We start from the raw sequence: 115,343 nt of genomic DNA, 5'->3' as shown, positions 1-115,343 counted from the left end.
GCTTCTTTGAGACCTACAAAACGTCGTCCGATTATATCCGCCAGTATGTGTTTCCCGGTGGGATGCTGTTGTCGGATCAAGTGATCAAGGACCAGGCCGGTCGGGCAGGGCTGGCCGTTCAGGACAGTTTTGCCTTCGGTCAGGACTATGCGAAGACCTGCCGCATCTGGGCCCAGCGGTTTGAAGCGCAAAGGCGTAAGATATCCGAAATAGGCTACGGCCAGGCGTTCCAGCGCAATTGGCAATACTATCTCGAGATCTGCGCAGCGTCATTCGCCGTTGGCCACACAAATGTTGTGCAGGTGGAACTGGCCCATGCCCATGCGTAGTTTGGTCTTGATCCTACTGATTGCCGTCGCGTCGTTTCTGGCTCCGACCAAGCCCGCGAACGCGCAATCCAACGTGGTGTCGGGCGCGCTACCGGGGGCCGAACTTCGCGGTAATGCCGTGTTGCGGTTTCTTGGGATACCCCTTTATCAGGCCCGGCTGTTCACCGTTGGAGGCGCGCCTTTCAATTGGGCCGACGACTTCGCTTTGGAGCTGACCTACAAGCGCAATCTGACACAGTATGATCTGGTCGAGGCCACAATGCGCGAATTCAAACGCACCGGCGGACGCATCCCGGTCGATGCGCAGTTAAACACCTGCTTCAAAGCGGTGAACAAAGGCGACAGCTATCTTGCTGTGACCAATGGGACTGACAAGATTGATTTCTGGCGCAATGGCGCGCGCACCTGCACGCTTAGATATCCGCAGATCAAAAGCCGATTCATGGGTATTTTTCTGGGCGACAACACGCGTTCGAAATCCTTCACGCGCACGCTCAAGGGTCAGTAGATGCTCTATCCCCGCGTCAGTCTTTATGCCTTGATGTTGGCGGCGGCTGGTATTCCGCTCTATATTCATTTGCCCCGGTTTGCCTCGGTCAATCTGGGAATTGGCTTGGGATTGATCGGGACAATTCTGCTTTTGATCCGATTGGTCGATCTGGTTCAGGACCCACTTCTGGGCTGGGCCATCGACCGCTGGCCGCGCGCGCAGGGGCTCTTTGCCGTTCTTGCGGCCCTTGGGCTTGTCATAGGGTTTCCGATCCTGTTTTCGCTTGCTCCCGGACCGCAGGCGACGATCGCTTTGGTGTTGGTTCTGGTAGTGCTTTTTTCGGCCTACAGCCTTGGTATGATCCTTCTTTACGGGCGCAGCGCGACACTTGCCAAAGAACCGAATGATAAAGAGCTGATGACCCTTGCTGCCTACCGTGAGGGCGGGATGTTGGCAGGTGTGGTCATCGCGGCGATTGCGCCGGGGGTGTTTTTAGCACTTGGATCAGGGGGGCTGGGATATCCGGCCTACGGATTGTTTTTGGGGGCGGTTGCATTTGTGGCTGTCGTCCTGAGTTTTCCAATCTGGCGCCGCACCCCCATTCTGGGAGATCCACTAAGCTTTGCAGCCCTGACCAAAGCAGGCGCGATACGGCTTTTGATCCTCGCGCTGGTCAATTCAATGCCAGTCGCGATCACCTCGACCCTGTTTCTGTTTTTTGTCGAAGATCGGCTGCAACTGCCGGGAAAAGCAGGGCCTCTGCTGATCCTGTTTTTCCTTTGCGCGGGTCTGTCGGTACCGTTCTGGACACGACTCAGCCAGCGCTTGGGGCCGAAAACAGTTCTGGTGGTCGCCATGCCGCTGACCATTGCAGGCTTTGTCGGCGCAGCCTTTCTTGCGCCCGGCAACCTGGTTGGCTTTGCGATTATCTGCATTGCTTCGGGTGCCGCGCTCGGCGCTGATATGGTCGTGCTTCCGGCGATGTTTTCGGTTGTGCTGACCCGTGCTGGGCTGTCCGCTTCGACCGCATTTGGCATCTGGTCTTTCGCGACCAAACTGGGCCTTGCCCTTGCCGCCTTCACCGTTCTGCCGGTGTTGGAGCGAAGCGGCTTTCAACCCGGGCAATCCAACACACCGCAGGCGCTTGAAACTCTCAACATCGCGTATGCGATCGTTCCCTGTATACTGAAACTCTGCGCCTTCGCCCTTGTTTTGGCGCTTCCGACCGAGGACCGTCACCCATGAAACTCATCTCGTTGATCTTGCTGCTGATATTGGCTGCCATCTTCGCCAAAACCGTGCTTCTAAGCTTTCGCGCCCAGAGCCCGGACGATTATGCCGACACGACGCCACTCTTTTCACTTAAGGAGCATCTGAACGGTCGTTTTGCATCGGAGGGCTTAATCTTTGGCCCTAATGGGAAAATGACCAACAGTTTCGTGGCCGAGATGGTTGGTGAATGGGAAGGCAGCACGGGAACACTTAGCGAGAAATTCACCTACTCCAACGGGCGCGAACAAAACCGGAAATGGTTCCTGAAACTTGGCAATGGCAATACTTTCACAGCGACAGCCGATGACATTGTCGGCGAGGCGCAGGGCACTATGTCAGGTTCGACCGTATCGATGAAATACACCATAGTTTTGCCAGAAGAGGCCGGTGGTCACACGCTCACGGCCACGGATTGGCTGTATCTGACCCAAGATGGGGTCATCATGAACAAATCCGAGATGAGGAAGTTCGGGGTGAAGGTCGCCGAGTTGGTCGCCACGATGCGGCCATTAGGTGACGAGGCGCTGGCGTCAGACTGAGGATGTGGACCCACTGCGGTACAGTATCGAACTTGTGAACGGCACTCGCGGAACTGCGCCTTGGTCTTTTCGCTCAAACCCCTATCTTAGCGGAAACCAAAAAGGACGGGACGCATGGGACTTTTGCAAAACGGTGAATGGGTCGACCAATGGTACGACACGAAATCAAGCGGTGGGCGGTTTGTCCGCAAAGCGCCGCAGTTTCGCAACTGGATCACCGCGGATGGGTCCGCCGGGCCAAGCGGAGTTGCAGGGTTCAAAGCTGAACCTGATCGCTATCATCTCTATGTCTCGCTCGCCTGCCCATGGGCGCATCGCACCCTGATTTTTCGGGCACTCAAAGGGCTTGAGGAAATGATCCCGATCTCCGTGGTGCATTGGTACATGGCGGAAAATGGTTGGACCTTTCAACCGGGTGAGGGGACCATTCCTGACGCTGTAAACGGGTCTGAATTCATGTACCAAGTCTATACCGCAGCGCAGCCGGATTATTCCGGGCGTGTCACGGTTCCAGTGCTGTGGGACAAGCAAGAACAAACGATTGTGTCGAATGAATCACCCGAGATCATTCGAATGTTCAATTCAGCCTTCGACGGGATTGGTGCGACGCCGGGCGACTATTACCCCGAACCCTTGCGCGCCGAGATCGACGCGCTGAATGACCGCATCTATGACACCGTGAACAATGGGGTCTACAAGGCGGGCTTTGCCACGACGCAAGAGGCATACGAAGAGGCGGTTGTCCCACTGTTTGATACGCTGGATGATCTTGAGGCTCGGCTGTCTAAGACGCGATACCTGACAGGCAAAACCATCACCGAGGCAGATTGGCGCCTGTTCACAACGCTGGTGCGGTTCGATCCGGTCTATGTCGGCCACTTCAAGTGCAACCTGCGCCGCATTGCCGATTATCCAAACCTGTCTGGCTATGTCCGCGATCTGTATCAGCAGCCCGGCATCGCAGAGACGGTCGATATGGCGCATATCAAGAACCATTACTATGCCAGTCATGAAAGCATTAACCCCAGTCGCGTCGTGCCCAAGGGTCCCGACATCGACTTCAATGCGCCGCATGATCGGGCGAGACTGGGATAACTGGCCTTAATCAACCATCGGGAATACGGCTGTCTTTTTGACTGTGCCGTAAACAAAGCTCGTATCGATCGAAGCGATGCCGCCAATCGGGTGGATGCGATTGCGAATGAAGTCCTCATACGCATCAAGGTCCGAGACCACGACACGTAGCTGATAGTCAGTCGCACCAGTCAGGACATGGCACTCCAACACTTCGTCGATGGATAGGATGCGCCGTTCAAACTGCTGCACGTCCTCTTCGTTGTGCCGCTCCAACCGGATGCGGACAAACACGGTTATGGGCAAACCATAGCTTGCCGCGTCTGCTTCCACTGCGAAGCCGCGAATGGCCCCGGAGCTTTCCAAATTACGCAACCGGCGCAAACAAGGCGATGGCGACAGATTCACGGCGTCCGCCAAATCTTGATTGGTCATACGCCCGTTCTGCTGCAATGCGCGGATAATCTGGCGGTCCTTGCTGTCCACTTGCACCTCTATTGGCAGTATATGCTAATATTTATCCTAAAAGTGGCAGATTTCGCAATCTATGGAAAGCCGGAACTTGGCATAGTTCATGCGACACCCAGATAGGAGCTTGCTATGTCCGCCAACTCATCCACAGGTTTTGCCACGCGCGCCATTCACCATGCCTATGACCCGCAAGACCATGAAGGCGCGTTGACACCGCCTTTGCACCTAACCTCGACATTTGCATTCGAGACGGCAGAAGCAGGGGGCGAAATGTTTGCCGGTGACCGTGCAGGCCACATATATTCGCGCATCTCTAACCCGACTTGCGATCTGTTAGAGCAACGCATCGCGACGCTGGAAGGGGCCGAAGCCGGGCTTGCCTTGTCGTCGGGCATGGGTGCGATCACAGCGACTTTGTGGACGCTGTTGTCCCCGGGTGACGAGGTGATCGTGGACAAAACGCTTTATGGCTGCACATTCGCGTTCATGCAGCATGGGTTGGCCAAATGGGGCGTGACGATCACCCATGTCGACATGACTGACCCGGAGAATCTGCGCGCTATAATCAACGAAAAGACCCGTGTGGTGTATTTCGAAACTCCCGCAAATCCAAACATGAGGTTGGTCGATATTTCCGCAGTGTCGAACATCGCACATGAAAAAGGTGCGACAGTTGTGGTCGACAACACCTATGCCACACCCTACCTCACCCGCCCGATTGAGCATGGTGCCGATATCGTCGTTCATTCCGCCACCAAGTACCTAGGCGGCCATGGTGATGTCGTAGCGGGGCTGCTGGTTGGGTCATTGGAGCAGGTCAGCGAAATTCGCCTTGTCGGGATGAAAGACATGACAGGTGCTGTCATGGCTCCTTTCAACGCGATGCTGATTTTGCGCGGCCTTAAGACGCTTGCTTTGCGAATGGATCGTCATTGTGCCTCGGCACTGAGTGTGGCCCGTTGGTTGGAGGCACATCCAGTTGTGAAATCAGTGTCGTTTCCGGGGCTAGAGGGTGGTGCTCAATTTGACGTAGCCAGACGGCAAATGGACAAACCGGGCGCGATGATCGCGTTTGAAGTCGAGGGCGGGATTGCCGGTGGTATCGCAATGATGAACCGTTTGTCCTTGATCCAACGTGCCGTTTCATTGGGTGATGCCGAGACGTTAATCCAACACCCGGCATCGATGACGCATTCGACATATACCCCCGAGGAACGAGCGGAACACGGCATTTCAGATGGACTGATCCGTTTGTCAGTCGGATTGGAAGAAGTCGAGGATATTCTTGCAGACCTTGATGCGGCGCTGACGTCCACCGTTGCGCACGCGGCCGAATAAGTTTCAGGGCGTGCGCGCGTATCCGGCTTTGACACGACGGATTGGGATTGATGACTGGATCGAGGCCACGCCTTCAACTTTGGTTAGCTTGCCGACAAGAAAGGCTTCGAAATCGCGCAAACCGGTGGTGGCAATGCGCATCAAATAGTCCCGATCACCGGTCATCAGCCAACAATCCACGACCTCGGGAAACGACGTAATTGCATCTTCAAACCGCACCAAAGCGTCATCGACCTGCCGATCAAGTTGAACCGACACGAAAACGGAGACGTCAAACCCCAAAGCCGCCTCATCAATGCGCGCGCCATAACCTGTGATCACGCCTGCTTCCTCAAGCCGTTTTACGCGTCGCGCTGTTGGGGTGGGGCTTAAGCCGATGTGCTCGCTTAGCTCTTGAACCGAGATGCGACCTTCGAATCCCAGTCGGCGCAGTATCTGAACATCAAATGGATCAAGTTGAAGGGCATCCACTATAAAATCTCCTAATTTTGGTGGTATCCACCACAAACCGCCGAGATTGGATCATAGAACGCCGAGATGCCGCAAGGCAATCCTGCTATCATAAACACCTGCCCGCGCGCGTGCGTGATTGAGGCAACTGCCAAGACCGAGGACAAAGAATGACTGCTCATGCGATTGCCGATATCGATCAGTTAAAGACCATTGAGCAACGTCTGTTGTGGCTATCTCATTGGATGATCCACCATGCCAACCACGTCCGCCCGAAGGTGGATGGGATTAAAATCGGTGGGCATCAGGCATCCTCGGCGTCGATGGTGTCGATCATGACAGCCCTGTATTTCAGCGCGCTGAAACCTGAAGACCGGGTTGCCGTGAAACCACATGCCAGCCCGGTTTTTCATGCGATGCAATACCTGATGGGCAATCAAACCCGCGAGAAGATGGAGAACTTTCGGGGCTTTGGTGGTGTCCAAAGCTATCCGAGCCGCACCAAGGATATTGATGATGTGGATTTCTCGACCGGGTCTGTTGGGCTGGGCGTTGCAATCACGTCTTTTGCGTCTTTGATACAAGACTACATCGCCGCCAAGCCTTGGGGCAAAGATGCACCCATGGGACGGATGGTGGCGCTGGTCGGCGATGCAGAACTGGATGAGGGCAACATCTATGAATGTCTGCAAGAGGGTTGGAAAAACGATCTGCGCAACACGTGGTGGATCATCGACTACAATCGCCAATCGCTTGACGGAATTGTGCGCGAGGGCCTTTTTGAGCGGGTTGAGAAAATCTTCGATGCGTTCGGTTGGGATGTGGTGCGGGTGAAGCACGGCACGCTACAACGTGCCGCGTTTGAAGAACCCGGAGGGGAAAGGCTGCGTAACTGGATCGATGCGTGCCCAAATGCTGAATACTCCGCGCTGACCTATATGGGTGGGGCCGTCTGGCGCAAACGATTGATGGAAGATCTGGGCGATCAAGGCGACGTCTCGGCCCTGATTGATCGCCGCTCAGACGATGAATTGGCCGCGTTGATGGAGAACCTTGGCGGCAATTGCGTGGAAACCATGGCCGAGACGTTCGCGGCCATTGACCACGATCGCCCCACTTGTTTTCTGGCCTATACGATCAAAGGCTGGGGCACACCGATTGCCGGACACAAGGACAATCATGGGGGGTTGATGAACAAGACCCAGTTTGCCGAATGGCAGACCCATATGGGGGTGGCACAGGGCGATGAATGGGAACCGCTGGCTTCGGTCGATGACGTGGGTGCCGTGAAGACATTCCTGTCCCAAGTTCCGTTCTTTGCCCAAGGAACGCGCCGGTTCTCAGATGAGAAACTGGAGGTGCCGGCTGTTGACATTGCAAGTGACCGAGAGATCTCGACCCAGATGGCATTCGGAAAAGTGCTGGACGATTTATCCAAGGGCGACAGCGACCTTGCGTCCCGGATTGTCACAACATCACCAGACGTCACGGGCACCACAAACCTTGGGCCTTGGGTGAATCGTCGCAAGTTGTTTGCCCGGACCGCTCAGGCCGATGCCTTCATCGAACACCGTATCCCGTCGACTGCCAAATGGGAGTTCACGCCAGAAGGGCAACATATCGAGCTGGGCATTGCTGAAATGAACCTGATGTTGCTTTTGGGCGCTGCGGGTCTGTCACACAGCCTGTTCGGCAAACGGCTGGTCCCGGTTGGCACCGTGTATGATCCGTTTGTCTGTCGCGGCCTCGATGCGTTGAACTATGCGTGCTATCAGGATGCGCGGTTCTTGCTGGTTGGCACGCCATCGGGCGTGACACTGGCCCCCGAAGGCGGTGCGCACCAGTCCATCGGGACGCCTCTGATCGGTATGTCTCAAGACGGGTTGGCGGCGTTTGAGCCCGCCTTCGCAGACGAGCTTGCGGTGATCATGGAGTGGGCGTTCGACTATCTACAGCGCGATGGCGAAGGCGACCCGGATGAACGCACCTGGTTGCGCGACGAAACGGGCGGAAGCGTCTATCTGCGCCTGACCACCAATCCTGTGGAGCAACCCGGAAAACGCGTGGATGAGGACTTTCGACAGGGGGCTGTCGATGGGGCCTATTGGCTCCGCAAACCCGGTGCGAACTGTGAGGTAGTGATTGCTTACCAAGGCTCGGTCGGACCAGAGGCAATCAAGGCGGCTGGCATGATCGGCGAGGGACGGCGCGACATTGGTGTGCTAGCGGTTACCTCTGTGGACCGCCTGAACGCTGGCTGGACCGCCGCTCAACGTGCCCGCGCGCGTGGGAACGACAAAGCGCAATCCCATATCGAACGTCTGATGCAAACCCTGCCGCGCCATTGCAAGCTTATCACCGTGATCGACGGCCACCCAGCGACACTGTCTTGGTTGGGAAGTGTCATGGGCCATCAGACGATCCCATTGGGCGTGGAGCATTTTGGCCAAACCGGTACGATTGGCGATCTGTATCGACATCATGGGATTGATGCGGACGCTATTGTTGCAAAAGTACGAGGTTTGTCGTCAGGAAAGCCTATCCATTAGAGCGTGGCGTGGGCGCCGCGCTTTCGCGCAGTCGCCTAGGATAGCGAACCCTAGGATTAGCGAACGGTGACGACGGGACGCGATCGAACCATTCTTGCGCGGCGTAAGAGCCACGCAAAGGGATCGCTGTCTAATTTGTCATGTCATGCGCGGTGCCATAATCAAAAAAACTTGTGCGCGCCCGGGCTGGCTTGTCTAACGATGCGCTGATCTAGCGCGCGGCCTGTGACAACGGACGTAATATGGCCTTGCAAGGGCAATTTGGACAGGTCGATGTTTTTGACGATGACGAAGCCGCGCGCAATGATGCGACTGGCAGGCCGGTCGTAACACTGTGTTTGGGCACTCCCGAAGGCCCAACCATTTGACGGCAGTATTTATGTTCTGATCGAGTTGTTCGATGGGTTGGAGCAATCCGAGCCGGATGCTGTTTCGCACAAGACGCAAGCTGCAAGGTTTGGGTCGATGAAAAGATCTTGGTGACCGTGCCCGTTTTTCGCTCCTTTGTTCCAACCACAAGAAAGCACATCATCACTATTGGCGTGATACAAGTGCAAGTCACGGCACGGTTGCCCAGAAGGCTGTCATGAAGGTAGTCTATGGCAGTGACTTTGACACTTTGGCCTTACCACTTACCATTGCTGCTCGTCGATCAAGAAGGTTACACCTAGCAACGCGCAAGATTAGAATATGCCACCAGTTTTGGTTAAGCAGCATGATGGGCAGTATCTACGGGACCGAGCAACTCAATATCGAGCGCGCCCGATCGCCATTTGACGTCGTATTGGAAGAGGCCAGAACCTTGTTCGAGAAATTACTTCGTGTCGTCGGTGTCGGGGGTGTGGCGACATTGCTTCATGTGATCACGGCAACCTTGGTACATCGTCTTTTGGGCACGGCCGATCTGGGGGCAAATTTCATCGGATTTTGCAGCTCGGTTATGGTATCCTATCTTGGCCATTCTCGGCTTACCTTTGCCGTCACGCCCGATTATGAGAAGTGTCTGCCCAGACTTGTCTTCGTGTCCCTGTTGGGGCTAGTCGCCAGCAGCCTGATTGTCTGGTTCGTCGGTGTGATTGGAGGCGGAAGCTTTTTTGTCGCCATGGTTGCCGTTGCGTTGCTTTTGCCTCTAACGAACTTTCTGGCCCTTCGGTTTTGGGTGTTCACGCACAATTCGTCGCCTTTCCTTCCGTCTTGGCCGATGGTTGCTATCACTCTCGGCGCAGCGTTTGTGGTTATGACAACCTATTGGAACTGGCCGATCAACCAGGATACGGCTTGGTACCTGGTCGCAACGCGTAAGATGCTTGGGGGCGCGCGGCTCTATGTTGACGTAGCTGACGTTAACCCGCCGTTGATCTTCTATCTGACGACACCAGCACTGCTGATCGCGGACGCGCTGCACATCAGCGACTCCAATGGGCAATATCTGGCCCTTGTCCTTTTGTACATGCTCAGCCTGCTCTGGACCGGTGCGGTGCTGCGCCGTTCGGTCGACATTGGGCCTATGCGCAGGTTGGTATTCTTTGGAATTATGACTGCGATATATATATTGCCCTCTGCGGTGCAGATCGGGCAGCGAGAGCATTTGCTGATATTGTTCCTGTCGCCGTGGGTGGTCGGCCATTTGTCGGGTTCCTTCCGTCCGCAACCGATCCCTAGAAGTATGTTTGCCGCCGTCGGGATGTGCATCAAACCAATCTTCCTGATCTTCCCAATCGCATTCGTATCGTGGGACATCATACGAACAAGATCAATCAGGCCACTTTTCTCTCCCAGCTACCTATCCATGCTACTCATAGCGGTGATCTACGTCGTGTTCACGGTGGCCCGACACCCGGAGTACTTGAATGAACTTGTACCGACGACTGGCCAGGTCTTCGGCGCTTACAAACTGCCGCTTCTCGATATTATGAGGGGGCATTATATGTCGTTGTCCATCGGGATGTTGGCTCTTATTCCGACGCTGGTTCGCGGCTCGGTCGGTGCGGCGGTTTTTGGGCTGGCCACTTTGGCCGCTTTGATCAGTTTCTTGGTTCAAAGCACCGGGTTTGGATATCATCTTTTCCCCTACTTCACATACGCTCTATTGGCTGGTGCGTGGTTTATCCTGACGAGTACCCACCTTTCTATTAGGCTCGTCATCTCGGCCATCGCCTGTGCGCTCCTCTTGTCGACGCTCTACTCGCGGGGCAAGTACGACAATGCTGCGACCAACGAAGTGGTCAGAGTGGCCAACGAGTTTGGTCCAATAAACCGATTGTTTGCAGCATCGACGATACTCGACCCCGGTGTGCCTGCTGCTTTGCGGCTGGGGATAGAGTGGACGAGCCGCTACCCGAGCAATTGGCTATATCCAGGGGCGCTGAGTGCCTTGGAACGAACCGATTGCATAACCGAGCCCGAGCGGTGTCAGGAACTCACCTCAATCGTCGACAAAAATCGGATCGCCAATCTTCAGGACATCGACCGCTACGAACCGGACTTGATTGTGATTGACCGGTCGGCGACCGGCACTCACATAAATCCGCTTTCGTGGCTGAACTACATGTCTGCGACCCCCGGGTTTGCTGAGGTCATGGAGGATTATACTTTGGTGAAATCGACCGCAGGTATGGATTATTATCTTCGCAATGATGGCTGAGCGGGCTGCGGTCAAACGTGCGGAGCACTAGTTCAAGTTGAAGACCTGACCCACGGATAGACCTTTCTCGGTTCCGCCCGTCCGTATCCAAACCTTGTCACCCCGTATCCGAGAAACCTTGAACGCGTTCAGGTCAGAACCTCTGATGGCTTTGACGATGCGCCCATCGTTTAGCTCCAAGAGCGCCCAGGCGTTTGACTTGGACTGAAAAACGCCCAGCACAGCCACTTGGTCACTGTCTCCGTATCCCAGCCGCGCCGGTGTGTGCAGACTGCGTTTGGTCGGGGCAATAGCCGCGGGGGTGCTGCTGCCCGGGGGGGTGGGGCTTTGGGCAACGCGTTCCGGGCGTTCGGTAATAACGGCAACTGGTGGCGATCGCCTGACCACATCCGACAGTGCGGCGGTCTGTATGATCGGTGCGGGGAGCATTGCGGGTTTGACCGATGGCAGCATTGGGTCAGTCGCCGTGCCCACAGCGACTTCTGTGGTGTATTGTGGCGGTGTCAGCGACCGCGTCACCGCCAGAACTGCGTGATGATCGATCTGCTGGGGCCAATCCAGCGCGGCGGTGATCGTCAGATCGTTCTGAGGTGCGAAGGATTGGACGGTCCAGAACCCGCTCAGCCTGGCGGCAAGCGGTCTTCTTGTGATTTTCTGAGATGCTGGGATTGTTATGGGCTGTCCGATATCCGTGCCCGACCCAAAGGGTTTGGCAATTTCTGCAACTAAGAATGGCGCAGGGGCGTCGTGAACTTCAACCGTTTCTATCATAGGCTCGGCCGCCGTGAGTGGCGGCGTTTGACCGGTCGCTGACGGTTCTGGCAGTGCATAAACGTCCATCGACGGCGGATGATCGGGCCAGATCAACCCAGCGGCGTAGATAGATAGAGTAATGCAAACCGCAATCACCGCCGTCAGCGTTGAGGTGATGGTCCAAGCCAGTCGATGTGACCGCTCTACTTGCATTTATCCTACCTGTGCATTCAAGAACTCAGAGCCACAAAAGGAACGCGCCAGTAGGTGACTTGTCAACAAAGAGGATTAAGTACTGTAATCAAACAATCTTTTTGTTAATCATTGTTGCCTACTTGCCTACAAAGGTGGCCCCGACACAGTCCCGATGTTCCCTGTGTATCATTAATCCGACAAACGCGATTCAACGCAAAAGGAAAGCTGGTGGCTGACGGCGAAGACTTGGGAAGTTGTGTGATATCTAATACACATCTGAAAGAAGGAGAAGAATTGGTCGGGCTGAGAGGATTCGAACCTCCGACCCCCTGCTCCCGAAGCAGGTGCGCTACCAGGCTGCGCTACAGCCCGACCGTGCCCGGCGAAATAACGCTTCCGGTGGTCAAGGGCAAGGTTCGATTTAGGACGTTTACAGCGTCAGAACCATCTTCGTGGCACTGGCAAACCCAAGGAGCGAGGCCATGGGGCCGGTTTGTTCTTCGCCAATGGCTGTAAAGCCCAGGCGCTCATAAAGCGCCCGTGCCCGTGGGTTGGTGTCGATCACATCCAACGTAATTTTTGTGAACCCTTTGGCGCGCGCATAGTCGAACAGTTCGTTGAATAAGGTTGTTCCAACCCCCTGACCGCGCGCGTCATCCGCAACACATATCCCATCCATTTGAAGCGTGTCTTCAGGGGCCTTTCGTTCCAATAAAGCAAGTGGGACAAGCCGCCATATTGCTCCGATGCGGTAGTGACGGAAAAGAGCAGACACGCCAGCGTTCGAAAATCCGTCTCCTGACGCTTGGTGGGCGGCGATGCCCAACAATTTGCCCTCAGAATCAGTGGCGGCGATGACGGCGGAATGGTTGACCGTCGCGGTGAAAAACTTACGGCCTCGATCCGCGGGACCAAGCAGTTTGCCAAGCTTTCCCCCGAACGCCTCCCAATACAGCGCGGCGGCGTCCGCTTCTAGCCCGTCAGGTAAGCTGTGGTGCAGAATGATTTTGGTCATCTAGGAAATATGGGGTGTCGCTCGCGAAAGAAAAGCCGGCCCAAACAGTTTCGGACCGGCCTTGCAGGTTTCATGCGTTTAAAGGTTCGCGTTCAATGCAGCGATAACTGCATCCCCCATGGCGGCGGTGGATGCCGGCTGCACACCTTCGTCATTCAAAAGGTCCGCTGTGCGAACACCATCCGCCAAAACCTTCTCGATCGCGGCTTCGACCATGTCGGCCTCCGCCCCCATGTCAAAGCTGTAGCGTAGCGCCATGGCAAAGCTCAGGATACAGGCGCTGGGGTTGGCTTTGCCTTGACCCGTGATGTCAGGGGCTGATCCGTGGACCGGCTCGTACATCGCTTTCGGGCGACCGTTGGCCATTGGAGCACCCAGCGAGGCCGATGGCAGCATACCCAGCGATCCGGTCAGCATAGCCGCGCAATCGGACAGGATGTCACCAAACAGGTTGTCGGTATAGATCACGTCAAACTGCTTAGGCGCGCGGACCAACTGCATGGCCCCGTTGTCGGCGTACATATGGCTCAGCTCGACCTCGGGGTAGTCTTTGCCCACACGCTCGACCACTTCGCGCCACAGGATACCGGATTCCATGACGTTGGCTTTCTCCATCGAGCAGAGCTTTTTGCCTCGTTTCATTGCCAACTCGAACGCCGACCGCGCACCGCGCTCGATTTCGCTTTCCGTATAGCGCTGCGTGTTGATGCCAACGCGTTCGTTGCCTTCTTCGAAGATGCCGCGTGGCTCGCCGAAATAGACGCCCGACGTCAGTTCGCGCACGATCATGATATCGAGACCCGCGACGATGTTCTTCTTGAGGGATGAGAAATCCGCCAAAGCGTCAAAACACTGCGCCGGACGCAGGTTGGAGTACAGGTCCATTTCTTTGCGCAGACGCAGAAGGCCACGCTCTGGTTTGACCGAGAAATCCAGATCATCGTATTTCGGGCCACCCACAGCACCAAGCAAAACGGCGTCAACTTCCTGCGCCTTCTCCATGGTTTCGTCCGTCAACGGGACACCGTGCTTGTCATAGGCTGCGCCCCCGACCAGATCCTCGCTCACGTCAAATGTGACGCCGCGATGTTCACCGATCCAATCGATGATCTTGCGCACTTCGGCCATTACTTCGGGGCCAATGCCATCGCCGGGCAGAATAAGGAGGGAGGGGTTCGTCATGGGACTGTCCTTGCTGTCTTATGCGTTGCCGCTGGGCGTAGCCTGTCCGCGCATAGGCGTCAAGAAACGAAGGGCTAAAAGCGCAGATCGACCCAAACCAACCGGTGACGCGACGCGGTTTGAACAGTGTCGAACATCGGGTCGTCCGGTCCGGGCCAGACGACGCCGGAACCCATAACGGTCAATCGGGCGTCTGGCAGCACATAGCTGACACGTAGATCACCGGGAACAGGATCTGGCCAGTCTACGGTGTCGTGCATTGGATCCCCAGTATGGGATGGCGCGTTAACGAAGGTTGTTGCCTGTCGATTTGGTGCCGGATCTCGAATGCGTGGGTCGCTTAGCAGGCTTTGGATAGCGCTGCGCCGCCCATCCCCATCGGCGGGATCAAGATTGGCGATGCCAGCGATGATCACTGGCGCTTTGGGCGGCGCGAAGGGCAGATCACCGCCAAGATAGCGTTGCCAGAATACAATCTCATCGTGGTTGCGGCGCCCATTGCGATCTTCGTCCCCGTCGAAAACCGGAGTGCTTGCATGAAAGGTCAAAAGGTGGAGCGGCGGCATCTCGGGCAACAAGATTGGCACATCCCAATGGGCGACACTGCTGAGCCTCTGGATTTCAAATGCTGCTGCCGATGGGAAAGGGGCCTGGCCCAGTTTGGGTGGGATGGCATCGGGTAAATTTTTCCAAAGGAAGGTCGAAAAGTCTCGAACTTCACCCAAAGGGTAGCGCGACAGGACTGCCATGCCACCTTGCCCGGAAAACCTGCCGTAACCCTGACCATCGCGGGCTTCACCGATTTTGCCGTTGCCGTCCATATCCAACCCGGTCAGTAAGCCGGTGTTTGGGGCTGACGCATAGATATAAGGTAGGGGATGGCCGCGGTTCGCCAGTGCATCTTTAAACGCAATCAGAGCATGGCTCTCAACGTCGTGATCAAATCCCTGTAGAGCCAGGACATCCGGCTTGGCTGCGGCAATAACGTCTAGCACTGCGATGATCTGTTCGTCTTTGCCGCGTTCGATATCGCGCAGCAGCAGACCAGGGCCCTTGCGCGACAGTTCGACATTGTAAGTCGCAATCCGTAGATCAAGCGCAATGGCGGCCGTTGAAAAAACTATCGCGACAAGTGCAATTGCACATGCCGCGATCAGGTGATTTGCAGGTTTCAAATCGAAGCCCGTTCTCAGGCGTGGGCCAATCCTTTGCTGACGGCCTCTCGCTTGTTGCGTTTGCGTTCGCTGCTGATCATGGTCGCCACGCGCAGCATTGCAATACCGCGCATGAATAGGCTAGCGGGCAGGAAGGCCCATGCGGCAACCGTCCAGATCATCGTCTGATGGTTTTCAATCGAGACCGATCCGAAAAGGGATACGGCGGCCGAGATAATAAGCGGTGTTGCAAAAGGCAGCAGGAAACCGAGGGCGATGTTAAATCTAGCATCGCGGACCAAACGGCGCACAACATCGCCGCCCGTGGTCGGATCGAATGTTGGCAAATTAACCCAAACGTTGAACGCACCGGTGGATTTGGCTGGCCAGTCTGTAAAGCGAAGCGCCATCAGGAATACGGCCATCGACAGAAGCGAGATAAGATAGCTCATCCCGGCAGAGGCGCGAAGCAGTGCGATGTCGTTGAAAGAGGCGTTGTCCGGCAGCATCGAGACCACAAAACGGACCGGGCTATAGGGGAAATCAATCGCTTGCCCGATCAGCATGCCAACGGCTGTCATGAATTGCGTCGCGGTCGAGTAGTCAGTCTGACCACGCACGATGACCGACAGGCAAAAGACAGTCGCGAAGAGGGCGGCAAACCGGATCCGATTAAACGGAGGAGCATCGCGAAACTCCACAAGGCCGGGATATGTTGATGCGTATTCGAAAATGGTTAGGGCGGCTGCGAACAAGGCGACAATGGTGACGATCTGACCGGATTCCTGACTGACACCCGGCACCAAAACGGACGGGGTCGCAATCAAAATCACCATCAGGAACGCTCGCGCTATTGCGCCGATCATTCGACTAACCACTACCTTATTCCTTCCACCAGGACGGGCACAGTTCTTTGCCGTACCCTTTTCCCTTGTCAGCTTCTCCACCTTTTAGCGGGTCAAATCCGATACCGTAACATACTGCGCGGTATCCTAACCTCACTTCAAGTTGCAGCTAAAATGCAGGGGTAAATGTGTTGGATTTAAGGGGAAACTGGTGCGACTTTGCACCAAATTAAGGTAAAAATGGGGCCGCACAGATGTGGAGCCCCATTAAAGCAAAGCGTTTTCAGGTGGTTATACCCAGGGGCGTTGGGTAGAAGCCTCTGCCTCAAATGCCTTAATCGCCCCCTGTTTTTCCATGGTTAACCCTATGTCATCCAGTCCATTCAGCAGGCAATGCTTCTTGAAAGCATCAACTTCGAAGGGAATCACCTCTCCGTCCGAAGTCGTGATCTCTTGCGATTCGAGGTCAACGGTCATCCGGGCGTTGGCACCTTTCTCAGAATCGGCCATCAGAAGGTCGACTTGTTCCTGCGGCAGAACGATGGGTAGGATGCCATTCTTGAAGCAGTTGTTAAAAAAGATGTCGGCAAAGCTGGTCGAGATCACGCATTTGATCCCAAAATCAGCAATCGCCCATGGTGCATGCTCGCGCGAAGAGCCACAGCCGAAATTGTCGCCTGCGACGAGGATCTCGGTCTCGCGGTATTGAGGTTTGTTCAACACAAAATCCGCAATTTCGTTGCCCTGACGGTCATAACGCATCTCGTCGAACAGGTTCACGCCCAAGCCAGAGCGCTTGATGGTCTTCAGAAAGACCTTGGGGATGATCATATCGGTGTCGATATTCACCAGAGGCATCGGCGCCGCAATGCCGTGAAGTTTCTGAAATCTTTCCATTGCTCGGACCTTTCTGCATCCGGCATCCCCGCGATTAGGTAACCGGTCAATTCTTCAGTTGCTTTTCGCAGGTTTGATAGATGAATCCAAGTCATTCACGCATGAAAAAACCCGGTGCCTGTGTCAGGCACCGGGTTCGTTTGTAGTAGTTCGATTTTGATTTATGCCTTGCGGCGTCGCCGTGCGATTGCACCCATTCCGAACAGGCTGGTGACCAAAAGCAGGCCAGCGGCAGGAACCGGAACCGGAGAAACAGTTACCAGGTTCTGACCAGTGTAGCGGCCACGATCCGCGTCACCGTCCACCTGCAGGAATGCGAGGTTCCAGTGGCGTTCGCCGTCATAGTTGGTCGCAGACGACAGGAAACGATTTGCCAAAGTGGTGCTGCCCCAGCTGCTGGCTTGGAACAGACCTGACGAAACGCTCATCGAGGCATCGTCATCTTCATATGCGGCTTCCCACAGAGCCATCTGGAACGCGGCAGCATGATCGGCGATGCCCGGGTTCAGATACTTGTAGTTGGCGTCAAAGACAGCCTGCACACGATCACGTGCAACATCCGTCAATCCAGCGCTGTTGGCAAACGGGTCATCGGTCGGCGTGTAGTTTTGGCTCTCACCGCGGTTCATCAAGAAATGCGCAATGTCCAAGCACCAGGCAACGAAGCTGCCCATGTCACCGGTTGTGTCTGTGACATTGAACCCTGTGGCGCCAACCACACCAGGTGTGCCATCAACTGGTGAAGCGCCAACCGAGACGGATTGAACCGACGATGTGTAGCTGTCCAGGCGCAGTACTGCTGCGTCAGCGGCAGTCGCAAAGCCGCCAGCAACAAGAGCTGCTGCTAATAATTTTTTCATAGTTACCCCTCTTTCAATTGTAACCGTTTAAAAAGACACCGTGACCCCTTCACGGAGTATAAAATAGTCGTGTCCCTTGCCTATCAAACATCGAATCGCAGCACAAAGGATTTTGTCAGAATTGGGGCGTAATCCATTCAAAGTAGTGGAGGAATCTTAAAATCACCCGTGAAAGGTGCGAACCCGTTTCCGGGCCGCGCACAATAGATTGAAAAGGGTGATATTGGTGCGGCGGGACAAAGCCCGCCGAATCAAGCAAGCTCGCGAATATCGGTGAGTTTCCCAGTCAGAGCCGCCGCTGCCGCCATGGCGGGAGACACCAGATGCGTGCGTCCTTTATAGCCCTGGCGACCCTCAAAGTTCCGATTGGAAGTCGAGGCGCATCGCTCCTCTTCCGCCAGTTGGTCGGGGTTCATGGCAAGGCACATCGAGCACCCAGCAAGGCGCCATTCGAAACCCGCGTCCTTAAAGATATCGGCCAGACCCTCTTCCTCGGCCTGAGCGCGCACCAGACCTGATCCAGGAACGATCATTGCACGCAGGCCGTCTTTGATCTTTTTACCTTTGACCACATCTGCCACAGCCCGCAGGTCTTCGATCCGACCATTGGTGCAAGAGCCAATAAAGACAGTGTCGATCTCGATATCCGTCAGTTTCTGGCCTGGCGTCAGCCCCATGTACTCAATGGCGCGTTTGGCGGCCTCGACCTTTCCACCCTCAAAATCCTCGGGGCTGGGCACGGTGGCCGAGATTGGCAACACATCCTCGGGCGAGGTGCCCCAGGTTACGACGGGCTCGATGTCTTCGCCGCGTAGGGTGATGACTTTGTCGAAATGCGCGCCTTCGTCGGTGTATAGCGTCTTCCAATATTCCAACGCCTGCTCCCACTGGCCACCTTTCGGCGCGTGCGCACGGCCTTTGCAGTATTCGAACGTGGTCTCATCGGGCGCAATCAAACCAGCGCGAGCGCCGCCTTCGATGGCCATGTTGCAAACCGTCATGCGACCTTCCATCGACAGATCACGGATCGCTTCGCCGCAATATTCGATGACATAGCCGGTACCGCCAGCTGTGCCGGTTTCACCAATAACGGCCAATGTAATGTCTTTGGCGGTCACTCCGGGCTGCAGCTTGCCGGTGATCTCGACCTTCATGTTCTTCGATTTCTTCTGGATCAGCGTTTGCGTCGCCAGAACGTGCTCGACCTCGGATGTGCCAATCCCATGGGCCAACGCACCAAATGCGCCATGAGTGGCCGTATGGCTGTCACCACAAACCACGGTCATGCCGGGCAGTGTCCAGCCTTGCTCGGGACCAACAATGTGAACGATGCCCTGACGGACGTCGGACACGGGATAATAGTGAATGCCGAATTCCTTAGCATTCTTGTCGAGTGCCTCGACTTGGATGCGGCTTTCGGGTGTCATCTGTGAAGGATCGTCGCGACCCGCCGTGGTTGGGACGTTGTGGTCCGGCACTGCAATGGTCTTGTCGGGCGCGTGCACCTTGCGACCTGCCATACGCAGGCCTTCAAAAGCCTGCGGGCTGGTGACTTCGTGTACCAGGTGGCGGTCGATATAAAGAAGGCTGGTGCCGTCATCGGCCTCGTGGGCTACGTGGGCGTCCCAGATTTTGTCATAGAGTGTCTTCGGGGCGGTCATGTTCGCTCTCCGTGGATGGTCGTGGATGTAATTCAGCTTGCGACAGGTAGAAGGGGCACCACCCTATAGGTGGGCCTGCACGGTCCGCGTCGCTCCGAAAAACCGCCAGGGCAGGCGCGCGCGATCATCCATGTCAAAAACCATGTTCATGCCTCCAGATACCCGTTTGCCGCCCAAGGGGCAAGGGTTCAACAGCGGCTTGTGATCCGAACCTCTGGACGCGCCGCGACCTGCGTGCAAAAGTCTGCATATGGAGCCTGAGAACACGCCACAGGACAATGTGGCCGCCACCGCAAATAAAGACACGATAGCCGATAACTTGCCGGACATCGCCAGCGATACAATTGTTGGCTTGCGCGACCCGTTAATCCCTTTGTGGGAAGAGGGCTGGTCATTCATCATGAGCCTGGGGCAGACTTGGCGGCTTTATCAGGTGGCCATAATCGTGGCGCTTGCAGTCATTGGCTGGTTGGCCGCCAAATTGATGGATCCCAAGATCGACAATTGGCTAAGGACCCGTGAAGGTTGGTCAAAGCGGCGGTTGCGATATGCGATCCAAGCGCGTCGGCGTGTCCCAATGCTTATATTTGTGATCTTGGCGTGGTTCACCGTAGCGGTGATGCGCGAAGTCACTTGGCCATCCCGATCATATCTGATCGCCGCGATCTGCACTCTTGCGACAGCTTGGGTCTTTGTTGGGTTCGCCTCAGCCATCGTCGAGAATCGTTTCCTGCGACGAATGACAAAGTGGGGGCTATTGATCTATGTGACGCTCTACTACCTTGGGATAACCGATGAAATAGGCGAGGTGTTGGACAAGCTTGCCATTTCGGCCGGTGATTTCCGCATCTCTTTGTTGGATATCTTGAGCGCCGTGGTGGTCACAGCGGCCCTGTTCGCGCTGGCTCGGATGTTTAGTCGAGGGTCTGCCGAAAAGATACGTAGTAATGATGACATTTCGCCCTCGATGCAGGTGTTGGCAGTAAAGTTCCTGCAACTACTTCTGTATGGCGCTGCGTTTTTTATCGGTTTGAAAGTCATCGGAGTCGATTTAACCGGCCTCGCCTTCCTGTCGGGCGCAATTGGTCTCGGCCTTGGTTTCGGCCTGCAGAAAGTGGTCTCGAACCTCGTGTCGGGCGTCATCATTCTGCTCGACAAGTCGATCAAGCCGGGCGACGTGATTTCACTGGGCGAGACGTTTGGCTGGATCCAGCAACTGGGTGCCCGTTATGTCTCGGTTGTGACGCGCGATGGACGTGAATACCTGATCCCGAACGAAGACCTGATTACAGGCCAGGTGGTGAACTGGTCGCACACCAATTCATTCGTTCGGCTCGATATTTTCTTTGGGACCGCCTATCACGACGATCCGCATAAAGTGCGCAAGATCGCGATTGAGGCTGCGTCGAACGTCAGCCGTGTCCTTAGTTTTCGTCCACCCGTTTGTCACATCGTTGGGTTCGGTGACAGCTCGGTCGATTACATCCTACGGTTCTGGATTGACGACCCGACCGGCGGGCTGACCAACATTCGGGGCAATGTTTATCTGTCCCTGTGGGATGCGTTTCAAGAAAACGGCATCTCGATCCCATTCCCGCAGCGTGAAGTTAAGATGCTGGATCGTCCGGAACACGCCCATTTCGGCGATGCGTGACCCATTTACATACCCGATGCAGGACAGGGCTTGACGGCGATTGAGATCACCCCCATCTGATGCTACGATTCACATGTGCCCAGCGCCGGGGCGGATCGGCGCGATTTGATAGGAGGACAATGTCCTGTCTCCGCAAACAGAGGTCGCGAATGATGCGTCCGCAGGGAAACCCGCAATGACGGCAGCCCCTAAAAAGAACGTCAGCGATGATATGCTGACGCGCGTTCTCAGCTCACTAGAAGATGACAAGGCCGAAGATGTGGTGGTCATTGATTTGCGCGGCAAATCAGAGATTGCCGATCATATGGTCGTGTGCTCTGGTCGCTCGACCCGTCAGGTCGCCGCGATCTCTGAAAAGCTGACTGAAAAGCTTAAGCAGGAAATGGGCGTCTTCTCAAAGGTAGAAGGCAAAGATCAGGGCGATTGGGTTCTGATCGACGCAGGTGACGTCATCGTCCATGTGTTCCGCCCGGAAGTGCGCGAGTTCTATCAGCTTGAGAAAATGTGGTTGGAGCCCGGCGCATCCGGCGCATCTAGCTGATTTTCTGAGGTTGCAACGCGATGAAGGTTCATATCTGCGCAGTCGGACGCCTGCGCGGCGGACCTGAACGCGAGTTGATCGATGACTACGTGACCCGGTTTGACAGAACCGGGCGCGCGCTGGGCCTCGGCCCCGTTTCCATCCATGAAGTTGAAGACAAGAAGGGTGGCGGCATGTCTGCCGAAGCCCCTCTGTTGGAACGTGCCATTCCCAAAGGTGCATTGATCTGCACGCTGGACGAACGCGGCAAAGTGATGTCTTCGCCCGATTTCGCGGGCCTGCTCGGTCGCTGGCGCGACGACGGTCGCAGCGACATTGCCTTTGTGATCGGAGGCGCGGACGGCATTGACCCCGCCTTGCGCGCAAAAGCTGATACCAGCCTGTCCTTCGGCAGAATGGTCTGGCCCCACATGCTGGTCCGCGTGATGCTGTCCGAGCAACTCTATCGCGCCGCTTCCATTTTGGCGGGTAGCCCTTACCATCGGATGTAATGTCAGCGTTCCAATTTTCCGGACCACGTTCAGGCACGTTGCACCCGCCCCGGCAAACCCATAGATATAGCCTGAGCAGCAAAAGGACCCCCCGCCCATGACCACGCCCAAGCCCGTTGTTCTGTGTATTCTTGACGGTTGGGGTTTGCGCGACATGCGTGAAGCAAACGCGCCGGCGTTGGCCAACACGCCCAATTTTGACGCGCTGATGGCCACCTGTCCGAACAACACTTTGATCACGCATGGGCCGGATGTGGGTCTGCCCACAGGGCAGATGGGCAATTCCGAGGTAGGGCACACCAATATCGGTGCGGGTCGCGTGGTTGCGATGGATTTGGGGCAGATTGATTTGGCGATCGAGGATGGCTCGTTTTCGCAGAACAGCGCGCTGCATGAGTTTGCCAACAAGGTGAAGGCTGCGGGCGGTACGGCTCATCTTGCAGGGCTTGTTAGCCCTGGTGGCGTGCATAGCCATCAGGATCATATGGTGGCCGCGGCGCAGGTGTTGACGGGTGTCGGTCTTCAGGTCGCAATTCACGCCATCACCGATGGACGCGATGTGGCCCCCAGCTCGGCCCGCGAACAGGTTGCGGAGTTTGAGGCTGCCTTGCCTAAAGGAGCGCAGGTCGCGACAGTGGTCGGTCGCTATTTTGCGATGGATCGCGACAATCGCTGGGAACGCGTTAGCAGTGCCTATGACGTTATGGTCAAAGGGCAGGGGGCAGCGGCTCTGTCGGCCGATGCTGCGATTGAGGACGCCTATGCCGCAGGGCAAACGGACGAGTTCATCCTTCCTGCTACGATCGGTGACTATTCGGGTATGAAAGACGGCGACGGCCTTTTCTTCATAAACTTCCGCGCTGACCGCGCGCGCGAAATCTTGCGCGCCATTGGTGAACCCGAGTTTGCCGAGTTCGACACTGGCCCGCGCCCCAAGCTTTCAACCATGCTGGGCATGGTGGAGTATTCCGATGGCCACAACGCCTATATGTCCACGTGTTTCCCCAAACGCGATATCAAGAACACGTTGGCAGAATGGGTGGCCAAGCATGGCAAAACCCAGTTCCACACGGCCGAGACCGAGAAATACCCTCATGTCACGTTCTTCCTGAATGGCGGCAAAGAGGCACCGGTCGAGGGCGAGGTCCGCTATATGGCAGCATCCCCCAAGGTAGCGACCTATGACCTTCAGCCTGAAATGTCGGCGCCTGAAGTGACCGAGCATTTTGTCGAGGCAATTCATGATCGCTACGATCTGATCGTCACCAACTATGCCAACCCAGACATGGTTGGACACACCGGCGATTTAGACGCCGCGATTGCGGCCTGCGAGGCTGTCGACAAGGGATTGGGCCGGGTGATTGCTGCGTTAAAAGAGGTCGGGGGTGCGATGATTGTCACCGCTGATCACGGCAATTGCGAAACCATGGTTGACCCCGACACCGGTGGTCCGCATACAGCGCACACAACCAATCTTGTTCCAGTGGCCCTGTTCGGCGGGCCGGAAGGCGCCAAACTCGCTTCGGGGCGGCTGGCGGATTTGGCGCCAACTTTGCTGGAGTTGATGGGGTTGGAGAAACCCGTAGAAATGACAGGCGAAAGCCTGATCCGCCGGTGAGGTCTGCCCAAGTCTCCCAGCCCCTTATTGCGGGGATATTTGGCCTGGCACTTGGCCTAGGCGCACCCGCATTCGCCCAATCCGATCCGACCGAGGCCGCGCGCGCCGCCATGGTGGCGCTGGACAAAGCCACGTTGGCGTTGGCCGAGGCGCAGAAATCCAGCGATCGGATCGCAGCGCTGACCCAGACCGTGCAGGCGTACGAGGATGGGTTGTCTTCGTTGCGGGATGGTTTGCGGCAAGCAAACCTGCGTGAGGCAACCATCCAAGGTGCATTGTCAGCAGAGCAAGGGCGCTTGTCTCGCCTGTTGGGTGTTCTTCAAACCATCGAACGCGCCCCCGAACCATCCTTGCTTGTGCACCCGTCTGGCCCGGTTGGAACCGCGCGGTCCGGGATGATTTTGTCGGACGTGGCGCCCGCTTTGCAAGGGCAGGCCGAAACGCTCCGCAGCCAGTTGGAAGAGCTGCAGACTTTGCGCGCCCTTCAAGAAAGCGCGGTTGAGACGTTGAAGAACGGTCTGGAAGGCGCTCAGGATGCGCGTTTCGAACTCAGCCTTGCTATAGCGCGCCGCACCGAGTTGCCGCGCCGTTTCGTGACGGATGATGCGCGTATGCAGACGCTTGTTGAAAGTTCTGATACGCTCGAAAGCTTTGCGTCTGGTCTTATGTCAGAACCAGTCCCGGCAAGCGGCGTCACAGCCCCCCAAAGCTTTGCCAGCATACAAGGGCGGCTTGATATGCCGGTGTTGGGCGAGATGATCCGCCGCTTCGACGAAGCAGATGCCGCTGGGGTGCGCCGCCCCGGATTTGTGGTGGCAACGCGGCCCTTGGCAATTGTCACCACACCCTGGCCTGCGACGATCCGTTATCTTGGCCCCCTGCTGGATTATGGCAATGTCGCTATCGTCGAGCCAGAAGATGGCTATCTGATGGTACTGGCCGGGATGGGCCAGCTTTACGGTGAAATCGGCGAGGTTCTGCCCAAAGATGCCCCTATTGGGCTGATGGGTGGCTCCGAAATCAGCGATGATCAAGCGTTTTTGATCGCTGCGGAGGAAGGAACTGGCGCAGAACGCTCGGAAACGCTCTATATAGAGCTAAGAATGAATGGAACGCCCGTTGATCCCGCTAAGTGGTTCGCGGCAGGCAAGGATTGAATGCGATGAAGAAATTCGTGATGGCAGCACTCGGAGGCACATTGGCAGGCGCGGTCTTAACCACGCAGGTCGCGGGGCCTTTGCTTGCGCAGGATGCCTCGAAAAACACCACCGTTTATGAGCAGCTTGATCTGTTTGGTGACATTTTCGAGCGTATCCGCGCCCAGTATGTCGAAGAGGTCGACCCTGCCGATCTGGTCGAAGCCGCCATTGATGGGATGCTCACCTCGCTTGACCCACACTCTAGCTATCTGTCGCCACGCGATGCGGATGCAATGCGGGTTCAGACGCGCGGGTCATTTGGTGGTCTGGGGATCGAAGTCACACAAGAAGATGGCTTTGTGCGCGTTGTGTCGCCGATGGATGGCACGCCTGCCGATGATGCGGGCATCGAAGCAGGCGATTTCATCACCCACGTGGATGGTGAGAGCCTAATGGGCCTGACGCTGGATGATGCCGTCAAACAGATGCGCGGCCCGGTCGGGTCCGAGATCATTGTAACCGTGGTCCGTGAGGGTGTTGACGAACCCTTTGATGTTTCGATCATTCGCGACACGATCAAACTGACGGCCGCTACGGCACGGACCGTCGGCGACACCGTGGTCCTGCGCGTGACAACCTTCAACGATCAAACTTACGACAACATGTCCGAAGGTCTGGCAAAAGAGGTCGAAGCGTTGGGCGGCATAGAGAATGTCGAAGGCTTTGTTCTTGACCTGCGCAACAATCCGGGTGGCCTGCTGAATCAGGCCATCGCCATATCGGACGCGTTCCTGGAGAACGGAGAGATCGTGTCCACTCGTGGTCGTACCCCGGGCGAAAGCGAACGCGTTAACGCGGAAGCAGGCGACCTTGCGGATGGCAAGCCCATCGTGGTGCTGATCAATGGCGGCTCTGCCTCGGCCTCGGAAATTGTGGCGGGTGCATTGCAAGACCATCGCCGCGCCATCGTTGTTGGCACCAAAAGCTTCGGCAAGGGGTCAGTACAAACTGTCATGCCACTGCCGTCTGAAGGGGCGATGCGCCTGACTACGGCGCGGTACTACACCCCGTCGGGCCGGTCCATTCAAGCTTTGGGTGTTTCGCCCGACATCGTGGTTGAGCAACCGCCACGCGCGCCGGAATCGGAAGATGAGGAAGAAAACACCCGCGCCCAGCGTACCGAAGCAGACCTGCGCGGCAGCCTGAATAATGACAGTCTGACAGAAGATGAACAGCGCCAGATCGAAGAAGAGCGCGAGGCAGCAGAAGAAGCCGCCAAGCTGCGCATCGAAGACTTCCAGCTGTCCTATGCCGTTGACCTGATCAAAGGCCTTGCGACCATTGTTCAAACCGATCAGGTCGAGCAGCAAGCGCAAGCACAGTAGACCTGCAACAACAGATAAAAGGGCTGGCCTTACGGCCGGCCCTTTCTATGACTGGCGCTCCCCCAACACGTCGAGGCTTATATGACACCGGATGACATCGCAAAACTGCCCTATCGCCCCTGCGCCGGTATTATGTTGGTCAATGGGCAGGGCAAGGTCTTCACGGGTCAACGCCTTGATGCACCCAAGCTGGGCACCGCTGCCGCATGGCAAATGCCTCAGGGCGGGGTGGACGAAGGCGAAGACCCGAAAGACGCGGCACTGCGCGAGCTTTGGGAAGAAACGGGGGTTACCGAAGACCTCGTCACAATCGAGGCCGAATTGCCCGATTGGTTGCCCTATGACCTGCCTCATGACCTTGTTGGGCGTATCTGGAAGGGTCGCTTCCGCGGGCAAAAACAACGCTGGTATCTGATGCGTTTTCACGGGCAGGATGATCAGGTGAACATCCAGACAGAACACCCTGAATTCAGTCACTGGCAATGGATGGATCCGGACGCCGTGGTCGCCAATATTGTCCCCTTCAAACGCGAGATTTATGCTAAGGTTGTGGAAGGTTTTCAGGAGTATCTGTAATGCGTGTGTTGGTTTTGTTTTTGTCGCTCGTCATCCCCCAAACCGCGCTGGCGCTGTCTTGCATGCCCTACAATGCCATTGCTGCGTTCAAAGATGCGGCGACGGCCGATGAAGATTATGTGGTGGTGGTCGGAGAGCTGAGCTTCGACAAACGCAAGTTGCCCAAGGTCGATTGGAGCGATCAAATGGCGGTGCAACCCGACAATATCCTGCCGGGCAAGATCAGAGGCAAAAGCCTAACCCGCAAAGGGTTCACGAACGATTTTACACGCGACATCACTATCAATGTCCAATGCGCAGGCCCTTGGTGTGCGAGCCTGACCGAGGGGCGGTACCTGACATATCTCAAACGCGTGAACGGCACCTATACGCTTGCGGTCAATCCTTGTGGCGGCTTCGCCTTCGCCGATCCCGACAAGGACACCTTGAAAAGGGTAACGGCCTGTATGCAGGGAAAACGCTGTAATGCAGATCTGCCTGAAAGATAATTCCTTAGTGAACAACGAATTTCTTCAGCTCAAAACGATGGTTCGCATCGGGTTTGTAATTCTCTGCCTGATGTTTGCGACCCCGAAATCCGCGCAAGCTCGATATTGTCCTATTCATGATCCGATTGCGCTCCTACACGCGATCCTGAACAGCCCAGATACTGACGGAACAAAAGACCCTGTTCGCTTCATTGTTCATGGAAAATTAGAAATTGACCCAAGTAAAACTGTGAAAAGCAAAATATATCGGGATCACTACTATCTGAAGGGCTATCTGCGCGGGAAGAGTTTGTCGCAGGAGGGCTTTATAAACAGGTTCGAGGCTCCGGTATCAGTTACGTCCAGATGCGATACTGTTTCTTGCGAATTTTTGGCGGAAAACGTGCTTGTGCTCATCCACAAGAAACGGGAGCGGTTTGAGATTTTCAACGACAATGCTTGCAACCTCGGCGTTTACATAAACCCTGATCAAGAAACATTGGATGGTATGATCAAGTGTCTTCGTGGGGAAGGGTGCGCTGTCACCGATGATTGGTACGGTGTTGGTGAAAGCGACTAAGTCTTTGCTGCAATCACCCATAATTCTTCCTTCGCAATCGCAAAAATCAGTCTATAAGACCCGCAACATACCGCTGCGGGAGCCTCCACATGACATTTGACCGTTCTATCAAGATCGCCCCTTCAATCCTTTCCGCTGATTTTGCCAATTTTGGTCAGGAAATTCAGGCGATCGAGGCAGAGGGCGCCGACTGGGTCCATGTGGATGTGATGGACGGCCATTTCGTGCCCAACCTCACCTTCGGTCCTCCGGCCGTGAAAGCGTTCCGCCCGCATGTGAAGACCTTCATGGACGTTCACCTGATGATCGCACCTGTTGACCCCTATATCGAAGCCTATGCCGAAGCGGGTGCGGATATGATCACTGCCCATGTGGAAGCGGGTCCTCACATTCACCGCACTTTGCAAGCCATCAAGGCGCAAGGTGTGATGGCGGGTGTCAGCCTTAATCCTGGAACCCCGCTCGACAGTATCGAACATGTGCTGGACCTTGTGGATATGGTCCTGATTATGACGGTCAATCCGGGTTTTGGTGGGCAGAAATTCATCCACTCGGGCGTCGAGAAAACCCGCAGCCTACGCCAGATGATTGGCGACCGGCCGATCCATATTCAGATTGACGGAGGCGTGACCACCGAAACCGCACCACTTGTGGCCGAGGCAGGGGCAGACGTGCTTGTAGCTGGGTCAGCGGTCTTCAAAGGTGGCTCGGTAGACCAACCTGGGGTCTATGGCGAAAATATCCGCGCGCTTCGGGCCGCAGCCGAAAGCGCTCGCGCCTAAAGCTCTTCTTTTATGTGCGAAAGAGCGAGAATTGGGATGTTCCTGTCTCGCCCCTAGATATACATATTCGAATGTGACATTGTGTGTTTATCACAATGTTGGAGGTCTCATGTTTCGCGCCACTCTCGCAGCCTTTTTCGTTCTCGGCACCGCGGCTCTGGCCGATGAAGACATCGCCGACCAGTATCCCGGCTCGGTGCTTTACGAAAAGCCGGTCGAAGTCATCCCCGATGTGTGGTCTGCGATTGGTGCAACTGCCCCTCCGACATATGAAAACGCTGGTCACAACAACAACCTTAGTTTCATTGTAACCGGTGACGGTGTCATCGTGGTGAATGCCGGGGCCAACTACAAACTTGCCGAAGCGCTCCATGCCGAGATCAAAGAGATTACCGACCAGCCGGCTAAGCTCGTGATCAATGAAAATGGGCAGGGCCATGCCATGTTGGGTAACAACTACTGGATCGAACAAGGCGTCGATATTCTTGCTCACGAAGACGCGGCCCATGAGTTCGAAGAATACGCGGGCCAGATATTCGAAGGCATGAAACGCTATGCCCGAGAAAACGCCGATGGCACTGATCCGATGGGTCCAACCCAAACATTCACCGACAAACAGGTGATCAATATGGGCGACAAACATATCGAGGTGCTCTATTCCGGCCTGGCCCACAGCCCCGGCGACATTCAGGTTTGGCTACCCGATGAGGGGTTGATCATCGCGGGAGATATGGCGTTTCACAACCGTATACCGCCCATCTTCGAAGACACCTGTACCAGTTGTTGGATCGAGACGTGGAGGACAGCCTTTGCCCCACTGGGCGCGACCTATGTGATCCCCGGCCACGGCTATCCCACCAATATGGCGCAAGTTAGAGATCACACAATCGGATACATTGAGCATCTCAGAACAGAAGTGGGCACATTGCTGGACAATGGCGGCACTCTCGAAGATGCCTACTATGTCGATCAAACTCCCTATTCGCATCATGACACATTTGATGAGCTTGCCACAAAAAATGCTGGTCAGGTCTATACGGAAATGGAGTTTGAATAGGACGTCAGGCTGACACTCACGCCCTTCGACCTATGCAGACTGACTGCGTAAATGTTCCAACATTGCCGACGATCCAAAGCCATCGGTCGGTAGCCCATGAGCCTTTTGATAGCTTTTTAGGGCGCGCACCGTGTTGGGGCCGCTGAACCCGTCAGCCCCTTGGGCATCGTGCCCCTTCTGGGTCAACAGGTCTTGTAGCTCTCGCATCTCGTCCCTGCTCAACGCTTTAAGGTCGGTGGGGCATCGCGCCTTGACAGGTCTACCGCCTTGCAGTCGATCAGCCAAATGTGCCGTTGCGATCGCATAACTGTCGACACGGTTGTAACTCAGCAGTACGTCGAAATTATCAAACACCATGAATGCTGGCCCGGATGCGCCAGATGGGATCAGCACCGAACTGCGCCCATAATCAGGGATGGGGCTGCCTTCAGCCAGTAGTACGCCTTGGGCCACCCAATCGCGGACGGGCAATCGGTTCTCGCGGCCGGATTGGCTGTGATCAAAGGATGCGGGCAGCACGATCTCGCAACTAGCGGGTTTGCTTGTTCGCCATCCGTGTTGTGCCAGGTAGTTCGCGATCGAGGCCAGTCCGTCCTCAGGGTCGTCTCCCCAAATATCGCGTCGACCGTCGCCATCATTGTCAACGGCAAAGCGCTGAAAACTGGAGGGCATGAACTGGCCATGTCCCATGGCACCGGCCCAAGACCCAACCATGGCAGCCGCGGCTGTGTCTCCGGCTTCGAGGATCTTCAGCGCGGCAATCAATTCATCTTTGAAGAAGTCCGCGCGATGTCCGCCATGCGCCAAAGTCGCCAGACTTGTAAGAACCGGCCAATCGCCGCGGGTTCGCCCATAGTCGGTTTCCACTCCCCACAGGGCGAGTATGATTTGCGCGTCGACGTTATACTGGGAAGAAATCCGGTTTAGCAGCTGCCGATTGGACCGGAAACAAGCGCGCCCCTTGCGCACCCGCTTATCGGTGATCACCCTATCCATATAGTCTGTGATCGTCAGGATAAATTCAGACTGGCTGGACTGTTTGTCCAGTATCCTTACGTCTTGGCGTAGATGGCTTGCATAAAGCTCCATCGTCCGTTCCATGACGCCAGCGGCAATCGCCTCTGATTTGAATTGTTGCCGCCACTCAAGAAAACTTTTCTCAAACTCTGTACTGTTTAGCACGAACACTTACCTCGTTGCCCGGACAACAGAACACAATTACCGCCGGGACCGTTTTACTTTCTTTTTCAACTTTGCCGATTTTCGTTTGCTTGTCATGGGTTTTCGTGGCGCAGACTTCCCCACACCACGATTGCGCGCTTGTCTGACTTTCCGCCCCTCGATGTCCAATAGGTGCAGGATCAGGCCGCCTGTGGTCGGAACTGCTTCGTCCAACCGGACTGTGACACGTTGTCCCAGCCCGATCACAAGTCCTGACTTTTCGCCAATAAGTAGCTGTTCTTCTTTCTCATGGCGGAAATATTCATCACCAACGGATCGGATCGGAACAAGGCCGTCGGCCCCTGTCTCATCCAGTTTGACAAACAATCCGAACCGGGCGATGCCCGAGACGCGGCCGCCGAACTCGTTTCCAACCCGCTCTGCTAAGAAGGATGCCAGGTAGCGGTCATTGGTGTCGCGCTCAGCCACCATTGAACGGCGCTCGGTCTCCGAGATGTGCTTTGCTGTCGCCTCTAGTCGTTCAATGTCCTCGGGGGAGAGCCCGTCGTTGCCCCAGCCGTGGCCCGAGACCAGCGCGCGGTGTACGATCAGGTCGGAATATCGACGGATCGGCGATGTGAAGTGAGCATATGACCCGAGTGCCAATCCAAAGTGACCAAAGTTTTCGTGAAAGTAATAGGCCTGTGACATTGACCGAAGCGTGGACAGATTGACCAGTTCGTCAAACTCGGTGTCGCGTGCTTGCGACAACAAATGGTTCAAGTGCCGCGTTTTGAGCACCTGACCCTTGGCCAGTGTAAAGCCTGAAGCCTCGGCGACTTCGCGCAGTGCTTCAAGTTTTTGGGCGCTGGGTTCTTCGTGGATACGGAACAGAAGTGGGCGTTTCAAACGCGTCAGCTCTTCGGCGGCTGCCACATTGGCGAGGATCATGAACTCTTCAATCAAACGGTGGGCGTCAAATCGGTCGGCAAACGCGACAGAGTTAACCTTGCCGTCGTCGTCCAGAACGATTTTGCGTTCAGGCAGGTCCAAGTCCAAAGGCTGACGCGAGGCCCGCGCCAGTTTGGCGGCTTCGTAAGCGGCATAGAGCGGCGCGATCACCTCGTCCATCAAGGGCGCACATTTTTCGTTTGGCTGACCGTCTTGTGCCGCCTGCACCTCTGCGTAGTTCAGCGAAGCATGCGATTTCATCAACCCGCGTACAAAGCTGTGGCTGATCTTTTGTCCCTGCGCGCTCAGCACCATGCGTACGGCGATACAGGCGCGTGGTACGCCTTCGTGCAGGCTGCACAGATCGCCCGATAGCCGGGCGGGTAGCATTGGCACCACGCGATCAGGGAAGTAGGTCGAATTGCCACGACGCCTTGCCTCGGCATCCAGTGACGAGTTGGGCGTTACATAGTGGGCGACATCGGCAATGGCGACCCAGACCACATGACCACCGGGGTTCTTGGGGTTGTCATCGGTATGCGCATAGACAGCGTCATCGTGATCGCGGGCATCAGCCGGATCGATGGTGACCAAGGGCAGATCCCGCAAGTCATCGCGACCTTTCAAACCTGCCGGTTTCTGGGCGTCGGCCTCGGCGATCACATCATCGGGAAAGGCGTCCGGGATGCCGTGCTGATGAATGGCGATCAGGCTGGCCGCACGCGCGGCAGTTGGATCGCCCAGCCGGGCAACGATCCGCGCGCGCGGTAGGCCCATACGGGATTTCGGACCAGATTGCTGCGCTTCGACCAGTTCACCGTCCTTGGCCCCTTCGTCCGCGCCCGGATCCACCAGCCATTCCTTATCCTGCCCCTTATCGACAGGCACGATCCGCCCACCTTCTGACCCCTTGCGAAAGACACCCAGAATACGGATCGGGTTGGTGCCGATACGTCGGATTAGGCGCGCCTCATAGGCATACGGTTCGTCCTGAACTTCGGTCATCCGAGCCAGAATACGCTCGCCGGGCTCCAATGCGGGGTCAGAACTTTTCATCACAAGAATGGCACGGGGCGCAGCACCGTCACCGGCCCATTCCATAGGACTGGCATAAAGATCGCCATCGGCGTCTGGCGCTTCAACTCGCAGGACCGAGACCGGTGGCAGCTTGTCGGGATCGCGATAGGTCTTGCCACGCTTGGAAAGATGCCCTTCGGCTTCAAGCTCTTTTAGCAGACGTTTCAGGTCGATTCTGGTCGCGCCCTTGATGCCAAACGCGCGCGCAATGTCGCGCTTGCTGGTCTGGGTGGGGTTTTCAGAAATCCAATCGAGGACTTGCTGTTTCGTGGGAAGCTGGCTCATGCGAAATAATCCCTGATGATGCGGGCATAGATCGACTTGAGCTGGGGAATTTGTGTCACTTCGACTCGCTCATCAACCTCGTGCATAGTTTTGCCGACGAGGCCAAATTCCACCACAGGGCAGATGTTCTTAACGAACCGGGCGTCAGACGTGCCGCCGGTGGTTGAAGCTTTGGGGCGTAAGCCGGTCTCGGACTCGGCCGCGTCGGCAATGAGTCGGGAGAGGGGCCCGGGCGGCGTTACGAAGCTTTCACCAGACACTTTCGTTGTCATTTCGATGTCCACACCCGTGGCATCACCCACGCGCGCGGCTTCGGCTTGCAGCCACGTGATCAACTCTTCTGAGCTGTGTGAATCGTTGAAGCGGATATTCACCGTCGCACGGCATTCAGCGGGGATCACATTGTTAGCAGGGTTTCCCGTATCAAACGTGGTCACGGCGATGGTCGAGGCGTCGAAATGGTCAGTGCCCCGATCCAGTTCATGGGCAGAGATGTCAGCAACAAGTCGCGCCAGCGCCGGCACCGGGTTTAGAGCGCGATGAGGATACGCAGAGTGGCCCTGCACGCCGCGAGCGGCGAAAAAGGCCGTCATCGACCCGCGTCGCCCGATCTTCATCATCTCACCCATCGTGTCAGGGCAGGTGGGTTCGCCGACAACGCAATCGTTCATTTTCTCGCCCGCCTCGGTCATCCAATCAAGGATCGCAGTGGTCCCATCTGTGGCGTCGCCTTCTTCGTCACCTGTTATGGTGATCACAAGCGAAGCATCTTCGGGTGCATCGGCAACGAAATCGACCGCAGCGGCAACCCATGCGGCGACCCCCGACTTCATGTCCGTCGCCCCCCGACCATAAAGATACCCATCCCGGATTTCGGCACCAAAAGGATCGACTGTCCAAGCATCTTGATCCCCCACCGGCACCACATCCGTATGGCCGTTAAAGCCCAGTGTGCGTGCGTTGCGTGATCCCCAACGGGCAAAAAGATTGGACACCCCGCCCCGGTCAACTCGCGTGCAGCTAAAGCCTGCGTTGGACAAGAGCTCCTCCAACAAGACCAGCGCCCCACCTTCGTTCGGCGTGACCGAGGCGCAGCGCACCAGACTTTGGGTCAGAGCCACCGGGTCAACGGGCGTGTGGGGTGTGTCAGGCATAAGAAAGCTCCTTTTGAACCTCTGTAAAGTGTTGGGGTGGGCACTGCAATTGGCGGCGGTCCATCAGCACGTCGGGAGGCGCTGGACGCTGTGCACTGGCTGCTCTAACCTTGGCGCAAATCCTTAGCCCACCGTGGAGCCCGAGATGAAAAAACTCTTGTTTCTAATACTGATACTGCCTCTTTCCGCCTGTTTTGACGCCGATCTTACATTCGATCTACACGACGACGAGACCGCCACGATGTCCAGCAAGGTCTCTATGGGGCCGGAGCTCTATGGGATGATTGCCAGCAGGGGCGAAGATCCTTGCAAGGATGGCGTCGGGCAGCAGTTGGGTGACGGGACCTATACCTGTCTGATTGAAGAGACCGATACGATCGATAACTTAATAGTCAAACTTGAAGACGAACGGCAAAATCATGCGGAACAGAATGGTGTGAATCCCAATCAGGGCGTGACCGTCGAGCGATTGGATGGCCCATTCATCAAGTTGTCCTTTGATTTGGTCCAGTTGAAGCAGGCCGCCGCCGATACAGGGATGGAGCCGACAATGCTTGCGGCCTTCCGCGAAGCGATGCTGGGCCACCGCATTCACATGACCATCAAGGGTGCCGAGATTGTCGAGACCAATGGCACACTGTCGCCGGATGGCAAAAGTGCGGTGTTCGATATTCCTTTGACGGCGTTGATCGAAACCGACGCATCACTACCGGACAGTTTTCAGACCATCGTGCGGACGCAGTAGCCCCGCGATTTACCCGATCAGCTGTTTGATAACGCCCGGCAATTCGCTGGGCGCTATCACATGGGCATCAGCGTCGGACATATCGTCGGTCCCACCATACCCCCACCCCATGGATATGAACTGCATGCCCACCGCGCGAGCGGCCCGCATGTCATAGTGGCGATCCCCGATCATCACGCATTTCGCGGGATCATGAGTTGTCTGGGCCAGCGCATAAGCCAACAATTCGCCCTTGTCGTTGCGCGTGCCGTCAAGTTCGGGTCCGAACTCGTCCTTCATGTATCGCGACAGTTCAAAATGCTGCGTGATTTTGCGGGCATAGGCATGGGGTTTGGCCGTTGCGATATACATTGGATGATGCACGTAGACGCTGGCCAATGCGGCTTGGATGCCGTCATAGACCGCGCAATCATACATCCCGCCTTGAAGGGTATAGTACTTGCGGTAAAGCTCTAGTGCGACTTCGGGGTCTGAGACCCCCAGACGTTCAAAGCTCCATACAAGTGCGGGTCCGATGACCCATTCAAGCTCGTCCGGGGTCGGGGTCGGAAGGCCCAGTTCCTCAAGCGATTTGATCACACTGCCGGTAATGCCCGGCTTTGGGTCGGTCAGCGTGCCGTCGAGGTCCCAGAAAACAGCGCTCACGCGTCGTCTTCCTCAAAGAACGGGGTCATCTGTGCCACGATGACGCTGTTTTCCTTGAGCGCACGGCCCATCAACTTGCGTTCTTCACCAGGGATGTCATGGCCTTCGGCCAACCGTTCGTCCAAGCTGCCGTATCCGTTTACGTCTAGCGGAGCCAGATCAGCCTGCTTCAAGATGGCGACTGTCTCACGAACGGCTTCTGCTTCGTCCACACCCGATGCGTAACAGACCAGCGCGGCACCAGAGGCCCCGTCGGGCAGTCCATCACCATCCTTGCGGCCGACCTCAACCAGCAGGGTATAGACCTGATGAGGTTTCTTTATTTTGGTGGGTTTGCTCATAGATGTTGCGTGGCAGATGTGCCGCGAAAGCGCAAGTTGCAATATGTATGTCTTGGCATGACACATCCTTCAGTATATTCGAAGCGGTGCTTCTGGGGATGAAACATGTTTGATTCAAGATCGACACCACGGCTTGTCGTGGCCGCACTGCTGCTTTGGGCAAGCCTTGGCACTTTGATGGCGCAGGATCGCAACCTGACCTTTGCGACGATCGAACGACCGCCGTTTTCCATTGTGGAAGACGGTGAGATCACGGGCTTCAGCATCGAACTGATGCGTGCGATTGCGTTTGAGATGAACCTGTCCATCGATTTTGAACTGACCCAGAACTTTCCCGACATGCTGAAACTGGTCGAGGGTGGTGGTGTAGATGGCGCGATCGCCAATATCTCGATTACGCGTGACCGCGAAGCACGGATGGATTTTACACAGCCGATCTATAGCGGCGGCCTTCAGATTATGGTGCCGGCCGGGCAGGGGCAGATCAGCGTCTGGCGGACGCTGTTTAGCTGGGATATCGCCCTAGCGATCCTCGCAGCTTTCGCCATTTTGTTTGGTGGCGGGATGCTGATGTGGGCCGTTGAACGCGGCAGGCAGCCTTATTTTGACCTTTCGGCGCGCGAGGCGATGTTCCCTTCGTTCTGGTGGGCGCTAAATCTGGTGGTGAATGGCGGGTTCGAAGAGCGCATGCCGCGATCAGCTTTCGGCCGGTTCTTTGGTACGATCCTCGTGATCTCGAGCTTGTTTATCGTCTCGGTCTTTGTGGCGCATATTACGGCCAAGATCACCGTTGATGCGATCTCTGGGTCGATCCATTCCGTCACCGATCTTGACGGGAAGCGCGTGGGCACCACCGAAGGTTCTACTGCCGCCAGATTCCTAACGGATCGCGGAGTGAACCACATCGATTTCGCGTCATTCGGTGAACTGGTCGCCTCGTTCGAGGAGGGCGAATTGGATGCTGTCGTCTTTGACGGTCCGATCCTGTCACACTACGTGCAGAATGACGGTGCGTGGTCCGGCCAGATGCTGAACAGTGTCTTCCAGCCTGAAAACTACGGGATAGCGCTTCCTGCTGGCAGCCCGTTGCGTGAAGAGATCAACGTTGCTTTGCTTCGGTTGATTGAAACGGGAGCCTACCGCGACTTGTCTGTCCGCTGGTTTGGCTCCCGCTAGTTGCTTTGCCTATCGCTCTTTAGTCGCGCAATAACTCGTTGATACCTGTTTTCGAGCGTGTTCTTTCGTCAACGCGCTTCACGATGACGGCGCAGTACAGGTTGATCCCGTTCTTTGATGGCATCGAGCCTGCCACGACGACCGAGTACGGCGGCACCTCGCCATACATGACTTCACCAGTTTCACGGTCGACGATTTTGGTTGATTGGCCGATAAAGACACCCATACCAAGGACCGATCCTTCGCGCACGATGCAGCCTTCCACGACTTCCGAACGCGCGCCAATGAAGCAGTTATCTTCGATGATGGTCGGGCCAGCTTGCATCGGTTCCAAGACACCGCCGATGCCAACACCACCTGACAGGTGCACGTTTTTGCCGATCTGGGCGCATGAACCGACGGTGGCCCAACCGTCAACCATTGAGCCTTCGCCAACATAGGCGCCGATATTCACAAAGGATGGCATCAGAACTACGCCAGGCGCGATATAGGCCGAGCGGCGGACAATGGAGCCGGGCACAGCGCGAAAACCAGCCGCGCGCCATTGATTGTCGCCCCAGCCATCGAATTTGGATGGCACTTTGTCCCACCAGGTCGTGTCTCCGTTACCGCCGGAAATGGGTTCCATATCGTTTAGACGGAAGGAAAGAAGAACGGCCTTCTTGGCCCATTGGTTCACATGCCAATCGCCGTTTTCACGGGGTTCGGCCACGCGTAATGTGCCACTGTCTAACGCGTTCAGCGTGTCTTCGATGGCTTCACGGGTTTCCCCTGAGGTCGTTGGAGTAATTGTGTCGCGCGCCTCCCAGGCGGCTTCGATGGCGGCTTCGAGTTGGGCGTTCGACATATTTGACGGCTCCGTGAAGGTTATGTGTTGCGAAAGGGCTATACGCCCCACGACCTTTTTGTGCAACGAAATGCGGCGTTGCCGATGCGCGTTAGCGCCCCTGTTGGTGCTCAATGCGTCGCAAAACCCTCGCACAGAGGTGAAAAAGCGGCACTGGTTCTTCGTGTTCAAAGACGCTAGCACTTAGGTGAACGCATTAGTGACAGGATTAGTGAGATGAAAGACGACCGCAACCACCCGTTCCGTGACAGCCATCAAGACCGCGAAGCCGCGCACCACATACCTGATACGCCGCAAACACGTGCGCCAGCCTACAAGCTGGCCTACGATGATCAGGACTTCATGTGTCGCGACGAACTTCGCCCGGTTCGCTGGCAATTGGAACTGATGAAGCCAGAACTGTTGATGCAGGAATATGGTGTCGAAAGCACGGTTGTTCTGTTCGGGGGCGCGCGTATTCCAGAGCCCTCAAAAAAGGACAGCGCCCGCACAAAGACGTTGGCTGACCTGTCGCGGTTCTATGATGAAGCGCGCGAGTTTGCACGTCTGATGACCTTGCGTTCGAAAGTGAACAATCACCGCGAAAACGTGGTCGTAACTGGCGGAGGCCCCGGTGTGATGGAGGCCGGCAACCGAGGTGCATTGGACGCAGGTGGTGTGTCCATAGGCTTAAATATTGTGTTGCCGCACGAACAGGCACCGAACGAATATGTGACGCCCGATCTGTGCTTCAACTTCCACTATTTCGCGATCCGCAAGATGCATTTCCTGATGCGGGCTGAGGCAATCGCCATCTTCCCCGGCGGGTTTGGCACGTTGGATGAGCTTTTCGAAAGCCTGACCTTGATTCAGACCGGTCGCATGAAGAAGGTACCGATCTTGCTGTTTGGCAAAGATTTCTGGACCAAGATCGTAAACTGGGATGCCCTGTCGGATGCAGGCACCATTAGCGCCGAGGATCTTGACCTGTTCAAATTCGTCGAAACCGCACAAGACGCTGTGGATGCGATTGATAACTGGCCCAGCTTCGAGGCGCGAGAGGAGCTGCCAGGGCGATGATCAAAAGCCTGATGATTGGCTCTAATGTGCTTTGAATTGTTTAGATTACATCGACACCCAGCCTGATATGGTTAGGAAAATAAGGTAAATTCAAGATGGGCTTGCTTTGCAGGCCCTTGTCGGGCGATTCTTCTATGGATTGATCTACAAACTCGAAACCGCGAAACCTTATGCCAGTTTTCATTGCGCCATCAACGGCTGACGTGCTCGACCCGGCGTTCTGGGCCGGACTAAATGTCGAGGATAACAGCACGTTCAACGCCACCGGCGTTGGCGACGCGTATGAAATTACTATGACGGGTTCGGGTATTTCGATTACCGACACCTCCACCGGAACTGTGACAAGTTTTACCGACGCCGATCTTGGCGGCGGATCATTCAGCAACTTCGTGGCGTACCGTGCGAACAACGCAGATACCGATGTCAGCGGGTCAGTTGGATTGGACAGCTTCGGGTATCGGGGCGGAACCGGGGATGACACCTTTACCGATAGCGGTGCAGATGGTGGCACCATCCGTGGACGAGGCGGCGATGATGTCCTGATTGGTGGTACTGGCGACAACCAAATCCGCGGTGGAAGTGGCAATGACACGCTAATCGGCGGCGGGGGCAACGACGAACTGAACGGCGGTGGTGGGGCAGATACTCTGATCGCGGGTACAAGCTCGGGCAACCTGATTGGCGGGGGTGGCGCGGACACAATCTTCGTTGGTGAAAACACGTCTTTCGTCAACGCAGGTAACGGCAACGATTCGATGGTACTGCCTGCCGGTTCAACGTTTTCGCCGTTCAGCCCCGGAAGCTTGGATGGCAGCATTACGCTGCCCAGCGGCGCCGTCATAACCTATCTTAGCGTCGCAGAAGGCAACATCTCTATTGCGTGTTTTGCACAAGGCACATTAATTCGCACACCTTCTGGACCGGTCGCTGTCGAAGACCTCGTCGTCGGTCAACGGGTGGACACTTTGGATGACGGACCGCAACCCATACGTTGGATTAGTGCACAATCTGTGCCGGGCGAAGGTCGGTTTGCTCCGGTGCGCTTTGATACGGGTGCAATCGGGAACGATGCGCCGTTATATGTCTCGGCCCAGCACCGCATGCTAATCTCTGGATGGCGGTGCGAACTTATGATTGGTGAGCCCGAGGCGCTGTGTGCGGCGACCCTTATGTGCAACGACCGTACAATACGCCGTGTGCCGGTCGAGCGCGTCACCTACTACCACATAATGTTTGACCGCCATCAGGTTGTATTTGCAAACAATGCGCCCGCAGAAAGCTATTTTGTCGGTGATCATCAGACTAGCGCAGACACAGCCACGTATGAGGAGCTGATTACGCTCTTCCCGGAACTAGCAGACCGCGATCATCCAAGCCGTATTCCCGCCCGGCTATTCTTGCGCGGGTTCGAAGCCAAAGCGATGACCACCTAATTTTCTGCCAATGCTAAAGCCGGGCAGTTATTTGATCGAGGTTGCCGCAGTAGATCGACCGGCAACCTCATCTCAACCCAGCGTCTGCTTCTATTTGGCGCTTCGATTTTCGCGCCCGTTCGGTTGCGGATTTAAGCTGCCCACACGCCGCCATAATATCCTCGCCACGCGGTTTGCGGATGGGGCTGGCATACCCTGCTTGGTAGATGATGTTGGCAAAAGAGTGGATGCGGTTGTTGGAAGACCGCTTGTAAGGCGCACCAGGCCACTCATTGAATGGGATCAGGTTGATTTTTGCGGGAATGTTGTGGCGTTTGATATGCTCAATCAGGCGATAAGCGTCTTCATCTGTGTCGTTCACACCGTCCAGCATCACGTATTCAAAGGTGATGCGTTCGCTGTTAGAGACTTTTGGATAAGCGGCCAATGCGCCCAGCAGCTCTTCGATGTTCCAGCGTTTGTTAATCGGCACCAGCTTGTCACGCACCTCGTCAGTCGTGGCGTGAAAGCTGATCGCCAACAAGCAGCCAATTTCGTCAGCTGTGCGGGCGATTTCCGGCACCACGCCGGAGGTCGATAGAGTGATCCGGCGGCGCGACAACTGAATACCTTCAGCGTCCATCGCGATGTTCATCGCATCGCGCACATTGTCAAAGTTATAAAGCGGCTCGCCCATACCCATGAGAACAATGTTCGACAAAAGGCGCGTTTCGTCCTTGGGCGCGCCGGGTTCTGGCCATTCGTCCAAATCGTCGCGGGCCATCATAATCTGGCCGACAATTTCTGCCGATGTCAGGTTGCGCACCAGTTTCTGGGTGCCAGTGTGACAAAAGGAACAGGTCAACGTGCAGCCGACTTGTGAACTGATGCAAAGCGTCCCGCGGCCTTCTTCGGGGATATAAACGACCTCGACTTCATGACCGCCTGCAATGCGAACCAAGTACTTGCGGGTGCCGTCTTCCGAGACCTTGCGGGTCACGACCTCGGGAATTTCGATAACAAAATGTTCGGCCAACAGCGCGCGATAAGACTTTGCAAGATTCGTCATCACGTCAAAGTCGCGCACACCCCACTGGTATATCCACTGCCAAACCTGACCAGTCCGCATCTTGGCCTGCTTTTCAGGGGTCCCGACCGAGATCAGCGCCTCGCGCAATTGATCACGGGTCATCCCAACAAGGTTGCGTCTGCCACCCTCATCGGTTTTGCGGGGGATGGTCATGACATCCTGTGTGATCGGAGCTGTGGGTTCCATGGCGCGTTCCATTCTGTGCAAGGCGACAGTCTATAGAGCAACGGATATAGGTTGTCACGCCATGGATTTCACCATGGCGCGCTACGTTTTCAGTCTTGCGAAGGTATTAGCCGCTACAACGTTTGGCTGCTTCGTCCACCGCAGCAGTAAAACCCAAAAGGCTGAACGAATCTTGGGTCTTGGTGCCGCGTGCACTTTGGGCGTTTGCAACGGCCTTTGCACCGCGCTTCATTGCTGCGATGATCTTTGCGTCATCGGCTGGCGACGCTGCCCACGCCCATTCACCGTCGGTGAACAATTGGAATGTGCTGTCCCCGATCTGAAGCCCGACTGTCGATCCGTTGGCAAATGGATAGCCACCGGTGAACGACACCTCGCCTTTTACCTTTGCACCGGGGCGGTAGCTGACAAACAACAGGATATCGCCCCGTTTCACGGCGACGGCCCGCCCATTTTTGGTGTTCACGGTCTCTTTCGGGCTCGAGACGCTCCAACATTCGGTGGGGTTGTCTTCGACAAACACGCTCCAGTCCGTGTTTGCCGCCACCCTGTTTGAGCTTTCCTGAGCGAAAACACCCGTCGCTGCGAACGACAGGCCCAGTGCGCATATTGCGCCTGAAATCATACGTTTCATGTCTAACACAGCCTCCAGCTGCCTCTGCCTCAAGCCCTTGCGTGTCCCAACCGTCTAACGCGGCCCTTGACTGTTGCGCTTGGGTCGTTTCCAAGTCTGTGCCAAGAGTTTAGCGCGAAACAGGCATGTATTAAAAGCCCCTGCGGCGGATTTTCGCGCGTTTCAACACGAAAGGATCCCCCAATGTCTCAACCGCAAAGCCTTGTCGAAGTTTGGCGCGGCGAATTCTTGGAAAGCGAGCATCTTGGGCACGCGGTGATTTGCAACGCAAAAGGCGATGTGGTCGAGGCTTGGGGTGACCCCGACAAAGTGATCCTACCGCGATCGTCGGCTAAGATGTTGCAAGCTTTGCCACTGGTGGAAAGTGGGGCCGCAGATCAGGCTGGACTGTCGACCGAGCAGTTGGCGCTGGCTTGTGCAAGCCACCAGGGTGCGGCCATTCACACGGATCGTGTGACCCGCTGGTTGTCTGATCTGGGGCTTGGCAATGATGATCTTTTGTGCGGACCGCAATGGCCCGATGACAAGCCAGCAAAGGTTGGATTGATCAAGACTGACGACAGCCCCTGCCGTATTCACAACAATTGCTCGGGGAAGCATGCTGGGTTCTTAACACTGAATAAGCACCTTGGCGGTGGGGTTGAGTACACGAATCCCGACCATCCGGTGCAAAAAGCAGCCCGTGCCGCGATAGAAGACATGGCAGGCGAGGACAGTTCCGGCTTCGGCATTGACGGTTGCTCGGCTCCGAATTTTGCTGTTTCGCTGGCGGGGATGGGGCGGGCGATGGCTGGATTTGCTGCTGCCCGCGGCGATGGCGATGCGCGTGCGCGTGCGGCTGTCCGCTTGCGTGAGGCGATGATGCTGCATCCCGAATTGGTGGCGGGAGAGACACGGGCCTGCACGGATCTGATGCGCGCCGGGGCAGGCAAGGTCGCGATCAAAGGTGGCGCCGAAGGGTTTTACGTCGCAATTCTGCCAGAGCAGGAACTTGGTGTCGCCCTGAAGATGAGCGATGGCGTGACGCGGGGATCGGAATGCGTGATTGCGGCGCTTCTGGTGAAGCTTGGTGTTCTTGATCCCGCCGATCCCCTGGTGAAACAGCGGTTGAACCCCGATGTTCTGAACTTTGCGGGATTGAACACGGGCGAAATTCGGCCTTCATCGGCGCTACTGGCGGTCTAGGCCAGAAGACGCGCCAATCGCGCCAATTCAGATAAGATCAGAGAGCAACTTCAGCGCCATTGCCGTCGAGGCGATGACCAGCAGCGGTTTGATCAGGCGCGCACCGATACGGCTGGCAAGCTTGGAGCCAACGTAAGCGCCTGCCATTTGTGCGCCTCCCATCGCCAACCCAAGCGCCCAGAGAGGCGAGGTCACAAGGATGAAACCTGTAAGGCCGCCTACGTTTGAGGCGAAGTTAAGCAGCTTGGTATGGGCGGTTGCCTTCAGAATGCCTTGGCCTGCAAGTGTCACAAAGGCGAGCATAAAGAAAGCACCTGCCCCCGGTCCAAGCAGACCGTCGTAGAAACCTATAAGCGGCACGGCGCTGACGGCGAAAAGCCCGGGTGTTAGGCGCGCGTGGCGGTCTGTGTCATCAAGGCCTGGCTTTAGCGCGAAGAACAGCGCAATGGCGACCAGCAAAGCGGGTAGAATCCAGCGGATTGTCTCGGTAGGTAGGGCGTTCACGCAAAGTGCGCCTGCAACGGCTGCGGCGAAAGAGACGAGGGCGGGTTTTGCCTGTTTGCGTAGATCAACGTGACCCGCGCGCGAATAGGTGATCGCCGCCATCCCAGCGCCGAACAGGCCTTGCACCTTGTTGGTTGCCAGCGCGGTGATCGGAGGCACGCCTGCAAGCAATAGTGCAGGCACCGTGATAAGACCGCCACCCCCTGCGATGCTATCAATGAACCCCGCGATGAAACCAGCGGCGAGCAGAAGCAGGATGATCTCTGTGGAAAGCTCAAACACTGACGAAATCGGCTTTCGCATAGCCTTGAATGTACAAAAGGGCCGTCAGGTCTCCGTGATTGATGCGAATATCGCATTGGGCAGCGACGGTTGGTTTGGCATGCAGTGCCACGCCTGCCCCTGCCATGCCCAGCATACCCAAGTCATTCGCGCCATCCCCCACAGCCATAACGTCGCGTGGGCAGAGCCCCAGGCGTGCAGTGATCTGCTCCAGCGCGGCCATTTTTGCGTCCCGCCCCAAGATGGGCATCCCAACAGTTCCAGTTAGCTTGCCGTCATGAACCGTTAATGTGTTGGCACGATGCTCATCAAAGCCGAGTGTGGCCGCAACATGGGCTGTGAATGCTGTGAAGCCACCCGAGACAAGCGCGGCGTAGGCTCCGTTCTTCTTCATGGTGGCAAGGAGTTCACGCCCGCCCGGCATCAGCGTGATGCGATTTTCCAGCACGTCGCCAATCACGGTATCGGGCAAGCCATTCAAGAGGCCGACGCGTTCCTTTAAGGCCGCCTCGAAATCCAGTTCTCCGTTCATGGCGCGGGCGGTGATATCCTTTACCCGGTCGCCGACACCTGCTTCGTCTGCCAACTCGTCGATGCATTCCTGCTGGATCATGGTCGAATCCATATCCGCCAGCAGCATCTTTTTTTGCCGCCCCTCGGCGGGTTGGATGATGAGATCGACACCCATCTTATGCAGGTCGGCCCAGACATCCCAGAAGTTGGATGGCGTCTGCGCAAGTGGAAATTCGACGGCTTCGTCCGGGGCCAACCAATCCGCGTCCCCACCACCCCAAGCGTTACGCAGGGCTTCAACCAATGCCCCGTCAAGTTTAGCGGCAGTGGGAGCGCACAGGAGTGTAGCGATGAACATTCGAAAGTTTCCGATCGTAGACAAGCTGCGCCAAATTCCGACGCTCGGCGGGGCTATAGCGACATTTTGCGGCTTGTGCCAGACGCATCTGCCCCTTAACTCGGTCAGTGGGACACCCTTCCCCAACGAAGGGCACATATCTGCGAGGGTATCATGACTGATATTGCAAAACCGGCTACGCGGCCGGCAAATCCGCGTTTTTCTTCTGGCCCCTGTGCCAAACCCCCCACATGGAATTTGGATGTCTTGTCGGACGCCGCCTTAGGCCGTTCGCACCGTGCGGCTGTTGGCAAGGACAAGCTGAAGGCAGCGATCGAAGGCACGCGTGAGGTGCTGGGCATTCCTGCGGACTACAAAATCGGCATCGTTCCTGCGTCGGATACTGGCGCGGTCGAGATGGCGCTTTGGTCGCTTCTGGGCGCACGTGGGGTCGAGATGCTGGCTTGGGAAAGCTTCGGCGCGGGTTGGATCACGGATGTGAACAAGCAGCTCAAATTGGATGCGGTTGCCAAGGTTGCCGAGTACGGCGAATTGCCAGATCTGGCCTCGGTCGATTTTACCAATGACGTTGTCTTCACTTGGAATGGCACCACTTCTGGGGTGCGTGTGCCGAACGGTGACTGGATCGCGGGTGACCGCGAAGGTCTGACCATCTGCGACGCGACCTCGGCCGCGTTTGCAATGGACCTGCCGTGGGAGAAGTTGGACGTAACCACGTTCTCCTGGCAGAAGGTGCTGGGCGGCGAAGCCGCGCACGGCATTATTGTCCTCAGCCGGCGTGCGGTAGAGCGTTTGGAAAGCTACACGCCTGCATGGCCGTTGCCAAAAATCTTCCGCCTGACCAAAGGTGGCAAGTTGATCGAGGGCATTTTTACCGGCGCCACCATCAACACGCCGTCGTTGCTCGCGGTCGAGGATTACCTTTTTGCGCTCGATTGGGCGCGTTCGGTGGGGGGGCTTGAGGGTCTGATCCATCGCGCGGATGCCAACACCAAGGCCATCGCCGACTTCGTTGAGATGCGTGATTGGATTGATTTCCTAGCCCATGATCCGGCGACCCTGTCGACCACATCTGTGTGCCTGAAGTTCACCGATGATCGCATCAAAGACGGTGCTGCGTTTGCCAAAGCCGTCGCCAAACGGTTGGAAGCCGAGGGCGTGGCGCTGGATATCGGCGCTTACCGTGACGCACCGGCCGGTTTGCGGATCTGGTGTGGTGGCACGGTCGAGACGTCGGATGTCGCAGCCCTGATGCCGTGGCTCGACTGGGCGTTCAACGCTGAGATCGCAGCGCAATAAGTTATTCGCCCTGCGCGCCAATGCGCGGGGCTTCCCCTTAAATCTTTGTGAAAAGGACCAACAATATGGCCCCCAAAGTACTCGTATCCGACAAGCTTTCGGAAACCGCCGTTCAGATTTTCCGTGATCGCGGCATTGAAGTCGATTTCGAACCCGCGCTGGGCAAGAACAAGGACGCTCTGCTTGCCAAGATCGGCGACTATGACGGTCTTGCGATCCGCTCGGCCACCAAAGTGACCGAGAAGATTCTTGAAGCCGCGCCAAACCTGAAAGTGGTTGGCCGCGCGGGAATCGGCACGGACAATGTCGACAAGGTTGCTGCGTCGAAAAAAGGTGTGATCGTGATGAACACGCCTTTTGGCAACATGATCACCACCGCGGAACATGCCATCGCGATGATGTTTGCCGTGGCGCGTCAAGTACCCGAAGCGTCCGCGTCGACCCATGCGGGAAAATGGGAAAAGTCGAAATTCATGGGGGTCGAACTGACCAATAAGACCCTGGGCGTGATTGGTGCGGGTAACATTGGCGGTATCGTCTGTAACCGCGCATTGGGTCTGAAGATGAAGGTCGTGGCCTTTGATCCGTTTCTGTCGGAGGAAAAAGCCGACAAAATGGGTGTTGAGAAGGTCGAGTTGGACGAGCTATTGGCCCGTTCGGATTTCATTACACTCCACGTGCCGCTGATTGAACAGACACGCAACATCCTTAGCCGTGAGAACCTTGAGAAAACCAAGAAAGGCGTACGTATCATCAACTGCGCGCGTGGTGGATTGGTTGATGAAGAGGCCTTGGCTGATCTGCTCAAATCGGGTCACGTCGCGGGCGCCGCGTTCGATGTCTTTGCGGTTGAGCCCGCCACGGACAACCCGCTGTTTAACCTGCCCAATGTCGTCTGCACACCGCATCTTGGCGCTGCGACGACGGAAGCGCAGGAAAACGTAGCGCTGCAAGTGGCCGAACAAATGTCAGATTACCTGCTGACAGGAGCGGTTCAGAACGCGCTGAACATGCCTTCGGTCACTGCTGAGGAAGCAAAGATTATGGGGCCATGGATCAAACTGGCCGAGCATCTGGGTGCATTTGTCGGTCAGCTGACGGATGAGCCGATCAAAGCGGTGAACATCCTCTATGATGGTGTCGCGTCCGAAATGAACCTAAAGGCACTTGATTGTGCCGTTCTTGCTGGTCTCATGAAGCCTGTTTTGCCCGATGTGAACATGGTGTCCGCCCCGGTCGTTGCGGCCGATCGCGGGATCAAAACGTCGACCACCACGCAGGCCAAAGGCGGTTCGTTTGATGGTTACATCAAGCTTACCGTTGTGACGGCAAAGCGCGAGCGGTCTATCGCGGGAACGGTGTTTTCAGACGGTAAGCCGCGTTTTATCCAGATCAAAGGGATCAATATTGATGCCGAGATCGGGAGCCATATGCTCTATACAACCAATAACGATGTGCCCGGTATCATCGGCGCGTTGGGGGCCACAATGGGCGAGCACGGCGTGAACATCGCGAACTTTACGCTTGGACGGAAAGAAACTGGCGGTGACGCGATTGCGCTTCTTTATGTGGATAATCCGACGCCAGAGCCAGTGTTGAAAGCACTGTGTGATACGGGGCTTTTCAACACCGTGAGCCCTTTAGAGTTCGCAATCCAGTAGGATAGCGCCGTTCCAAGAGCAAAAAGGCCCCGGAGTTTCCCGGGGCCTTTTTATTGTTAGTCAGCGTCCAACAGACCGGTTTTAAACAAAGCCCCGGCTGCGACGGCCCCAAGGATGGGTGCCAGAATAAAGAGCCAAAGCTGACCAAGTGCATGGCCGCCAGCAAACAGTGCCGGGCCAAATGAACGGGCGGGGTTTACCGACACGCCGGTCACATTGATACCCAACAAGTGAATTGCAACAAGCGACAGACCAATGGCCAATCCCGCAAAGGCCGCAGGTGCTTTTGCGCCGGTTGAGCCAAGGATCACGATCACGAAAAGGAACGTGGCTACGAGTTCGAAAACAAATGCGGAAACCACGTTGTATTCACCCAGATAGCCCGCGCCCCAGCCATTCTGGCCCAAGCCAGATGTAGACACGTCATATCCACCACCTTTACCAGTCACGATGATATAAAGAATAAGCGCGCCCACGACTGCACCCGCAACCTGCGAGATGATGTAGGTACCTGCTTTCGAAGCAGGCAAACGCCCTGCTACGACGGCTCCAATAGTAACAGCGGGGTTGATATGGCATCCCGAGACGCCCCCAATTCCGTAAGCCATCGCCAACAGCGCAAGGCCAAAGGCAAAGGCGATCCCAGTGTGGCCGATATCGGCACCCGCGATTACCGCGGCACCACAACCGAACAGAACAAGGGTCATTGTTCCGATAAATTCTGCAACTGCTTGTTTCACAAGTCGTCTCCCTGATAAGTGTGCTGGCAAACGTGTAGCATGCGGCCCAAGGGGTGGGTCGCGGGGAAAACACGTAAGTTTGGCACCGTAATTGAAGGGCAACATATGCAGCGCGCCTACGCCATTGGGGATATTCATGGACATCTCGACAAACTGATCGCTGCACACGCGCTGATCGCGAAAGATCGCGCGCGTTGCGGAGATATGGAAGCACCGATTGTTCATATCGGAGACCTCGTGGATCGTGGTCCGAACAGCAAAGGTGTCATCCAGCACCTGATGGATGGTCAGGTGAGGGGCGAGAACTGGGTGGTGCTTAAGGGCAACCATGACCGGATGATGGAGATGTTCTTGCGTGACCATCCAATGGTCGACACCCAACTTTTGATCGATCACAACTGGTTGCACCCCCGGCTTGGCGGGATTGAGACCTTGGCAAGCTATGGCGTTGCTGTTCCAGAGGGCATCCGCACATATCAGCTTCATCCGCAGGCGCGTGCGGCGGTGTCGCCAGATCATCGTGAATACCTTGAGACCCTGCCGACCCAGTATCGACTGGGCGATCTGTGTTTCGTTCACGCAGGCATTCGTCCGGGCGTTCCGCTAGATGAACAGACCGAGGATGACTTGTGCTGGATCCGTCGCGAATTTCTGGATTCGGGTTTGGATCACGGCGCGCTAATCGTCCACGGTCACACGCCAGTTGATCAGGTGACGCATTTCGGCAATCGAGTGAACATCGACACAGGTGCGGGTCACGGTAAGGCTTTGTCAGCCGTCGTGATCGAGGGGCGGGAGGTGTGGTTGCTAGGCGCGCCAGGCCGTCAGCCTATCCAGCAGGAAAAGCCCGTGTTCGGCTAGCCGGGTCGCCCTACCGACCCGAAGAGCGATTGCTTACTCGGTTAGATCCATCCGGTTGAACCAGTCGATATCCTCGATCGTGATCCAGCCGGACACGATGATCCCAGCCACAATCGCCCAAACAATTGTGCCTGCGATGGTTACGATGACCAGGGTGCGCTTTAAACGGAAGTTCGAAGGCGCGCCGGCATGGGTGCCGGGTACAATCTCGCCGTCATCGCCTTGCGTGCGCAGGCCAATCGGCAGGACGACGAACATCGTCACGAACCAGATGACCACATAAAGGACGGCGGCGGCGGTGATTGACATTAGACTTGCTCCAGCTCGACAAGGGTACCGTTGAAGTCCTTTGGATGTAGGAACAAGACGGGTTTGCCATGTGCACCGATCTTGGGCTCACCAGTGCCCAAAACACGGGCACCAGCGGCTTGCAGCTTGTCGCGTGCCGCGATGATATCGTCGACCTCATAGCAGATGTGGTGAATGCCGCCAGCGGGGTTCTTTTCCAGAAAACCGGCGATGGGTGAGTTGTCACCGAGGGGATAGAGAAGCTCGATCTTGGTGTTGGGCAGCGTGATAAAAACGACGGTGACGCCATGATCCGGCTCGTCCTGCGGTGCGCCGACCTTGGCTCCCAGCGTGTCACTATATTGCGCGGCGGCTGCATCCAAATCTGGTACGGCAATCGCGACGTGGTTCAAGCGTCCAATCATTGTTTTCTCCCGTCATGCTGTTGCGCACCTTATGGCTGTCTTGGTCTAGACGGGCAAGCGTTGCAACGCCGCAGGCGGCAAAACTGACGCCGCGTATGCAAACTTAACCGGTTGTTAGGCAGTTTTCGCGCAGGCTGAGTCGTGAAGGAGAAGAGCCGATGAGTGATGACCTTGAACAATTCATGATGAGCCAACCACCAACCGCCGATCGCCCATTGCTGGGTCTGACCGTCTTGGTGGTCGAAGACAGCCGATTTGCATCTGAAGCAATACGTCTTCTAAGCCTGCGATCCGGCGCACGCATTCGACGTGCCGACAGCCTGCGGGCCGCCCATCGTCATCTCAGGGTTTACCGGCCTTCAATCGTTATTATTGATATGGGTTTGCCAGACGGGTTCGGCGCGGAATTGATCGGCGAACTTGCAGCTGACCCGGTGCGTGTGCCTGTCCTATTGGCGATGAGCGGTGACGAAGCTACCCGCGATGCCGCAATGGCAGCCGGTGCCGATGGATTTTTGGCGAAACCGGTTGAAAGCCTCGCTGCGTTCCAATCCGCCATTCTTTCCATATTGCCGTCAGCAGAAGGTCCAGTGTCTCCGCGCATTGTACCAAAAGACGTCGTTGCTCCAGACAAGATCGCGTTTCAGGACGATTTGAGCCACGCAGCGACCCTGATGCGCGATCGTCACGACAGCGCGATGGAAGACTATATCGCCCAGTTCCTAGGTGGGGTTGCACGCAGTGCGCATGATAGCTCGCTTGAAGCGGCAGCATCTCGTCTTGCCCAGGCGCGCGCCGAAGGGCGTGGCACCGGACAGGACTGGGCGCGCGTTGCGGGGCTGGTGCAGGACCGGCTGGCGCAGCGACAAGCCCTTTGATGCCATGCGCGCGCCGCTTCACAGAATAGCTGGTTAACCATCGCTGGTTCACACTTGTTTATGAACGCAACCGTGAAAACTCCCCAAACTCAGCACGAAAATGGCCGAACGCTTCCTCATTTCCGCCCAATTCTGGCGTCAAAAAAAGATCATACGGGGTGAGAAGATAGTTTGGACGAGGGTTATATTATGAAAAACCTGATTAAACGGTTCGCAAATGATGAGTTTGGAAATGCCGTAGTTGATTGGACGGTTCTGGTCTCTGGTGTGGTGATGATGGCTGTTGCGCTGATCATGACCGTGGCTTGAAGAGAAAATCTGACTGCGACAGCACATGATATGATCAACACCCGTTGGGTAATTGGTTAAGTGATTAAGAGTGGTTCTTCGGCGAGCTGCCGCCGAAAGAAGTAAAGGGTGCGTGTTTTCACACGCACCCTTTATTTATTGCAAAGCACAAATTGGCACTGCGCGCATTACTCTTGCGGTATAACTCTCAAATGCAGCTCGCGCAGCTGTTCATTCAATGGCTCGGATGGCGCATTCATCATCAAATCTTCTGCGCGTTGGTTCATCGGGAACATCACCACTTCGCGGATATTGTCCTGATCGGCAAGCAGCATGACGATGCGGTCAACACCCGCGGCGCAACCGCCGTGGGGTGGCGCGCCGTATTGGAACGCGTTGACCATACCACCGAACCGCTTGCGCACCTCGTCTTCGCCATAACCCGCCAGTTCAAACGCTTTGAACATGATCTCGGGTTGGTGGTTTCGGATCGCGCCAGACACCAACTCATAACCATTACAGGCGAGGTCATACTGGAATCCCCGAACAGCAAGGGGGTCACCTTCCAACGCCTCCATGCCTCCTTGTGGCATCGAAAACGGGTTGTGATCGAAATCAAGCTTGCCGGTTTCTTCGTCCATTTCGAAGATTGGGAAGTCGACGATCCACGCAAAGGCGAACCGATCTTTGTCGGTCAGACCAAGCTCGTCGCCAATCACGGTGCGCGCACGACCTGCGACACCTTCAAATGCTTTCGGTTTGCCGCCCAAGAAGAAGGCGGCGTCGCCAATTTCCAACCCAAGCTGCTGGCGGATCGCTTCAGTCCGCTCGGGACCAATGTTCTTGGCCAGCGGTCCGGCGGCTTCCATACCGCCTTCGACTTCACCCGATTTCAGTTTGGCCTGAGCTTCCTTGACGGTGATTCCAAGTTCTTGCGCTACCGCGTCGGCAGTTTTCTCGCGCCAGAAGATATAACCCATACCCGGCAGACCTTCTTGCTGCGCGAATTTGTTCATCCGGTCGCAGAATTTGCGCGAGCCGCCTTTCGGGGCCGGAATGGCGCGGATCTGAGTGCCTTCTTGCTCAAGCAACGAGGCGAAAATTGCAAACCCGGAACCGCGGAAATGATCCGACACAACCTGCATCTTGATTGGGTTGCGCAGGTCAGGCTTGTCCGTGCCATACCAAAGGGCCGCGTCTTTATAAGAAATATGCTCCCATTCCTGGTCCACTTTGCGCCCGCCGCCGAACTCTTCAAATATGCCCTTCAACACTGGCTGGATCGTATCGAACACGTCTTGCTGAGTGACGAACGACATCTCCATATCGAGTTGATAGAAGTCGGTGGGCGAGCGGTCGGCACGTGGGTCTTCGTCCCGGAAACACGGCGCGATCTGGAAATACTTGTCGAACCCGGCAACCATCATCAGCTGTTTGAACTGCTGCGGGGCCTGCGGTAGCGCATAGAACTTGCCAGGATGCAGGCGCGACGGCACAAGGAAGTCCCGCGCACCCTCGGGTGAAGAGGCTGTGATGATGGGCGTCTGATATTCACGGAATCCCTGATCCCACATCCGCTTGCGCATGGATGTCACGACATCGGACCGCAGCTTCATATTTTCCTGCATCACTTCGCGACGCAGATCGAGGAAGCGGTACTTCAGGCGGGTTTCTTCAGGGTACTCTTGATCGCCAAAGACCATCAGGGGTAGCTCTTCGGCGGCGCCAAGCACTTCCAGGTCACGGACAAAAACTTCGACCGCACCCGTAGGAATTTTTTCGTTCACGAGATCCTCATCGCGCGCCTTCACATTGCCATCAATGCGGATACACCACTCGGAACGGACCTTTTCCATCTTTGAGAAGACAGGGCTGTCGGGATCGCACAGTACCTGCGTGACACCATAGTGGTCGCGTAGGTCGATGAACAAAATACCACCGTGGTCACGGACACGATGGACCCAACCCGACAAGCGAACGGTTTCGCCTACGTTCGATTTATTCAGTTCAGCGCAAGTGTGACTACGATATGCGTGCATGGGATGCCCCCGTCCAGCGGTTTACAAGTATCGCGCCGATACACCTGTCTTAGCGCGCAAAGTCAAGCCCGCGTTAGGCTTGGGGCAGGTCTATTGAATGGACTTCCGGTCATGATGGCGCAGATAAAGCCAAAACCCAATGACGATGAGGATCGAAACGTAACCATCAACAGCGTAGTGATACCCGGTGTAGACGGACATGAAAAGGATTGCAGCGACGCCCACAACCGCAACTGGAAGCAAATAGCGAGACCTTTCATAAACATATATCGCAGTCAAAGTAGCGACCGACAAATGTACGCTTGGAAACGCCGAGATCCCCGAGCCTCTCGCTTGGGCCATATGGGTATAGGCGATCCATAGACCTTCTTGTGTGGAGCGGATGACTTGCATTTCCTGACTTATCGGATGAAATGAAGTGGGTAGGTCCGCGAAACTCTCACCGCCGTACAAGCGATCAAAGTAAATCGGACCAACTGACATCCCTACCAACGCGAGCACGTTTCCCACAAAGATCCATGCCACAAAGTATAAAATCAGCATGCGCCGCACGCGCTTTGCGTCACTATCTAAGGCTGCAAAGACAATTGGTAGCAGAATGGCTGGTAACAGCCAGCCTTTAAGATAGAGGCTTGCCAGCCACTCGATCGGAAACATGCTTGCCCAGTTGTGGGTCAATTTCCATGGGTCGTTCCCAAGGTGCAAGATAGCATCGGCTTTTACGAAGGCAGGGTCTGCATAAAACGGGACCAGGAATGGCATCGTGGTCTTGAAAATCATGAATCCCATCTGGAAAACCAAAATGGCGATCGCGGCTTGGGCTGTATCCAAGATCAATGTGTGTAGAGATCTGGTGCGATAAACTGCATTCACGGCAAGCCCGGCACAGGCAAAAACAAAAGTGAGAAGGAAAAATAAGCGCGCGCCGCTGCCCATGACGCGTATGACGTTTGTCACAGCTTCTGAGGCATTGTCGCGAACCAAAACCGCGATCAAGGTCGAAAGTAGAAAATAGCAGATACTGGCTCGTAGGAATACATTCATGGGAACCGCTTGGAACAAACTGTCTTAAACGTTGCCTCTCCTATTCCCCTTTTGGTTGTTGGGCAAATTTAAACTGGTGTATTGCGGTCTTTTCCAACCATTTTCTCGGACTTTCGACGGCGGCTCCCCTTGAACCTTCCTGCGTCATCTCTATAACCCACGACAATTTGCGTGCGGTCGGGTCGCCTGCGCGTATCCATTCTGCCGATGGGGGAAACCATGCCTAAAAGAACCGATATCAACTCGATTATGATCATCGGCGCGGGGCCCATCATTATTGGGCAGGCCTGCGAATTTGATTACTCGGGGGCTCAGGCTTGTAAAGCGCTGCGCGAGGAAGGTTACCGGGTCATACTGGTGAACTCGAACCCTGCGACGATCATGACCGATCCGGGGCTGGCAGATGCGACTTATATCGAGCCGATCACCGCGGATGTCGTCGCGAAGATAATTGAGAAAGAACGCCCCGACGCGTTGCTACCAACAATGGGTGGTCAGACCGGCTTGAACACAGCGCTGGAGCTGGACGATTTGGGCGTACTCGACAAGTTCAATGTGGAATTGATTGGCGCTAAGCGCGATGCAATCGAGATGGCCGAGGACCGCAAACTGTTCCGCGAAGCCATGGATCGTCTGGGCATCGAAAACCCCCGTGCGACCATCGCCAACACGATGGAAGAATGCATGGCCGCTCTGGATGATATTGGCCTGCCAGCGATCATCCGCCCTGCATTTACGTTGGGCGGCACAGGCGGCGGCGTGGCGTATAACCGCGAGGAATATGAACATTTCTGCGGAACTGGGCTAGATGCCAGTCCCGTCAGCCAAATCTTGATCGACGAAAGCCTTCTGGGGTGGAAAGAATTCGAGATGGAGGTGGTGCGCGACACCGCCGATAATGCCATCATCGTCTGTGCCATCGAAAACGTGGACCCGATGGGCGTGCATACAGGGGATTCTATCACCGTTGCACCTGCGCTGACCTTGACCGACAAAGAATATCAGCTGATGCGCACCCATTCGATCAACGTTCTGCGTGAGATTGGCGTTGAAACGGGCGGCTCGAATGTTCAGTGGGCGGTGAACCCCGAAGATGGCCGCATGGTCGTGATCGAGATGAACCCGCGCGTGTCGCGTTCTTCGGCGCTTGCTTCGAAAGCCACCGGCTTCCCGATTGCAAAGATCGCCGCGAAATTGGCTGTTGGCTACACGCTCGATGAGCTGGACAACGACATCACCAAGGTCACGCCTGCCTCGTTCGAGCCGACCATCGACTACGTTGTCACCAAGATCCCGCGCTTTGCGTTTGAGAAGTTTCCGGGGTCGAAGCCCGAACTGACCACCGCGATGAAATCCGTGGGCGAGGTTATGTCGATCGGTCGCACCATCCATGAGAGCCTGCAGAAAGCGCTGGCGTCGATGGAAACCGGCCTGACCGGATTTGACGAGATCGATATCCCCGGAGCACCTGACGAAGCCGCTATCGTCAAGGCGATTTCTGAACAGCGTCCCGATCGTATTCTAAAAATCGCGCAAGCGATGCGCCACGGCATGCCCAACGAGCAGATTCAGGCCTGTACCGCGTTTGACCCATGGTTTCTGGCACGTATTCGCGAGATCGTTGAGGCCGAGGAGCGCGTGAAAGATAACGGCTTGCCGTCGGACGAGGCAGGATTGCGCAGCCTCAAAATGATGGGATTTACAGATGCGCGCCTCGCTAAGCTGACTGGCTTTACCGAAAAAGATGTACGCAATGCGCGCCGCAAGGCGGGTGTAACTGCGGTCTTCAAACGCATCGATACCTGTGCCGCAGAGTTCGAAGCGCAGACACCATATATGTATTCGACCTACGAAGTCCCAATGATGGGCGAGGTGGAATGCGAAGCCCGTCCGTCAGATCGCAAGAAAGTGGTTATTCTTGGCGGCGGTCCGAACAGGATCGGGCAAGGGATCGAGTTTGATTATTGCTGCTGTCATGCCTGTTTTGCACTGACCGAAAGCGGCTATGAAACCATCATGGTCAACTGTAACCCCGAGACGGTATCGACCGACTATGACACTTCGGATCGTTTGTATTTCGAGCCGCTGACCTTTGAACACGTGATGGAAATCCTGGCCAAAGAACAGGAAAACGGCACGTTACATGGTGTGATTGTGCAGTTTGGTGGCCAGACTCCACTGAAACTTGCCAATGCGCTGGAGGCCGAGGGAATTCCAATCCTTGGTACAACGCCTGACGCGATTGACTTGGCCGAAGACCGCGAACGTTTTCAGGCGCTGGTGAACCAGCTTGGCTTGAAACAGCCGAAGAACGGCATCGCATCAACGGACGCAGAAGCCCTTGCAATCGCGGACGAAATCGGTTTCCCGCTGGTGATCCGTCCTTCCTATGTCTTGGGCGGCCGCGCGATGGAAATCGTGCGCGACATGGCGCAATTGGAACGCTACATCGCCGAGGCTGTTGTTGTGTCCGGCGATAGTCCGGTCCTGCTGGACAGCTACTTATCAGGTGCCGTCGAGGTCGACGTGGATGCGCTTTGCGACGGTGAAACCGTTCACGTTGCGGGCATTATGCAGCACATCGAAGAGGCTGGCGTACATTCCGGTGATAGCGCATGTTCGCTACCGCCCTACAGCCTTAGCCCAGAAATTATCCTTGGCCTGCGCGAGCAGTCAAAGGCACTGGCATTGGCGCTGAACGTCGTCGGTCTGATGAATGTACAGTTCGCTGTAAAGGATGAGGAAATCTACCTGATCGAAGTAAACCCACGTGCGTCGCGCACTGTACCTTTCGTCGCCAAGGCTGTTTTGTCACCTATCGCCTCGATCGCTGCACGCGTCATGGCAGGCGAGAAACTGGACGTGTTCGATCTGGTGGACCCAGAGATCGATAGCTATGCCGTTAAGGAAGCGGTTATGCCATTCGCTCGTTTCCCCGGCGTGGACACCATCCTCGGCCCTGAAATGCGCTCAACCGGAGAGGTGATGGGTGCTGATAAGAGCTTTGCGATGGCGTTCCTGAAGGCCCAGCTAGGGGCAGGTACTGTGCTGCCGACCGAAGGTAATGTGTTCTTGTCAATCAAGGATGGCGATAAACTTCCGCAATTGGTCGAGACAGCGAAGCTTTTGAAAGATCAGGGTTTTAATATCCTCGCGACGCGCGGCACCGCGGTATTCCTTGCTGAAAATGGTGTCGAAGCGGAACAGGTCGCCAAGGCTTACGAGCTTGGCCGTCACATTGTCGACCGTATGAAGGACGGCGAGGTTCATCTGGTCATGAATACGACCGAAGGCACGCAATCCGTCAACGACAGCCGCGAAATGCGCAATGTCGCCTTGATGGATAAGATCCCTTATTTCACCACACTGGCCGCTAGCAACGCGGCCGCGCGTGCGATGAAAGCTCGGACAGAGCGGGAAATCGAAGTGCGTCCATTACAGGACGTGTAATTCAAGGCCGGTTTCGGCAAGGAATTGCCGAGGCCATTTTCAACTTGTGGTATGCTGATCGCATTCCAGAAGGAGAGCTTTGATGAAACAGATAATGCCCATCATGATGGTCGGTCTTTTGGCCGCTTGCGAAACCTCCACCCCTTACGCTCCGCCGGCAACGGATTTGCCGCTTTTCGGAGATGGGTATCGCGCCGAAGGCGATCAATGTCGCCGCGTCGGAGAAAGCCCGGAAACAGCCGAGTTCTTGGACCACACAGCCGATCTTGTCGCGTGCCCTGCCGACTATGAAGGATTGGGTGTGTTCCAAGTCGACACCGGTGGCGTCGAAGTCGCTCGAGTAGGTGAATGGGTGCTGTTTAGCGTGTCGACCGAGGGTTAATGCCCCTCGGTTTTGGCTCGCTAGTAGAAATTGAACGGCTGTCTGTAAAGGTGCGGGGATATGGCTCGAAACATTCGCTACCTTTCACATCCTCAAGTATTGATCGATCCCGCGAAGGACGTTCGAAACTGGTCGCTTAGCAATATCGGTGCGCGCCGTGTTCAAAACCTGATTGCATCAAACGCTTTGAGCGGCACGGCAACAATTGTCAGCAGCGCCGAAACCAAAGCCACAGAAACTGCAATACCTTTGGCGGATGCGTGCGGAGCCGCGTTGATCATACGTGAAGTCATGCACGAGAATGACCGAAGCGCGACAGGCTATCTGCCACCGGCCGAGTTCGAGGCGGTTGCTGATCAGTTCTTTAGCGAGCCTGATCAGAGTGTTCGTGGTTGGGAAACGGCGAATTCTGCGCAAAAGCGGATTGTGGGCGAAGTGCAGAAATGTCTGCGAGATTACCCGAGAGATGATTTGCTTTTTGTGGGCCACGGAGCTGTCGGCACACTGCTTTATTGCTTCTTAGCCGGCACTCCCATCAATCGAAAATTTGATCAGGGACCCAACGGGGGCGGCTGCTATTTGGAGTTTTCCGGCGTCGTGGGCGGGTTCGTTTCTTGGTGGCGACCAATGGAAGACCTTGTGTCTAGGTAGTCTCAAGCACTCAAGCCCGGTGCGTCGATCCGAAACACACCGTTGATCTTCCACTCGCCGTTGATCTTCACCATTTGGTAGGCAAACCAATGATCGGTGTTCTGTTGGTCTAAAATATGTAGTCGTTGCCAGATTACGATCCCGTCCCGAACTTGATCAAGGAACGTGATCTCAGCCGGTCGCCAGACCATTGGATAAGCGCCCTGTACCATCTTGCCGAAGTTCTCAGGTGTGCCAAACATCCTTTGGATGTTGGGTGATGCAAAGGTGAAGGCGGTTGCCACATCGTCAGATCCGAAGGCCTCAATCTGACCCGAAATCACGCTTTCGACGCTTTTGTCCTGCGCTTGTGCGCTGAAGCTGAGCAGCCCGATCAGGCCAAGAGTGATGATGAAAAACCGCATATCCTTCTCCCCTTACTGGCCATAATACGCGAAAAAGGGGTGTTTGGATCAATTTTGATGTGCGGGACGCTAGCGCAGTTGCCCCCACAGGTCGTATTCACCCGCCTCATCGACCTCGACGGACACGATATCGCCCACCGATAGGGCCTCGGTGGCCTCGTCGATAAATAGGTTTCCGTCGATCTCGGGTGCGTCGGCTTTGGTGCGGCAAGTGGCAATGCCGTCGTCGTCGATATCGTCCACAATCACGTCCATTACCTGACCGACCTTTGCGGCCAGTTTGGCTTCGGAAATCGCCTGCGCTTTTTCCATAAAGCGATCCCAGCGGTCTTGCTTGACCTTGGGGGGCACATGGTCGGGCAGGTCGTTTGACCGCGCACCATCGACGTTTTCATATTGGAAGCAACCGACGCGATCCAGTTGGGCTTCGTCCATCCAGTCCAGAAGCGTTTGGAATTCGTCCTCAGTCTCGCCGGGATAACCCACGATAAAGGTTGATCGCAGGGTGATATCCGGGCAATCCGCGCGCCACGCCGCAATTTCGTCCAACGTTTTCGACGCGGCAGCCGGTCGGGCCATGCGTTTCAACGTGTCGGGGTGGGCGTGTTGGAAGGGGATGTCCAGATAGGGCAGGATCAGCCCTTCGGCCATCAGCGGGATCAACTGGCGCACATGAGGGTAGGGATAGACGTAGTGCAAGCGCACCCACAGGTCTTTGCCTGCTCCCAATGCGCCCAGATCGCGTGCCAAATCGGTGATATGCGCCCGGTGGCCTCTATCCTCGGCATGTTTTATATCGACCCCATAGGCCGAGGTGTCCTGACTGATCACCAGCAGTTCTTTTACGCCTGCATCCACCAGTTTCCCAGCCTCGCGGATTACCGCGTGGGCCGGACGGCTGGCCAAACGCCCGCGCATGTCGGGAATAATGCAGAACTTGCACTTGTGATTACAGCCTTCCGAGATCTTCAGATAGCTATAGTGGCGCGGTGTCAGGGACACCCCTGTGGCCGGCAGAAGGTCCACAAACGGGTCTGGTGATGGTGGGACAGCGCCATGTACGGCGTCCAGAACCTGCTCGTATTGATGCGGTCCGGTTACGGCCAAAACGCTCGGATGGGTGCCGCGGATATAGTCTTCCTCGGCCCCAAGACAGCCGGTGACAATCACGCGGCCGTTTTCGCTTAGCGCTTCGCCAATCGCTTCAAGACTTTCGGCTTTGGCAGAATCCAGAAACCCGCAGGTGTTCACCACAACAGCGTCCGCGCCTGAGTAGTCCGGGCTGATCGCGTATCCCTCTGCGCGCAGACGGGTCAGAATCCGTTCGCTGTCCACCAAAGCTTTGGGGCAGCCAAGGCTGACCATCCCAATGGTTGGTTGGCCTTCTCGCTTGGGTTCGGAGAACCGGGGCTTTGGGGCAAGGTCAGGGCGCAGGTCTGGCGGGTTCGCTGGATCAGTCATGGCGGGCGTATAGCCTGCAAAGCAACGGTTGGAAAGCACTACGGCGCGTTGCCGAGGGCGCACAAAAAAAGCGCGCCGCATCGGGCGCGCTTTCGAAAGTCTATGGACAGAAGCTTACCGCTTTCGGTCGCGGCGGCTTGACATCGGTTGGAATGCGACGCCGACATGTGCCTCGCAATAAGGCTTGCCTTGCTGAACGGGCAGGCCGCAGAACCAAAATTCTTCGGTGGCGGGGTCGCCGATGGGCCATTTGCAGGTCCGTTCGGTCAGCTCCATCAAGTTCAGCTTCTTCGCACCCTTCTCAACCTCACGCACAGAGGCCAGCGCCTCTGGGCTAATCTCGTTGGCCGAGGGTTGCGGAGGCAGGGGTTGGCCTGCTGGAATGATTTGCTTACGGGCCGGGATCGGCTTGGTTTCCGCTGCCGGTTTGGCCTCTGCAGCTTCCTTTTTCGGGGCAGCTTTCTTCGGTGCGGCCTTAGGCTTGGCAGCTGCTTTCGGTGCGGCCTTCTCTTTAGCTGGCGCTTTCGTACCCCCGCCCGAGCGGTTGGACAGCCCCAGACGATGTACTTTACCGATCACCGCATTGCGGGTCACACCACCAAGTTCTTTTGCGATGACCGAGGCGGATTGCCCCTCGCCCCACATCTTTTTCAGGATTTCAACGCGCTCGTCGGTCCAGGACATGATTTTTCCCGTCTGTTGGGTCTGCTGCCGGGATCAAGCCCTGGTCAGCCCAGTGAATTCACAAGCGCCTATTTTAGTCATAGGCGCGGGGGATACAAGCGCTGAAAGCGCATCAGCGTGACGTGCGACTTTCACGCCATGCCAATACGGCTCCGCCCGAGATGATAATCGCCGCGCCCAGCAAGCTTGTCTTAACCGGAACAACGCCGAATGCAGCAAAATCGTAAAGCCCAGCGAAGACAAGCGTGGCATAGGAAAACGGCACCACAAAGCTGGCGTCGGCGCGTTTCATTGACTGGATAAAGCAGGTTTGTGCAAGTGCCATCATAAAGCCCAGACCAGCAAGTGCCATCCATTGCGCGGGTGTTGGTGCGGACCAAACCCAAATGACGGCCAAAGTGGCGACGCTTAGACCGATTCCGTTGTTGATCCACAAGATTTGCAGTGGGCTTTCCTGCCCGGTCAGGCGCTTAATGAATGTGATCTCCAACCCCATAATCGCGGCTGCGGCAAGCGCCAGAAGGGCAGCGGGATGAAAGCTGCCCGCGCCCGGTTGAATCAACACGATTGCGCCGATCAACGCGATTGCCGCTGCGATCCAACGCCATGGGCCCACACGCTCGCCTAGTAAAGGAATGGCCAGAACCATGGCGAAGACCGGGTTCAGAAAGCTGATGGCGGTTGCATCCGCCAACGGGATATACGCGACGGCCGCGAACATCAGCGATATCCCCATCCAGCCAGAAACAGATCGCGCGATGTGTAAGGGAATGTTGGGGTTCTTAATGTGCGGGCGCTTGATGGCGACCACTGTGCTGATGGCAAGAAATGCGAAAAAGAAACGTCCGTGGCTGATCTGAAGCGGATGAAGGGGGTCTCCCAGCACGTCGCGCCCGACCAGTTTTGCCATCAGCGTCGTGCCCGCAATCAGCAAAGATGCCAAAAGCATAAAGCCAGCCGCTGCTAAGGGTTTGTGGTCGGGATTGGCGCGCGTTTCCATCCTCTCGCCTTATCGACTGGTGACCGGATTGAAAAGAGTGGACAGCACGAGCCCCTTCCCGTAAGTCACCCACATGATCAAACGTTTTCATATCTCTGATAACCGACGTCGACGCACCTGCGCCTGACGCCCGCTTTCGTTTGATCCTGCGCCATCACGGCGCACCCCTTTCTGAAATTGTTGACTTGAGGCCCGCCATACGGCACCCAAAGGCTTCTTTTACAAAGGATACCGACATGATCCCGTCGCTTCTTCCCACCTATAACCGTGTTGATCTTGCATTCGAGCGAGGCCAGGGCAGCTGGCTTGTCACGGATGGGGGCGAACGATATTTGGATCTTGGGGCAGGGATCGCGGTGAACGCGCTGGGCCATGCCCATCCTGCACTGGTTGAGGTGTTGGCCGAGCAAGGCGCGAAGCTCTGGCATGTGTCGAACCTCTATAAGGTGCCGCAGCAGCAAAAGCTGGCCGATCAACTGGTCGATCTGACTTTTGCCGATACCGTGTTCTTCACCAATTCCGGTACCGAGGCGTGTGAGCTTGCGGTGAAGATGGCGCGCAAATATTGGCACGACAAAGGCGAGGACCGCGCGCGGATCATTGGCTTCGATGGCTCGTTCCATGGGCGGTCTTCGGCCGGTATCGCAGCCGCTGGGGGCGAGAAGCTGACCAAAGGTTTCGGACCGCTTCTGCCCGGCTTTACCCATTTGCCATTCGGTGACGTCGACGGTCTGACCAACGCCCTCTCTGAAGGGGACGTAGCCGCTGTTATTATCGAACCGGTGCAGGGGGAAGGCGGCATTCGGCCGGTTCCCGATGACGAACTGAAAGCCATCCGCGCGGCTTGTGATCAGGGCGGAGCACTGTTGATCTTTGATGAGGTGCAGTGCGGCATGGGCCGGACGGGCAAGCTTTTCGCCCACGAATATTCCGGCATCACCCCTGACATCATGATGGTCGCCAAGGGCATCGGTGGGGGCTTCCCGCTGGGCGCTGTTCTGGCCACCGAGGACGCGGCCTCGGGCATGGTCGCAGGCACGCACGGGTCCACATATGGCGGCAACCCGTTGGCTTGCGCGGTTGGGGCAAAAGTGACCGAGATCGTCTCGGACCCAGCATTTCTGAACGATGTGAACCGCAAGGCGGGGCTCTTGCGCCAGAAGCTCGAAGGGCTGGTTGCTGCCCACCCGGACGTGTTCGAAGCCGTTCGTGGGTCCGGCCTGATGCTTGGCCTTGTGTGCAAGGCGCCAAACACGGATCTGCTGACCAAATGCTATGACGCGGGCGTTCTGTGCGTGCCGGCTGCCGACAACGTGTTGCGCATCCTGCCCGCGCTGACCATCGAAGACGAAGATATTGCCGAGGCGATCACCCGCCTCGACGCCGCTGCCAAGGCTGTGGAGGGCCAGAGCGAATGAAACATTTTCTGGACATCAACAAGACCGAGACCGCCGACCTGAAAGGCATGATTTCCGAAGCGCACCGGATAAAAACGGCGCGGGCTGGCCGCCCCAAAGGCGCTTTGGATGACGAACAGCCGCTAAAAGGCCATATGGTGGCTTTGATCTTTGAAAAGCCCTCTACCCGAACACGCGTCAGCTTCGACGTGGGCGTGCGCCAGATGGGTGGTCAAACCATGGTTCTGTCTGGGTCCGAGATGCAGTTGGGTCACGGGGAAACGGTCGCCGATACGGCCAAGGTCTTGTCTCGTTATGTTGACCTGATCATGATCCGTACCTTTGAGGAAGCCACGCTTCTAGAGATGGCAGAATATGCCGACGTGCCGGTGATCAATGGGCTGACCAACCGCTCTCATCCTTGTCAGATCATGGCGGACATTCTGACCTATGAAGAACATCGCGGGTCCATCGCGGGCAAAAAGGTTGTCTGGGCGGGCGACGGTAACAACGTCTGCGCCTCGTTCCTACATGCAGCCGGCCAGTTCGGCTTTGATGTGACCTTCACAGGTCCGGAAGTGCTCGACCCCGAAGCTGTATTCGTCAACGAAGCCCGTGCCAATGGTGCCAATGTTGAAATCGTTCGTGACCCGGTCAAAGCGGTCGAAGGAGCGGATCTTCTAGTGGCCGACACTTGGGTCTCGATGCATGATGCGCCCTCGGCCCGGGAACGCCGCCACAACTTGCTGCGTCCCTACCAGATCAATGACGAGTTGATGGCCCACGCCAAACCCGACGCGCTGTTCATGCATTGCCTGCCCGCGCACCGGGAAGAGGAAGTGACGAATTCGGTCATGGACGGCCCACAATCGGTGATCTTTGACGAGGCCGAGAACCGGCTTCACGCCCAGAAAGCCGTGATGCGTTGGTGTTTGGGGAAATAATGGTGCGAGGGGCTTTGCCCCTCGGCCTGCGGCCTCACCCCAGGATATTTTGGACAGGAAAAAGCCGGTTGAGTATTAGGCCACAATCGCGTTCAACATGTAAAAAATCAACGCCGACATGACAGCGGCGGCGGGTACGGTGATGACCCAAGCCGCCACGATGGTCATGAAGTGTGAACGGCGCACCAGTTTTCGGCGGCGGCGTTCCTCGGGTGCGATGCGTTTAGCTTCGGGGCGTGCGGCGGCGGATTTGCGCAAGCGGCGCTCCATATGGAATTCGCGGTAGAAGCCGACCCCAAAGACGCCGCCCACCGCGATGTGGGTTGAGCTGACGGGCAGACCCAGCCAACTGGCGACGATCACGGTGATGGCTGCTGACAGGGCGACGCAATAAGCGCGCATTGGGTTCAGTTTGGTGATCTGACTGCCCACCATGCGGATGAGTTTCGGGCCAAACAGCATCAGGCCAAAGCTGATACCGAACGCGCCGATCACCATGACCCATGTAGGGATGGACACCTTGGCGGCGAAGTCTCCGAAGCTTTCCACATGTACAATTGCGGCCAGTGGGCCGACGGCGTTGGCCACATCATTTGCGCCATGGGCAAAGGACAGAAGGGCGGCCGAAAAGATCAGTGGCAGGGCAAATAAAGTTTTCAGGGATTTTGTGCGGTTCTCAAGCCCTTCGGCTTGGCGGGCAATCAGGGGGGCGGTTACGACATAGGCGATGGCACCAGCGGTGGCGCCGATCATAAGCGCCGTGCCAAGGTCGATTTTGATGATCCGTTTCAGACCCTTGATGGATAGATACGCGCCGAACGCAGCGGCCATAATCCCGATCAGAATTGGCACCCATCGTTTCGCGGCGGCGATCTTGTCGTCCTGATAGACGATCTTGTGTTTGATCAACGCAAGGAACATAGCGGCGATAACCCCGCCCAGTACGGGTGAAATGACCCACGACGCGGCGATTTTGCCCATTGTGGGCCAGCTTACCGCAGCAAAGCCAGCGGCTGCGATCCCAGCGCCCATGACACCGCCCACGACCGAGTGTGTGGTGGATACTGGTGCCCCAACCCATGTTGCGAGGTTCACCCAAAGCGCGGAGGAGATCAGTGCGGCCATCATCGCCCAGACGAAGGTTCGCGTGTGCTCGAACCCCGAGGGGTCAATGATCCCTTTCGAGATGGTCGAGACGACATCGCCGCCAGCAAGCAATGCGCCAGCACTCTCAAAAAGCGCGGCAATCACAATGGCGCCGCCCATCGTCAGTGCGTTGGCGCCCACGGCAGGGCCCATATTGTTGGCGACGTCGTTGGCCCCAATGTTCAGCGCCATATAGGCCCCGAACGCCGCGGCGATAACAACGACAAGTGATGTCGGCGTTTGACCAAAGAAGACCGCTGCGCCCAAAGCGGCGACGACGATAAATGCGAGCGCGACGCCCAGCCCGACCAGCGGACGCGCGACATATTGCGTAGCATACTCGACCTGACTGATCCGGTTCAGGTCTTTATCCAGTGTTTTCCATTGGTTGCTTTTCTGGTCGGTGCTCACTGTCATATCCCCGGCTAAGGCGAACGCTTTGGGCGCTGTTACACGACTGTTGTGCAGCCGTTACAATTCAGCGCCTGCGCTAGCGGGTTGGCGCGGCAAATGCAACCGGATTGACCTAGTTTTGGTCAGTCAAAGAAGGGATATGCTCAAAATTCGCGGAGGATTTTTTGCAGGTCTTTTTCTGCGACCAGTACCGCGGCTATCTCAGCAGGCACCCAGGTTCGTTTACGCTGGTCGGACTCGGGAAATTCATCGGCCAGTTTCTCGACCTTCAGCGGATAAACTGACGTGGTACAGCGCGCGATGCCGCCGCTGTCCATTTCTTTCTCTGACGAGAATTCCCCAATCGGGGCACGGTCCAGCTGGCCTTTGACAACACCTGCTTCTTCCCATGCTTCCTGTTGCGCAGCCTCTGCCGCATTTTTCCCATCCATCGGCCAGCCTTTTGGTAGGATCCATCGTCCAGTCCCGCGCGAGGTCACAAGCAGCACTTCTTTGTCGTCACCACTACCGCGATAACACAAGGCCGCGACCTGCAACCGATTGGGACGTTGGAACATGGGAGAGACATACTCTCGCCAAGCGTGCTTCAGCATAGACGACATTTTTTTTGACCTGCGCGTGTTTTTTATTCGTTTTTGTAGCCCCTACAATATGGGAGAATGCTGGTTAAATGCAAGTAAACGACCTGTGAAGGCTTGTTTTCGCTCGTAAAACGCAGAAATTTAGCTCTTTCGCGGTTTTGCGCGGATGGTCGGATCGGCTTGCGTTGGGTCTTCGGGCCAAGGGTGTTTTGGATAGCGTCCGCGCATGTCTTTGCGCACGTCCGCATAGCTGGTGGCCCAGAAATTCGGGAGGTCTGTCGTGGTTTGCACAGGGCGCTGGGCGGGCGATAACAGGGTCACGCGCAGCGGTGTATTCCCCACCGTCGGATGGCGGGTCACACCGAACATTTCCTGCAAACGCAGGCTGATTTCCGGTGCTTCGCCCGAATAATCAATCGGGGTTTTACGTCCCATAGGTGTGGTGAAATGCGCGGGTGCCAGATCGTCAACGCGCGACATTTGGCTCCAATCCATCCGCGAGCGCAAGGCATCCAGTATGTCGAACTTCTTCCAATCTGTGGTGGTCTTAACTCCGGACAGATGCGGAAGCAGCCAGACGTCCAACTGATCCATTAGTGCGTCGTCTGACATATCCGGAAGATCCTGTCCGCCGGCCCGTAAAAGCTCCACACGGGCGATGAAGCGGCGCGCGGCGCTTGATGGTCGAAGTCCTAAATCGCGCACGCCATCCAGCATAGCCCGCGCGACGGCGTGGTCTGGAGCGTCCTTCCACATGCGATCTTCCAGAACCAACGCGCCAAGGCGTTCTTGTCGTCTGGCCACCACACGACCTTCGCGCTTGGACCATGCGCAGTGATCAATCCATTCGATCTCGTCTGCAAACAGCTCGCGCAGCTCTCCTTCGCTGACTTGGATGGCCTGTCTGATCTTCGCTTCGCGCGGGTTGCCGTCAGTGTCTGTCACGACGATCAGACGGGCGCCTGCCAAGACATCGCCTTCGTCCATTATCGTACCCTTGCCACCAGACAGAACAAATCGAGGCGTGTCGCCGGGCCGTCGCAGGCCCACGCGGTCGGGATAGGCCAAAGCGGCCATTTGGGCGTCTGAAAAGGATTTGTCCGTGCGCTTAACCATCGGGCGTATCCGCCCGACCTCGTCCCGGATACGCGCGATCCCACCGCGGTTGGGGGCAATCCCACGTTGGCGCTCAAAAGCCTTCGGGTCTCGGATCGCCTCAAGCCGTAGGGACAAATCGTGGGGTGCCGCGCGGGGAAGGGGGTCGCGATCCCCCCAAAGTGCGGCCAGTTCTGCAGCCGAAGAACCCGCCGTGGCCAGCATATGGCCAAGGCGTGGGTGCATAGGCAATCGGGCAAGCGCTTCACCATGTGGTGTGATACGGAGGTCTCTATCGAGCGCCCCAAGGCTTTGTAAAAGCGCTTGCGCCTCGGCCATGACACCCGCGTTGGGCGGCGTCAGAAACGCCAACCCCTCACCGTTTGGGCTGCCCCATCTGGCAAGTTCCAAGGCCAGTGGGGCCAAATCGGCGGTTTCGATTTCAGCGGGCGGAAAGGCGGGCAGGCCGCCTTCCTCTCCCTTTGTCCACAGTCGATAACAGACACCAGGCGCCACACGACCTGCACGACCTCGGCGTTGTTCGGCTTCGGCTTTTGATACGCGTTCGGTCACCAATCGCGACATGCCAGATCCGGGATCGAACCGCGCGCGCCGTGCTTGTCCCGCATCGACTACCACTCGGACATCCTGAATGGTCAATGAGGTCTCGGCGATTGACGTTGCAAGCACGATCTTGCGTCCAGATTTGGCTGGCGCAATCGCCGCCCGCTGAGCGGCGAAGTCCATCGCGCCGAACAGGGGGTGAAGGTGGCAACCATCCGGCAGATCAGCGCGTAGTGCTGCTTCGGTCCTGCGGATTTCCCCCTCGCCGGGTAAGAACACCAAGACGCCGCCTTCCGTCTCGCTCAATGCATTGCGAACCAAGCTGGCCGTTGCGTCGGGCAATCTGGCGGTCTTGGGCAATGGTTTGTCGAGGTGTCGCGTCTCCACCGGAAAGGTCCGACCGTCGGAGCGTACAATAGGGGCATCACCCAACAATCTTGCCACGGGGTCCGCGTCCAGCGTGGCCGACATTACCACCAGTTTTAGATCGTCTCTAAGTGCGCCTATCGCCTCCCACGTCAGGGCCAGCCCAAGATCTGCATTCAGGGATCGCTCGTGAAACTCGTCAAAGATCACCGCCCCAATGCCGTCAAGCGAGGGGTCGGATTGCAGCATCCGCGTGAGAATGCCTTCGGTGACAACCTCGATCCGGGTGGTCTTGCTGACCTTCGCTTCGCCGCGAATGCGAAAGCCAATGGTCTGGCCCACAGGCTCGCCCAACGTCTGTGCCATCCGCTCTGCCGCCGCGCGGGCGGCCAAACGACGTGGCTCGAGCATTACGAGCTTACCGTCGAAAAGGTTCGCCGCCAGCATTTCCAGCGGCACGACGGTCGTTTTCCCTGCACCGGGTGGCGCCATCAAAACGGCCCGCCCCGACCCGCGCAATGCGGTCAGTAGGTCGGGAATGGCATCAAAGATGGGCAGGCGGTCAGTCATGCCCTCTTATCGGGTGTGATCAGCGTGTGGTCCAGATGTTTGCTGCAGGTTTGCGCCCGGTTTGCACCAGACCACTGGACAGCACGTGCGTGGCGCGGCATGACTGATCCGAAGGTTGGAGGCGACATGGACATTCACGATCTGGCAACACGCGTGGCAGCAGGTGAGCGGCGTGCATTGGCGCGCGCAATCACTCTTGTCGAAAGCGGCCGTTCAGATCATCGCACGCAGGCGACGGAACTTTTGGACATGCTTTCCCCAAACGGTCGTCAGGCGCTTCGGATCGGGCTGTCCGGTACACCCGGTGTCGGTAAATCCACTTTCATAGAAACCTTTGGCATGTTCCTGATCCAGCAAGGACTAACAGTCGCTGTACTCGCTGTTGATCCCAGCTCGGCCCGCTCTGGGGGGTCGATCCTTGGTGACAAAACCCGAATGGAACATTTGAGTCGCGAGAAAAACGCATTCATCCGCCCGTCGCCGTCGCAATCGCAGTTGGGGGGTGTTGCGCGGCGCACCCGCGAAGCCGTGGCGCTTTGCGAAGCAGCGGGGTTCGACGTCGTGTTGATCGAAACTGTCGGTGTTGGCCAAAGCGAAACCATGGTGGCCGAGATGTCGGATCTGTTCCTGCTTTTGCTGGCGCCCGCGGGCGGTGATGAGTTGCAGGGAGTCAAACGTGGCATCATGGAGATCGCTGACCTGATCCTTGTGAACAAGGCGGACGGAGACCTGAAATCAACCGCGATCCGCACCTGCGCCGACTATTCCGGGGCCCTGCGCCTTCTGCGCAAACGTATATACGACCCCGATGGCTATCCCAAAGCCATGACTGTCTCAGCGGTGACGCAGGACGGGCTGATCGACGCCTGGGCCGCGATGAAAGAACTTGTCGATTGGCGCAAGGCCGAAGGCCATTGGAACAAACGCCGCGCTCAACAAGCCCGCCACTGGTTCGAGGAAGACCTGCGCCATGGACTTCTGTCCGTGCTAACCCAAGCCGGCACCCGCGCCCGGATCAACGACCTGGGTGACCGCGTTGCAGCAGGCGAAATATCCGCGACACGCGCCGCCGAAGAGGTTCTGGCCGAACTGCGTCTGCACACGAGATTTGCCAACTAGGTCTCCGTTTTTCTTGTCCCAAATATCCCGGGGTGAGCAGCTTTGCTGCGAGGGGCAGCGCCCCTCAGGCTCACCATGTGAGCCACCGGAAACTTTCCTCAACGGGGGGTTGATCGACGCTAACATCTGGGTTAGCGTCGCCTCACGGACATTGAAGGAGAAATGCCGAATGCGATTTTTCAGGACCCCATACCAAGGCTAGCGCACCGGTCCTGATGGGCTGTCGCCAGCCCTCGTTTTCACATTTCTATTCCTTTCAGCGCATGGAGCGCAGACATGTTCCGTTACTTCGAAAATCTCGTCGACCCCTTCACTACCGGTGACAACCGTACGCCGGCCAAACAGCTTTGGCCGTTCTTCAAATCCCAATTCCAACCGTTCCGAAAGCTGATGATCTGGATGGCGCTGACCGGGGTTGTCGTCGCGCTGATTGAAACAGGGTTGATCTTCTATACCGGTCATGTGGTTGACCTGATGGATGCCTCTACGCCCGATAGCTTCTGGAAGACCAACGGGTTGGAACTACTATTGGCGGCACTGTTCATCATCTTCCTTAGGCCAGTGGCGATCACAGCGAACCATTTCCTGTTGGAACAGACCTTGGCTGGGAATATGCAAGAACAAGTGCGCTGGCGGGCGCACCGCCACATGCTGGGGCAGTCTCTTGGCTTCTTCCAAAACGACTTCGCAGGCCGATTGTCCAATCGTGTCATGCAACTTGGGCCAGCGGTCGAAGACAGTACCTATATGTTCTTCGAAGGCATTTTCTACGCTACGACCTATGTGCTGAGCGCGATGGTAATCCTTGGCCAAGTTGATCCTTGGCTGGCCTTGCCGCTGGGCATATGGCTCGTGCTCTATATCCTCTATGTGCGCCACATCGCCAAACGCGTCGCAGTGGCGTCTGAGAAATGGTCAGACGCACGGTCGCTTGTGACCGGGCGGATCGTGGACGCCTATGCGAATATCGAAAGCGTCAAGCTGTTCTCGCAGGGGGCCGGAGAGGAGCGATATGCACTGTCGTCCTTGCGGCGATTGCGCCTGCGGTTCCAGCGTTTCCTACGTCTCATGACCCAAATGAGCTTTGGATTGAACCTTCTGAACGGGTTTCTAATCGTCGGTGTGTTGGGCACAGCTGTCTGGCTCTGGTCACTTGGCATTGTGACCGTAGGCGAGGTTGCGGCTGCTTCAGCGCTTGTCGTGCGTCTGAATGGTATGTCGGGTTGGATCATGTGGGTCACGATCCGTCTGTTTGAACATATGGGTGTGATCCGTGAAGGGCTTCGCTCGATCGCGGTTGAGCATGAACTAAATGATGCACCGGATGCACCTGCCTTGTCGTTGGATCGCGGCGAGATCACGTTCGAAGGGCTAACACACCACTACGGGAAAGGCTCGGGTGGGCTTGATAATGTAACGCTGACCGTTCATCCGGGCGAAAAAGTCGGGCTGGTCGGCCGCTCAGGCGCGGGTAAATCGAGCTTGGTAAATCTGTTGATGCGTTTTCGTGACCCGGAAGGTGGCCGCATTGTGATTGATGGTCAGGATATTCGGCAAGTCACGCAAGACAGCCTGCGCGCGCAGATCGGGATGGTGACGCAAGATAGCAGTCTGCTGCACCGATCTGTGCGAGCCAATATCCTTTATGGTCGCCCAGACGCGACCGAGGATATGATGTTTGCGGCCGCTGATCGGGCAGAGGCGCATGAGTTCATTCAGACCTTAGAAGATCCGCAAGGGCGCAGTGGTTACAACGCCCATGTTGGCGAGCGAGGCGTGAAACTATCCGGTGGTCAACGCCAACGGATCGCGATCGCGCGCGTGATGTTGAAGGATGCGCCTATTCTGGTGTTGGACGAGGCAACGTCGGCGTTGGACAGCGAAGTCGAAGCGGCGATCCAGAAGACGCTCTATGGCATGATGGAGGGCAAAACGGTGATCGCCATTGCCCACCGGTTGTCGACCATTGCGCAGATGGATCGGATCATTGTTCTGGACGAAGGACGTGTCATCGAGGACGGGAGTCATGATCAATTGTTGGCTCGGTCTGGGGTATATGCCGGGTTGTGGCAGCGTCAGTCGGGCGGGTTTTTGGCTGAGGATTGATGTGATGTGTGGTGCGGGGTTCAGGGCGCTTAGGGGCTTTGCCCCTCTGCGCTTTCGCGCATTCACCCCAGGATATTTGGGACAAGAAAAAAGTGCTGGGTATCCACAGTTTTGGTGTGAAAGCAAAGGGCAGGGTGTCCGCTGAAAATTCCTGATCAGGGTGCTACGACTCACTTGACGTCCCCCCCGAACGCGTCTATTCACCGCGGACGGAATTCGGGGCGCTGCCATTGCGGCGCCCGTTTGTATTGACCGGCTGGACGTGAGCGGCGCGAGGGCGCGCTGAAGATTTCACCAATCTGGCCCGAGAGAGCAAGGATAAGACCATGTCGCGCGTTTGCGAACTGACCGGAAAAGGCCCGATGACTGGCAACAATGTCAGCCACGCCAAAAACAGAACCCGCCGCCGGTTTCTGCCGAACTTGAATGATGTGACGTTGCAGTCGGAAGCACTGGGCCGTGGGTTCAAGATGCGCATTTCTGCCGCTGCGTTGCGCTCGGTTGATCACCGCGGTGGACTGGACGCGTTCTTGGCAAAAGCCAAAGACGTTGAGCTGTCGGCCAACGCGCTGAAGATCAAGAAAGAAGTCGCGAAAGCTCTGGCCGCAGCCTAAGTTTTTCGTGCCCCGGACTGACCGGATTGAACCGCCCAAGCTTTTCCGCTTTGGGCGGTTTTCGCGTGTAGGCATGTGATACGTTTTGTCACTTGTGAAAAGCAAACAGAGCGCATAGCAGTTGGCGCATGATCCGCGTTGCGTTCGCATATTTTTTGGCATTTGCCGTGACCATCGCCAGTTTTGCGCTTGCAGATGCGCGGGGTACTCATCCCGACCTTGAAAACAGGATCGAGATGGTGATTTGCACCGGTGTGGGAATGACCACTCTGGTGATCGGCCCCGATGGCGAGCCCGTCGAATCGATACACCTCTGCCCCGATGGCGCACAGATATTTGCGGCAGAGTTTACTGTTCCAACAGTTTACCAGCCCGAGGGCCGGCTTGTCGCATCTGTGCAGATAGCACGGCGTGTTTCCCTCGAAGGCCGCGCTGAGCTTATCCCCTCTGCCCGAGGCCCGCCGACTTTGATCTGACCCTAACTCTCAGATCAACAATCGATGGACCAAAGGAAACAACCATGTCCCATATACGAACACTAATCGCGGCTGTCGCGGCCACTCTGACGACGCTTCCCGCTTTCGCCGACGAAAGTATCATGATCAACGACGCTTATGCCCGTGCCTCGGGTATGAATGCCATCGCCGGTGCTGCATTCTTTGAAATCATGAACCATGGTGACCAAGACGACAGGCTGATCGCCGTCAAGTCTGATGTTGCAAAGCGGGTCGAGCTTCACACCCATATGGAAACTGCAGACGGTGTCATGAAGATGATGGAAGTTGAGGGGGGCTTCCCCGTTGCTGCGGGTGGTATGCATGCGTTGAAACGTGGCGGCGATCACGTGATGTTCATGGGGTTGAACCAACCGTTTGAAGACGGTTCGACAATCAATATCACCCTTGTGTTCGAGAAGGCAGGCGAAATGTCTGTCGAGATACCGGTGGACCTGAAACGCAAACCGGATGCGATGACGCATAGCCACGACGCTACCAACTAGGTACACGTGCCCCAAATAGCTTGAATAAGGTCGTCGCCGTTTACGGCTTTATTCAAGCCCAGAGCTCATGAAATTACTCTGGTGTCTTCTGGCGAAAGTTTCATAGGTTGAACGCGCAAAGTACGGGCGGCACCGACCCTAGGCACCCTGCGCCAAAACGTCTTGCACCCAGTCGGGAACCACTCGCGTTGCTGGACCGAACCTAGCCTCGTCAAAGGCACTTGCGGTTTCCGACGGCTCTAAGTTGAGCTCTAGAGTGGCGATGCCCATGGTACGGGCGTCCAATACCAAGCCTGCCGCCGGGTATACATTGCCTGACGTCCCAATCGCTACAAACAGATCCGCACCTTCAAGGGCTGAATAGATGTCGTCCATGCGGTACGGCATTTCACCGAACCACACGATATCCGGACGGCTGCGCGCCGCATGACAGGCGGGGCAGAGCGTGTCAGGAGACATAACCGGCGGCGCGGGCCAGCGGTGGCCGCAGGCGTCGCACAGTGCACCAGACAATTCCCCGTGCATATGGATCACGTCCGTTGCACCCCCGCGTTCGTGTAGATCATCAACATTCTGGGTGACGATGGACACTCTGCCTGCATAACAGGCTTGTAGCTGGCCCAGTGCCTTATGCGCCGAATTGGGATAGGCCGTCAGGCAATTGGCACGCCGTGCGTTGTAGAATTCATGGACCAGCGACGGATTGCGAGCGAACCCATCCGGGGTCGCAACTTCATCCAGATCGTATTTGGTCCACAAGCCGTCTTTGTCACGAAAAGTCCCCAACCCACTTTCAGCGGAAATGCCAGCCCCGGTAAGGATGACAATATGGCTCACTTGAAGCCCCCGTAGATGTCCATCGCTTTTTGCAACAGGTCTAACAGAGCAGCAACTTGCAAAGGGTCTTCGGCGATGATCTCGCGATCGGCGGCGAAATCGGCGACACGTTGCGCGCCATCTGCGACCGCTTCAACATCGGCCCAGTCAAAAGCGATGCGCACAGGAGCAAGCGGCATATGGCCCGTCTGCAATGCGGCCCGGCCACCCGAGACTGTCAGGGACAGAGGGCTGTCATTCAGCAAGATCTCGGCGCGTATCTCATCAAGCGGCCCAGCGGCCCGTTCGATTGCGCCCGCCAGTATTACCACGCGGTGGGCGTGCCCCTCGGGGTCGGATGGCGCATCGGGCGGCGCAAGTTTACGCCCAAACCGCGCCAGTTCAAACAAAATGGGGCGCGTGTTTTGGCCGTTGGGCGTCAGGGAATAGGAACGACCGGTTTTCTGTATCAATCCAGCCTCGCAAAGCTCTGACAAGCGGGCCGACAGCATATTTGACGCGATACCCGGCAATCCGGATTTCACCTGCGCAAAGCTGGCAGGTCCTGCATGCAATTCGCGCAGAACGTGGATGGCCCATCTGTTGCCCAACAGGTCGAGCGACAGCGAAACAGGGCAGGACATAGCATAGGGTTTGACGCGTGACATATGGCGCTTTTGACCGTGATCTTAAGGGTTTGCAAGGGGTGGAGCGTGCGGTGGGCGACCTTGCGCCTTTAAGCAATCAGATCGGATGGCATTCGATTGATCTCCGGGCTACATATGCAGTATGAAACATCGTGTGCTCTTTGTTTGCCTTGGTAACATCTGCCGCTCCCCAACAGCCGAAGCTGTGTTTCGTGAGACAGCTCAATCCAATCCAGGTTTGGACGTTGTCGCGGATAGTGCGGGGACATCAGATTGGCATAACGGTGACGCGCCCTACGCGCCAATGCAAGATGCAGCAAAGCGGCGCGGCTTTGATCTGTCAAACTTGCGGGCTCGCCAATTCCATACGGGTGATTTTGACCGCTTTGATCTGATTATTGCCATGGATGATAACAACCTAAGAGACATCAAGCGGATGCGGCCCGCTGGCGTTACAACACCGGTCGTGCTGTTCACCTCTTTTGCGCCCAAAATAGGGTTCGATCATGTCCCGGACCCCTATTATACGCGCGATTTTGATCAGACGCTTGATCTGGTCGAAGCCGCTTCGCTTGGGCTGGCCGCGTGGTTTGCGCGTCAACGACCGCAGTGAGCGACTACCGTCTGCCCGAACTTTTTGTACTTTTTCCAGAATGTTTCATCCGAGCGACGGTCAGATTGCCGTGTTGCCTGGCTTTTGTGCGGATCCTTAAAAAACTTCGCCACCTTAGAGCGTTCGGACCCGGTCAACGTCGCCTCTGCGACGTTCTGAATACAACTGCAAAGCGCCCGTGATGCACTTGCCCGATCCGCGCGCATACAAGCCCGCTCAATGGACCCGCCAGCGAACGCCGCCTGACTGGGTAGAAATGCTGTGACAAGCGCAAGTGAAAGAACGACCCGTTTCATTGCCCATCCTCGATATATGTCTGCCTAACTGACCGGATCTGTCGCCCGATTTGGATGTAGAATAACGGGAAATTGGTTGGGATGCAATTTACGACAGCGAGAGGCGTGTGCTTCCTGCCCAAAGTCGTCAATCTTGCGTGGCGGATGCACAAATACTCTCGCGATGGGTCTGAGTTGCAGGGGAGGATTGCAGTCCGTTTCGGCGGGATCGCTGTCGCAGCCGCTCGCCGTTCTAAATTAGCCGTCGTCGAAACTAGAATGCCTTCAGCGCGTGTTCCAGCCCCTTCTCCACGTGCGCTCGGAGCGCTTGAGCGGCGCGATCCTGATCGCGTTTCAGGGCGGCTTCAAACATGGCTTGATGTTCCAGGACGGCTTCGCCTCCCCTATATGTCAGGACGAGCATCTGGTAGCGAAGATACTTGTCAAAAAGAACGGCATGAAGGGATAGCAAGTTGCGAGAGCCACAGGCAGAAATTAGGGCTTGATGGAACTCCCAGTCGTATCGCTTCCAGTCCTCTTTACCTGAATCGTCGCCGGACATCATCTTTTGTTCCATCAGGTGAAGTTTGTGGTGTGCGGCAACCAGGTTGCCTTCCCAATCAGTGTCGCCATTTGCGATCGATAGTTTCAAGGCGTGGCATTCCAAAAGCACCCGCAGATTGGCGATTTCGGTCAGATCCTCGCGCGATACATCAGTGACAAAGAAACCGCGCTGGTCCTGCGCCGCGACGAATCCCTCACTGGCTAGGCGGTTCAGGGTCTCGCGCAGGGTCGACATGCTGGCCTCATAGCGGTCCTTCAGGCCATCAAGCTTGAGCTTTGAGCCCGGAGCGAGATCTCCAAATATAATGTCTCGTTTGATGCGTTGGTAGGTGTTTGCGCCGACTGCATTCAGTGATTTGGCCATGGTCTTCGTCTGATTGTTTTAAGGTTATCATTCAATTTATGGGTTTTGTCGCCCGACCTCAATTCAAAATAAAATCTGGCGAATATAAAAATATCAGATGTTATTGCGAATCCATGACTCCTGTTGCTAGTGTTGAGGAGACGGAGGCGATTCACGAAGGATCCGAGTATGGCAGGAAAATCGCGCATTGCAGTGGTTGGGTTTGGGTTGGTCGGGCGTCGGCACGCAGACGTGTTGCGGTCTTCGCCGAATGTAGAACTTGCCAGTGTCGTCGAAGCAAGTCTCGAAGGGCGAGTAGCCGCGAAGGCATTGGGAATAGCGGTCTATAGTTCACTTGAGCAGATGTTTCAAAATGATCGTCCAGATGGTGTTGTGCTTGCTACGCCAACGCCGCTTCATATTGAGCAGGGCCTTCTCTGTATTCGAGAAGGTTGTCCGACGCTGATCGAGAAGCCGATCTCTGTGACTTCGCGCGATGCATTAAAGCTAACGGCGGCGGCTGAGTTGGCTCAGGTTCCGTTATTGGTCGGCCATCACCGGCGACACAACGGTATGGTTCAAGCTGCTAAAGACGCAATCATGGCAGGCAAGATTGGTGATGTACGAGCGGTTCAAACCACTTGTTGGTTTTACAAGCCGGACTACTACTTCGAACAAGCACCTTGGCGAACAAAAAAAGGCGCCGGTCCAATTTCCGTGAACTTGGTGCATGACGTGGATCTGTTGCGCCATTTCTGTGGCGAGGTTGGTGCGGTACAGGCTTTGTCAGTGCCGTCGCGTCGGGGGTTCGAGAATGAAGATCTAGCCAGCGCAATTCTGACTTTTGCGTCAGGTGCGGTCGCAACAATTTCTGTGTCGGACAGCATTGTTGGCCCTTGGAGTTGGGAACTTACTTCACGAGAGAATCCCGCTTATCCAGCCACCAGCGAAAGCTGTTATCTGATTGGCGGATCGGATGGGGCATTGTCGCTACCGGACCTACGTGTTTGGCAACATGAAGGTGGTCCGGATTGGTGGTCGCCTATTCACGCCCAAACATTGACCTGCCAAACTGAGGATCCCCTGGTTGCGCAGATGCATCACTTTGTACGCGTGATCAGGGGTCGAGAAGCACCTTTGGTTTCTGGTCTGGAAGGGCTGAAGTCGCTCGAAGTTGTAGAGGCAATTGCTATCTCGGCGCAGAGTGGCAAGTCGGTTGTGATTGCCGAGATGGCGGAGCATTCCGATGTGAACACACATACTGTAGCAATATAAAATATCAGATATTTTTCAAAATATCTTGCAAAAATACTAAAATCAGGAATAATTAAACCGACCAAAGTAATAGGTCACACCAATGGGAGGAGAAGTATGATCACGAAATTGACACGCAGGGTTGCGATGTCTGCACTTGTTGCTGCAGGCGTATTGGCCGGCACGGCCGGCATCGGTCTAGCCGAGGACAAGGTGCAGCTGCGTCTTGCCACCTCTGGTTCGGAGACGGATCAGCGTTCAGTCGCGATGGCAGAAGTGTTTGCGCCGATGGTTGCCGACTTTGCCGACTATCAGCCCAGCTATAATGGTACGATTTTTGCCCAAGGCACCGAACTTGACGCGATTTCGCGTGGGAACTTGGAAATGTCGATCACCTCGGCGCAAGAATTGGCGCAGTTCTTTCCAGAGTTTTCGATCTTTACAGCCGGGTATGTCCACCAAGACGCAGCTCATCAGGTTGCCGTCTTTAATGACGAGTTGATGGAACCTTTCAAGCAAAAGGTAGAAGACGAACTGGGCATCAAGCTGTTGGCGGTTATGTATTTGGGCCGCCGTCAGGTAAACCTGCGCCAACCTAAGGAAGAGCTGGCGGTCACGACGCCCGCTGACCTTGAAGGTGTGAACCTACGCATGCCCGGCACGGATGCGTGGCAGTTCCTCGGAAAAGCCCTTGGCGCCGCGCCAACACCTATGGCGTTCTCGGAAGTCTACACAGCCTTGTCAACGGGCGCTGTTGATGGCCAGGACAACCCGCTACCAACTGTCGTGGACGCAAAATTCTACGAAGTGACAAGTCAGATTGTTCTGACGTCGCACCTCGTTGACTTGAACTACATTGCGATCTCGAAAGCTGTCTGGGACGGTTTGACACCTGAGCAACAAGAGAAAGTTCAAGCCGCTGCTGATGCCGCTGCTGAAAGTGGTCGCGTCAAGCAGCTTGAAAAGGAGGACAGTCTTGTGGCTTTTTTAGAAGAGCAGGGCATGTCGGTCTACGAGCCAGATCTCGCTGCATTCCGCGAGCAGGTCCAGTCCATGTATCTTGACAGCGAGTTTGCGGCCACATGGCCCGAGGGTGTTCTGGACAAGATCAACGCGCTTGGTAACTGAGCCAGACTGTGAGCTGATCTAATCAAGAAGGGGGAATTGCCATGAAGACAACAATCAGGTGGTTCTCCCGACTTGCAGAAGCGATTGCTGGCGGCTTACTGGCGGCAATCTTCCTAACCTTTCTTTTGCAGATTATTCTGCGCTACTTCTTCACACCTGCTGGTTGGACGCTTGAGCTGATCGGCATCCTCTGGGTCTGGGTAATCTTCTTTAGCTGCGCCTTCGTGGTGCGCGAACGCGATCACGTGAAGTTCGACATAGTCTATCTGTCCGCGCCCCGCCGCGCCCGCCAGATCATGTCCTTGATAGCCGCTGCAGCGATTGTGATTGGGATGCTTTATACCTTTTTACCGACTTGGGATTACATCGACTGGATGAAGATCCGCAAAACGTCGACCGTGCGTAACCCATTCACGGGCAACAAAATCCCTCTGCGCGATGTGTTCTCAATCTACGCCGTGTTCATGTTGGCTGTCGCCGCTCGATATGCGTGGATGTTCGTGGACATTTTACGCAATGGCCCGCCGAAAACAGAACTGGAAATGGTCGTTGAAGAAGCAGACGAACACGTCGCCACCGACGGAAATGCGTCATGAGCTTTGAACTTCTTTCCTGTCTGCTGACATTGTTTGTCCTTGCTGGGGTCGGGACGCCCATCGGGTATTCGATCCTATTGGCGTCCGTTGTTTATCTCGGTTTATCAGGCCTGGACGTCGCGCTAGCGGGCGAAAAAATCCTGCAAGGCTTTTATCTAAGTACGATTCTTTTGGCCGTGCCCCTTTTTATCGTCGCCGCCAATATCATGAATGCCGGGTCGATTACGGACCGGTTGCTGAATTTCTGTGTGGCGGCCGTTGGGCGGTTTAAAGGTGGACTGGGGCATGTAAATGTTGTTGCCTCGCTGATCTTCTCGGGCATGTCTGGCTCGGCTGTCGCAGATGCGGCGGGGATCGGCAAAATCATCATTGAGATGATGACCAAGGATGGCCGCTATAGTCGTGGGTACGCAGCCGCAATCACAGCCGCGTCGGCCACGATCGGCCCGATTATCCCTCCGTCAATCCCAATGGTTCTCTACGCGCTGGTTTCAAAGGCCTCCATCGGCTCACTGTTCCTTGCTGGTATCCTGCCCGGCTTGATTATGGGCGTCGTTTTGATGGCGATGAACTACTACCTCGCAGGCAAACGTGGTTTTGCATTGGAAGACCCGATACCGCTGAGGGAGCTGCCTCGTAAGACCGCCAACGCATTCCCGGCCTTGTTGATGCCCGCGATCCTGCTTTACGGTATCTACGGAGGTGTCACGACCCCCACTGAAGCGGCCGCGGTCGCGGCATTCTATGCGCTAATGCTTGCCGCACTATTTTACCGCGCCTTGTCCTTCAAAGCGCTTTGCCGCGTGTTCGTTGACAGTGCGCGCTCTTCGGCATCGGTTGGCGTGGTCATCGGTGGTGCGTTCATCCTAAACTTTATCGTTATTCAAGAGCAGATTCCTCAGTCTATTTCGGCCATGCTGGAGGGGGCAGACGTTAGCCCCATAATGTTCCTGATCGCGGTCAATGTGCTGATCTTGCTGTTGGGTTGCGTACTTGATGCCACAACGATTATTTTGGTGATTGTTCCGTTGTTTATTCCGACCTGCGAGGCTCTTGGGATCGACCTAGTACACTTCGGCGTGCTTGTTGTCGTGAACTCGATGATCGGACTAATCACGCCGCCCTACGGGATTCTATTGTTTGTGATCAATGCGGTCACTGATATACCGCTCCGCGAGATTATCTCGGAGATTTGGGCGTTCTTGGCTGTTCTGGTTGCAGCGCTTCTGCTAATGATCTTCTCTCCTGATTTGGTGCTGTGGCTGCCAAGGTTGCTTGGATATCAGGGTTAATGCGGCTTTGTTTGGCGACGACATCCGTCCCTGGCGATCTACCTGCCAAGATGAATGCAATCGCGTCGGCTGGTTTTAGCGGACTGGAGCTCAACGAACCTGATTTGATAGGGTTTTCGGGTGACGCGGCAGAAGTTGGGAAGCTTGCATCTTCATTGGGCTTGACTATAGACGCGCTGCTTCCTTTTCATGATTTTGCCGGACTCACGGGTGATGCAAGAGCGTTGGCTTTTCGGCGGCTTGATCAGAAACTTGATCTGATGCAACGGCTCGGAGCACATACATTGTTAGTTGGTACATCCACGCATCGCGAAGCGTCAACCAAACCAGATGTGATCTTTTCAGACTATGCCGAACTGGCCCAGCGGGCAAGGGCCGCCGGATGTAGGGCTGCGTTGGTCGCACAGCCTTGGGCGCAACTTCATAAACGTGAACTGGATGCCCTAGAATTGGTCGAAAAAGTCGACGATGCAGGTTTGGGTCTCGCTCTCAACTCACGCTTTTCATTGGCAGACGGCTCGCAACCCGCGCGGTTGCGTGACATACCCGGCCGTCGCGTTTTTCATGCACAACTCTCCGATGCATCCATGGTCACCGCAGGCGCAACAGCTGTGAAAAGTCATGTTGGCCTTCTTCCCGGCCAAGGCGAGTTGAACCTAGCAAGTTTTGTCCGGGTGGTAGCGCGTTCTGGTTACGACGGACCTTGGTCTATTGCTGGCGTACATGACACTGCACAAGGCGGGCACGAATACTATACGCGCGATGCTTATCGCGCTTTGGTGTCTCTTCTTGACGATGTGTCGACGACAGAGCCCGCCTTGCAACAACCGGTGCAAGCGCTTCCTCCGCGCGGATACCCGAGTGGGTTTGAGTTTTTGGAGTTCGCAGTTGACGATGATGCCCGGCAGCAATTGACGGCCACCCTTTCGGCGTTGTGTTTTCGCAGGGAGCGTCGGCATGTCTCTAAGTCGGTGGAGCTTTGGAGACAGGGTGCGGTGAATTTAGTCGTGAACTCCGACAATGCTGGATATGCCGCAAAGGCGTTTGCAGAACACGGTCCGACGGTATGCGATATGGGCCTACGCGTGCGCGACGCGGCGAACACAGTCGCACGGGCCTCTGCGCTTGGTGCGCCGGAGTTCCACCAGCCTGTAGGCACGGATGAGCTCGATATACCTGCGATCCGAGGGGTCGGTGGAAATATTGTTCACTTCATTGATGAAAAGTCGGAACTACACAGAGTTTGGGACATTGAATTTGATCTCGTATCAAAAACGGAGGCAATCGCGCCCGCAGGCATTCGGCGGATTGATCACGTCGCACAAACGATGCGGTATCAAGAGATGCAAAGTTGGCTAACCTACTACACGACCACCTTGGAGATGGAGAAAGCACCCATAGTTGACGTGGCTGACCCGTCCGGTGTCGTGTTGAGTCAAGCACTCTCCAGCCCCGAAGGCGAAGTGCGGCTCAACTTGAATGGCGCGGGGGAGCGCCGGACGTTCGCAGGGGCCTTTCTTGCTGATCAGTTCGGGGCAGGCGTCCAACACGTAGCGTTTTTAAGCGACGATATCTTCGAAACCTCAGAGCGATTGGCGCGGGTGGGTTTCCGACGTCTCACTATTCCTGACAACTACTACTTAGATTTAGGAGCCAGATTTGGTTTGGATGCCACCTTCGTGGCCCAATTGCGCGAGGGTCATATTCTGTATGATCGGGACGGTGGCGGCGAGTATCTTCAGATCTATGGCCTCCCGATGTTCACCGGTTTTTTCTTTGAAGTGGTCGAACGGAGAGGCGGATATGACGGGTACGGTGCGCGCAACGCGCCGATCCGGCTTGCCGCTCAGAATAGATACATGAAAGAGGGGCAACCGGCATGACCAACGATGCGCAGGCGGTACGGAGTTGGTGGCGCACGTCCATCATTGACATGGAACCGGGAAAGATTGCTTTCCGTGGGTATCCGGTACAGGAACTGATTGGTAATGCCAGCTTTCCCCAGATGATATGGCTCATGACACGTGGGGAGTTACCGTCCCCAGAACAAGCGGCGTTGTTGGAATATGCTCTGGTGGCAGGTGTGGACCACGGCCCTCAAGCGCCTTCAATTGCCGCGGCTCGCATGGCGGCAACCTGTGGTGTGGGTCTTAACAATGTTATGGCCACAGGTGTGAACATGTTGGGCGATATACATGGTGGAGCCGGTGAACAATGCGCAGAGTTGTATCTCGATATCGCGAAGCGATTGGATGCTGGCGACGAACTGACCTCAGCAACAACACAAGGCATCGCGCTATGGCGTGAAACCTACGGCAAGATCGTCTCGGGATTTGGCCATAGATTTCATAAACCCGTCGATCCGCGGGCTCCGCGCTTGATGGAGCTGGTCCGAAATGCCGCGAAACAAGGCACCGTCTCAGGACGGTTTGCCGATATCGGCGAGGCCGTACAGATCGAGATCGGCCGCCAGCGTGGTTCCGAAATAGCGATGAATATCGATGGGGCGACTGCAGTCATCTTTTGCGAGTTGGGCTTCCCGCCGCCATTATCAAGGGGCCTGTTCTGTTTGTCCCGCTCCGTCGGCGTTCTCGCTCACGGGTGGGAACAGATCCAGCAAGGCGGCCGGAATAAAGGGCCCATGCCGCCTGCTTACTTTCCCCTTTATGAACCGATGGAGGATCATGACTAACACGGCGAAAGCCTTCCGGGTCGGCCTGATTGGAACAGGTCGTATAAGTGATATCTATCTTAAGACATTAACAAAATCCAAAACGGTGGAGGTTGCGGTTTGCGGCAGCCTAGACCTGCGCGAAAGTTGGGCCAAGGCGGCAAAATATGGTGTGCCGCATGTGGCTTCGCCGGACGAGATCCTCGATGATCCGACTGTTGACGCGATCTTGAACCTGACAATCCCCGCAGCTCATGCACAAATCAGTCTTGCGGCTCTGGAGCGGGGCAAGCATGTGTATTCTGAAAAGCCTTTGGTCGCCGATCTTGCCCAAGGGCGACTAGTCCTAGACCGGGCCAACGAACTGGGCCTAACCGTCGGCAACGCACCAGATACTTTTTTGGGTGGCCGATGGCAGACGGTGCGGCGGATACTCGACGAAGGAGTGATAGGTCGCCCCACGGGCGTGGCTGCATTTGTTGGCACTCACGGGACCGAGCGCCACAATCCCAACCCCGATTTCTATTATCAGGCGGGTGGAGGTCCGATGTTAGATCTGGGTCCGTACTACCTGTCAGCAATGGTCTTTTTTTTGGGTCCCGTCGCCCGAGTTGTGGGGCTGGCTAATCGTGCGTTTGAGAGGCGCATGATCGAAAACGGACCCCGCCACGGCGATTGGATGGATGTTGAGGTCGACACGCATGTTCAGGGCATGTTGGAGTTTGAAAGTGGTGTCATAGGCTCAATTACCATGAGTTTCGATGTTTGGGATAGCGAGATGCCCCGCTTTGAAATCTACGGCGAAAACGGTACAATTTGTATTCCCGACCCTGATCCCGTTCACGGTGCGAACATGTTTCAAGGCGAGGTTTGGTATCGTACGCAGAAGACTTCCCGGTGGAGCCACCAGCCGCGCCCTAAGGGGCGGGAGCATTGGCAGGTTGCAAAGAATTTGCATGGGTTGAATGCGGATAATCGCGGCTTAGGTTTGATCGAGATGGCCGACGCTATTAAAAACGGCCGAGTGCCGCGTTGCAGTGGAGAGCTGGCCTATCATGTGCTCGAAATCATGACTGGCATCGTAGACAGCCCGATTGCCGGGCGATTTATTGACATCAATAGCCGCCCTCCAATCCCAGACATCTTACCTGAACACTATCCATAGGTGGTCCCGTGCCGATTAACGACTTGAATATTGCAGATCCGTTCTTCTTGGTCAGAGTTGTACTGGAAGAAGCGTCGGTGGAGATCACCGATAAGACGATCGTGCTGAACCTCTCTCAAACGCCGATCGGTGTCCGAGGACAGAAAATAGCTTATCTTCAATCGGCAATTCTGAGAGAAACCCAAATTTTCCCCGTCCAACATGCCGTGCTTGTCGAAGGCTTCGCCAAACACAAAGACCAAACTAGTCTGATGAGAGAAATGCGTGCTCATTGGCCATCAGCATATGACGTTCGCGGAGAGGAGCGGCTGCGAGGTATCGGTCACTACATGTCACCAAAGGTTTGGGTCGGGCAGTTCGGATTGACGATCTACCATTCGGCCACGGTGCCGCTGAATGTCGGCTTGCACAAGGATCATGATTTCTGTTCGGTGCCGGGTTTTCGCGAGGTTCACACTCAGATCATGGGCTTTGGCAAGATGCAGCAATGCAGGGAAAAAGATATCAACACGCTCTATCTCGAAGAACCGATGGCCCCTGGGTCTACACATCGCCCAATGTACGATGCTGGTGGAAATTTCCCTTGGCATCAATACGAAACCATCACGCCGTCGGTCTTCATGGCCGTCGAAATGCTTCCTAGTGATGCCAAGCCGCCAGCATAAGAGGTATATGAATGTTGCTTCCAGATCAGATTGATTTTGACGCGCCGTTTCCCAAGTTGTCACGCAGACTGCGATTGGGTGTTGTGGGAGGTGGTCGGATATCGACCATGCAAGCCATGGCTGCCCGATTGACTGATCGTTGGGAGATTGTTGCCGGAGCGTTTTCTTCTGATCCCGTCCGGGCCAAAACCGCGGCAAAAGATTGGTTTCTTTCCGAAGAACGCTGTTACTGTTCATTCGAAGAGATGGCGAAAGTAGAGGCCGCACGTTCCGATGGTGTGGATGCAGTCATGATCACCACGCCTAACCATGTTCATTTCACGTCCGCGCTGGCGTTCCTTAATGCACGTATCGGCGTTCTTTGCGACAAGCCGCTGACAGATGAGATCACGGAAGCCCAGCACCTTGTTGATGCTACGAATGCAGCTGGCAGCGTCTTCGGCGTTTCATACGCCATGTCTTGTTTTCCCATGATCCGCCAGGCACGTGAAATTGTCGCTAAAGGAGGAATTGGGGAGGTCAACCAAATCCACGTAGAGTTCATGCAAGACTGGATGACATCTGGAGAAATATGTGATGCGCCGCATGTAAAATGGCGCTTGGACCCATCCAAGTCCGGCAGAACCAGTTGTGTGGGTGATATTGGTACGCATGCTGCGCATCTCGCCCAGTTTGTCAGTGGTTTGACCCTGACCGATGTAAAAGCGGATTTTCATGTTTGCGGCGCGCCGAAAGCACTAGAGGACACGGCCTTTATGATGACCCGGTTTGAAGGTGATGTACCTGGTACATTAATCTGCACTCGGCTTGCCCCTGGGAACCGCGGTGGGTTGCGGCTGCGGATCTTTGGCTCTGAGGGCGGCTTGGAATGGGATTTGGAGAATTCTGAACAGCTGCAGTTCAACCGTTTTGGAGCCCCGGATCAGATAATAAGTCGCGGTCACGGTCAGGGCGTTAGTCCTTCGGTTGAACGACTGATCAGGACCGCAAGGGGTTTCCCAGAGGGAATCATCGAGGCGTGGGGAAATCTCTATGTCGAACTGGCTATGGCGATTGCCGCGTGGCGGGATGGAAGGCGTGTGCCGGATACGTGGCTCGATATGCCGCGAGTGGCGGACGGAGCAGATGGAGTTCGGTTTGTCGATGCAGCCTTCAGGTCGCACCAGCAGCACGGCGCGTGGGTTTCTGTCCGCGAAATTGATGATTTACAAAATATCAGATAATTTCTAAAATATAGGTCAATCAGTCGATTCTGATATGAAAGGTGGCGTGATGCCGCAGACCTTGTGTGTTGATACAGCCCCGATTTACTCTCTAGCGCATTTGACGCTGATTAACTGCACGCCAGCCGAGTTGGTCTACATCGCAGCTCGCGCAGGATATGATGCAGTCAGTCCTCGCTTCATCCCCATGAATGTGCCGGGAGAGTTTGATCGCGCACCGTTGGATACTGCCCAGATACAGGCGCTCCGGACAGCCTTGGATACGACAGGACTGAAGGTGCTCGATGTCGAATTGGCCAGAATTACCGAAGACTGTAATCCTCGGGAATTCGAAGCGGCATTAGAGTTGGGCGCGCGTGTCAACGCCGGCCATATGATCATGTCAGCTTGGACCAAGCGCCGTGACGATCGCAATTTCATATTGGACACCTATGCCGAGACCTGTGATCTTGCCGCTCCTTATGGATTGACTATTGATCTTGAATTCCCGTCCTTCTCGCGGCTGCGTACACTGGACGAAGCGCTGGATATTGTCCGTGCGGCTGATCGGCCCAATGGGGGTATCCTTGTGGATACGCTCTATCTTCACCTCAGTCGTGTTGATCTTGGAGAACTGCTGCATGTTCCTCAAGAATGGCTGCATTTCCTTCATATCTCTGACTGTCTTCCAGGCATTGCGGATACCCGTGAAGGGATGATCCAGCTGGCTCGTGATGCACGGCTTTATCCCGGTGAGGGTTGGATCGATTTTGAAGGCATAATCGAGCGTTGCCCGCCTATGAACTACTCCGTTGAACTTCCAAATCAAAGTCGTGTGGCTGAGCTTGGGTATGAGGAGCACGCTCGCCGATGCCTTACCCACGCAAAACAAACCTTCGGGGCAGCCCGATCAAAACGACGCTTGATCGACAAACAAGCGGCATAAACACAAGAACGAGGTTGCCTTATGGCACGAGAACTAACTGAAGAAGAGCTACAATTGGCGTCGGAGATGCTGGATCGGGCACGTGCCGCTATGGCCAAGATGATCGATTGGAGCCAAGCCGACCTTGATCGCTTAAGCCAAGCCATCGCGTGGTACACTGGTAACGAGAAAACTTTTACGCGTTTGGCTCAACAGGGCGTCGACGAAAGTGGTATTGGTGACCGGTCAGGTCGCCCGGGTAAACGGTTCAAAATCCATATGGTGTTGCGTGATGTACTTCGCACTCCGTCTACCGGCATCGTGGAAACGGACGAAAACAAAGGTTTGGTAAAATATGCCAAACCTGCTGGTGTGATCGCTTCATTGATCCCAATGACTAACCCGGCCATGACGCCGCCAGTGACGGGCGTGTCATCCGCCAACGCGCGCAATGCCGTGATCTTCTCGCCCCACCCGCGCACAGCGCAGACGACCTATGAAATGGTCGAAGTCATGCGCACTGCATGCCGCGCTGCGGGTGCGCCGGAGGACTTGTTTCAATCGATCCGAAACCCCTCGATTCCATTGACCCAGCATTTGATGGAGATTTGTGACTTGACCCTGGCGACTGGCGGCAAGCCCATGGTCAAAGCGGCCTACAGCTCGGGCCGCCCAGCGTATGGAGTGGGAGCGGGCAACTCTTCAATCGTGATAGATGATACTGCGGATATCGAGATAGCAGCGCGGAACACCCGCGTTTCGAAGACATCTGATTTCGGCTCGGGTTGTTCTGCTGATGGCAATATCATCATCCAGAAATCAATCTATGAAGCTATGGTGGAGGCGCTAGCGGCCGAAGGCGGCTATTTGTGCACAACTGAAGAAAAGGCGATGCTAGAGGCCGCGATGTGGGACGATCAAGGCAACCGCACCTTCCGGACCATCGCATGCCGCCCGCAACAAACCGCCGAAGCAGCCGGGTTCAATATCCCCGACGATCGCAAATTCCTTATGGTTGAGAACCAGGATCAAATTGGACCGGAGCATAGGTTTTCGAAGGAAAAACTGACCACGCTCATGGCGCTCTATCATTTTGATACATTCGATGATGCGCTCGACACTGTCAGCCAGATCTATGCCACGGGTGGTAAGGGACATTCCTGTGGAATTTACAGTAACAACGATGAACATATCGACCGCCTGGCGCGACTGGCCCCGGTTAGCCGCATGATGGTCCGTCAGCCACAATCCAAGGCCAATGCAGGTGCGTGGACAAACGGCATGCCCATGACATCTAGTCTGGGTTGCGGTGTTTGGGGTGGCAACATCACCAACGAAAACGTCACCATGAAGCACATGATGAACTACACATGGGTTTCACGCCCCATCCCAGAAGATCGTCCTTCCGAGGAAGAGCTATTTGGAGAGTTTTTCGGACAGGAGGTGGCGTAATGGATGACGTCAAGCTTGAAAGCAGAACAGTCGCTGAGCACCTTGTCGACTTTCTTGAACGTCGCGATGTCGAACATGTGTTTGGTCTGTGTGGGCACACCAACATCGCAGTATTGGCGGCTCTTGCTGACAGCCCGATCGATTTCATCACGGTCCGGCATGAGCAGATCGCCAGCCACGCCGCGGATGCATATGCGCGGGTAACTGGTCGGGCCTCGGTGGTTTTGTCACACCTTTCTCCTGGGTTGACGAATTGTGCCACCGGGGTCGCAAATGCGGCGCTGGATTGTATTCCGATGGTGGTGATCGCTGGGGATATTCCGACGCATTACTATGGCAAACATCCGCACCAGGAGGTGAATCTGCACGCCGATGCGGCGCAGTGGGAAATATATCGCCCTTTCGTGAAACGCGCATGGCGCGTGGATCGTGCTGACCTGATGGCCGAGATATTGGAGAAGGCGTTTCACTTGGCCGAAAGCGGTCAACCCGGACCCGTTTTGGTGAATGTGCCAATGGACATCTTCTCGGAGGTGATCCAGTCCGACACGTTTGATCGCGTCGGGGACAACACCCGTTCGTTGAGAAAGCCGAGTATTGATGATGAAACGGCTCGTGAAATCGTCGAGAAACTTGCGCACGCGGACAACCCGGTGGCTTATGTGGGAGGTGGTATCCTGCTTGCGAGAGCGAGCAACGAACTTCGCGAGTTTGTCGAGCACATGGGTCTTCCTGTCGCCCACAGCCTGATGGGGAAGGGTGCGCTTCGCGACGATCACCCGCTGGTAATGGGTATGACAGGGTTTTGGGGCACCGAGCTTGTGAACCGATCTTGCCTGAGCGCGGATTACATTTTTGCGGTAGGGACGCGCTTTAAAGAGGCCGACTGCTCCAGCTGGTATCCCGGCTACACGTTCAATATTCCGGGATCAAAAGTCATTCATGTTGACATAGAGCCGCAGGAGATCGGGCGGAACTATCCAACCGAAATCGGCGTTGTGGCTGACGCCAAAGCCGCGCTGCGCGTCCTCACTCGGATTGCGAAGGAAATGTACCCGGACGGGTTCGCGAGGGTTGAGAAGAAGGCCGAGATTGCGGAATTCCGCACTAAGTTCAAAGTGTCGAACTCAGAAATGCAGACCTCATCCGCTTTCCCGATGATGCCCGAGCGTATTTTGGCCGATGTGCGAAAAGCACTGCCAAAGGATGCAATCATCACCACTGATGTAGGCTGGAACAAAAATGGCGTCGGACAGCAATTCGACATCCTGACACCGGGATCGATCCTAACCCCAGGTGGCTTTGCTACGATGGGTTTTGGTCCACCTGCGGCTTTGGGTGCAAAGCTGGCAGACCCGGATCGCGTTGTCTTGAGTCTCGTTGGTGACGGAGGTTTTGGGCAGAACCCTTCTATGTTGGCGACAGCAGTAGAGCTGGATCTTGGGATCATCTGGCTGGTTATGAACAACAACGCGTTCGGTACTATCGCTGGCCTGCAAAAAGCGCACTACGGTCTGACTTATGGTACGACCTTTCCGGGCTCAGCTGCGGCACCGACCAATGGGCCCTGTTATGCCGACATCGCACAGGCATATGGTGCTGAAGGTGTGCGGATATCGTCGGCGGGCGAATTGCTTCCCGCGCTAGTAGCGGCAATTGCCAGTGGCAAGCCAACCGTTCTGGATGTGCCGATGATCAACAATCCAACACCTACGACAGGGCATTGGAATATTCTCGATATCTATTCGCCACATGACGAGATCAGTCATGTGGCGACATAATTGCGGACTGCCACAAGTAGGGGAGGTGATGCAGGCTCTTCAGTTACTTCATCGGAGGGGGTTCTGCTTGACCAACTGTTACTAGCGAATTCCCCGCGCGCCGGGCCAAAAAAGGAAGGTCCGACGTAACAGTACACGCTAGTGCGAGAACATATCCTTCGTTGGTTTGCTGCGTCCGCTGCATTTGGCGACGGAGCGTTCGAAAGCGCTGAGCAGGTTGTCGGCCATCTCGCGTGAGAATCCTTCGCGCACCACGATCCTGAGGACCGCCATGTCCTGAATATCGTCGGGCATCGTGTAGGCAGGCACTTGCCAGCCGTAGATCCGAAGTGCGTCCGAGATGTCGAAGCAGGTAAAGGTCGGGTCAGTCACGCGGAAGGCTAAAACAGGGATGTCTGTCCCGTCGTGGAGCATTTTGAAGGGTCCCATTTTCTCGAGCTCTCGGGCGAGATACTGCGCCGTGTCTTGCAGCCCCTCCATAATCTCTTTGTAGCCTTCAAACCCAAGCCGGATGAAGTTGTAGTACTGCGCCACAATTTGGTTGCCCGGGCGCGAGAAGTTCAGCGTAAAGGTTGGCATATCGCCGCCCAGATAGTTTACGTGGAAGATCAGATCCTCGGGCAGTTCGGATTTGTCGCGCCAGACGACCCACCCTACACCGGGGTAGACCAGCCCGTATTTGTGACCGGATACGTTAATGGATTTGACCAGTGGAAGCCGGAAATCCCACTCAAGATCAGGATGAATGAACGGGGCGACAAAACCGCCACTGGCGGCGTCAATATGCAAGGGCGTCTCTAACCCCTTGGCGGTATTGTTGGCGACCAGTGCATCGTGGATGTCTTTGATAGGCTCGAATTGTCCGGTGTAGGTCGTGCCAAGGATCGCCACCACGCCAATGGTGTTCTCATCGACCAGCGAAATGGTGGTCTCTGGGTCGATCACATAGCGGCCGTTCTCCATCGGAACATAGCGCGGTTCAACATCCCAGTAGCGGCAGAATTTCTCCCACACGACCTGCACGTTGCTGCCCATGATCATGTTAGGTTTATCCGTTGGCTTGCCCGCCGCCTCTTGTCGTGCGCGCCATTTCCATTTCAGCGCCATGCCGGCCAACATCACCGCTTCGCTAGACCCGATCGAAGATGAACCAACACCACGTTCGGGGGCGTGGAACAGGTCAGAGACGATGTTGATGCAACGTTCCTCGATCTCGGCGGTTTGGGGGTATTCGTCCTTGTCGATCATGTTCTTGTCGAACGTCTCGGTCATCAGTTGCTTGGCTTCTGGTTCCATCCAAGTTGTGACGAAAGTCGCTAGGTTCAGCCGCGAATTGCCGTCCAGCATCAATTCGTCATGGATCAGGCGATAGGCATTTTGCGGCGACATTTGCGACTGCGGCATGGTGTATTTCGGCGTCGGGTTGGTCATCGAGCGTCCCGCATAGGCGGGGTGGAGAACTTCTTCGTTCTGGGGGTTGTCTGACTTTTTGGTCATTGTCATTTTCCTTGTGAATGTCAGGCCGCGCTAGTTGGTGACAGTAGAGACGCGTTTGGTTTTGATCAGAATCCAGCCCGCAAGGACAGTGAACGCGCTGAGTCCAATGATTGCCAACTCCAGCGTCCACAGCCCAAGCGGGTTGGGGGAGGGAGGTATGAAGCCAATGCCGAAGCAAAGGGCCGCGGTGGCAGTGCCGATACCGCAGATAATCCACATGCCAGCGTTGCCACCCGGCACCCGATAGGCGCGGTGGACATCCGGGTGGGTATATCGCAGCCGGATCGCCGCGATAAACATCATCACATACATGACAGAGTAAAGGATGATCGCAATCGAAGTCAGCAGCAGGAACACGGTGTTCACATTCCCAAACACCACGAACAAAAGCCCGAGTGCTGAGATCAGCACAGCCTGAATGAGCAAAAGGCGAGTGGGAACACCATGCTCGTTCTCGATGAGCAGGTGGGATTTCAGGTAACCGTCTCTCCCGGCTGCCCAGATGCCTTTTATCGGGCCGACGATCCAGGTGCTGACCTGACCTGCTGCGCCAAATGCGATCAGAAAGGCCACTACAGGGATGGTCCACGACAGATTAAAATGCTTCATCAGGGCGGCGAAGGCCTGCGTTGCTCCGTTGACAGAATTGATCTTATCCACGGGCAGGACCGCGCCGATCGCCATGCCACCCAACAGGGTGACGATAAAGCCAAGGATGGCGGCGATAAACAGTGCGCGCGGGTAGCTTTTTTGTGGGTTCACAACGTCTGAGGCGTGGCTGGCGGATACTTCGATGCCGACAAATCCGAATACGAAACTAAGAAAGAAAACCAATCCAGCCGTATTGGTGAGGGATGGGAAGATATTGTCTGCGGACAGAGTCAGGTCCATTTGGACAGTATTTCCACCCAACACGTAGAAACCGGCTGCGATGATCAGTAGCACACTTGGCAACAACACGCCCGCTGCAAGCGCCACGGTCGAGATCATACCAGACCGCGCGGTGCCCTTGAAGTTGGCAAAGGTTGCAATCCAATAAACCGAAATGATCGTGCCTGCGACAAAGAACCGGTTGGTTCCAAGGTCTGGGGCCAGCACGTAGGCCAGCGTGCCGCCCACATAGGCCAGGATGCTGGTGATGCCGAATAAGCTTTGTGTCCATTGCAGCCAGACCGCCAGAAACCCGGCTTTCTTACCAAAGGCTGCACCGACCCACCCATAGACGCCGTTCTGGGGCCAACCGGTCGCCAGTTCAGCCGATACGAGGGCCACAGGCAGCAGGAAGGCCAGAACTGTGATCAGATTGAACACGACCATATGCAGGCCAGTCTCGGCCATGATTGGCATATTGCGCAGTGTCATGAACAAGGCCGCCGTCATAAACGTCAGCGGCAAAATGGTCAGCGTCGGCTTTGCCTTTGGAGTAACAACGGGGGACGTGGGCATTGGATGCGGTCTTCTTTTGGTTGGAATAGATTGGGTCAGGACGTGTGATCGGCCGATAGGCTTTTCATCTTGCGCGCGGTGACCGCTCTGTAAGTGGCTTCGATGACGAAGGCAGCAACGATCATGCCGACAAGAATCCACAGGTGTGGACGGGTCGCGTCAACGCGCCAAACCTGCCAGCACAAAGCCAGAAGTGCGATGGCACAGGCAATGACGCCTGTCATAGAGATCCAAGCGCGGCTCTCAGTCTCGGTCGCACGGCGTACATTGGCCCAGTTCACGGCCAGGAAGATCAGCAGAAATCCAGCGCTGCCCATTGTGGCGATGGCGTTCAAGGGCAGGAAGTTTACCAAGATTAGAGCAAAGATGGCGAAGACGAACATGCCCTCAAGCGGTTGTCCGCGGATGTCACGTTCCAGCTCTTTGGGCAGTTCGCCGGACTTCGCGATGGTATAGGTCAGACGCCCTGCGCCATAGAAGGTGGCGTTGATTGCCGATGACGTGGCAAGAAGGGCCGCAATGGTGACGATGACACCGGCGGGGCCCATGAAGCTGTGGGCTGCGAAGGAAAGGGCGCTGTCAGAGTGGTCCTTGATCTGATTGAAATCCAAATGCCCCAACACAACGATTGTGATGAGGATGTAGAGGACAATGGCGATCAGGACGCCGCCAATGTAGGCGATTGGAAGTGTCTTCTTAGGGTTTTTGATGTCGGGGCCAGCGTTGGCGATCAGCTCGAACCCTTCGTAGTTCAGAAAGATGATCATCGCGCCGGCGATCAGCTCGACCGGGGGGACGTATTCGGACGGCGCCATTCGGCTTAGGTCCATCGGCATGGACAGTCCAACGATTATGAAGATCGCCAGAAGGATCATCTTGCCCGCATTGAAAGCATTTTCCGATCGGATCACCAAATCCGCGCCGAAAATGTTGACCACGACGAGGGCGATCAACAATCCACTGGCCAGCGCACGCGTTACAAATGCGGGATCGCCAAACGGGACAAAGACGGCGCCGTAGCTACCGAATGCATAGGCATAGACTGCAAGAAGGACCATGTAACTCATCGACAAAAGGATGTTCATTGCGCCAGAGAATACGCCGGGCCCGAAGCCGCGGATCAGAAACTCGACCGTTCCGCCCTGGCTTGGGTATTTCAGTGTCATCCGCAAGTAGGAATAGCTGGTCAGAAGTGCGACGATACCGGCCACGACAAAGGCGACAGGTGCGGCCCCTTTGGTCAATTGGATCGTCAGGCCGGTTACGGCGAAAATTCCGCCGCCCACCATGCCGCCAATGCCAATGGAAAGCGCGGAGATTGTTCCAATTTTGCCGCTTTCGGTTTTCGCCATGATGCTATGTCCTGCTTTATGTTCGTTCGATCAATCACGGCCACACTCATAAATTGCACGGCTCAAGTTGATCCGAAAACCGCGCTGGTGACAACCGTGTGGCGGGCCGATGTCGGAACTGTAAGTGTCTGATGAGGGTGTTGATCAATTTTATTTCTGATGTGGTGCTGTGCACCATAGGGCAAGGCGCATCATGAATATGTTAGCTAAACGACACTTGATGCGGTTTATTATTGCTAGTGTGGAGAGATAAGTTGGCGAACCACTCGCCCCGCTGCGCGAAAGGGACCACTGAATGGCGAAGATGAAACGCGATATCGGCCTGATTGGGCTGACCTTCATGGCGGTGGGCGGCATCATCGGGTCCGGGTGGCTGTTTGGCCCGCTTCTGGCGGTGCAACAGGCGGGGCCCGCCGCGATTATCTCTTGGGTGATTGGGGCGCTAGCCATGTTTATCTTGGCGCTAACCTTTGCCGAGATTTCCGCGATGCTGCCGGTGCCGGGTGGTATCGCCCGCGTGCCCCAGTTCTCGCACGGGATGGTCGTGTCGCTGATTATGGGGTGGAGCGCGTGGATCGGTTACAACACCACCGCACCCATCGAGGTCGAGGTCATGCTGCGGTATCTTGGCCCCTATGCCAGCTGGCTGCATGAGGGAAAGACCGACACTTTGACAGCGGCAGGATACGGCGCTGCTGCGTTCTTCCTGCTCGTTTTTACTCTGATAAACGCTCTGGGGGTGAAGTTCTTCACCTATGTGAATACGACACTGACTTGGGGCAAGATTGCCATTCCGGTGGTTTTGTCGATTATCCTGATCGCCTCGCGGTTCGACGCGACAAACTTCACCAACACAGGCGGATTTGCCCCCTATGGGGTGCACGGTATTTTCGCGGCCGTGTCGACGGGCGGCGTGGTCTTTTCCTTCATCGGGTTCCGTCATGCGATTGACATGGCAGGAGAGGTCCACAACCCGAAATTCACAATTCCCGCCGCGTTGATCCTGTCGATCCTGCTGTGTGCGGGCATCTATATCGGTTTGCAGGTGGCCTTTATCGGGGCGCTAAGCCCATCCGATCTGGCCAATGGCTGGGCCGGGCTGAACTTTGGCAATACCGGACCCCTGGACGGGGTGTTGATGTCAGTCGGCATTCTCTGGTTTATCAGTTTGCTGAATGTTGGCGCGGTCATCGGCCCCTTCGGCAATGCGCTGGTATCAACCGGATCCAACGCGCGTTTGGCGATGGCGATGTCTGAAAACGGGTTTCTTCCCAAAATCCTGCAGCATCTATCGTCTCTGGGTGTGCCGCTTTGGGCTTTGGCTCTGAACTTCGCGGTGGGTTTGATCATCCTGTTCGGGATGCCATTCAAGGAAGTTGTCGCCCTGAACGGAGCTTCAATCGTGCTCTCTTTCATCGTCGGACCAATTGCTGTTGTGGCTTTGCGAAAATTGGCGGCGGATCGACCGCGATCGTTCAAACTTCCTGCGGTTCACCTGATCGCGCTTCTGGCCTTCATCATATCAACGCTTGTGGTGTATTGGAGCGGCTGGGACACCGTCTGGCGGCTTGGAATTGCCCTGCTGGTGGGACTCGCAATTCTGGCTATCAAGTTTCGCAGCAACCTGAACGAGCTTGATGGCGCACAGGCCCTGTGGCTGATCCCGTATCTGCTTGGGATCGGCATCATCTCGTATCTTGGTGATTTCGGCGACGGCGCGCTGAAGGTGATCCCGTTTGGGTGGGATATGGCGGTCTGCGCCGTGTTTTCAGTCGCAATATTTGTGCTGGCGGTGCGTTCTGCCCTGCCGCAGCATAAATTTGACGAGTATATTGCGGAGATACACAAGTAGTTGTGAGCGGCTGGCGGAATGCCCCGTTTGGGGCCTTGGCACACTAATGTTTGATCGGGGTGGCTAATTCTTGAGGGCACCGACAACTTTGCTGATCACAAAAGCAGCGACGGCGGTGATCAACGCGATGATCACAGCGGACCTGATAGAAGCACCCATTGTCCCGCCGTTCAGCAGGGCCACAGCGATATAGATTGCGGCGGCTATGAGTCCCGCGAACAGGGAACGAGAGATACTACGCGACATCGGCATTTCCTCTGCTTGGTTTGGATCGTCCAATATCTAACATTGGTTGAAGCCAACGACTAGTATTCTATGCTTTTATCTCAGCGCGATGTTTGTCCAATGCAGCATTGATCTCGGCGCTTAGCAGGATGGTCAGGGCTGAATAATAGAAGAACAACATCGAAATCGCGATGCCGGCCAGCGCGCCATAGAACAGTTGATACCCGGTGGAGTGATCGAGGTAGAGGCCGAAACCGATGGCCACTGCGACCCAAAGGATCGCAGCCGTCAGGACACCAGTCCAAAGGTGCTGGTTGGGGCCGAACTGCTTACCAGACAGAATGCGGTGAAGGAACCACAGGAAAAGAACAAAGATGGCAAAGCCGACCAGATTACGCAGGCCGGATGTGAAGTAGGGTGCCAATGTATCGAAATGGGCCGACATTATCCCCGACAGGATCGGACCGAGCACGATCAACAGGCTAAGAAGCAGCGTTATCAGAACGCCCAGTCCGACGCACAAGATCGAAATCGCACGCCCGACAATCCAGTTGCGTTCGCGCGCTGGACCGTAGGCCCGGACGAAACCGCCCCGGATGCCGTCGATCGCTTTTGAGGGGAACCAGACGGACACGACAAACGCGATGGACATGATATCCACGCGGGCGTTCTTCAACACTGCATCAATGGTTGGTTGAAGTGCGGTTTTCAGATAGGTCGGCGCAAAAGATAGCAGCGTATGCACGACTTCTATCGACTGCTTGGGGCCAAGAAAGATACCCGAGGCATGCGTTAGAAAGACCAGAAACGGAAATATCCCAAGCATCATGCAAAAGGCGATATATCCCGACCGAATGGACCCATCATGACGCAACAAAGTCAGGATTGCGGTGTACGTTGTACGCACGATAAGCGGGCTTTGATCACCGGGAACGAACCGGGAGAAGTCAGTCATGAGTGTTCCTGATCAGGATCTGATACGTCCACCACATCCATATCCGACCCGGCTTAGCCGCAACAGTTGTTTTTCCTGAAACGCCCTAAACGTCGATCCTAAGCAGCGTTGTTGGGTCGAACAAGTGAACATGACCAGGCTGTACCGACAGGCGTAGCACTTGGCCTGCACCTTGACCTTGGTGCACACCCGGAAGGCTGGCCGTGAACTCTTTCCCTGACCCGACCAGATGCCCGTGCAGCAGGGTGTTGGCACCAAGGGGTTCAGACAGTTGGACTGTAAGCGAAAGGGGCCCTGTGTCGTCGGGTACGATATGCTCAGGGCGGATGCCAATTTTCACCGCGCCATCCGGGGCCGAGGTGTCGGCAATCACGGCGTCGCCAATGCGAACAGTTCCGTTCACGACCTCTGCTTCCATGATGTTCATGGCGGGGCTGCCGATGAACTGTGCGGCAAACAAGGTGCGCGGTGTCTCATAGACTTCAAGCGGGGTGCCGATTTGCTCGGCCACACCGCCATTCATCACGATCATCCGGTCGGCCATGGTCATCGCCTCGACTTGATCATGGGTCACGTAAAGGGCTGTGATGCCAAGCTTCGATTGCAGTTCTTTGATCTCAAGCCGCATCTGCACGCGCAGCTTTGCGTCGAGGTTGGACAGAGGCTCGTCAAACAAGAACACAGCCGGTTCACGGACAATCGCGCGGCCCATTGCGACGCGTTGGCGCTGGCCACCAGAAAGCTGTTTGGGGCGGCGATCCAGAAGTGCTTCGAGTTGCAAAAGCTCTGCGGCTTCACGAACTTTGTTGGCAATTTCGTCCTTGGGCAGCCCCGCGATTTTCAATCCGTAACCCATGTTTTGCGCCACTGTCATATGCGGATAGAGCGCGTAATTTTGGAACACCATGGCGATGTCGCGATCCATCGGCTCTTTATCATTTGCGCGGTCGCCGCCGATCAGCACATCGCCGGACGACACCGTTTCCAACCCCGCGACCATGCGCAAAAGCGTAGATTTACCGCAGCCAGAGGGGCCGACGATGACGATGAACTCGCCATCTTCAATCTCGGCACTGATGCCGTGGATCACATCGGTGGCTCCAAAACTTTTCTTGATGTCTTTCAGCGTGACAGTCGCCATTTGTTATTTCTCGCTATCTACAAGGCCACGGACAAAGAGTTTTTGCATCGACACCACGACGATCACCGGAGGGATCATCGCAAGGATCGAGGTCGCCATGATCACCGGCCATTCGGCCACGTCATCGCCCGACGGAAACATCTGCTTGATGCCCATGACGATGGTGTTCATTTCCGGGTCAGTGGTGATCAAAAGCGGCCAGAGGTATTGGTTCCAGCCATAAATGAACAGGATCACGAACAGAGCGGCCACATTGGTGCGGCTCATCGGGACGACGATGTCCCAGAAAAACCGCATGGGGCGGGCACCGTCGACGCGGGCGGCCTCGGCAAGTTCATCTGGGATGGTCAGGAAGAACTGACGAAACAGGAAAGTTGCGGTGGCAGATGCGATCAAGGGGAAGATCAAGCCGGAATAGCTGTTGAGCATACCGAAACCTGCGACGACTTCATACGTAGGAACGATCCTAACCTCGACCGGAAGCATCAGCGTTAAGAAGATCAGCCAGAAGAACATCGTGCGGCCAGGGAACTTGAAGTAAACGATGGCAAAGGCTGACAGCAGCGAGATGATGATCTTGCCCACGGCAATCCCAATCGCCATGACCAGCGAGTTGAACAGCATCGTCGCGACCGGCACGTTCACTCCAGAAAACAGCGCCGCTTTGTAGTTGTTCCAAAATTGATCGCCGGGCAATAGCGGCATGGGCGGGCGAACGATTTCGGGCTGCGTGACGGTCGACGCCACAAAAGCCAGCCAGATCGGAAAGAAGATGATCAAAACGCCAAAGATCATCAAAAGATGGGTGAACCACAGGCCCATTCCACGTTTTTCGACCATGCCGTGAACTTCGCGCGCCATTAGTAATGCACCCTTTTTTCAACGAACTTGAACTGGATGACGGTGAGAAGCCCGACGATCACCAGCAAGATCACAGACTGTGCCGAAGACGAGCCTAGGTCTTGTCCAACGAACCCATCTGCGAACACTTTGTAGACCAGAATGGTTGTGGCCTGTTGTGGACCACCAGAGGTGATGGTGTGGATCACCCCGAAAGTTTCAAAGAACGAATAGACAATGTTCACGACCAGCAAAAAGAACGTGGTGGGCGACAGCAAAGGCAACACGATGGTGAAAAACCGGCGCCAGAAGCGTGCGCCGTCAATGGCGGCTGCCTCGATCACGGAACGGGGTACGGATTGCAGGGCAGCAAAGAAGAACAAGAAGTTATAGCTGATGCGACCCCAGGCAGAGGCGACAACGACCAGCCCCATCGCCTCGGTCCCATCAAGCACGTGGTTCCAGTCATAGCCGAGTTGCCCCAGATACCATGAGACGACTCCAACCCGTGTGTTGAACATGAACAACCAAAGCACACCGGCAACGGCGGGGGCCACGGCGTATGGCCAGATTAGCATGGTGCGATAAGCGCCAGAGCCTTTGATCAGCCGATCCGACAGCACCGCCAGAAACAGCGCGGGGATCATGGCGACAAGTGTTACGAGGGTCGAAAAGATCGCGGTTGTCACAAAGGACGCGCGGTAGAATTTGTCAGAGAGCAGATATTCGAAATTTCCGAGACCCACGAATTGCGATGACAGGCCAAACGGATCGGGGATGAACAGTGACTGCCAGACCGCCTGTCCGGCCGGATAAAAGAAAAATACCGCCGAGATTATGACCTGCGGTGCAATCAAACACAGCGGCAACAACCATCCACGGAACGTGACGCGTTTTTCCATTTCAGTCCCCGGAAGAAAGAAGACGGGCCAATGCGGCCCGCCTTATTAGCGTATCAAAGATTAGTTGTTGGCTTGCTGGAAGCGGCGCAGGAGCGCGTCACCGCGTTCTTTGGCGCTGTCCATTGCCTCTTGTGCGGATTTGTCGCCCGCCCAAATGGCTTCCAGCTCTTCATCAATGATGCCGCGGATCTGATCAAATGAACCCAAACGCAGACCTTTGGAGTTTGCGGTTGGTTGGTTGGTTGTCATCTGAACAACCGCAATGTCGGTGCCGGGGTTTTCTTCATAGAACCCAGCTTCCTTGGTTGCGTCGCCAGCGGCTGATGTGATCGGCAGATAGCCGGTGTCCTGGTGCCATTTCGCCTGAATTGGGGTCGATGACAGGAAGGACAGGAACTCGCCCACACCTTTGTATTCTTCAGGTGTCTGACCTTCCAGAACCCAAAGCGATGCGCCACCGATGATGGTGTTTTGCGGGCCATTGCCGACACCTTCCCAATAGGGAAGCGGGCGGACATCGAAGTCGAATTCAGCTTCGGCTTTGATGCCTGCATAACCGGCAGAGCTTTCGGTAAAGAGCGCGCATTCACCCGCCCGGAAGTTTGCGCCGCCTTCGTTGCGGCGTCCGGTGTAGATGAATTCGCCATCCTTGGCCCACTCACCCATTTTTGAAAGGTGGGCAACTTGTGCCTCGCCGTTCAGCGCAAGCTCTGTGTCCAGCCCGGCAAACCCGTTGTCTTGGGTCGCAAACGGCACGTCATGATAGGCCGAGAAGTTCTCAAGATGAATCCAGCTTTGCCATGCGGTGACCAGCGGGCAGTCTTCGCCGCCAGCTTTCAGCTGCTCCAGTACCGCGTCTACGTTCTGCCATGTCGACAGGTCTGTGTCGGGGTCGACGCCAGCGGCTGTCATCGCGTCACGGTTCACCCACAAAACGGGTGTGGACGAGTTAAAAGGCAACGAAAGCATGTCACCGTCGGTCGACGTGTAGTAACCTTTGACGGCGCCAATATAGGCGTCGGGATCAAAGGATGCACCGCTTTCGGCCATCACTTCATAGACCGGTTTGATTGCGCCCTCGGCGGCCATCATCGTGGCTGTGCCGACTTCAAACACCATCAGAATGTCAGGTTGTTCACCTGCGCGGAAGGCAGCGATACCTGCGTTTAGCGTTTCCGAGTAGTTGCCTTTGTGGCTGGCGACGACCTTGTAGTCACTTTGGCTTGCGTTGAACTCAGCAACTTGTGCGTCAACAAGCTCTCCTAACCGGCCTGTGAAGGCGTGCCAGAATTCGATTTCGGTTTGTGCAAACGCCCCAATTGGAGACAATGCGGTGGTTGCGGCGGCAACAGCGCCAAGCATGAATTTATTCAATTTAACCTCCTTGCACCAGCAGCGGTGACTTCCCTGTTATCCACGTCGGGCCGGGCGCCCGATCAGTGTCTTGCAAAAGGGTTACATCCCACATGGCATAATGCAAGAGCATTTACTGTAACGGTTTTATAACACAATATTATGCCGCTATACTTAGCGTTGAAGAAAAGGGACATCGCATGACACATCCGCTTAGATTACGTCAGCTCGAAGCTCTTATGGTCGTCACACATCACGGTTCCATGACACGTGGCGCGCAGGAATTGGGGATCAGTCAGCCTGCGGTGAGTCGCCTTCTGTCCGATCTGCGCGAGGTGCTGGGTTTCAACCTGTTCAACCGGCGTGATGGCCGTTTGGTACCAACACAAGAGGTGCGCTATCTGTTGCCTGACATCCGGCGGGTGTTGGAGATGATGGACCAAATCACTGAGGTCAGTCAGAATATCACCGACAAAAAGGCGGGGCATCTAAGCATTGCATGCCTTCCGGGATTTGCCACCAGCCACCTGCCGGGTGTCGTCGCAGGATTTTTGAAGAACCGCCCCGGCGTAAGCGTTACGTTGGAACCGGATCGACCCGAACGCATCCTAGAATGGATGGTGGGCGAGCAGTTCGATTTCGGCATCACCGACGGGTTCGAGGGCCACCCCGCCGTCGAAAGTGAACATGTCGACGTGCGGACCGTTTGTGTATTCCCGACCGGGCACCAGCTGGGAAGGTTGGATCAGGTCAGCCCGCAAGACCTTACGGACGAGAACATCATCCACACCCGCCGTGACAGCACATTCTTTCGCGACCTCAACGAGGCCTTCCAGAAAGAGCAGGTCGCGTTGAACTCTCTGGTTGAGACCCGGCAATTCACTGCGGCGTGTGAACTGGTCTGTAATGGTGTCGGTGTCTCGGTTGTCAGTGAACTGGACGCAGCAAAATATTCGGGGCGCGGGTTGGACTATCGCCCATTCACCCCCTCGGTCGCGCACCGTCTATCGCTGGTACGGCCCATTTTGAAACAACCGTCCATGATCACGCTGGAATTCATGGAGACTTTCTTAGCCAGTCTTGCTCCATTTCGGATGGATCAGGCATAGCTGGCCTTTCCATCCGAAAATTGGAGAAAGCGTAAGGTCAAAGCTGCGCCTTGATCTCTTTAACCCAATTGTCCCATTGCGCGTGGTCACCTTTGGCCAACAAAACCCCTTCCTTGATCTTGGACATACCAAAGCCCCAAGCCATTTTTGCTTCCACATGGGGTGGCATGACCAACTCGCCGGGGCTGACCACGGCATCGATGATAAAGGGTTTGGTGCTGGCTTTGGCCTGTGCGATGGCGGCAGGGATGTCTTTGGCGTGTTCCACGCGGACACCATCGCCCCCGCAGACTTTGGCGTATTCAGCGAAATCGGGATTCACCAGATCGGTGGCGACCGGGTTCACGGCGTAGCCTGCGACCTCCATCTCCATCTTCACAAAACCCAGCGTGGAGTTGTTGAAGACGATCACCTTGATCGGCCAATCATAGCGCACAGCAGACAGGAAATCCTGCATCGCCATGCCGAAGCCTCCGTCACCACAGAACGCCCAAACTTCGCGGTCGGGGTCGAGTGCCGATGCACCAAGAGCCGATGGCAGGCCAGATCCAAGAGACGAGTGATTGAACGACCCAACCATGCGGCGTCCGCCCTTCATCCGGGTTTGGCGCGCGACCCAGACAGTACATTCGCCAATATCCATGGCAAAGACCGCATCGTCTGACGCCTGATTGGATATCTCATGGGCAAAGATTTGAGGGTGCAAAGGTTCGCTGTCACGGGTGATCGCACTTTCCTTGTCTTGCGCCTTGAGCCACTTGTTCACCAATTTGACTTGATGATCCGCAAAGCTTGTATCTGACTTCTGATCGAGCTTAGGCATCAATAGATCAAGCGTCGCTTTCACATCGCCCAGCAGGCCAGAGGCAATTGGTGCGCGACGTCCCAGATGTTCAACCGAGCGGTCGATCTGGATGATTTTAGCCTTCTCTGGCAGGAACCATTCGTAGGGGAAATCGGTTCCCAACATCACCAATACGTCGCAATCATGCACCGCGTGATAGCCGCCGGGATTGCCGATCAACCCGGTCATGCCAACCACGTTCGGATCGTCGTAGTCAAAGATGTCTTTGCCCTTCAGCGTGTGTGCAATCGGTGCGCCAAGCTTCTTTGACAGCGCGATCACCTCGTCCTTGGCGTCGCGACACCCGACACCCGCAAAAATTGCAACTTTCTTGCCCGCATTGATCAGTTCTGCGGCGTGCTCGATCTGGCTTGCAGGCGGGATCAGGGTGGAGGGCGTCTTCAGGATTGGGTGGAACTGGTGCAGGCTTGGCACTTCTTTCTCCGACACGTCGATCGGCAGCTCGATCCGTACGACTTCGCGGTTGATCAACGCGCGCTGAACAGCGATCTGGGCCAGACGAGGCATTTGTTCAGGCGTGTGGATGATCGCCTGATAACCGCAAACGTCATCGAATATCTTTTCAAGATTGACCTCTTGGTGATACCCGGTGCCGCGTTCTTTGTGTGCAACCTGACCGGTGATCGCGATCACACCTGCGCCTTCGCGTTTGGCATTATAAAGTCCGTTGATCAGATGCAGCGCGCCCGGCCCGACCGTGCCCGCACAGATGCCAACGCCTCCGGTCAGATGGGACTGCGCGTAGGCTGCGTAAGCGGCGTTTTCTTCGTGCCGCATGCCTTTCCACTCAAACCGCTCATCCCCTCGCATCGCCTCCAGAAACGGGTTCAGGGCATCGCCCACAACACCAAAGATCTGCTTGCCGCCAGCATCCGCGAGGATATCCAAAAGGACTTCGCACACATTCTTATTCTTGCTCATGGGTCGGTCCTTTCAGAAGCTCTTGGCGTCAGCGCGCGCCCAGTCAGCATCAAATTCGGGGTGGATTTTCTTGCCCAGCAGATTACCGGGATCGAGTTCGGGATACAGCGTATCATAGCTTTGCTCACGCTCGTTCCCGATCCGGCGCATGATCGACGAAGGATGCAACGCGTCTGCCGAGGTGTGCCCCATAGCCCCTAGCATATCCAGATAGCTTTCCACGGTGCGGCGGTGGAAATTGGCGACCTTATGGCGCTTTTCTTCGACGTTAACAGCCTTGGCACGGGTGGCATCCTGTGTGGCAATGCCTGTCGGACATTTGTTCGTGTTGCATTTCAGTGATTGGATGCAACCGATCGAGAACAACATCGCACGCGCTGCGTTGCACATATCGGCCCCAAGCGAGATTTTCTCGATCATGTCAAAGCCCGTGGCGACCTTGCCGCTGGCAATCAGGCGGATATCATTGCGCTTATCGATACCGATTAGGGCGTTGCGGGCGAAGACCAACCCTTCGTCAATAGGCACACCCAGCCGGTTGGAATACTCGACCGGTGCGGCGCCGGTGCCACCTTCGGCCCCGTCGATGGTGATGAAATCTGGCAGGATTTCAGTCTCCAACATTGCCTTGCAAATGGCCAGAAATTCGGACCGGTTGCCGATGCACAGTTTGAAACCAACTGGCTTGCCTTCAGTTTCTTCGCGCAGTTTCTGGACAAACTCCATCAACTCGATCGGGGTCGTAAATGCGGTGTGAGCGGGCGGGGAGATTACGTCTTTATGCGGCTCTACACCGCGGATACGTGCGATTTCCTCGTCCACTTTGGCGGCAGGCAGCACGCCACCGTGACTGGGCTTCGCGCCTTGGCTCAGCTTAATCTCGATCATTTTCACCGAAGGCTTATTCGCGTTGTCGCGGAACATGGCATTGTCAAAGTTGCCATCCTTGGTCCGACAGCCAAAATATCCAGTGCCGATCTGCCAGAACACATCGCCGCCTTCTTGCAGATGGTAGGGGCTTAGCCCACCTTCACCCGTGTTATGCGCAAAGTTACCCAGCTTAGCGCCACCGTTCAGTGCGCGGATGGCGTTGGAACTCAGCGCGCCAAAGCTCATCGCTGAAACGTTAAGGCGCGAGGCATCATATGGCTGTTTACATGCGGCGCCGCCGACCATCACCCGACCGTTTTCCTCAATCGGAGGCTTTGGAGCCAGCGAGTGGTTGGCGCGGGCATAGCCCACGTCCATGATGTCGTATTGTGTACCAAAGGGCAGCGTATCGTCGGCATCGTTGGCGCGGGCGTAAATCAGATCGCGGGTGATCCGGTTATAGGGGCGGCCACTTTCGTTGGTCTCAACGAAGTATTGGCGGATCTCGGGGCTGATGAATTCCAACATGTACCGCATGTGGCCAATCACCGGATAATTATGCAGCACGTTATGCTTGGCGACCGTCAAGTCATAGATGCCGATCAGGATGAAGGGTATCAGCAACACCAATAGCCACAGGATCGGTGACCAGATGAACTGTCCAAGAAAAACGAGGGCAAGACCACCGATGCTGATCCAGAAAAAGAGTTTGCGTGCCATGATAAGCTCCCCGCTATGTATGACGTGGCTAAATATATGAGTTTGCGTAGACTAAGCCGAAGACTGTTGAATTCCCAAGCCTGGACTTTCAACGTTAAGTTTACGGGAAAATTTGGTGCCTGACTGTCGCCAATCTAACAGCATGTTTGCGTTAGACCTCATACTGTTTTCAAAGAGTACAGTTATCGCTATCGTTGAGCGCAACATACAACGGGAAAATCCGCAAAGGACAGGGACAGATATGAAACGCATTGGTTTGTCTGCATTGCCAGTGGTTGGCGCAGGCATTGTTCTGAGCCTCGTATTACCAAGTATTCTGTTAGCCGAATCTTCTTCTTTTCTGGACCCCGGCGGAGAGATCGCTGCGGATCAGCGGACGCATTTGATTCGCGTCACCGCGCTGACAATGGTGGCTATCATTCCAGTCTATTTGTTGCTGCCGATCATTCTGCGCAAGTATCGCAGGGGCAACAAAAATGCGGACTATAAGCCGCGGTGGGAGTTTTCGTTGCCGTTGGAAATAGCCATGTGGGGAGTGCCCGCGATCTTGGTGGCGATCATGTCGTTTTACCTGTGGCACTCGACCCACGACCTTGATCCATACAAGCCCATCGAAAGTTCTAATTCCACGGTGAATGTTCAGGTCGTCGGCTTGGATTGGAAATGGCTGTTCATTTATCCCGACCTTGGCATTGCGACTGTAGGCGAGATGGGGATGCCGGTGGATCATCCCGTCGCGATGGATCTGACGTCGGACACAGTGATGCAGTCGTTTATCGTCGCGCCGCTTGCCGGTCAGATCAACACGATGGCGGGGATGACGACCAAACTGCATATGATGGCGGACAAGCCGGGCACGTATGAGGGCGAAAACGTTCTTTACAGTGGGAACGGCTTTGTTGATCAGAAGTTTGACGCCATCGCCATGGCGCCCGATGCGTTTGATACGTGGGTCGCCAAAGTGAAATCAGAAGGAATTCTCTTGGATCAGAAGGCGTATGATATCTTGGCCATCCAAGGAAGCACCGAGCAGGCCCATGAAGCCTTGAAGGCAACGATGGCTGACAAGGGCACCGTTTACTTTAATCTGCCTGACGCGCATCTGTTCCATAAAATCGTGATGAAATACCATGACGGCAAGTCTTTGCCGCTCGACCAACAACCCGGCACGGCAGAGTTCAATGCAGCGGCCAATCAGGAGGCCACGCAATGACCTATGAAGACATCTTTGGCCGGCTGACCTGGGATGCGTTGCCGCTGGCGGCGTTCATCAAGAAACCAGGTGTCAACGAAGGCGTGGCCAATGCGGCCGGTTCTGTACTGATCCTTGGTGCTCTGATCGTCGTTTTTGCATTGACCAAATATCGACTTTGGGGGCGTTTCTACCGCGAATGGCTTACCAGTACCGATCACAAGAAGATCGGCATCATGTACATCGCGTTCGCGCTGGTGATGATGACACGCGGTGTGATCGAAGGCGTGGTGATGCGCACCCAACAGGCCTTTGGTCTGGGTGGCGGGTTCCTGCATGCAGATCACTTTGCGCAGCTTTTTTCGACCCACGGCACGATCATGATCTTCTTTGTCGCCATGCCGTTCGTAGCGGGCATCATCAACTATGTGATGCCCCTGCAAATCGGCGCGCGTGACGTGGCATTTCCTGTGATGAACCAAGTCAGTCTGGGGCTGACGGTGGCCAGTGGTATGATGCTGATGGTCTCGCTTGTTGTGGGCGACTTCTCTACCGGGGGTTGGTCCGCGATGCCACCGTTTACAGGTGCCGTATTCAACCCGGGCGTTGGGCCTGATTACTGGATATGGGCGATCGTCGTATCTGGATTAGGGACCACGCTAAGTGGGATCAACTTTGTCACCACAATCTACAAGATGCGCGCGCCGGGCATGACGTTTATGAAGCTGCCGCTCTTTACCTGGACGGTAATCTGTTCGTCACTTCTGATGGTGTTTGCCCTGCCACCGCTGAGCGTCGCCGCACTGCTTTTGGCGTTAGACCGCTACATGGGCTTCCACTTCTTCACCAACGATCTTGGTGGAAATGTGATGAATTTCCCAAACCTCTTTTGGCTGTTTGGCCACCCCGAGGTCTACCTGCTGGTCCTGCCTGCTTACGGCATGTTTTCTGAAGTGTTCGCAACGTTTTCGGCGAAGCGCCTTTACGGTTATCCGTCGCTGGTTTTTGCCACTATGTCGATTGCTGTTCTGTCGTTCACCGTCTGGCTGCACCACTTTTTCACCATGGGTCAGGATGCGCTGATCAATGCGGTGTTTGGGATCGCGTCGATGCTGATCGGCATTCCAACGGGCATCAAAGTGTATGACTGGATGGCAACGATGTATCGCGGAAAAATCCGGTTCTCGGTGCCGATGCTTTATGCCATCAACTTCCTGATCTTGTTTGTGATCGGCGGACTGACTGGTATCCAATTGGCCAACCCGACACTGGACTTCCAGTTCCACAACTCTCTGTTTTTGGTCGCACACTTCCACAATGTGCTGATCCCCGGCGTGCTGTTCGGTCTGCTGGCGGCCTATAATTACTGGTTCCCCAAAGCGTTTGGTTTCCGCCTGAACGAACGGTTGGGGCGGCGCTCGGCTTTCCTTTGGTTGTTTGGTTTCTTGCTGACATTTATGCCGCTTTACGTGGTCGGCCTGATGGGAATGCCACGCCGGTCGTTCAGTTATACTGACCCGGCGTTTGTACCCTATATGATCGTGGCCGTCATCGGAGCGCTCACGATCTTTACCGCATTGCTGACGATCATCTGGCAGCTCAAAGTCTCGATTAAAGAACGTGATCAGAACCGTGTTCCGGTGGGTGATCCTTGGGATGCCCGAACTTTGGAGTGGGCGATCCCTTCGCCGCCGCCCGAATACAACTTCTTCCAAATCCCGCATGTTGAAGAACGCGACGATTTCGCAGAAGCCAAGATAGCGGGTCGAGCCTATCAAGCCCGGCCAGAGTATGAAGACATCGATGTGCCTAAGAACACTCCGTTCGGTCTTATCCTCTGTGTGCTGAGCGGCATCTGGATGTTCGCTTTGGTCTGGTGGATTTGGTGGCTTGTCATTGCCTGTACTGCCGCCATCATTCTGGCCTTTATCGTCTGGAGTTTCGGCATCCATAACGAGCGAACGATCCCGGCTGAGGACGTCAGGCGCGATCATGAGAAATGGCTGGATCTGATACGAAACACCACGCCGGTGGATCGTGATCATGAACATGCGACGGCCAACCTTGGCTATGCCAAAACTGAGTTGGAGGGCTGATCGATGAGCACAACGGACACCAATCTGCACCCCGGCCTTAATCTGCAAGACCACCACGAAGATGTGGCGGACGAGAAAACCGGGATGATCATCTTTGGCTTCTGGGTCTTCTTGATGAGCGACCTCATCTTCTTTGGCCTGATGTTTGCGATTTATATCACCATGATCGGTGCGACTGCTGGTGGGCCGGGGCCGCGCGAGCTGTTTGATTTCACCTCTCTGGCCATGCAAACCGGGGCGCTGTTGCTAAGCTCGTTGACGGCGGGCATGGCATCGCTGGCGTTGAAATATGACCATGGCAAGGGGCGCATCACACTGTGGTTGCTGGTGACGCTAGCACTTGGCTTGTTGTTCCTGACACTCGAGATGCGCGATTTCATTTCAATGATCGACGCCGGAGGAGGGCCAAGCCGCAGTGGTTATTTGTCGGCGTTCTTCGGTATTGTGCCTCTCCATGGCTTGCATGTGACGATGGGATGCTTGTGGCTGGTGGTGATCCTGATCCAGATGTCCACATTCGGATTGGTCACGCAGGTCAAGACGCGCCTGATGCGGTTTGCGCTGTTCTGGCACTTCCTTGATTTGATCTGGATCGGTATCTTCTCAATCGTCTATTTTGGAGGATGGATTTATGGATAAGCACGCCGCATACAAACGCGATTTACGCATTTATCTGATTGGCTTTGTGTTGGCGATCGTACTGACGGCTGCTTCGTTCTTTGTGGCACTGGGCACATCGCTTGGCGCTGGAACGGCGTTGATCCTGATTGGTATCCTAGGCCTTGTGCAGCTGGTGGTTCATCTGCGATTTTTCTTGCATATCGACAGCAGTAAGCAAAAGCGGGAGGATCTTGACCTGATCCTGTTCACATCCCTTGTTGCACTGATCATCATTCTGGGAACGGTCTGGATATTGGGCAACCTACACGAGCGGATGCATATGCATCTGGGGATGTAGGCGCATTGGCTGACCGTCAGTCAAACGCCTTCGCCGCGGGGGCTTCCGGGGGCCCGGTTAATGCCTCGGGCACGTCCGAGCGAAATGAGCTTTGGTACTATGCCATAGCGTTGATCATCGGAGTGTTGGGAGGGGCAGTGGGCGCCGCATTCCACCTATCTCTGGATGGAATAACAGCAACATATTCACGGCTGATCGAAGCGGTCGGAGGCAGTGGTATTGCGATCCTTATCGCGATTCCCCTGTCGGCGGGGATGGCCGTTCTTGCGGCCTTTCTGGTGCGCAAATATGCGCCCGAGACCGCCGGAAGTGGCATTCAAGAAATCGAAGGCGCGATGGAGGGTGAACGAGAGGTGCGCTGGTTTCGTGCGCTTTGGGTCAAATTTACCGGAGGCCTGCTGGCGCTTGGATCGGGTATGGTGCTGGGGCGCGAAGGCCCGACCATCCATCTGGGCGCGGCGGTCGCTAGAGGGGTGACTGCGCAAACAAACCTGCCAACACAAGATCAACGTGGGCTTCTGGCCGCAGGCGCTGCTGCAGGGCTGGCGGCTGCGTTCAACGCGCCCTTGGCCGCCATCGTGTTCATCACCGAAGAGATGCAACGGCAGTTTCCCTTTCGTAGACATACTTATGTCGGGCTGATCGTTGCGGCCATCGCCTCGGCCATTGTGGCCGAGACTTTGGCGGGGCGCCGCCCTCTGATCGAGATCCCGGTGACCGAGATGCCGTTTTCCGTACTGCCACTTATGGTGCTATTGGGCGCCTTGGTTGGTGGGCTGGGCGTGCTGTTTAATCAACTGCTTCTCCGGTCTCTGAACACTGTCGATAAAATGCCAGCAAGGCTTTGGTGGCTGCCAGCCTTGGCAGTTGGCGGCGCAAGCGGCTTGCTGTTCGTGACGTTCCCCGAAGCCGTTCACGGCGGTGAACGGTTCGTCCTTCAGATGTCGGCGTTGGACTTGAGCGTTGTTGCTCTGATCTTGCTCTGTGTTCTGCGTTTCGCGGGATCAGTCATGTCCTATTCGACCGGTGTGCCTGGCGGTATCTTCGCTCCCATGCTGGCTATCGCTGCCAGCCTTGGGCTTGCGGTCGGCGCTGTTTCGCATGACGTGATCCCGGTTGATAACGTCGAGCACGCTTGCGCGATCATTGCGATGGGTGCGTTCTTCACGGCTTCAGTCCGTGCGCCGGTCGTGGCCGTCATCCTTGTGATGGAGCTGACCAACGCCTATGCTTTGCTACTGCCGCTGCTTGTGGCCTGCGTCAGCGCGTCGATTGCGGCACAGGTTCTTAACGGGCAGCCGATCTATGAGCTTTTGCTAGAGCGGACTTTGCGAAAAGCACGTCAGGCCTAACGAAAAGGGAGAGGGTCAATTCACTTTTTCAAGACAGTCGAACATCTTGTCCACGAGTTCGGCCTGCCCGGACTGTTTGCCGATATTTTTCTGGAAACGCTGGGTGCTCCCGTCCCCGCTGAATCATTGATCCTCTTTGCGTCGGGGATGGCTGTTGACGGCCAATTGAACATCTATGCCGTCGCCGCTGTCGTATTTGCCGCCGCCGTTTGTGGGGACAACATCGCATATCTAATCGGCCGAAAGGCTGGACGCGCCGTGGTTCTGCATCACGGCGCAAAAGTGGGCGTGACGGAAGAGCGATTACAGAAAATCGAAGTCATGTTGGACCGGCGCGGCGCTTATATGGTCATCGGTGCGCGCTTCATCGCATTTGTGCGCCAGCTAAATGGGATCACCGCAGGCACAGCCAAGATGAGCTGGCCAAGGTTCTTCGCTGCCGATCTTGTAGGGTGTGCGCTTTGGGCGGGTTTCTGGACTGGAGTTGTCGTTTTGATCGGCAAAGAGAAGGTGATACTGCCATTCTTTTGGCATCATCTATCCCTAACGGCTAGTGTGGTTATGGCAATAATATTTCTGACTCTGGCAATATGGTGGATCAGGCGTCGCGGGATGGGTTCGGAGGCCGAATAACTTCGGCCGTGCTTAGAGGGTTTGATAGTACAACAGGACAAGCTGCTGGGCGCGAAGTCTGATAGGGTGCATTGGGTTAGGCAGCCTGCGGGTTTTGCGGGCTTTACTAGATGATCAGATTCAATGTTGACTAGCTCCGATGCCAGTGGGGTCGGGCATGATCTTAAACTTGGTTAACAAGCTTAAGTGTCCGGATCCCCATATTTCATCTCAAATGCAACGGGCTTCCCAGACGTCAAAAAGCTTGCTTTTGATCCGGGCGAAGTGTTTCCATCGGGGAAACACTGGGCAAAGTATCCACTCTAAATCGTACCAAACGAAACGATTAGACTTTGATCAACGCGAGGAAAGGACAACCGAAACTGTAACTATTAAAGGAAGAAGCTATGCAGAATAGGCATTTCTTCGTAGAAGGGATTTTAGCGTCATCGCTATTCCTTTTCGGAGCTACAGCACTGCCCCTGTCCGCGCAGGACACTGGCGACGCTGCCAAACAAAACATCACTTTTACATCGTGGACCGGCCCTTACATGCGCAGCCAAATGCTGGGTTTTGTGCGGCCATATGAGAATGACAAAGGCGTTCGCGTTC

106 protein-coding genes and 1 tRNA gene (2 of these 107 running past the window's edge) are annotated in these 115,343 nt (G+C 55.9%); 60 read left to right on the top strand and 47 right to left on the bottom strand.

The window, feature by feature from the left end; all coding sequences use genetic code 11:
* The 5 genes from V6N04_RS07055 to V6N04_RS07035 all read left to right on the top strand — a co-directional run.
* Positions 1 to 329, top strand: partial view of a class I SAM-dependent methyltransferase gene (locus V6N04_RS07055; protein WP_371169436.1) — the 3' end only. It extends 835 nt beyond the left edge of the window; the window shows 329 of its 1,164 coding nt (coding positions 836-1,164); its start codon lies beyond the left edge, outside the window; it ends in the stop codon at positions 327 to 329.
* Positions 316 to 837 carry a hypothetical protein gene (locus tag V6N04_RS07050; protein ID WP_371169435.1) on the top strand — a complete coding sequence of 174 codons (522 nt, stop codon included), beginning with the start codon at positions 316 to 318 and terminating at the stop codon, positions 835 to 837. Before V6N04_RS07055 ends, V6N04_RS07050 begins: the two co-directional genes overlap by 14 nt.
* Positions 838 to 2,064 carry an MFS transporter gene (locus tag V6N04_RS07045; protein ID WP_371169434.1) on the top strand — a complete coding sequence of 409 codons (1,227 nt, stop codon included), beginning with the start codon at positions 838 to 840 and terminating at the stop codon, positions 2,062 to 2,064.
* Entirely contained in the window at positions 2,061 to 2,630 is a 570-nt protein-coding gene (locus V6N04_RS07040) for a DUF3833 domain-containing protein (RefSeq protein ID WP_371169433.1), read from the top strand. The genes V6N04_RS07045 and V6N04_RS07040 overlap by 4 nt, the downstream gene beginning before the upstream one ends.
* A 114-nt stretch (positions 2,631 to 2,744) precedes the next feature.
* Positions 2,745 to 3,725: a glutathione S-transferase family protein gene (locus V6N04_RS07035; RefSeq protein WP_371169432.1), complete on the top strand. Its 981-nt coding sequence runs from the start codon at positions 2,745 to 2,747 to the stop codon at positions 3,723 to 3,725.
* 6 nt (positions 3,726 to 3,731) lie between these two features.
* Here the strand turns inward: V6N04_RS07035 and V6N04_RS07030 are convergent, their stop codons facing one another.
* Positions 3,732 to 4,190 (bottom strand): Lrp/AsnC family transcriptional regulator, encoded by a 459-nt coding sequence (locus V6N04_RS07030; protein ID WP_371169431.1) that lies wholly within the window; start codon positions 4,188 to 4,190, stop codon positions 3,732 to 3,734.
* A 114-nt stretch (positions 4,191 to 4,304) separates the two neighbouring features.
* On the opposite strand from V6N04_RS07030, the gene V6N04_RS07025 reads away from it, so the two are divergent.
* Positions 4,305 to 5,513, top strand: a complete 1,209-nt coding sequence (locus V6N04_RS07025; RefSeq protein WP_371169430.1) for a methionine gamma-lyase — start codon at positions 4,305 to 4,307, stop codon at positions 5,511 to 5,513.
* 3 nt (positions 5,514 to 5,516) lie between these two features.
* Here the strand turns inward: V6N04_RS07025 and V6N04_RS07020 are convergent, their stop codons facing one another.
* Positions 5,517 to 5,984 (bottom strand): Lrp/AsnC family transcriptional regulator, encoded by a 468-nt coding sequence (locus tag V6N04_RS07020; protein WP_371169429.1) that lies wholly within the window; start codon positions 5,982 to 5,984, stop codon positions 5,517 to 5,519.
* 149 nt (positions 5,985 to 6,133) lie between these two features.
* On the opposite strand from V6N04_RS07020, the gene V6N04_RS07015 reads away from it, so the two are divergent.
* Both V6N04_RS07015 and V6N04_RS07010 read left to right on the top strand, forming a co-directional pair.
* Positions 6,134 to 8,512: a transketolase gene (locus V6N04_RS07015; RefSeq protein WP_371169428.1), complete on the top strand. Its 2,379-nt coding sequence runs from the start codon at positions 6,134 to 6,136 to the stop codon at positions 8,510 to 8,512.
* A gap of 715 nt (positions 8,513 to 9,227) precedes the next feature.
* Positions 9,228 to 11,156 (top strand): GtrA family protein, encoded by a 1,929-nt coding sequence (locus V6N04_RS07010; protein ID WP_371169427.1) that lies wholly within the window; start codon positions 9,228 to 9,230, stop codon positions 11,154 to 11,156.
* A gap of 27 nt (positions 11,157 to 11,183) precedes the next feature.
* Here the strand turns inward: V6N04_RS07010 and V6N04_RS07005 are convergent, their stop codons facing one another.
* The 9 genes from V6N04_RS07005 to leuC all read right to left on the bottom strand — a co-directional run bounded on the left by V6N04_RS07005 (position 11,184) and on the right by leuC (position 19,718).
* Positions 11,184 to 12,122, bottom strand: a complete 939-nt coding sequence (locus V6N04_RS07005) for a hypothetical protein (RefSeq protein WP_371169426.1) — start codon at positions 12,120 to 12,122, stop codon at positions 11,184 to 11,186.
* A gap of 277 nt (positions 12,123 to 12,399) precedes the next feature.
* Positions 12,400 to 12,476, bottom strand: a tRNA-Pro gene (locus tag V6N04_RS07000).
* A gap of 58 nt (positions 12,477 to 12,534) precedes the next feature.
* Entirely contained in the window at positions 12,535 to 13,119 is a 585-nt protein-coding gene (locus tag V6N04_RS06995; RefSeq protein ID WP_371169425.1) for a GNAT family N-acetyltransferase, read from the bottom strand.
* A gap of 78 nt (positions 13,120 to 13,197) precedes the next feature.
* Complete coding sequence (gene leuB, locus V6N04_RS06990; protein WP_371169424.1) at positions 13,198 to 14,301, bottom strand: 3-isopropylmalate dehydrogenase; 1,104 nt, start codon at positions 14,299 to 14,301, stop codon at positions 13,198 to 13,200.
* Positions 14,302 to 14,375: 74 nt separating this feature from the next.
* The gene (locus tag V6N04_RS06985) at positions 14,376 to 15,476 is read right to left on the bottom strand and encodes an endonuclease/exonuclease/phosphatase family protein (protein ID WP_371169423.1); all 1,101 of its coding nucleotides are present in this window, start codon (positions 15,474 to 15,476) and stop codon (positions 14,376 to 14,378) included.
* 14 nt (positions 15,477 to 15,490) lie between these two features.
* Complete coding sequence (locus V6N04_RS06980; protein ID WP_371169422.1) at positions 15,491 to 16,333, bottom strand: hypothetical protein; 843 nt, start codon at positions 16,331 to 16,333, stop codon at positions 15,491 to 15,493.
* Positions 16,334 to 16,591: 258 nt separating this feature from the next.
* Positions 16,592 to 17,197, bottom strand: coding sequence for a 3-isopropylmalate dehydratase small subunit (leuD, locus tag V6N04_RS06975; RefSeq protein WP_371169421.1), 606 nt, complete (start codon positions 17,195 to 17,197; stop codon positions 16,592 to 16,594).
* Between the two features lie 161 nt (positions 17,198 to 17,358).
* Positions 17,359 to 18,057, bottom strand: coding sequence for a VPLPA-CTERM sorting domain-containing protein (locus tag V6N04_RS06970; RefSeq protein ID WP_371169420.1), 699 nt, complete (start codon positions 18,055 to 18,057; stop codon positions 17,359 to 17,361).
* Positions 18,058 to 18,308: 251 nt separating this feature from the next.
* Positions 18,309 to 19,718: a 3-isopropylmalate dehydratase large subunit gene (gene leuC / locus V6N04_RS06965; protein ID WP_371169419.1), complete on the bottom strand. Its 1,410-nt coding sequence runs from the start codon at positions 19,716 to 19,718 to the stop codon at positions 18,309 to 18,311.
* A gap of 250 nt (positions 19,719 to 19,968) precedes the next feature.
* Between leuC and V6N04_RS06960 the strand changes: the two genes are divergently transcribed.
* The 11 genes from V6N04_RS06960 (at position 19,969) to V6N04_RS06910 (ending at position 30,008) form a co-directional block, all read left to right on the top strand.
* A complete protein-coding gene (locus V6N04_RS06960; protein WP_371169418.1) occupies positions 19,969 to 21,372 on the top strand; it encodes a mechanosensitive ion channel family protein in 1,404 nt (467 codons plus the stop codon).
* Positions 21,373 to 21,547: 175 nt separating this feature from the next.
* Positions 21,548 to 21,913, top strand: a complete 366-nt coding sequence (rsfS, locus tag V6N04_RS06955) for a ribosome silencing factor (protein WP_371169417.1) — start codon at positions 21,548 to 21,550, stop codon at positions 21,911 to 21,913.
* A 20-nt stretch (positions 21,914 to 21,933) separates the two neighbouring features.
* Entirely contained in the window at positions 21,934 to 22,404 is a 471-nt protein-coding gene (gene rlmH, locus V6N04_RS06950; RefSeq protein ID WP_371169416.1) for a 23S rRNA (pseudouridine(1915)-N(3))-methyltransferase RlmH, read from the top strand.
* A gap of 97 nt (positions 22,405 to 22,501) precedes the next feature.
* Entirely contained in the window at positions 22,502 to 24,022 is a 1,521-nt protein-coding gene (gpmI, locus tag V6N04_RS06945) for a 2,3-bisphosphoglycerate-independent phosphoglycerate mutase (RefSeq protein ID WP_371169415.1), read from the top strand.
* Entirely contained in the window at positions 24,019 to 25,179 is a 1,161-nt protein-coding gene (locus V6N04_RS06940) for a murein hydrolase activator EnvC family protein (protein WP_371169414.1), read from the top strand. Before gpmI ends, V6N04_RS06940 begins: the two co-directional genes overlap by 4 nt.
* 5 nt (positions 25,180 to 25,184) lie before the next feature.
* A complete protein-coding gene (locus V6N04_RS06935; RefSeq protein WP_371169413.1) occupies positions 25,185 to 26,546 on the top strand; it encodes a S41 family peptidase in 1,362 nt (453 codons plus the stop codon).
* Positions 26,547 to 26,627: 81 nt separating this feature from the next.
* A complete protein-coding gene (locus tag V6N04_RS06930; protein ID WP_371169412.1) occupies positions 26,628 to 27,122 on the top strand; it encodes an RNA pyrophosphohydrolase in 495 nt (164 codons plus the stop codon).
* Entirely contained in the window at positions 27,122 to 27,610 is a 489-nt protein-coding gene (locus V6N04_RS06925; protein WP_371169411.1) for a hypothetical protein, read from the top strand. Before V6N04_RS06930 ends, V6N04_RS06925 begins: the two co-directional genes overlap by 1 nt.
* Entirely contained in the window at positions 27,588 to 28,169 is a 582-nt protein-coding gene (locus V6N04_RS06920; protein ID WP_371169410.1) for a hypothetical protein, read from the top strand. Before V6N04_RS06925 ends, V6N04_RS06920 begins: the two co-directional genes overlap by 23 nt.
* An 89-nt stretch (positions 28,170 to 28,258) precedes the next feature.
* Positions 28,259 to 28,951 (top strand): ribulose-phosphate 3-epimerase, encoded by a 693-nt coding sequence (rpe, locus tag V6N04_RS06915; RefSeq protein WP_371169409.1) that lies wholly within the window; start codon positions 28,259 to 28,261, stop codon positions 28,949 to 28,951.
* A gap of 109 nt (positions 28,952 to 29,060) precedes the next feature.
* Entirely contained in the window at positions 29,061 to 30,008 is a 948-nt protein-coding gene (locus V6N04_RS06910; protein ID WP_371169408.1) for an MBL fold metallo-hydrolase, read from the top strand.
* 30 nt (positions 30,009 to 30,038) lie between these two features.
* On the opposite strand, the gene V6N04_RS06905 is transcribed toward V6N04_RS06910, so the two are convergent.
* From V6N04_RS06905 to dapE, 3 genes are read right to left on the bottom strand one after another with little or no spacing between them, the layout of a single operon-like run.
* Positions 30,039 to 31,190, bottom strand: coding sequence for a lytic murein transglycosylase (locus V6N04_RS06905; protein ID WP_371169407.1), 1,152 nt, complete (start codon positions 31,188 to 31,190; stop codon positions 30,039 to 30,041).
* A gap of 36 nt (positions 31,191 to 31,226) precedes the next feature.
* On the bottom strand, positions 31,227 to 33,482 hold the full coding sequence (rnr, locus tag V6N04_RS06900) for a ribonuclease R (protein ID WP_371169406.1): 2,256 nt from the start codon (positions 33,480 to 33,482) through the stop codon (positions 31,227 to 31,229).
* Positions 33,479 to 34,636, bottom strand: a complete 1,158-nt coding sequence (dapE, locus tag V6N04_RS06895) for a succinyl-diaminopimelate desuccinylase (RefSeq protein ID WP_371169405.1) — start codon at positions 34,634 to 34,636, stop codon at positions 33,479 to 33,481. Before dapE ends, rnr begins: the two co-directional genes overlap by 4 nt.
* 145 nt (positions 34,637 to 34,781) lie before the next feature.
* Here dapE and V6N04_RS06890 point away from each other — a divergent pair, with 145 nt between their 5' ends.
* Positions 34,782 to 35,381 carry a hypothetical protein gene (locus V6N04_RS06890; protein WP_371169404.1) on the top strand — a complete coding sequence of 200 codons (600 nt, stop codon included), beginning with the start codon at positions 34,782 to 34,784 and terminating at the stop codon, positions 35,379 to 35,381.
* 9 nt (positions 35,382 to 35,390) lie between these two features.
* Here V6N04_RS06890 and V6N04_RS06885 read toward each other — a convergent pair whose 3' ends face one another.
* Together V6N04_RS06885 and V6N04_RS06880 are read right to left on the bottom strand one after the other, a co-directional pair.
* Positions 35,391 to 36,026 (bottom strand): HAD hydrolase-like protein, encoded by a 636-nt coding sequence (locus V6N04_RS06885; RefSeq protein WP_371169403.1) that lies wholly within the window; start codon positions 36,024 to 36,026, stop codon positions 35,391 to 35,393.
* Positions 36,023 to 36,367, bottom strand: a complete 345-nt coding sequence (locus V6N04_RS06880) for a hypothetical protein (protein WP_371169402.1) — start codon at positions 36,365 to 36,367, stop codon at positions 36,023 to 36,025. The genes V6N04_RS06885 and V6N04_RS06880 overlap by 4 nt, the downstream gene beginning before the upstream one ends.
* 105 nt (positions 36,368 to 36,472) lie before the next feature.
* Here V6N04_RS06880 and V6N04_RS06875 point away from each other — a divergent pair, with 105 nt between their 5' ends.
* Positions 36,473 to 37,543 (top strand): transporter substrate-binding domain-containing protein, encoded by a 1,071-nt coding sequence (locus tag V6N04_RS06875; protein WP_371169401.1) that lies wholly within the window; start codon positions 36,473 to 36,475, stop codon positions 37,541 to 37,543.
* A 19-nt stretch (positions 37,544 to 37,562) separates the two neighbouring features.
* Here V6N04_RS06875 and dapD read toward each other — a convergent pair whose 3' ends face one another.
* Complete coding sequence (dapD, locus tag V6N04_RS06870) at positions 37,563 to 38,390, bottom strand: 2,3,4,5-tetrahydropyridine-2,6-dicarboxylate N-succinyltransferase (protein ID WP_371169400.1); 828 nt, start codon at positions 38,388 to 38,390, stop codon at positions 37,563 to 37,565.
* 216 nt (positions 38,391 to 38,606) lie between these two features.
* On the opposite strand from dapD, the gene V6N04_RS06865 reads away from it, so the two are divergent.
* Positions 38,607 to 39,449: an LOG family protein gene (locus tag V6N04_RS06865; RefSeq protein ID WP_371169399.1), complete on the top strand. Its 843-nt coding sequence runs from the start codon at positions 38,607 to 38,609 to the stop codon at positions 39,447 to 39,449.
* 170 nt (positions 39,450 to 39,619) lie between these two features.
* The gene (locus V6N04_RS06860) at positions 39,620 to 40,882 is read left to right on the top strand and encodes a Hint domain-containing protein (protein WP_371169398.1); all 1,263 of its coding nucleotides are present in this window, start codon (positions 39,620 to 39,622) and stop codon (positions 40,880 to 40,882) included.
* A 67-nt stretch (positions 40,883 to 40,949) separates the two neighbouring features.
* On the opposite strand, the gene rlmN is transcribed toward V6N04_RS06860, so the two are convergent.
* Together rlmN and V6N04_RS06850 are read right to left on the bottom strand one after the other, a co-directional pair.
* Positions 40,950 to 42,137, bottom strand: a complete 1,188-nt coding sequence (gene rlmN / locus V6N04_RS06855; RefSeq protein WP_371169397.1) for a dual-specificity RNA methyltransferase RlmN — start codon at positions 42,135 to 42,137, stop codon at positions 40,950 to 40,952.
* Between the two features lie 106 nt (positions 42,138 to 42,243).
* Entirely contained in the window at positions 42,244 to 42,762 is a 519-nt protein-coding gene (locus V6N04_RS06850) for an invasion associated locus B family protein (protein WP_371169645.1), read from the bottom strand.
* A 192-nt stretch (positions 42,763 to 42,954) separates the two neighbouring features.
* Here V6N04_RS06850 and V6N04_RS06845 point away from each other — a divergent pair, with 192 nt between their 5' ends.
* Positions 42,955 to 43,956 (top strand): asparaginase, encoded by a 1,002-nt coding sequence (locus tag V6N04_RS06845; RefSeq protein WP_371169396.1) that lies wholly within the window; start codon positions 42,955 to 42,957, stop codon positions 43,954 to 43,956.
* A 27-nt stretch (positions 43,957 to 43,983) separates the two neighbouring features.
* Here the strand turns inward: V6N04_RS06845 and V6N04_RS06840 are convergent, their stop codons facing one another.
* On the bottom strand, positions 43,984 to 44,742 hold the full coding sequence (locus V6N04_RS06840) for a TSUP family transporter (RefSeq protein WP_371169644.1): 759 nt from the start codon (positions 44,740 to 44,742) through the stop codon (positions 43,984 to 43,986).
* Complete coding sequence (gene serB, locus V6N04_RS06835; protein WP_371169395.1) at positions 44,735 to 45,613, bottom strand: phosphoserine phosphatase SerB; 879 nt, start codon at positions 45,611 to 45,613, stop codon at positions 44,735 to 44,737. The genes V6N04_RS06840 and serB overlap by 8 nt, the downstream gene beginning before the upstream one ends.
* A gap of 153 nt (positions 45,614 to 45,766) precedes the next feature.
* On the opposite strand from serB, the gene V6N04_RS06830 reads away from it, so the two are divergent.
* Together V6N04_RS06830 and serA are read left to right on the top strand one after the other, a co-directional pair.
* Positions 45,767 to 46,912, top strand: a complete 1,146-nt coding sequence (locus V6N04_RS06830; RefSeq protein ID WP_371169394.1) for a phosphoserine transaminase — start codon at positions 45,767 to 45,769, stop codon at positions 46,910 to 46,912.
* Between the two features lie 65 nt (positions 46,913 to 46,977).
* Positions 46,978 to 48,573 carry a phosphoglycerate dehydrogenase gene (serA, locus tag V6N04_RS06825; RefSeq protein WP_371169393.1) on the top strand — a complete coding sequence of 532 codons (1,596 nt, stop codon included), beginning with the start codon at positions 46,978 to 46,980 and terminating at the stop codon, positions 48,571 to 48,573.
* Between the two features lie 56 nt (positions 48,574 to 48,629).
* Here the strand turns inward: serA and V6N04_RS06820 are convergent, their stop codons facing one another.
* On the bottom strand, positions 48,630 to 49,313 hold the full coding sequence (locus V6N04_RS06820) for an MIP family channel protein (RefSeq protein ID WP_371169392.1): 684 nt from the start codon (positions 49,311 to 49,313) through the stop codon (positions 48,630 to 48,632).
* A 105-nt stretch (positions 49,314 to 49,418) separates the two neighbouring features.
* Between V6N04_RS06820 and V6N04_RS06815 the strand changes: the two genes are divergently transcribed.
* Positions 49,419 to 50,174 (top strand): metallophosphoesterase, encoded by a 756-nt coding sequence (locus V6N04_RS06815; protein WP_371169391.1) that lies wholly within the window; start codon positions 49,419 to 49,421, stop codon positions 50,172 to 50,174.
* Between the two features lie 33 nt (positions 50,175 to 50,207).
* On the opposite strand, the gene V6N04_RS06810 is transcribed toward V6N04_RS06815, so the two are convergent.
* Together V6N04_RS06810 and mce are read right to left on the bottom strand one after the other, a co-directional pair.
* On the bottom strand, positions 50,208 to 50,483 hold the full coding sequence (locus V6N04_RS06810) for a DUF1467 family protein (RefSeq protein ID WP_371169390.1): 276 nt from the start codon (positions 50,481 to 50,483) through the stop codon (positions 50,208 to 50,210).
* The gene (gene mce / locus V6N04_RS06805; protein ID WP_371169389.1) at positions 50,483 to 50,887 is read right to left on the bottom strand and encodes a methylmalonyl-CoA epimerase; all 405 of its coding nucleotides are present in this window, start codon (positions 50,885 to 50,887) and stop codon (positions 50,483 to 50,485) included. The genes V6N04_RS06810 and mce overlap by 1 nt, the downstream gene beginning before the upstream one ends.
* Before the next feature lie 158 nt (positions 50,888 to 51,045).
* Here mce and V6N04_RS06800 point away from each other — a divergent pair, with 158 nt between their 5' ends.
* A complete protein-coding gene (locus V6N04_RS06800) occupies positions 51,046 to 51,765 on the top strand; it encodes a response regulator (RefSeq protein ID WP_371169388.1) in 720 nt (239 codons plus the stop codon).
* A gap of 476 nt (positions 51,766 to 52,241) precedes the next feature.
* Here V6N04_RS06800 and aspS read toward each other — a convergent pair whose 3' ends face one another.
* Positions 52,242 to 54,092 carry an aspartate--tRNA ligase gene (aspS, locus tag V6N04_RS06795; protein ID WP_371169387.1) on the bottom strand — a complete coding sequence of 617 codons (1,851 nt, stop codon included), beginning with the start codon at positions 54,090 to 54,092 and terminating at the stop codon, positions 52,242 to 52,244.
* 90 nt (positions 54,093 to 54,182) lie between these two features.
* Positions 54,183 to 55,076 carry a phosphatase PAP2 family protein gene (locus tag V6N04_RS06790; protein WP_371169386.1) on the bottom strand — a complete coding sequence of 298 codons (894 nt, stop codon included), beginning with the start codon at positions 55,074 to 55,076 and terminating at the stop codon, positions 54,183 to 54,185.
* A 279-nt stretch (positions 55,077 to 55,355) separates the two neighbouring features.
* Between V6N04_RS06790 and carB the strand changes: the two genes are divergently transcribed.
* The 3 genes from carB (at position 55,356) to V6N04_RS06775 (ending at position 59,619) form a co-directional block, all read left to right on the top strand.
* Positions 55,356 to 58,586: a carbamoyl-phosphate synthase large subunit gene (carB, locus tag V6N04_RS06785; RefSeq protein ID WP_371169385.1), complete on the top strand. Its 3,231-nt coding sequence runs from the start codon at positions 55,356 to 55,358 to the stop codon at positions 58,584 to 58,586.
* A gap of 82 nt (positions 58,587 to 58,668) precedes the next feature.
* Positions 58,669 to 58,968 (top strand): hypothetical protein, encoded by a 300-nt coding sequence (locus V6N04_RS06780; RefSeq protein WP_371169384.1) that lies wholly within the window; start codon positions 58,669 to 58,671, stop codon positions 58,966 to 58,968.
* A 60-nt stretch (positions 58,969 to 59,028) separates the two neighbouring features.
* On the top strand, positions 59,029 to 59,619 hold the full coding sequence (locus V6N04_RS06775; RefSeq protein ID WP_371169383.1) for a histidine phosphatase family protein: 591 nt from the start codon (positions 59,029 to 59,031) through the stop codon (positions 59,617 to 59,619).
* 2 nt (positions 59,620 to 59,621) lie between these two features.
* On the opposite strand, the gene V6N04_RS06770 is transcribed toward V6N04_RS06775, so the two are convergent.
* The 4 genes from V6N04_RS06770 to V6N04_RS06755 all read right to left on the bottom strand — a co-directional run bounded on the left by V6N04_RS06770 (position 59,622) and on the right by V6N04_RS06755 (position 63,168).
* The gene (locus V6N04_RS06770) at positions 59,622 to 60,023 is read right to left on the bottom strand and encodes a DUF4864 domain-containing protein (protein ID WP_371169382.1); all 402 of its coding nucleotides are present in this window, start codon (positions 60,021 to 60,023) and stop codon (positions 59,622 to 59,624) included.
* 69 nt (positions 60,024 to 60,092) lie between these two features.
* Positions 60,093 to 61,484, bottom strand: a complete 1,392-nt coding sequence (gene rimO / locus V6N04_RS06765; protein WP_371169643.1) for a 30S ribosomal protein S12 methylthiotransferase RimO — start codon at positions 61,482 to 61,484, stop codon at positions 60,093 to 60,095.
* Between the two features lie 114 nt (positions 61,485 to 61,598).
* Positions 61,599 to 62,168: a GcrA family cell cycle regulator gene (locus V6N04_RS06760; RefSeq protein ID WP_371169381.1), complete on the bottom strand. Its 570-nt coding sequence runs from the start codon at positions 62,166 to 62,168 to the stop codon at positions 61,599 to 61,601.
* A gap of 112 nt (positions 62,169 to 62,280) precedes the next feature.
* Positions 62,281 to 63,168: a DMT family transporter gene (locus V6N04_RS06755; protein WP_371169380.1), complete on the bottom strand. Its 888-nt coding sequence runs from the start codon at positions 63,166 to 63,168 to the stop codon at positions 62,281 to 62,283.
* Positions 63,169 to 63,404: 236 nt separating this feature from the next.
* Between V6N04_RS06755 and V6N04_RS06750 the strand changes: the two genes are divergently transcribed.
* Both V6N04_RS06750 and argF read left to right on the top strand, forming a co-directional pair.
* Positions 63,405 to 64,586, top strand: a complete 1,182-nt coding sequence (locus tag V6N04_RS06750) for an aspartate aminotransferase family protein (protein ID WP_371169379.1) — start codon at positions 63,405 to 63,407, stop codon at positions 64,584 to 64,586.
* Entirely contained in the window at positions 64,583 to 65,509 is a 927-nt protein-coding gene (gene argF, locus V6N04_RS06745; RefSeq protein ID WP_371169378.1) for an ornithine carbamoyltransferase, read from the top strand. Before V6N04_RS06750 ends, argF begins: the two co-directional genes overlap by 4 nt.
* A gap of 75 nt (positions 65,510 to 65,584) precedes the next feature.
* Here the strand turns inward: argF and V6N04_RS06740 are convergent, their stop codons facing one another.
* The 3 genes from V6N04_RS06740 to hrpB all read right to left on the bottom strand — a co-directional run bounded on the left by V6N04_RS06740 (position 65,585) and on the right by hrpB (position 70,245).
* A complete protein-coding gene (locus V6N04_RS06740; protein WP_371169377.1) occupies positions 65,585 to 67,072 on the bottom strand; it encodes an inorganic phosphate transporter in 1,488 nt (495 codons plus the stop codon).
* A gap of 140 nt (positions 67,073 to 67,212) precedes the next feature.
* The gene (locus V6N04_RS06735; RefSeq protein ID WP_371169376.1) at positions 67,213 to 67,671 is read right to left on the bottom strand and encodes an NUDIX hydrolase; all 459 of its coding nucleotides are present in this window, start codon (positions 67,669 to 67,671) and stop codon (positions 67,213 to 67,215) included.
* A 120-nt stretch (positions 67,672 to 67,791) separates the two neighbouring features.
* Positions 67,792 to 70,245, bottom strand: coding sequence for an ATP-dependent helicase HrpB (gene hrpB, locus V6N04_RS06730; protein WP_371169375.1), 2,454 nt, complete (start codon positions 70,243 to 70,245; stop codon positions 67,792 to 67,794).
* A 126-nt stretch (positions 70,246 to 70,371) separates the two neighbouring features.
* Between hrpB and meaB the strand changes: the two genes are divergently transcribed.
* From meaB to V6N04_RS06705, 5 genes are all read left to right on the top strand, one after another.
* Entirely contained in the window at positions 70,372 to 71,364 is a 993-nt protein-coding gene (meaB, locus tag V6N04_RS06725) for a methylmalonyl Co-A mutase-associated GTPase MeaB (protein ID WP_371169642.1), read from the top strand.
* A 276-nt stretch (positions 71,365 to 71,640) separates the two neighbouring features.
* Positions 71,641 to 73,470, top strand: coding sequence for an ABC transporter ATP-binding protein (locus V6N04_RS06720; protein WP_371169374.1), 1,830 nt, complete (start codon positions 71,641 to 71,643; stop codon positions 73,468 to 73,470).
* Positions 73,471 to 73,796: 326 nt separating this feature from the next.
* Entirely contained in the window at positions 73,797 to 74,084 is a 288-nt protein-coding gene (rpmB, locus tag V6N04_RS06715; protein WP_371169372.1) for a 50S ribosomal protein L28, read from the top strand.
* A 128-nt stretch (positions 74,085 to 74,212) separates the two neighbouring features.
* On the top strand, positions 74,213 to 74,560 hold the full coding sequence (locus tag V6N04_RS06710) for a hypothetical protein (RefSeq protein ID WP_371169371.1): 348 nt from the start codon (positions 74,213 to 74,215) through the stop codon (positions 74,558 to 74,560).
* A gap of 44 nt (positions 74,561 to 74,604) precedes the next feature.
* Complete coding sequence (locus V6N04_RS06705; protein ID WP_371169370.1) at positions 74,605 to 75,084, top strand: copper chaperone PCu(A)C; 480 nt, start codon at positions 74,605 to 74,607, stop codon at positions 75,082 to 75,084.
* Positions 75,085 to 75,222: 138 nt separating this feature from the next.
* Here V6N04_RS06705 and V6N04_RS06700 read toward each other — a convergent pair whose 3' ends face one another.
* Both V6N04_RS06700 and V6N04_RS06695 read right to left on the bottom strand, forming a co-directional pair.
* Entirely contained in the window at positions 75,223 to 75,921 is a 699-nt protein-coding gene (locus tag V6N04_RS06700) for an NAD-dependent deacylase (RefSeq protein WP_371169369.1), read from the bottom strand.
* Complete coding sequence (locus V6N04_RS06695) at positions 75,918 to 76,568, bottom strand: winged helix-turn-helix transcriptional regulator (RefSeq protein ID WP_371169368.1); 651 nt, start codon at positions 76,566 to 76,568, stop codon at positions 75,918 to 75,920. Before V6N04_RS06695 ends, V6N04_RS06700 begins: the two co-directional genes overlap by 4 nt.
* Before the next feature lie 121 nt (positions 76,569 to 76,689).
* On the opposite strand from V6N04_RS06695, the gene V6N04_RS06690 reads away from it, so the two are divergent.
* Positions 76,690 to 77,160: a low molecular weight protein-tyrosine-phosphatase gene (locus V6N04_RS06690; protein ID WP_371169367.1), complete on the top strand. Its 471-nt coding sequence runs from the start codon at positions 76,690 to 76,692 to the stop codon at positions 77,158 to 77,160.
* 549 nt (positions 77,161 to 77,709) lie between these two features.
* Here V6N04_RS06690 and V6N04_RS06685 read toward each other — a convergent pair.
* Entirely contained in the window at positions 77,710 to 78,363 is a 654-nt protein-coding gene (locus tag V6N04_RS06685; RefSeq protein WP_371169366.1) for a GntR family transcriptional regulator, read from the bottom strand.
* A 168-nt stretch (positions 78,364 to 78,531) separates the two neighbouring features.
* Here V6N04_RS06685 and V6N04_RS06680 point away from each other — a divergent pair, with 168 nt between their 5' ends.
* The 12 genes from V6N04_RS06680 to V6N04_RS06625 all read left to right on the top strand — a co-directional run bounded on the left by V6N04_RS06680 (position 78,532) and on the right by V6N04_RS06625 (position 92,473).
* On the top strand, positions 78,532 to 79,617 hold the full coding sequence (locus V6N04_RS06680; protein ID WP_371169365.1) for a Gfo/Idh/MocA family protein: 1,086 nt from the start codon (positions 78,532 to 78,534) through the stop codon (positions 79,615 to 79,617).
* A gap of 96 nt (positions 79,618 to 79,713) precedes the next feature.
* A complete protein-coding gene (gene dctP / locus V6N04_RS06675; RefSeq protein WP_371169364.1) occupies positions 79,714 to 80,724 on the top strand; it encodes a TRAP transporter substrate-binding protein DctP in 1,011 nt (336 codons plus the stop codon).
* A gap of 41 nt (positions 80,725 to 80,765) precedes the next feature.
* Complete coding sequence (locus tag V6N04_RS06670; protein WP_371169363.1) at positions 80,766 to 81,320, top strand: TRAP transporter small permease; 555 nt, start codon at positions 80,766 to 80,768, stop codon at positions 81,318 to 81,320.
* Positions 81,317 to 82,612 (top strand): TRAP transporter large permease, encoded by a 1,296-nt coding sequence (locus V6N04_RS06665; protein ID WP_371169362.1) that lies wholly within the window; start codon positions 81,317 to 81,319, stop codon positions 82,610 to 82,612. The genes V6N04_RS06670 and V6N04_RS06665 overlap by 4 nt, the downstream gene beginning before the upstream one ends.
* A complete protein-coding gene (locus tag V6N04_RS06660; RefSeq protein ID WP_371169361.1) occupies positions 82,612 to 84,495 on the top strand; it encodes a bifunctional sugar phosphate isomerase/epimerase/4-hydroxyphenylpyruvate dioxygenase family protein in 1,884 nt (627 codons plus the stop codon). The genes V6N04_RS06665 and V6N04_RS06660 overlap by 1 nt, the downstream gene beginning before the upstream one ends.
* A complete protein-coding gene (locus V6N04_RS06655) occupies positions 84,492 to 85,304 on the top strand; it encodes a citryl-CoA lyase (protein WP_371169360.1) in 813 nt (270 codons plus the stop codon). Before V6N04_RS06660 ends, V6N04_RS06655 begins: the two co-directional genes overlap by 4 nt.
* A complete protein-coding gene (locus tag V6N04_RS06650) occupies positions 85,297 to 86,448 on the top strand; it encodes a Gfo/Idh/MocA family protein (protein ID WP_371169359.1) in 1,152 nt (383 codons plus the stop codon). The genes V6N04_RS06655 and V6N04_RS06650 overlap by 8 nt, the downstream gene beginning before the upstream one ends.
* 8 nt (positions 86,449 to 86,456) lie before the next feature.
* Positions 86,457 to 87,113 carry a hypothetical protein gene (locus V6N04_RS06645; RefSeq protein WP_371169358.1) on the top strand — a complete coding sequence of 219 codons (657 nt, stop codon included), beginning with the start codon at positions 86,457 to 86,459 and terminating at the stop codon, positions 87,111 to 87,113.
* Between the two features lie 11 nt (positions 87,114 to 87,124).
* Positions 87,125 to 88,336 (top strand): Gfo/Idh/MocA family protein, encoded by a 1,212-nt coding sequence (locus tag V6N04_RS06640; RefSeq protein WP_371169357.1) that lies wholly within the window; start codon positions 87,125 to 87,127, stop codon positions 88,334 to 88,336.
* 49 nt (positions 88,337 to 88,385) lie between these two features.
* On the top strand, positions 88,386 to 89,261 hold the full coding sequence (locus tag V6N04_RS06635) for a sugar phosphate isomerase/epimerase family protein (protein WP_371169356.1): 876 nt from the start codon (positions 88,386 to 88,388) through the stop codon (positions 89,259 to 89,261).
* 21 nt (positions 89,262 to 89,282) lie between these two features.
* Entirely contained in the window at positions 89,283 to 90,692 is a 1,410-nt protein-coding gene (locus tag V6N04_RS06630) for an aldehyde dehydrogenase family protein (RefSeq protein WP_371169355.1), read from the top strand.
* The gene (locus tag V6N04_RS06625) at positions 90,692 to 92,473 is read left to right on the top strand and encodes a thiamine pyrophosphate-binding protein (protein WP_371169354.1); all 1,782 of its coding nucleotides are present in this window, start codon (positions 90,692 to 90,694) and stop codon (positions 92,471 to 92,473) included. The genes V6N04_RS06630 and V6N04_RS06625 overlap by 1 nt, the downstream gene beginning before the upstream one ends.
* A 138-nt stretch (positions 92,474 to 92,611) precedes the next feature.
* On the opposite strand, the gene gad is transcribed toward V6N04_RS06625, so the two are convergent.
* Genes gad through V6N04_RS06610 form a run of 3 tightly spaced genes read right to left on the bottom strand, consistent with a single transcriptional unit; the run spans position 92,612 to position 96,768 of the window.
* A complete protein-coding gene (gene gad, locus V6N04_RS06620; RefSeq protein WP_371169353.1) occupies positions 92,612 to 93,970 on the bottom strand; it encodes a glutamate decarboxylase in 1,359 nt (452 codons plus the stop codon).
* Positions 93,971 to 94,000: 30 nt separating this feature from the next.
* Positions 94,001 to 95,416: an amino acid permease gene (locus V6N04_RS06615; RefSeq protein ID WP_371169352.1), complete on the bottom strand. Its 1,416-nt coding sequence runs from the start codon at positions 95,414 to 95,416 to the stop codon at positions 94,001 to 94,003.
* A 35-nt stretch (positions 95,417 to 95,451) separates the two neighbouring features.
* The gene (locus V6N04_RS06610; protein WP_371169351.1) at positions 95,452 to 96,768 is read right to left on the bottom strand and encodes an APC family permease; all 1,317 of its coding nucleotides are present in this window, start codon (positions 96,766 to 96,768) and stop codon (positions 95,452 to 95,454) included.
* Positions 96,769 to 97,063: 295 nt separating this feature from the next.
* Here V6N04_RS06610 and V6N04_RS06605 point away from each other — a divergent pair, with 295 nt between their 5' ends.
* Positions 97,064 to 98,620, top strand: a complete 1,557-nt coding sequence (locus tag V6N04_RS06605; RefSeq protein ID WP_371169350.1) for an APC family permease — start codon at positions 97,064 to 97,066, stop codon at positions 98,618 to 98,620.
* Between the two features lie 63 nt (positions 98,621 to 98,683).
* Here the strand turns inward: V6N04_RS06605 and V6N04_RS06600 are convergent, their stop codons facing one another.
* The 6 genes from V6N04_RS06600 to ugpB form a co-directional block, all read right to left on the bottom strand.
* On the bottom strand, positions 98,684 to 98,866 hold the full coding sequence (locus tag V6N04_RS06600; RefSeq protein ID WP_371169349.1) for a hypothetical protein: 183 nt from the start codon (positions 98,864 to 98,866) through the stop codon (positions 98,684 to 98,686).
* Between the two features lie 67 nt (positions 98,867 to 98,933).
* Entirely contained in the window at positions 98,934 to 99,800 is an 867-nt protein-coding gene (locus tag V6N04_RS06595; RefSeq protein ID WP_371169348.1) for a YihY/virulence factor BrkB family protein, read from the bottom strand.
* 85 nt (positions 99,801 to 99,885) lie between these two features.
* Complete coding sequence (locus tag V6N04_RS06590) at positions 99,886 to 100,941, bottom strand: ABC transporter ATP-binding protein (protein WP_371169347.1); 1,056 nt, start codon at positions 100,939 to 100,941, stop codon at positions 99,886 to 99,888.
* 3 nt (positions 100,942 to 100,944) lie between these two features.
* Positions 100,945 to 101,781: a sn-glycerol-3-phosphate ABC transporter permease UgpE gene (ugpE, locus tag V6N04_RS06585; protein ID WP_371169641.1), complete on the bottom strand. Its 837-nt coding sequence runs from the start codon at positions 101,779 to 101,781 to the stop codon at positions 100,945 to 100,947.
* Between the two features lie 20 nt (positions 101,782 to 101,801).
* Positions 101,802 to 102,683 (bottom strand): sn-glycerol-3-phosphate ABC transporter permease UgpA, encoded by an 882-nt coding sequence (gene ugpA / locus V6N04_RS06580; RefSeq protein WP_371169346.1) that lies wholly within the window; start codon positions 102,681 to 102,683, stop codon positions 101,802 to 101,804.
* 60 nt (positions 102,684 to 102,743) lie between these two features.
* Positions 102,744 to 104,057, bottom strand: coding sequence for a sn-glycerol-3-phosphate ABC transporter substrate-binding protein UgpB (ugpB, locus tag V6N04_RS06575; RefSeq protein WP_371169345.1), 1,314 nt, complete (start codon positions 104,055 to 104,057; stop codon positions 102,744 to 102,746).
* Positions 104,058 to 104,236: 179 nt separating this feature from the next.
* Here ugpB and V6N04_RS06570 point away from each other — a divergent pair, with 179 nt between their 5' ends.
* Positions 104,237 to 105,145, top strand: coding sequence for a LysR substrate-binding domain-containing protein (locus tag V6N04_RS06570; RefSeq protein ID WP_371169344.1), 909 nt, complete (start codon positions 104,237 to 104,239; stop codon positions 105,143 to 105,145).
* Between the two features lie 37 nt (positions 105,146 to 105,182).
* On the opposite strand, the gene V6N04_RS06565 is transcribed toward V6N04_RS06570, so the two are convergent.
* Together V6N04_RS06565 and V6N04_RS06560 are read right to left on the bottom strand one after the other, a co-directional pair.
* Entirely contained in the window at positions 105,183 to 106,931 is a 1,749-nt protein-coding gene (locus tag V6N04_RS06565) for a thiamine pyrophosphate-dependent enzyme (protein WP_371169343.1), read from the bottom strand.
* Positions 106,932 to 106,943: 12 nt separating this feature from the next.
* Positions 106,944 to 108,521 (bottom strand): FMN-binding glutamate synthase family protein, encoded by a 1,578-nt coding sequence (locus V6N04_RS06560; RefSeq protein WP_371169342.1) that lies wholly within the window; start codon positions 108,519 to 108,521, stop codon positions 106,944 to 106,946.
* A 241-nt stretch (positions 108,522 to 108,762) separates the two neighbouring features.
* On the opposite strand from V6N04_RS06560, the gene V6N04_RS06555 reads away from it, so the two are divergent.
* The 7 genes from V6N04_RS06555 to V6N04_RS06525 all read left to right on the top strand — a co-directional run.
* A complete protein-coding gene (locus V6N04_RS06555) occupies positions 108,763 to 109,734 on the top strand; it encodes a cytochrome ubiquinol oxidase subunit II family protein (RefSeq protein WP_371169341.1) in 972 nt (323 codons plus the stop codon).
* On the top strand, positions 109,731 to 111,809 hold the full coding sequence (locus tag V6N04_RS06550) for a cbb3-type cytochrome c oxidase subunit I (RefSeq protein WP_371169340.1): 2,079 nt from the start codon (positions 109,731 to 109,733) through the stop codon (positions 111,807 to 111,809). Before V6N04_RS06555 ends, V6N04_RS06550 begins: the two co-directional genes overlap by 4 nt.
* A 3-nt stretch (positions 111,810 to 111,812) precedes the next feature.
* The gene (locus V6N04_RS06545) at positions 111,813 to 112,448 is read left to right on the top strand and encodes a cytochrome c oxidase subunit 3 (protein ID WP_371169339.1); all 636 of its coding nucleotides are present in this window, start codon (positions 111,813 to 111,815) and stop codon (positions 112,446 to 112,448) included.
* Positions 112,441 to 112,767, top strand: coding sequence for a cytochrome o ubiquinol oxidase subunit IV (cyoD, locus tag V6N04_RS06540; protein ID WP_371169338.1), 327 nt, complete (start codon positions 112,441 to 112,443; stop codon positions 112,765 to 112,767). The genes V6N04_RS06545 and cyoD overlap by 8 nt, the downstream gene beginning before the upstream one ends.
* Positions 112,768 to 112,772: 5 nt before the next feature.
* Positions 112,773 to 114,119 carry a H(+)/Cl(-) exchange transporter ClcA gene (gene clcA / locus V6N04_RS06535; protein ID WP_371169337.1) on the top strand — a complete coding sequence of 449 codons (1,347 nt, stop codon included), beginning with the start codon at positions 112,773 to 112,775 and terminating at the stop codon, positions 114,117 to 114,119.
* A 126-nt stretch (positions 114,120 to 114,245) separates the two neighbouring features.
* A complete protein-coding gene (locus V6N04_RS06530) occupies positions 114,246 to 114,752 on the top strand; it encodes a DedA family protein (protein ID WP_371169336.1) in 507 nt (168 codons plus the stop codon).
* Between the two features lie 386 nt (positions 114,753 to 115,138).
* On the top strand, positions 115,139 to 115,343 hold the beginning of the coding sequence (locus V6N04_RS06525) for an extracellular solute-binding protein (RefSeq protein ID WP_371169335.1). 935 nt of this gene lie beyond the right edge of the window; only the first 205 of its 1,140 coding nucleotides appear in the window; it begins with the start codon at positions 115,139 to 115,141; its stop codon lies off the right edge, out of view.

Origin of the sequence: Aliiroseovarius conchicola (genome assembly GCF_041403445.1) — a bacterium.
Classification (GTDB): Bacteria; Pseudomonadota; Alphaproteobacteria; order Rhodobacterales; family Rhodobacteraceae; genus Aliiroseovarius; species Aliiroseovarius conchicola.
Note: the sequence above shows the minus strand (reverse complement) of the source record. Positions and strands in the feature narration are given on the sequence as shown.

What these genes read in the sequence shown, in the direction of transcription:
- V6N04_RS06650 (WP_371169359.1), top strand. Translation starts at nt 85,297, where the DNA reads ATGACTAACACGGCGAAAGCCTTCCGGGTCGGCCTGATTGGAACAGGT.
- dctP (WP_371169364.1), top strand. Translation starts at nt 79,714, where the DNA reads ATGATCACGAAATTGACACGCAGGGTTGCGATGTCTGCACTTGTTGCT.
- V6N04_RS06690 (WP_371169367.1), top strand. Translation starts at nt 76,690, where the DNA reads ATGAAACATCGTGTGCTCTTTGTTTGCCTTGGTAACATCTGCCGCTCC.
- meaB (WP_371169642.1), top strand. Translation starts at nt 70,372, where the DNA reads ATGGACATTCACGATCTGGCAACACGCGTGGCAGCAGGTGAGCGGCGT.
- cyoD (WP_371169338.1), top strand. Translation starts at nt 112,441, where the DNA reads ATGGATAAGCACGCCGCATACAAACGCGATTTACGCATTTATCTGATT.
- V6N04_RS06670 (WP_371169363.1), top strand. Translation starts at nt 80,766, where the DNA reads ATGAAGACAACAATCAGGTGGTTCTCCCGACTTGCAGAAGCGATTGCT.
- V6N04_RS06780 (WP_371169384.1), top strand. Translation starts at nt 58,669, where the DNA reads ATGAAACAGATAATGCCCATCATGATGGTCGGTCTTTTGGCCGCTTGC.
- V6N04_RS06910 (WP_371169408.1), top strand. Translation starts at nt 29,061, where the DNA reads ATGTTTCGCGCCACTCTCGCAGCCTTTTTCGTTCTCGGCACCGCGGCT.
- leuB (WP_371169424.1), bottom strand. Translation starts at nt 14,301, where the DNA reads ATGACGAACCCCTCCCTCCTTATTCTGCCCGGCGATGGCATTGGCCCC.
- V6N04_RS06605 (WP_371169350.1), top strand. Translation starts at nt 97,064, where the DNA reads ATGGCGAAGATGAAACGCGATATCGGCCTGATTGGGCTGACCTTCATG.
- V6N04_RS06890 (WP_371169404.1), top strand. Translation starts at nt 34,782, where the DNA reads ATGAAAAAACTCTTGTTTCTAATACTGATACTGCCTCTTTCCGCCTGT.
- V6N04_RS06600 (WP_371169349.1), bottom strand. Translation starts at nt 98,866, where the DNA reads ATGTCGCGTAGTATCTCTCGTTCCCTGTTCGCGGGACTCATAGCCGCC.
- V6N04_RS06920 (WP_371169410.1), top strand. Translation starts at nt 27,588, where the DNA reads ATGCAGATCTGCCTGAAAGATAATTCCTTAGTGAACAACGAATTTCTT.
- V6N04_RS06680 (WP_371169365.1), top strand. Translation starts at nt 78,532, where the DNA reads ATGGCAGGAAAATCGCGCATTGCAGTGGTTGGGTTTGGGTTGGTCGGG.
- V6N04_RS06630 (WP_371169355.1), top strand. Translation starts at nt 89,283, where the DNA reads ATGGCACGAGAACTAACTGAAGAAGAGCTACAATTGGCGTCGGAGATG.
- V6N04_RS06970 (WP_371169420.1), bottom strand. Translation starts at nt 18,057, where the DNA reads ATGAAAAAATTATTAGCAGCAGCTCTTGTTGCTGGCGGCTTTGCGACT.
- V6N04_RS07005 (WP_371169426.1), bottom strand. Translation starts at nt 12,122, where the DNA reads ATGCAAGTAGAGCGGTCACATCGACTGGCTTGGACCATCACCTCAACG.
- V6N04_RS06655 (WP_371169360.1), top strand. Translation starts at nt 84,492, where the DNA reads ATGACCAACGATGCGCAGGCGGTACGGAGTTGGTGGCGCACGTCCATC.
- V6N04_RS06815 (WP_371169391.1), top strand. Translation starts at nt 49,419, where the DNA reads ATGCAGCGCGCCTACGCCATTGGGGATATTCATGGACATCTCGACAAA.
- V6N04_RS07035 (WP_371169432.1), top strand. Translation starts at nt 2,745, where the DNA reads ATGGGACTTTTGCAAAACGGTGAATGGGTCGACCAATGGTACGACACG.
- V6N04_RS06755 (WP_371169380.1), bottom strand. Translation starts at nt 63,168, where the DNA reads ATGGAAACGCGCGCCAATCCCGACCACAAACCCTTAGCAGCGGCTGGC.
- rlmN (WP_371169397.1), bottom strand. Translation starts at nt 42,137, where the DNA reads ATGGAACCCACAGCTCCGATCACACAGGATGTCATGACCATCCCCCGC.
- aspS (WP_371169387.1), bottom strand. Translation starts at nt 54,092, where the DNA reads ATGCACGCATATCGTAGTCACACTTGCGCTGAACTGAATAAATCGAAC.
- V6N04_RS06770 (WP_371169382.1), bottom strand. Translation starts at nt 60,023, where the DNA reads ATGCGGTTTTTCATCATCACTCTTGGCCTGATCGGGCTGCTCAGCTTC.
- V6N04_RS06590 (WP_371169347.1), bottom strand. Translation starts at nt 100,941, where the DNA reads ATGGCGACTGTCACGCTGAAAGACATCAAGAAAAGTTTTGGAGCCACC.
- dapD (WP_371169400.1), bottom strand. Translation starts at nt 38,390, where the DNA reads ATGTCGAACGCCCAACTCGAAGCCGCCATCGAAGCCGCCTGGGAGGCG.
- V6N04_RS06750 (WP_371169379.1), top strand. Translation starts at nt 63,405, where the DNA reads ATGATCCCGTCGCTTCTTCCCACCTATAACCGTGTTGATCTTGCATTC.
- V6N04_RS06545 (WP_371169339.1), top strand. Translation starts at nt 111,813, where the DNA reads ATGAGCACAACGGACACCAATCTGCACCCCGGCCTTAATCTGCAAGAC.
- V6N04_RS06960 (WP_371169418.1), top strand. Translation starts at nt 19,969, where the DNA reads ATGGAGCCTGAGAACACGCCACAGGACAATGTGGCCGCCACCGCAAAT.
- V6N04_RS06860 (WP_371169398.1), top strand. Translation starts at nt 39,620, where the DNA reads ATGCCAGTTTTCATTGCGCCATCAACGGCTGACGTGCTCGACCCGGCG.
- V6N04_RS06735 (WP_371169376.1), bottom strand. Translation starts at nt 67,671, where the DNA reads ATGTCGTCTATGCTGAAGCACGCTTGGCGAGAGTATGTCTCTCCCATG.
- V6N04_RS06720 (WP_371169374.1), top strand. Translation starts at nt 71,641, where the DNA reads ATGTTCCGTTACTTCGAAAATCTCGTCGACCCCTTCACTACCGGTGAC.
- rpmB (WP_371169372.1), top strand. Translation starts at nt 73,797, where the DNA reads ATGTCGCGCGTTTGCGAACTGACCGGAAAAGGCCCGATGACTGGCAAC.
- V6N04_RS06830 (WP_371169394.1), top strand. Translation starts at nt 45,767, where the DNA reads ATGACTGATATTGCAAAACCGGCTACGCGGCCGGCAAATCCGCGTTTT.
- V6N04_RS06665 (WP_371169362.1), top strand. Translation starts at nt 81,317, where the DNA reads ATGAGCTTTGAACTTCTTTCCTGTCTGCTGACATTGTTTGTCCTTGCT.
- V6N04_RS07050 (WP_371169435.1), top strand. Translation starts at nt 316, where the DNA reads ATGCCCATGCGTAGTTTGGTCTTGATCCTACTGATTGCCGTCGCGTCG.
- V6N04_RS06560 (WP_371169342.1), bottom strand. Translation starts at nt 108,521, where the DNA reads ATGGCACGCAAACTCTTTTTCTGGATCAGCATCGGTGGTCTTGCCCTC.
- gad (WP_371169353.1), bottom strand. Translation starts at nt 93,970, where the DNA reads ATGACCAAAAAGTCAGACAACCCCCAGAACGAAGAAGTTCTCCACCCC.
- V6N04_RS06595 (WP_371169348.1), bottom strand. Translation starts at nt 99,800, where the DNA reads ATGACTGACTTCTCCCGGTTCGTTCCCGGTGATCAAAGCCCGCTTATC.
- argF (WP_371169378.1), top strand. Translation starts at nt 64,583, where the DNA reads ATGAAACATTTTCTGGACATCAACAAGACCGAGACCGCCGACCTGAAA.
- V6N04_RS06935 (WP_371169413.1), top strand. Translation starts at nt 25,185, where the DNA reads ATGAAGAAATTCGTGATGGCAGCACTCGGAGGCACATTGGCAGGCGCG.
- V6N04_RS07025 (WP_371169430.1), top strand. Translation starts at nt 4,305, where the DNA reads ATGTCCGCCAACTCATCCACAGGTTTTGCCACGCGCGCCATTCACCAT.
- V6N04_RS06800 (WP_371169388.1), top strand. Translation starts at nt 51,046, where the DNA reads ATGAGTGATGACCTTGAACAATTCATGATGAGCCAACCACCAACCGCC.
- leuC (WP_371169419.1), bottom strand. Translation starts at nt 19,718, where the DNA reads ATGACCGCCCCGAAGACACTCTATGACAAAATCTGGGACGCCCACGTA.
- V6N04_RS06615 (WP_371169352.1), bottom strand. Translation starts at nt 95,416, where the DNA reads ATGCCCACGTCCCCCGTTGTTACTCCAAAGGCAAAGCCGACGCTGACC.
- V6N04_RS06610 (WP_371169351.1), bottom strand. Translation starts at nt 96,768, where the DNA reads ATGGCGAAAACCGAAAGCGGCAAAATTGGAACAATCTCCGCGCTTTCC.
- V6N04_RS06740 (WP_371169377.1), bottom strand. Translation starts at nt 67,072, where the DNA reads ATGACAGTGAGCACCGACCAGAAAAGCAACCAATGGAAAACACTGGAT.
- V6N04_RS06570 (WP_371169344.1), top strand. Translation starts at nt 104,237, where the DNA reads ATGACACATCCGCTTAGATTACGTCAGCTCGAAGCTCTTATGGTCGTC.
- V6N04_RS06565 (WP_371169343.1), bottom strand. Translation starts at nt 106,931, where the DNA reads ATGAGCAAGAATAAGAATGTGTGCGAAGTCCTTTTGGATATCCTCGCG.
- V6N04_RS06695 (WP_371169368.1), bottom strand. Translation starts at nt 76,568, where the DNA reads ATGTCACGCGTCAAACCCTATGCTATGTCCTGCCCTGTTTCGCTGTCG.
- V6N04_RS06775 (WP_371169383.1), top strand. Translation starts at nt 59,029, where the DNA reads ATGGCTCGAAACATTCGCTACCTTTCACATCCTCAAGTATTGATCGAT.
- V6N04_RS06660 (WP_371169361.1), top strand. Translation starts at nt 82,612, where the DNA reads ATGCGGCTTTGTTTGGCGACGACATCCGTCCCTGGCGATCTACCTGCC.
- V6N04_RS06640 (WP_371169357.1), top strand. Translation starts at nt 87,125, where the DNA reads ATGTTGCTTCCAGATCAGATTGATTTTGACGCGCCGTTTCCCAAGTTG.
- V6N04_RS06555 (WP_371169341.1), top strand. Translation starts at nt 108,763, where the DNA reads ATGAAACGCATTGGTTTGTCTGCATTGCCAGTGGTTGGCGCAGGCATT.
- V6N04_RS07040 (WP_371169433.1), top strand. Translation starts at nt 2,061, where the DNA reads ATGAAACTCATCTCGTTGATCTTGCTGCTGATATTGGCTGCCATCTTC.
- rpe (WP_371169409.1), top strand. Translation starts at nt 28,259, where the DNA reads ATGACATTTGACCGTTCTATCAAGATCGCCCCTTCAATCCTTTCCGCT.
- V6N04_RS06930 (WP_371169412.1), top strand. Translation starts at nt 26,628, where the DNA reads ATGACACCGGATGACATCGCAAAACTGCCCTATCGCCCCTGCGCCGGT.
- V6N04_RS06705 (WP_371169370.1), top strand. Translation starts at nt 74,605, where the DNA reads ATGTCCCATATACGAACACTAATCGCGGCTGTCGCGGCCACTCTGACG.
- V6N04_RS06845 (WP_371169396.1), top strand. Translation starts at nt 42,955, where the DNA reads ATGTCTCAACCGCAAAGCCTTGTCGAAGTTTGGCGCGGCGAATTCTTG.
- serB (WP_371169395.1), bottom strand. Translation starts at nt 45,613, where the DNA reads ATGTTCATCGCTACACTCCTGTGCGCTCCCACTGCCGCTAAACTTGAC.
- serA (WP_371169393.1), top strand. Translation starts at nt 46,978, where the DNA reads ATGGCCCCCAAAGTACTCGTATCCGACAAGCTTTCGGAAACCGCCGTT.
- hrpB (WP_371169375.1), bottom strand. Translation starts at nt 70,245, where the DNA reads ATGACTGACCGCCTGCCCATCTTTGATGCCATTCCCGACCTACTGACC.
- V6N04_RS06880 (WP_371169402.1), bottom strand. Translation starts at nt 36,367, where the DNA reads ATGAGCAAACCCACCAAAATAAAGAAACCTCATCAGGTCTATACCCTG.
- leuD (WP_371169421.1), bottom strand. Translation starts at nt 17,197, where the DNA reads ATGGAAAGATTTCAGAAACTTCACGGCATTGCGGCGCCGATGCCTCTG.
- V6N04_RS06685 (WP_371169366.1), bottom strand. Translation starts at nt 78,363, where the DNA reads ATGGCCAAATCACTGAATGCAGTCGGCGCAAACACCTACCAACGCATC.
- V6N04_RS06865 (WP_371169399.1), top strand. Translation starts at nt 38,607, where the DNA reads ATGAAAGACGACCGCAACCACCCGTTCCGTGACAGCCATCAAGACCGC.
- rnr (WP_371169406.1), bottom strand. Translation starts at nt 33,482, where the DNA reads ATGAGCCAGCTTCCCACGAAACAGCAAGTCCTCGATTGGATTTCTGAA.
- V6N04_RS06625 (WP_371169354.1), top strand. Translation starts at nt 90,692, where the DNA reads ATGGATGACGTCAAGCTTGAAAGCAGAACAGTCGCTGAGCACCTTGTC.
- V6N04_RS06995 (WP_371169425.1), bottom strand. Translation starts at nt 13,119, where the DNA reads ATGACCAAAATCATTCTGCACCACAGCTTACCTGACGGGCTAGAAGCG.
- ugpE (WP_371169641.1), bottom strand. Translation starts at nt 101,781, where the DNA reads ATGGTCGAAAAACGTGGAATGGGCCTGTGGTTCACCCATCTTTTGATG.
- V6N04_RS06760 (WP_371169381.1), bottom strand. Translation starts at nt 62,168, where the DNA reads ATGTCCTGGACCGACGAGCGCGTTGAAATCCTGAAAAAGATGTGGGGC.
- gpmI (WP_371169415.1), top strand. Translation starts at nt 22,502, where the DNA reads ATGACCACGCCCAAGCCCGTTGTTCTGTGTATTCTTGACGGTTGGGGT.
- V6N04_RS07010 (WP_371169427.1), top strand. Translation starts at nt 9,228, where the DNA reads ATGATGGGCAGTATCTACGGGACCGAGCAACTCAATATCGAGCGCGCC.
- rsfS (WP_371169417.1), top strand. Translation starts at nt 21,548, where the DNA reads ATGACGGCAGCCCCTAAAAAGAACGTCAGCGATGATATGCTGACGCGC.
- V6N04_RS06925 (WP_371169411.1), top strand. Translation starts at nt 27,122, where the DNA reads ATGCGTGTGTTGGTTTTGTTTTTGTCGCTCGTCATCCCCCAAACCGCG.
- V6N04_RS07015 (WP_371169428.1), top strand. Translation starts at nt 6,134, where the DNA reads ATGACTGCTCATGCGATTGCCGATATCGATCAGTTAAAGACCATTGAG.
- mce (WP_371169389.1), bottom strand. Translation starts at nt 50,887, where the DNA reads ATGATTGGACGCTTGAACCACGTCGCGATTGCCGTACCAGATTTGGAT.
- V6N04_RS07045 (WP_371169434.1), top strand. Translation starts at nt 838, where the DNA reads ATGCTCTATCCCCGCGTCAGTCTTTATGCCTTGATGTTGGCGGCGGCT.
- rlmH (WP_371169416.1), top strand. Translation starts at nt 21,934, where the DNA reads ATGAAGGTTCATATCTGCGCAGTCGGACGCCTGCGCGGCGGACCTGAA.
- carB (WP_371169385.1), top strand. Translation starts at nt 55,356, where the DNA reads ATGCCTAAAAGAACCGATATCAACTCGATTATGATCATCGGCGCGGGG.
- V6N04_RS06550 (WP_371169340.1), top strand. Translation starts at nt 109,731, where the DNA reads ATGACCTATGAAGACATCTTTGGCCGGCTGACCTGGGATGCGTTGCCG.
- rimO (WP_371169643.1), bottom strand. Translation starts at nt 61,484, where the DNA reads ATGACTGATCCAGCGAACCCGCCAGACCTGCGCCCTGACCTTGCCCCA.
- ugpA (WP_371169346.1), bottom strand. Translation starts at nt 102,683, where the DNA reads ATGGAAAAACGCGTCACGTTCCGTGGATGGTTGTTGCCGCTGTGTTTG.
- V6N04_RS06635 (WP_371169356.1), top strand. Translation starts at nt 88,386, where the DNA reads ATGCCGCAGACCTTGTGTGTTGATACAGCCCCGATTTACTCTCTAGCG.
- V6N04_RS06710 (WP_371169371.1), top strand. Translation starts at nt 74,213, where the DNA reads ATGATCCGCGTTGCGTTCGCATATTTTTTGGCATTTGCCGTGACCATC.
- V6N04_RS06850 (WP_371169645.1), bottom strand. Translation starts at nt 42,762, where the DNA reads ATGATTTCAGGCGCAATATGCGCACTGGGCCTGTCGTTCGCAGCGACG.
- V6N04_RS06875 (WP_371169401.1), top strand. Translation starts at nt 36,473, where the DNA reads ATGTTTGATTCAAGATCGACACCACGGCTTGTCGTGGCCGCACTGCTG.
- dapE (WP_371169405.1), bottom strand. Translation starts at nt 34,636, where the DNA reads ATGCCTGACACACCCCACACGCCCGTTGACCCGGTGGCTCTGACCCAA.
- V6N04_RS06810 (WP_371169390.1), bottom strand. Translation starts at nt 50,483, where the DNA reads ATGTCAATCACCGCCGCCGCCGTCCTTTATGTGGTCATCTGGTTCGTG.